The organism is Blastococcus sp. SYSU DS0539 (assembly GCF_054050855.1).
In genome coordinates this window covers 112,164-199,611 of the sequence record NZ_JBJHAF010000009.1, presented here as the reverse complement: position 1 = coordinate 199,611, position 87,448 = coordinate 112,164, and the positions used below count along the sequence as shown (strand labels likewise).

Annotated in this window: 77 protein-coding genes (1 of these 77 running past the window's edge); 25 read left to right on the top strand and 52 right to left on the bottom strand. The window is 73.7% G+C overall.

Annotated elements, in window-relative coordinates; all coding sequences use genetic code 11:
• Positions 1 to 121: 121 nt before the first annotated feature.
• The 3 genes from ACI790_RS13285 to ACI790_RS13275 are packed head-to-tail and all read right to left on the bottom strand — an operon-like array spanning position 122 to position 3,668.
• Entirely contained in the window at positions 122 to 1,351 is a 1,230-nt protein-coding gene (locus ACI790_RS13285; protein WP_456570243.1) for a CPBP family glutamic-type intramembrane protease, read from the bottom strand.
• Positions 1,348 to 2,859 carry a glutamate--tRNA ligase gene (gltX, locus tag ACI790_RS13280; protein ID WP_456570242.1) on the bottom strand — a complete coding sequence of 504 codons (1,512 nt, stop codon included), beginning with the start codon at positions 2,857 to 2,859 and terminating at the stop codon, positions 1,348 to 1,350. The genes ACI790_RS13285 and gltX overlap by 4 nt, the downstream gene beginning before the upstream one ends.
• The gene (locus ACI790_RS13275; protein ID WP_456570241.1) at positions 2,856 to 3,668 is read right to left on the bottom strand and encodes a fumarylacetoacetate hydrolase family protein; all 813 of its coding nucleotides are present in this window, start codon (positions 3,666 to 3,668) and stop codon (positions 2,856 to 2,858) included. Before ACI790_RS13275 ends, gltX begins: the two co-directional genes overlap by 4 nt.
• A gap of 61 nt (positions 3,669 to 3,729) precedes the next feature.
• Here ACI790_RS13275 and ACI790_RS13270 point away from each other — a divergent pair, with 61 nt between their 5' ends.
• From ACI790_RS13270 to ACI790_RS13260, 3 genes are all read left to right on the top strand, one after another.
• Complete coding sequence (locus tag ACI790_RS13270; RefSeq protein ID WP_456570240.1) at positions 3,730 to 4,110, top strand: VOC family protein; 381 nt, start codon at positions 3,730 to 3,732, stop codon at positions 4,108 to 4,110.
• Positions 4,111 to 4,384: 274 nt separating this feature from the next.
• Positions 4,385 to 4,714: a putative quinol monooxygenase gene (locus ACI790_RS13265; protein WP_456570239.1), complete on the top strand. Its 330-nt coding sequence runs from the start codon at positions 4,385 to 4,387 to the stop codon at positions 4,712 to 4,714.
• A 10-nt stretch (positions 4,715 to 4,724) separates the two neighbouring features.
• A complete protein-coding gene (locus tag ACI790_RS13260; RefSeq protein WP_456570238.1) occupies positions 4,725 to 5,453 on the top strand; it encodes a glutamine amidotransferase in 729 nt (242 codons plus the stop codon).
• On the opposite strand, the gene cimA is transcribed toward ACI790_RS13260, so the two are convergent.
• The 3 genes from cimA to serA form a co-directional block, all read right to left on the bottom strand.
• Positions 5,444 to 7,024, bottom strand: a complete 1,581-nt coding sequence (gene cimA, locus ACI790_RS13255; protein ID WP_456570237.1) for a citramalate synthase — start codon at positions 7,022 to 7,024, stop codon at positions 5,444 to 5,446. The genes ACI790_RS13260 and cimA overlap by 10 nt on opposite strands.
• Positions 7,025 to 7,227: 203 nt before the next feature.
• Complete coding sequence (locus ACI790_RS13250) at positions 7,228 to 8,250, bottom strand: 3-isopropylmalate dehydrogenase (protein ID WP_456570236.1); 1,023 nt, start codon at positions 8,248 to 8,250, stop codon at positions 7,228 to 7,230.
• 16 nt (positions 8,251 to 8,266) lie between these two features.
• A complete protein-coding gene (serA, locus tag ACI790_RS13245; protein ID WP_456570235.1) occupies positions 8,267 to 9,868 on the bottom strand; it encodes a phosphoglycerate dehydrogenase in 1,602 nt (533 codons plus the stop codon).
• Between the two features lie 124 nt (positions 9,869 to 9,992).
• Here serA and ACI790_RS13240 point away from each other — a divergent pair, with 124 nt between their 5' ends.
• Both ACI790_RS13240 and ACI790_RS13235 read left to right on the top strand, forming a co-directional pair.
• Positions 9,993 to 10,718 (top strand): hypothetical protein, encoded by a 726-nt coding sequence (locus ACI790_RS13240; RefSeq protein WP_456570234.1) that lies wholly within the window; start codon positions 9,993 to 9,995, stop codon positions 10,716 to 10,718.
• 122 nt (positions 10,719 to 10,840) lie between these two features.
• Positions 10,841 to 11,539, top strand: coding sequence for a hypothetical protein (locus ACI790_RS13235; protein WP_456570233.1), 699 nt, complete (start codon positions 10,841 to 10,843; stop codon positions 11,537 to 11,539).
• Positions 11,540 to 11,603: 64 nt separating this feature from the next.
• On the opposite strand, the gene ilvC is transcribed toward ACI790_RS13235, so the two are convergent.
• From ilvC to ilvD, 4 genes are all read right to left on the bottom strand, one after another.
• Positions 11,604 to 12,632: a ketol-acid reductoisomerase gene (ilvC, locus tag ACI790_RS13230; RefSeq protein ID WP_456570232.1), complete on the bottom strand. Its 1,029-nt coding sequence runs from the start codon at positions 12,630 to 12,632 to the stop codon at positions 11,604 to 11,606.
• A gap of 62 nt (positions 12,633 to 12,694) precedes the next feature.
• Positions 12,695 to 13,222, bottom strand: a complete 528-nt coding sequence (ilvN, locus tag ACI790_RS13225; RefSeq protein WP_456570231.1) for an acetolactate synthase small subunit — start codon at positions 13,220 to 13,222, stop codon at positions 12,695 to 12,697.
• Between the two features lie 11 nt (positions 13,223 to 13,233).
• Positions 13,234 to 15,120: an acetolactate synthase large subunit gene (locus ACI790_RS13220; protein ID WP_456570230.1), complete on the bottom strand. Its 1,887-nt coding sequence runs from the start codon at positions 15,118 to 15,120 to the stop codon at positions 13,234 to 13,236.
• Between the two features lie 336 nt (positions 15,121 to 15,456).
• Positions 15,457 to 17,181, bottom strand: coding sequence for a dihydroxy-acid dehydratase (gene ilvD / locus ACI790_RS13215; RefSeq protein WP_456570229.1), 1,725 nt, complete (start codon positions 17,179 to 17,181; stop codon positions 15,457 to 15,459).
• A 64-nt stretch (positions 17,182 to 17,245) separates the two neighbouring features.
• Between ilvD and ACI790_RS13210 the strand changes: the two genes are divergently transcribed.
• Entirely contained in the window at positions 17,246 to 17,623 is a 378-nt protein-coding gene (locus ACI790_RS13210; protein ID WP_456570228.1) for a PH domain-containing protein, read from the top strand.
• Here ACI790_RS13210 and ACI790_RS13205 read toward each other — a convergent pair.
• A complete protein-coding gene (locus ACI790_RS13205; RefSeq protein WP_456570227.1) occupies positions 17,617 to 18,564 on the bottom strand; it encodes a 2-hydroxyacid dehydrogenase in 948 nt (315 codons plus the stop codon). The two genes, ACI790_RS13210 and ACI790_RS13205, sit on opposite strands and share 7 nt — an antisense overlap.
• Positions 18,565 to 18,640: 76 nt before the next feature.
• Here ACI790_RS13205 and ACI790_RS13200 point away from each other — a divergent pair, with 76 nt between their 5' ends.
• The gene (locus ACI790_RS13200; protein ID WP_456570226.1) at positions 18,641 to 19,771 is read left to right on the top strand and encodes a PQQ-dependent sugar dehydrogenase; all 1,131 of its coding nucleotides are present in this window, start codon (positions 18,641 to 18,643) and stop codon (positions 19,769 to 19,771) included.
• A 135-nt stretch (positions 19,772 to 19,906) separates the two neighbouring features.
• Here ACI790_RS13200 and gatB read toward each other — a convergent pair whose 3' ends face one another.
• Genes gatB through gatC form a run of 4 tightly spaced genes read right to left on the bottom strand, consistent with a single transcriptional unit; the run spans position 19,907 to position 23,425 of the window.
• The gene (gatB, locus tag ACI790_RS13195; protein WP_456570225.1) at positions 19,907 to 21,409 is read right to left on the bottom strand and encodes an Asp-tRNA(Asn)/Glu-tRNA(Gln) amidotransferase subunit GatB; all 1,503 of its coding nucleotides are present in this window, start codon (positions 21,407 to 21,409) and stop codon (positions 19,907 to 19,909) included.
• Entirely contained in the window at positions 21,406 to 21,594 is a 189-nt protein-coding gene (locus ACI790_RS13190) for a hypothetical protein (protein WP_456570224.1), read from the bottom strand. Before ACI790_RS13190 ends, gatB begins: the two co-directional genes overlap by 4 nt.
• Complete coding sequence (gatA, locus tag ACI790_RS13185; protein ID WP_456570223.1) at positions 21,591 to 23,111, bottom strand: Asp-tRNA(Asn)/Glu-tRNA(Gln) amidotransferase subunit GatA; 1,521 nt, start codon at positions 23,109 to 23,111, stop codon at positions 21,591 to 21,593. The genes ACI790_RS13190 and gatA overlap by 4 nt, the downstream gene beginning before the upstream one ends.
• On the bottom strand, positions 23,108 to 23,425 hold the full coding sequence (gene gatC, locus ACI790_RS13180) for an Asp-tRNA(Asn)/Glu-tRNA(Gln) amidotransferase subunit GatC (RefSeq protein WP_456570222.1): 318 nt from the start codon (positions 23,423 to 23,425) through the stop codon (positions 23,108 to 23,110). Before gatC ends, gatA begins: the two co-directional genes overlap by 4 nt.
• Before the next feature lie 169 nt (positions 23,426 to 23,594).
• Here gatC and ACI790_RS13175 point away from each other — a divergent pair, with 169 nt between their 5' ends.
• Positions 23,595 to 24,275: an ACT domain-containing protein gene (locus ACI790_RS13175; protein WP_456570221.1), complete on the top strand. Its 681-nt coding sequence runs from the start codon at positions 23,595 to 23,597 to the stop codon at positions 24,273 to 24,275.
• A gap of 208 nt (positions 24,276 to 24,483) precedes the next feature.
• Here ACI790_RS13175 and ACI790_RS13170 read toward each other — a convergent pair whose 3' ends face one another.
• From ACI790_RS13170 to ACI790_RS13095, 16 genes are all read right to left on the bottom strand, one after another.
• Complete coding sequence (locus ACI790_RS13170; protein WP_456570220.1) at positions 24,484 to 25,047, bottom strand: dihydrofolate reductase family protein; 564 nt, start codon at positions 25,045 to 25,047, stop codon at positions 24,484 to 24,486.
• 95 nt (positions 25,048 to 25,142) lie between these two features.
• Positions 25,143 to 27,299 carry an NAD-dependent DNA ligase LigA gene (gene ligA / locus ACI790_RS13165; protein ID WP_456570219.1) on the bottom strand — a complete coding sequence of 719 codons (2,157 nt, stop codon included), beginning with the start codon at positions 27,297 to 27,299 and terminating at the stop codon, positions 25,143 to 25,145.
• 54 nt (positions 27,300 to 27,353) lie between these two features.
• Complete coding sequence (locus tag ACI790_RS13160; RefSeq protein WP_456570218.1) at positions 27,354 to 28,364, bottom strand: methionine synthase; 1,011 nt, start codon at positions 28,362 to 28,364, stop codon at positions 27,354 to 27,356.
• Positions 28,364 to 29,455, bottom strand: coding sequence for a tRNA 2-thiouridine(34) synthase MnmA (mnmA, locus tag ACI790_RS13155; protein WP_456570217.1), 1,092 nt, complete (start codon positions 29,453 to 29,455; stop codon positions 28,364 to 28,366). Before mnmA ends, ACI790_RS13160 begins: the two co-directional genes overlap by 1 nt.
• Complete coding sequence (locus tag ACI790_RS13150) at positions 29,452 to 30,657, bottom strand: cysteine desulfurase family protein (protein WP_456570216.1); 1,206 nt, start codon at positions 30,655 to 30,657, stop codon at positions 29,452 to 29,454. Before ACI790_RS13150 ends, mnmA begins: the two co-directional genes overlap by 4 nt.
• Positions 30,654 to 32,054 (bottom strand): MFS transporter, encoded by a 1,401-nt coding sequence (locus tag ACI790_RS13145; RefSeq protein WP_456570215.1) that lies wholly within the window; start codon positions 32,052 to 32,054, stop codon positions 30,654 to 30,656. The genes ACI790_RS13150 and ACI790_RS13145 overlap by 4 nt, the downstream gene beginning before the upstream one ends.
• A gap of 117 nt (positions 32,055 to 32,171) precedes the next feature.
• The gene (locus ACI790_RS13140; protein WP_456570214.1) at positions 32,172 to 33,134 is read right to left on the bottom strand and encodes an electron transfer flavoprotein subunit alpha/FixB family protein; all 963 of its coding nucleotides are present in this window, start codon (positions 33,132 to 33,134) and stop codon (positions 32,172 to 32,174) included.
• A gap of 34 nt (positions 33,135 to 33,168) precedes the next feature.
• The gene (locus ACI790_RS13135) at positions 33,169 to 33,948 is read right to left on the bottom strand and encodes an electron transfer flavoprotein subunit beta/FixA family protein (protein WP_456570213.1); all 780 of its coding nucleotides are present in this window, start codon (positions 33,946 to 33,948) and stop codon (positions 33,169 to 33,171) included.
• Between the two features lie 117 nt (positions 33,949 to 34,065).
• On the bottom strand, positions 34,066 to 35,187 hold the full coding sequence (cds1, locus tag ACI790_RS13130) for an L-cysteine desulfhydrase Cds1 (protein ID WP_456570212.1): 1,122 nt from the start codon (positions 35,185 to 35,187) through the stop codon (positions 34,066 to 34,068).
• 28 nt (positions 35,188 to 35,215) lie between these two features.
• Positions 35,216 to 35,380 (bottom strand): RGCVC family protein, encoded by a 165-nt coding sequence (locus tag ACI790_RS13125; RefSeq protein WP_456570211.1) that lies wholly within the window; start codon positions 35,378 to 35,380, stop codon positions 35,216 to 35,218.
• Positions 35,381 to 35,483: 103 nt separating this feature from the next.
• Positions 35,484 to 36,605, bottom strand: a complete 1,122-nt coding sequence (locus ACI790_RS13120; RefSeq protein WP_456570210.1) for an ABC transporter ATP-binding protein — start codon at positions 36,603 to 36,605, stop codon at positions 35,484 to 35,486.
• Entirely contained in the window at positions 36,602 to 37,486 is an 885-nt protein-coding gene (locus tag ACI790_RS13115) for an ABC transporter permease (RefSeq protein ID WP_456570209.1), read from the bottom strand. Before ACI790_RS13115 ends, ACI790_RS13120 begins: the two co-directional genes overlap by 4 nt.
• Entirely contained in the window at positions 37,483 to 38,331 is an 849-nt protein-coding gene (locus tag ACI790_RS13110; RefSeq protein ID WP_456570208.1) for an ABC transporter permease, read from the bottom strand. The genes ACI790_RS13115 and ACI790_RS13110 overlap by 4 nt, the downstream gene beginning before the upstream one ends.
• Before the next feature lie 74 nt (positions 38,332 to 38,405).
• Positions 38,406 to 39,554 (bottom strand): ABC transporter substrate-binding protein, encoded by a 1,149-nt coding sequence (locus tag ACI790_RS13105; protein WP_456570207.1) that lies wholly within the window; start codon positions 39,552 to 39,554, stop codon positions 38,406 to 38,408.
• Between the two features lie 143 nt (positions 39,555 to 39,697).
• Positions 39,698 to 40,477: an enoyl-CoA hydratase/isomerase family protein gene (locus ACI790_RS13100; protein ID WP_456570206.1), complete on the bottom strand. Its 780-nt coding sequence runs from the start codon at positions 40,475 to 40,477 to the stop codon at positions 39,698 to 39,700.
• A 43-nt stretch (positions 40,478 to 40,520) separates the two neighbouring features.
• Positions 40,521 to 41,336 (bottom strand): ABC transporter ATP-binding protein, encoded by an 816-nt coding sequence (locus ACI790_RS13095; protein WP_456570205.1) that lies wholly within the window; start codon positions 41,334 to 41,336, stop codon positions 40,521 to 40,523.
• A 62-nt stretch (positions 41,337 to 41,398) separates the two neighbouring features.
• On the opposite strand from ACI790_RS13095, the gene glgX reads away from it, so the two are divergent.
• On the top strand, positions 41,399 to 43,549 hold the full coding sequence (gene glgX / locus ACI790_RS13090; RefSeq protein ID WP_456570204.1) for a glycogen debranching protein GlgX: 2,151 nt from the start codon (positions 41,399 to 41,401) through the stop codon (positions 43,547 to 43,549).
• A 130-nt stretch (positions 43,550 to 43,679) separates the two neighbouring features.
• Here the strand turns inward: glgX and ACI790_RS13085 are convergent, their stop codons facing one another.
• A complete protein-coding gene (locus ACI790_RS13085) occupies positions 43,680 to 44,645 on the bottom strand; it encodes an FHA domain-containing protein (protein WP_456570203.1) in 966 nt (321 codons plus the stop codon).
• 122 nt (positions 44,646 to 44,767) lie between these two features.
• Positions 44,768 to 47,317: an alpha-glucan family phosphorylase gene (glgP, locus tag ACI790_RS13080; RefSeq protein WP_456570202.1), complete on the bottom strand. Its 2,550-nt coding sequence runs from the start codon at positions 47,315 to 47,317 to the stop codon at positions 44,768 to 44,770.
• Between the two features lie 157 nt (positions 47,318 to 47,474).
• Here glgP and ACI790_RS13075 point away from each other — a divergent pair, with 157 nt between their 5' ends.
• From ACI790_RS13075 to ACI790_RS13050, 6 genes are all read left to right on the top strand, one after another.
• Positions 47,475 to 49,508: an alpha-1,4-glucan--maltose-1-phosphate maltosyltransferase gene (locus ACI790_RS13075; RefSeq protein WP_456570201.1), complete on the top strand. Its 2,034-nt coding sequence runs from the start codon at positions 47,475 to 47,477 to the stop codon at positions 49,506 to 49,508.
• A 52-nt stretch (positions 49,509 to 49,560) separates the two neighbouring features.
• A complete protein-coding gene (gene treS / locus ACI790_RS13070) occupies positions 49,561 to 51,381 on the top strand; it encodes a maltose alpha-D-glucosyltransferase (RefSeq protein ID WP_456570200.1) in 1,821 nt (606 codons plus the stop codon).
• Entirely contained in the window at positions 51,378 to 52,745 is a 1,368-nt protein-coding gene (locus ACI790_RS13065) for a maltokinase N-terminal cap-like domain-containing protein (protein ID WP_456570199.1), read from the top strand. Before treS ends, ACI790_RS13065 begins: the two co-directional genes overlap by 4 nt.
• A gap of 52 nt (positions 52,746 to 52,797) precedes the next feature.
• Positions 52,798 to 55,707 (top strand): 1,4-alpha-glucan branching protein GlgB, encoded by a 2,910-nt coding sequence (glgB, locus tag ACI790_RS13060; RefSeq protein ID WP_456570198.1) that lies wholly within the window; start codon positions 52,798 to 52,800, stop codon positions 55,705 to 55,707.
• A gap of 135 nt (positions 55,708 to 55,842) precedes the next feature.
• Positions 55,843 to 57,234: a neutral zinc metallopeptidase gene (locus tag ACI790_RS13055; protein ID WP_456570197.1), complete on the top strand. Its 1,392-nt coding sequence runs from the start codon at positions 55,843 to 55,845 to the stop codon at positions 57,232 to 57,234.
• Between the two features lie 45 nt (positions 57,235 to 57,279).
• Positions 57,280 to 58,665, top strand: coding sequence for a neutral zinc metallopeptidase (locus ACI790_RS13050; protein ID WP_456570196.1), 1,386 nt, complete (start codon positions 57,280 to 57,282; stop codon positions 58,663 to 58,665).
• 13 nt (positions 58,666 to 58,678) lie between these two features.
• Here ACI790_RS13050 and ACI790_RS13045 read toward each other — a convergent pair whose 3' ends face one another.
• Genes ACI790_RS13045 through ACI790_RS13035 form a run of 3 tightly spaced genes read right to left on the bottom strand, consistent with a single transcriptional unit; the run spans position 58,679 to position 61,925 of the window.
• Complete coding sequence (locus ACI790_RS13045; RefSeq protein WP_456570195.1) at positions 58,679 to 59,641, bottom strand: tetratricopeptide repeat protein; 963 nt, start codon at positions 59,639 to 59,641, stop codon at positions 58,679 to 58,681.
• A gap of 46 nt (positions 59,642 to 59,687) precedes the next feature.
• Positions 59,688 to 61,367 carry an acyl-CoA mutase large subunit family protein gene (locus ACI790_RS13040; protein WP_456570194.1) on the bottom strand — a complete coding sequence of 560 codons (1,680 nt, stop codon included), beginning with the start codon at positions 61,365 to 61,367 and terminating at the stop codon, positions 59,688 to 59,690.
• 39 nt (positions 61,368 to 61,406) lie between these two features.
• Positions 61,407 to 61,925 (bottom strand): MarR family winged helix-turn-helix transcriptional regulator, encoded by a 519-nt coding sequence (locus ACI790_RS13035; RefSeq protein ID WP_456570193.1) that lies wholly within the window; start codon positions 61,923 to 61,925, stop codon positions 61,407 to 61,409.
• A 183-nt stretch (positions 61,926 to 62,108) separates the two neighbouring features.
• On the opposite strand from ACI790_RS13035, the gene ACI790_RS13030 reads away from it, so the two are divergent.
• A complete protein-coding gene (locus tag ACI790_RS13030; protein ID WP_456570192.1) occupies positions 62,109 to 62,669 on the top strand; it encodes a type IV toxin-antitoxin system AbiEi family antitoxin in 561 nt (186 codons plus the stop codon).
• Positions 62,650 to 62,997, top strand: a complete 348-nt coding sequence (locus tag ACI790_RS13025) for an endonuclease domain-containing protein (RefSeq protein WP_456570191.1) — start codon at positions 62,650 to 62,652, stop codon at positions 62,995 to 62,997. Before ACI790_RS13030 ends, ACI790_RS13025 begins: the two co-directional genes overlap by 20 nt.
• 88 nt (positions 62,998 to 63,085) lie before the next feature.
• Here the strand turns inward: ACI790_RS13025 and ACI790_RS13020 are convergent, their stop codons facing one another.
• The 3 genes from ACI790_RS13020 to ACI790_RS13010 form a co-directional block, all read right to left on the bottom strand.
• On the bottom strand, positions 63,086 to 64,555 hold the full coding sequence (locus tag ACI790_RS13020; protein WP_456570190.1) for a phytoene desaturase family protein: 1,470 nt from the start codon (positions 64,553 to 64,555) through the stop codon (positions 63,086 to 63,088).
• A 61-nt stretch (positions 64,556 to 64,616) separates the two neighbouring features.
• Entirely contained in the window at positions 64,617 to 65,642 is a 1,026-nt protein-coding gene (gene meaB, locus ACI790_RS13015; protein ID WP_456570189.1) for a methylmalonyl Co-A mutase-associated GTPase MeaB, read from the bottom strand.
• Entirely contained in the window at positions 65,639 to 66,829 is a 1,191-nt protein-coding gene (locus ACI790_RS13010; protein WP_456570188.1) for an acetyl-CoA C-acetyltransferase, read from the bottom strand. The genes meaB and ACI790_RS13010 overlap by 4 nt, the downstream gene beginning before the upstream one ends.
• Positions 66,830 to 67,077: 248 nt before the next feature.
• Between ACI790_RS13010 and mce the strand changes: the two genes are divergently transcribed.
• The 4 genes from mce (at position 67,078) to ACI790_RS12990 (ending at position 71,725) form a co-directional block, all read left to right on the top strand.
• The gene (gene mce / locus ACI790_RS13005; protein WP_456570187.1) at positions 67,078 to 67,554 is read left to right on the top strand and encodes a methylmalonyl-CoA epimerase; all 477 of its coding nucleotides are present in this window, start codon (positions 67,078 to 67,080) and stop codon (positions 67,552 to 67,554) included.
• Positions 67,555 to 67,652: 98 nt separating this feature from the next.
• Entirely contained in the window at positions 67,653 to 68,984 is a 1,332-nt protein-coding gene (ccrA, locus tag ACI790_RS13000; RefSeq protein ID WP_456570186.1) for a crotonyl-CoA carboxylase/reductase, read from the top strand.
• Between the two features lie 162 nt (positions 68,985 to 69,146).
• Positions 69,147 to 70,424: a hypothetical protein gene (locus ACI790_RS12995; protein ID WP_456570185.1), complete on the top strand. Its 1,278-nt coding sequence runs from the start codon at positions 69,147 to 69,149 to the stop codon at positions 70,422 to 70,424.
• Positions 70,421 to 71,725: a class F sortase gene (locus ACI790_RS12990; RefSeq protein ID WP_456570245.1), complete on the top strand. Its 1,305-nt coding sequence runs from the start codon at positions 70,421 to 70,423 to the stop codon at positions 71,723 to 71,725. Before ACI790_RS12995 ends, ACI790_RS12990 begins: the two co-directional genes overlap by 4 nt.
• Positions 71,726 to 71,731: 6 nt before the next feature.
• Here ACI790_RS12990 and ACI790_RS12985 read toward each other — a convergent pair whose 3' ends face one another.
• The 3 genes from ACI790_RS12985 to nucS all read right to left on the bottom strand — a co-directional run bounded on the left by ACI790_RS12985 (position 71,732) and on the right by nucS (position 74,659).
• On the bottom strand, positions 71,732 to 72,037 hold the full coding sequence (locus tag ACI790_RS12985) for a hypothetical protein (RefSeq protein ID WP_456570184.1): 306 nt from the start codon (positions 72,035 to 72,037) through the stop codon (positions 71,732 to 71,734).
• 3 nt (positions 72,038 to 72,040) lie between these two features.
• Positions 72,041 to 73,822, bottom strand: coding sequence for a 3-hydroxyacyl-CoA dehydrogenase family protein (locus ACI790_RS12980; RefSeq protein WP_456570183.1), 1,782 nt, complete (start codon positions 73,820 to 73,822; stop codon positions 72,041 to 72,043).
• Between the two features lie 165 nt (positions 73,823 to 73,987).
• Entirely contained in the window at positions 73,988 to 74,659 is a 672-nt protein-coding gene (nucS, locus tag ACI790_RS12975) for an endonuclease NucS (protein WP_456570182.1), read from the bottom strand.
• Positions 74,660 to 74,739: 80 nt separating this feature from the next.
• On the opposite strand from nucS, the gene ACI790_RS12970 reads away from it, so the two are divergent.
• Complete coding sequence (locus ACI790_RS12970) at positions 74,740 to 75,624, top strand: hypothetical protein (RefSeq protein ID WP_456570181.1); 885 nt, start codon at positions 74,740 to 74,742, stop codon at positions 75,622 to 75,624.
• Between the two features lie 58 nt (positions 75,625 to 75,682).
• Here ACI790_RS12970 and ACI790_RS12965 read toward each other — a convergent pair whose 3' ends face one another.
• The gene (locus ACI790_RS12965; protein WP_456570180.1) at positions 75,683 to 77,029 is read right to left on the bottom strand and encodes a dicarboxylate/amino acid:cation symporter; all 1,347 of its coding nucleotides are present in this window, start codon (positions 77,027 to 77,029) and stop codon (positions 75,683 to 75,685) included.
• Between the two features lie 192 nt (positions 77,030 to 77,221).
• Positions 77,222 to 77,995 carry an enoyl-CoA hydratase-related protein gene (locus tag ACI790_RS12960; protein ID WP_456570179.1) on the bottom strand — a complete coding sequence of 258 codons (774 nt, stop codon included), beginning with the start codon at positions 77,993 to 77,995 and terminating at the stop codon, positions 77,222 to 77,224.
• Positions 77,996 to 78,064: 69 nt separating this feature from the next.
• On the opposite strand from ACI790_RS12960, the gene ACI790_RS12955 reads away from it, so the two are divergent.
• Positions 78,065 to 78,859, top strand: coding sequence for a YqjF family protein (locus tag ACI790_RS12955; protein WP_456570178.1), 795 nt, complete (start codon positions 78,065 to 78,067; stop codon positions 78,857 to 78,859).
• Here the strand turns inward: ACI790_RS12955 and ACI790_RS12950 are convergent.
• On the bottom strand, positions 78,789 to 80,807 hold the full coding sequence (locus tag ACI790_RS12950) for a protein meaA (protein ID WP_456570177.1): 2,019 nt from the start codon (positions 80,805 to 80,807) through the stop codon (positions 78,789 to 78,791). The two genes, ACI790_RS12955 and ACI790_RS12950, sit on opposite strands and share 71 nt — an antisense overlap.
• Before the next feature lie 94 nt (positions 80,808 to 80,901).
• Between ACI790_RS12950 and ACI790_RS12945 the strand changes: the two genes are divergently transcribed.
• Positions 80,902 to 81,240 carry a hypothetical protein gene (locus ACI790_RS12945; protein ID WP_456570176.1) on the top strand — a complete coding sequence of 113 codons (339 nt, stop codon included), beginning with the start codon at positions 80,902 to 80,904 and terminating at the stop codon, positions 81,238 to 81,240.
• A 15-nt stretch (positions 81,241 to 81,255) separates the two neighbouring features.
• Here ACI790_RS12945 and murA read toward each other — a convergent pair whose 3' ends face one another.
• Positions 81,256 to 82,533, bottom strand: coding sequence for a UDP-N-acetylglucosamine 1-carboxyvinyltransferase (gene murA / locus ACI790_RS12940; protein WP_456570175.1), 1,278 nt, complete (start codon positions 82,531 to 82,533; stop codon positions 81,256 to 81,258).
• 69 nt (positions 82,534 to 82,602) lie between these two features.
• Here murA and ACI790_RS12935 point away from each other — a divergent pair, with 69 nt between their 5' ends.
• Positions 82,603 to 83,220: a cob(I)yrinic acid a,c-diamide adenosyltransferase gene (locus ACI790_RS12935; RefSeq protein ID WP_456570174.1), complete on the top strand. Its 618-nt coding sequence runs from the start codon at positions 82,603 to 82,605 to the stop codon at positions 83,218 to 83,220.
• A gap of 19 nt (positions 83,221 to 83,239) precedes the next feature.
• On the opposite strand, the gene ACI790_RS12930 is transcribed toward ACI790_RS12935, so the two are convergent.
• From ACI790_RS12930 to atpA, 6 genes are all read right to left on the bottom strand, one after another.
• Positions 83,240 to 83,641: a DUF2550 domain-containing protein gene (locus tag ACI790_RS12930; protein WP_456570173.1), complete on the bottom strand. Its 402-nt coding sequence runs from the start codon at positions 83,639 to 83,641 to the stop codon at positions 83,240 to 83,242.
• 21 nt (positions 83,642 to 83,662) lie between these two features.
• Entirely contained in the window at positions 83,663 to 84,052 is a 390-nt protein-coding gene (locus ACI790_RS12925; RefSeq protein ID WP_456570172.1) for a F0F1 ATP synthase subunit epsilon, read from the bottom strand.
• A 132-nt stretch (positions 84,053 to 84,184) separates the two neighbouring features.
• Positions 84,185 to 84,373: a hypothetical protein gene (locus tag ACI790_RS12920; RefSeq protein ID WP_456570171.1), complete on the bottom strand. Its 189-nt coding sequence runs from the start codon at positions 84,371 to 84,373 to the stop codon at positions 84,185 to 84,187.
• Between the two features lie 184 nt (positions 84,374 to 84,557).
• Positions 84,558 to 86,003: a F0F1 ATP synthase subunit beta gene (gene atpD / locus ACI790_RS12915; protein WP_456570170.1), complete on the bottom strand. Its 1,446-nt coding sequence runs from the start codon at positions 86,001 to 86,003 to the stop codon at positions 84,558 to 84,560.
• A gap of 49 nt (positions 86,004 to 86,052) precedes the next feature.
• Positions 86,053 to 87,024 (bottom strand): F0F1 ATP synthase subunit gamma, encoded by a 972-nt coding sequence (locus ACI790_RS12910; protein WP_456570169.1) that lies wholly within the window; start codon positions 87,022 to 87,024, stop codon positions 86,053 to 86,055.
• 3 nt (positions 87,025 to 87,027) lie between these two features.
• Positions 87,028 to 87,448: the end of a F0F1 ATP synthase subunit alpha gene (gene atpA, locus ACI790_RS12905; RefSeq protein ID WP_456570168.1), read on the bottom strand. It continues 1,217 nt past the right edge of the window; only the last 421 of its 1,638 coding nucleotides appear in the window; the start codon falls outside the window, past its right edge; its stop codon occupies positions 87,028 to 87,030.

The following is an 87,448-nucleotide window of genomic DNA, read 5'->3' as shown; positions in this document are numbered from 1 at the left end:
AATAAACGGGGGGGGTGCAATTTACCCCATACCCCATGGTTGGACCATCGGGGGGCGGTTTAATACTTTACGGGACGTCGGGGTGGGGGGGGGCCCCCCCCCCCCCCCCCCGGCAGGCCGGTCAGCGCGCCGGGGCAGGGGCCGTCACCGGCGGGATCCGGAGGTCCAGCGCGGGGGTGCGCGTCGCCGGGCGGACCCGCCGCCGCCACCGGGCGACGAGCAGCACGTAGCCGCCGAAGGCGGCCAGGCCGAGCGCGACCGAGGCGGCCGCGAGCCCGGGAGGCAGGGTCGCGGTGGCCACCCCCTCCCCGAGCAGGGCGGCGAGCACGAACAGCACCACGTTGTTGGCCGCGTGCAGCACCACCGCCGCCTCGAGCCCGCCGGTCAGCCACACCACCGCCGAGGCCGCCAGGGCGAACAGGAAGCGGTCGAGGAAGGTCAGCACGTCCGGCGGCAGGTGGGCGAGCGAGAACAGCGTCGCGGTGACCAGTGCGGCCACCACGGCGCCGGTGTGCGGGCTGCGGATCCAGCCGGCGATCGCCTGGCTGAGGTAACCGCGGAACAGGTACTCCTCGGCCGCGGACTGCAGCGGCGTGGTGAGCAGGACCACGACGAGCAGCCACCCCCACGACGGGACGGGCCCGTCCACCTCGGCGTCGCCCACGGTGAAGGACAGCAGCACCGACAGGCCGATGGCGACCCCGATGGTGGCCAGGGCGATCAGCGTCAGGCGGGGCAGCAACCGCCAGCGGAACCGGGCGAGCACCGACGACGACCACCCCGTGCGCATGCCGTGGGCGACGGCCCACGCCAGCCAGACCACCGGGATCGCCACGATCAGGGTGAGGTTGGTGACCAGCAGCGTGCCCGGGTCGGTGAGCTCCAGCAGGGCCAGGTCGGGGCTGATGCCCGTGACGATGCCGACCACCGCGAGCACGGCGCTGCCGACGACGAAGACGACCCCGAGGAGGAACAGCCCCAGCAGCGGCCGCCACCACGCCCAGTCGCGGGCGCGCATCGCGTGCAGGAAGGGCTGCGGCTCGTCGTGCGGCGGCGCGTCCGGGGGCACCGCCCAGCCCACCGGAGCCGGTGGGTACGGCAGCGGTGGCGGCCCCCAGCCGGGCGGTGGCGGCCCCCAGCCGGGCGGTGGCGGCCCCCAGGCCGGTGCGGGCGGCCCCCAGGCCGGTGCGGGCGGGTAGGCGCCCCAGGCGGGTGGCGGCGCCCCGTAGGGCTGGGGCCAGGGCGCCGCCCAGGGGGCGACGGGGGCCTGACCCGGTCCGGGGCGCAGGGTCGGCGGCGGCCCGGCGTACGGCTCGTCGGCGGGCCCGCCGCCGGCCCCCGGCAGCGTCATCCCGCGGTGGCGAGCGCGCGGGCCGCGGTGAGCCGGTCGAGCGTCCGCTCGCGGCCGAGCAGCTCCATCGACTCGTACAGCGGCGGGGACACGGTGCGGCCGCTGACCGCGACGCGGACCGGGCCGAAGGCATGCCGCGGCTTGCGGCCCAGCCCCTCGACCAGGGCATCCCTGAGCGCCTGCTCGATGGCCGGCGTGGTCCACTCCGGCAGCTCGCGCAGCGCCGTCGTCGCGGCGTCCAGCACCTCGACCGCCGGCTCCCCGGCCAGCTGCTTCTCGGCCGCGGCCGGCTCGATGGCCACCTCGTCGACGAAGAGGAAGCCCAGGAGCCCGACCGCCTCCGACAGCACGACCATGCGCTCCTGCGCCAGGGGCGCGATCGCCCGCAGCACGGCGTCCTGCTCCGCGGTGGGCGGCTCGGCGACCAGACCCGCGGCGGCGAGGTACGGGACCACCCGGGCGGTGAACTCCTCCACCGGCAGCGCACGCAGGTGCGTGGCGTTGATCGCCTCGGCCTTCTTCAGGTCGAAGCGCGCCGGGTTGGCGCTCACCCGGGAGACGTCGAAGGCTTCGACCAGCTCGGCCGTGGAGAAGATGTCGCGGTCCTCGGCGATCGACCAGCCCAGCAGCGCGAGGTAGTTGACCAGACCCTCGGGCAGGAACCCGCGCTCCCGGTAGACGTCGAGGTTCGACGTGGGGTCGCGCTTGGAGAGCTTCTTGGTGCCCTCCCCCGTCACCAGGGGCAGGTGACCGAAGCGGGGCGTGCCCGACGCGACGCCGATGTCGGTGAGCGCGGCGTAGAGGGCCAGCTGGCGCGGCGTCGAGGGCAGCAGGTCCTCGCCGCGGAGGACGTCGGTGATGCCCATGAGGGCGTCGTCGACCGGGTTCACGAACGGGTACAGCGGAACGCCGTTCCCGCGGACGAGCACGAAGTCGGGCACCGCGCCCGCGGCGAAGCGCACCTCGCCCCGCACGAGGTCGGTCCAGGCGAGGTCCTCGTCGGGCATCCGGAGCCGCAGCACCGGGGACCGGCCCTCGTCGCGGAAGGCCTGCTTCTGGGCGTCGGTGAGGAACCGGTCGTGGTTGTCGTAGCCGAGCTTCGGGTCCTCCCCGGCCGCCCGGCGCCGGGCGTCGACCTCCTCGTTCGTGGAGAACGACTCGTACGCGTGCCCGGCCTCGAGCAGCTTGGCCGCCACCTCCCGGTAGACGTCGTGCCGCTCGGACTGCCGGTAGGGCCCGTTCGGGCCGCCCACCTCGGGGCCCTCGTCCCAGTCCAGGCCGAGCCAGCGCAGGCTGTCGAGCAGGTGCCGGTAGGACTCCTCGGAGTCCCGGGCGGCGTCGGTGTCCTCGATGCGGAAGACGAACGTGCCGCCGGAGTGCCGGGCGTGCGCCCAGTTGAACAGCGCGGTGCGGATCAGCCCGACGTGGACGAGCCCGGTCGGCGACGGGCAGAAGCGGGTGCGGACGGATGTGGTCGGGGCGGCGGGTGGGACAGCCGTGGCCGTCATCGCGCGCCACCGGCCGTGGAGACGGCGTCGGCCGCGGAGACCGAGTTCGTCAGCGTGCCGAGCCCCTGGATGGTGCAGGTGACCGTCTGGCCGGGGCGGATGGGGCCCACGCCGGACGGGGTGCCGGTGAGCACGACGTCGCCGGGCAGGAGGGTCATCACCTGCGAGATGTAGGAGATGAGCGTGGGGATGCCGAACAGCAGCTGGCTGGTGCGGCCGGACTGGCGGCGCTCGCCGTCCACGTCGCAGGTGACCTCGAGGTCGCCGGCGTCCAGGCCGATGCCGGCCAGGTCGGTCTCGATCCACGGGCCGAGAGGGCAGAAGGAGTCGAAGCCCTTCGCGCGGGTCCACTGCCCGTCGCCCCGCTGCATGTCCCGCTCGGTCACGTCGTTGCCGATCGTGTAGCCGAAGACGCTGCTCAGCGCCTGCTCGGGCGTCACGTTGCGGGCGCCCCGGGCACCGATGACGACGCCGAGCTCGACCTCGTGGTGCACGTTGGTGCTGCCCGGCGGGATCCGGATGGCGTCGCCGGGGCCGATGACCGACGTGGAGGGCTTGAGGAACAGCAGGGGCTGCTTCGGGGCGTCCCCGGTGTTCATCTCCTTGACGTGCTCGGCGTAGTTCTTGCCGACGCACACCACCTTGCTCGGCAGGATCGGCGAGAGCAGCCGGATGTCGGCCTGCGCGAAGCGCGTACCGGTGAAGGAGATCTGGCCGAAGGGGTGGCCCTCGATCTGGGCGACCTGGCCGTCGCCGTCGAGGACGCCGAAGGACATGCCCTGGGGGGAGGCGAAACGGACGATGCGCACGAGCCGAGGTTAGTCGGCCTCCCGATCGGCGGCCCCGGCGCGCGTCCGGTTCACTGCCGTCATGGCCTGCCGCTTCTCCGAACTCGTCGTCGACAGCCGCGATCCGGAGGCGCTGGCCGCCTTCTGGGCCGCGGTGCTCGACTACCGGGTGCTCGGCCGCGAGGAGGACGGCACCGTCGAGATCGGTCCCGAGGCCGGGTTCGGCGGCCCCGCCCCCACGCTGGTCTTCGCGCCGGTCGCCGAACCCACGCCGGGCAAGGTGCGGCTGCACATCGACCTCAACCCCACCGATCGCGATCAGGACGCCGACCTGCAGCGGCTGCTCGACCTGGGCGCGACGCGGGCCGACGTGGGTCAGTCCGGCGACGAGGGGTGGCACGTCCTGGCCGACCCGGAGGGCAACGAGTTCTGCCTGCTGCGGACGAAGCTCGACCCGTTGTAGAGCCCGGTCGACCCGAATGGGTCCCGGGCAGCCGTGATGAAGCGGCTCCGCGCAGCAGGGGGACGGCGATGGGCCGCGGTGTCGCGGCGAGTGGGGCCCGGAGGGTCCCGGGCAGCCGTGACGAAGCGGCTCCGCGCAGCAGGGGGACGGCGATGGGCCGCGGTGTCGCGGCGAGTGGGGCCCGGAGGGTCCCGGGCAGCCGTGACGAAGCGGCTCCGCGCAGCAGGGGGACGGCAATTGGCCGCGGTGTCGGGCGGAGGCCGACAATGACGCAGTGATTCTCATCGTCGTGAAGTTCCCCGTCCGTCCCGAGCGCGCCGACGAGTGGGCCGGCCTGGCCGCCGACTACGCCCGCGGCGTGAACTCCGAGGAGGGGTCGCTGTTCTTCGAGTGGTCGCGCAGCCTCGAGGAGCCGGACACGTTCGTCTGCATCGAGGGGTTCCGGGACGCCGCGGCCGGCGCCGCCCACGTGGGCACGGACAACTTCAAGCGCTTCGTCGACGTCGCACCGGACCTGGTCTCGGCGCAGCCGCAGATCATCTACGTCGACGCACCGGAGGTCTCCGGCTGGGGGCCCATGGGCGAGATCCAGCCGCGTTCCTGACGTCGCCGCGGTGAGGCCGTTCCTGCTGCTGTCCACCCGGCCGGAGGACGAGGCCGCCGACGAGGAGTACGCCTCGTTCCTGCGGTTCACCGCCCTGCCTCCCGGGCGGCTGCACCGGATCCGGCTGGAGGCGGGCCCGCTGCCGCCGCTGGACCTGGACGCCTACGCCGGGGTGCTCCTGGGCGGCGGGCCGTTCAACTCCAGCGACGCGTCGGCGGAGAAGTCCCCCGTCCAGGTGCGGGTCGAGCGGGAGGTGGGCGCCCTCCTGGACGAGGTCGTGGCGCGCGACCTGCCGTTCTTCGGCGCCTGCTACGGCATCGGCACGCTCGGCTCCCGCCAGGGCGGCGTCGTCGACCGGACGTACGGCGAGCCGGTGTCGGCGGTCGAGGTCACGCTGACGCCCGACGGCCGCGACGATCCCCTGCTGGCCGGGGTGCCGGACCGGTTCTCGGCGTTCGTCGGGCACAAGGAGGCGTGCCGGGTGCTGCCGCCGGGCGCGGTGCTCCTGGCGTCGTCGTCCGGCTGCCCGGTGCAGATGTTCAAGGTGAAGCAGAACGTCTACGCCACCCAGTTCCACCCGGAGCTCGACGTCCCCGGGATCGTGCAGCGGGTGCGCATCTACCAGCACGCCGGGTACTTCCCGCCGTCCGAGATGGAGGCGGTCATCGCGCAGCTGACGCCCGCGGTGGTGACCCACCCCGGGCGCCTGCTGGCGAACTTCGTCGCCCGCTACGGCTGAGGGCGGCGCAGGACGGCGTAGGTGAGCGCGTCGACCAGCGCGTGCCAGGACGCCTCGACGATGTTGGCGTGCACCCCGACGGTGGTCCACTCCCCCGTTCCGTCGGTGGTGTCGATGAGCACCCGGGTCGTGGCGCTGGTGCCGCCCTTCCAGCCCAGGATGCGGACCTTGTAGTCGGCCAGGGCGACGTCGGCGAGCTGCGGGTAGCGGTGCACCAGCGCCTGGCGCAGCGCGTTGTCCAGGGCGTTGACCGGGCCGTTCCCCTCACCGGTGCTGATGATCCGCTGCCCGTCGACGTGCACCTTCACCGTTGCCTCGCTGACCACGACGCCGTTGCCCCAGTGCTCGACCGAGGTCTTGTAGCTCTCCAGCTCGAACAGCGGGGGCGGCGCGTCGGGCAGCTGGGAGCGGAGAAGCAGCTCGAAGGAGGCGTCGGCGGCCTCGAACGACCAGCCGTCCGCCTCGAGCACCTTCACCTGGTCGACCACCCGGCCGATGGCGTCGGGCTGGCCGGTCACGTCGACACCCAGCTCGCGGCCCTTGAGCTCGACCGACGCCCGCCCGGCCATCTCGGTGACCAGGATCCGCATGTCGTTGCCCACGACGGCCGGGTCGAGGTGGTTGTACAGCTCGGGGCTCACCTTGATGGCGCTGGCGTGCAGCCCGGCCTTGTGCGCGAACGCCGAGGCGCCGACGAACGGCTGGTGCTCGTCGGGGGCGATGTTGGCCAGCTCGGCGATCGCGTGGCTGACCCGCTGCAGCTCGGGCAGGCACTCGGCCGGCACGGCGGGGATGCCCATCTTGGTCACCAGGTTGCCGACGAGCGCGAACGTGTCGGCGTTGCCGGCGCGCTCGCCGTAGCCGTTCGCCGTCCCCTGCACGTGGGTGACGCCGGCCTCGACGGCGGCCAGGGTGTTGGCCACCGCGCAGCCGGTGTCGTCCTGGCAGTGGATGCCCAGCCGGCCGCTGACCCGCGCCCGCACGTCGGTCACCACCCGGCCCACGCCCATGGGCAGCATGCCGCCGTTGGTGTCGCACAGGACGCCGACCTCGGCGCCGGCGTCGAACGCCGCCTGCAGCACGCGCACGCCGTAGTCCCGGTCGGCGGCGTAGCCGTCGAAGAAGTGCTCGCAGTCGAGGAACACCCGCCGGCCGGAGGCGACGAAGAAGGCGACGGTGTCGGCCACCATCGCCAGGTTCTCCTCCAGGGTGGTGCGCAGCGCCTCGCGCACGTGCCGGACGTCGGACTTCGCCACCAGGCACACCACCGGCGTCTGGGCGTCGAGCAAGGCGCGCACCTGCGGGTCGTCCTCGACGCGGACGCCGGCCTTGCGGGTGGAGCCGAACGCGACCAGCTGGGCGTGCTTGAGCTGCAGCTCCGTCCGCGCACGGGAGAAGAACTCGGTGTCCTTGGGCAGCGCCCCGGGCCAGCCGCCCTCGATGTACCCGACCCCGATCTCGTCCAGCAGCCGGGCCACCGCAAGCTTGTCGGCGACCGAGTAGCTGACCCCCTCCCGCTGGGCGCCGTCGCGCAGCGTGGTGTCGAAGACGTGGAAGTCGGTGCTGGTCATGGGCTCTCCCGGAGCGGTGGGTGCGGCCCGAACACGAAAAAGACCCCCCGGGTACGGGAGGTCTGCGCGCAGTCGGGAGGTGAGTGCGCGCTAGGCGATGATGATCGTGCCGCTGGTGTGCATCGGCCCTAGTACAGCACGGGCCCGTTCCACCGTGACAGCCACCACGGCGGAACGGGCCCCGCGCTCCCGGTCGGGGCGGCTCAGCCGCCGGCGAGGGCCGCGAGCCGGTCGCCGACGTCGGTGGTGCGGATCGTCGCCCGCGGGTCCCGGGTGGAGAGGTCGAAGGCGACGGCGGCGTCGACCTTCCGGGCCTGCTCGGAGCGGCCGAGGTGGTCCAGGAGCAGCCCGACCGACAGCACCGTGGCGGTGGGGTCGGCGACGCCCTTGCCCGCGATGTCGGGGGCCGACCCGTGCACCGGCTCGAACATGCTCGGGTTGGTGCCGGAGGCGTCCAGGTTGCCGCTGGCCGCGAGGCCGATGCCGCCGGTCACCGCGGCGGCGACGTCGGTGACGATGTCGCCGAACAGGTTGTCGGTGACGATGACGTCGTAGCGGCCCGGGTCGGTGATGAAGAACATCGAGGCGGCGTCGACGTGCTGGTAGGCGACGGTGACCTCCGGGAACTCGACCGACACCTCCTCCACGATCCGCGACCAGAGGCCGCCGGCGTGGGTGAGCACGTTGGTCTTGTGGATCAGCGTCAGGTGCTTGCGCGGGCGGGCCACGGCCCGCTCGAACGCGTAGCGGACGACGCGCTCGACGCCGAAGGCGGTGTTGAGGCTGACCTCGGTGGCGACCTCGTGCGGGGTGTCCTTGCGCAGCACGCCGCCGTTGCCGACGTAGGGGCCCTCGGTGCCCTCTCGGACGCACACCATGTCGATCGGGCCGGGCGCAGCGAGCGGGCTGCGGACGCCGTCGAAGAGCTTCGCCGGGCGCAGGTTGACGTGGTGGTCGAGCTCGAAGCGCAGCCGCAGCAGCAGCCCGCGCTCCAGGATGCCCGGCGGCACGCTCGGGTCGCCGATCGCGCCGAGCAGGATGGCGTCGTGCTGGCGGAGCTCGTCGACCACCGTGTCGGGCAGCAGCTCCCCCGTGCGCTGCCACCGGGCGGCACCGAGGTCGTAGGGGGTCGTCTCCAGGTCGGGCGCGACCGCGCGGAGGACCTTGAGCCCCTCCGCCACGACCTCGGGTCCGATGCCGTCTCCAGGGATCACTGCCAGGCGCATGGGAAGCGACCCTAGGTCAGAGCGTCGTGAGGTCGGCGGCCCGGGCTGCCCGGGCACCGATGCGCCCGGCGATCCCCTCGAGCAGCTCGGGGCCGACCGGGCTGTCGACGGTGACCGCCATGAGCGCCTCGCCGCCCTCGTCGGCCCGGCTCACCTGGGCACCGGCGATGTTGACCCCGGCCTCCCCCAGCGCCGCGCCGACGGCGCCCACGACGCCCGGGCGGTCGGCGTAGACGAAGAAGAGCAGGTAGCCCGAGGCGGCCAGGTCGATCTCGAAGCCGTCCACCTCGGTCAGCCGCGGCACCTGGTTCTTGCCGAACAGCGTGCCGGCGACGGTGACCTGCGTGCCGTCGGCCATCGCACCGCACACCCGGACGTAGTTGCGGTAGGTCGGGCTCTCCGGGTCGCTGGTCAGGGTGATCTCCAGGCCCCGCTGCTCGGCGAACAGCGGCGCGTTGACGTAGGTGACCTGCTCCTCGACGACGTCGGAGAAGACGCCCTTGAGCACCGCCAGGGAGAGCACCGAGACGTCGAACTCGGCGAGCTTGCCCCGCACCTCGACGGTGACCGACTGGGCCAGCCCACCGGCGACGGAGGTGAACACCCGGCCGAGCTTCTCGGCCAGGGGCAGGCCCGGGCGGACGTCCTCGGCGACCACGCCACCGGCCTGGACGTTCACCGCGTCCGGCACGAACTCGCCCTGCAGCGCCAGGCGCACCGACCGGGCGACCGCGGCGCCGGCCTTGTCCTGCGCCTCCGTCGTGGAGGCCCCCAGGTGCGGGGTGACGACGGTGTTCGGCAGACCGAACAGGGGGCTGTCGGTGCACGGCTCCGTGGCGTAGACGTCGATGCCCGCGGCACCCACCTGCCCGGTCTTCAGCGCGTCGGCCAGCGCGGCCTCGTCGACCAGCCCGCCCCGGGCGGCGTTGACGATGATCACGCCCGGTTTGGTGGTGGCCAGCTCGTCGGCGCCGATCAGCCCGAGGGTCTCCGGCGTCTTGGGCAGGTGGATGGTGATGAAGTCCGACTCCTCGAGGAGCTCCTCCAGGGAGACCAACCGGACGCCGAGCTGCGCCGCGCGCCCCGGCTGGATGTAGGGGTCGTAGGCGATCAGCTCGACGCCGAAGGCGGCCAGGCGCTGCGCGACCAGCACGCCGATGCGGCCCAGGCCGATGACGCCGACGGTCTTCTCGGTGACCTCGACGCCGGTGAACGCCGACCGCTTCCAGGTGCCCTCGCGCAGCGACGCGTCGGCGGCCGGGATGTGCCGGGCGGCGGCCAGCAGCAGGGCGACGGCGTGCTCGGCGGCGCTGACGATGTTCGACGTCGGCGCGTTCACCACCATGACGCCCCGCTCCGTGGCGGTGGCGACGTCGACGTTGTCCAGCCCGATGCCCGCGCGGGCGACGACCTTGAGGTTCGGCGCGGCGGCCAGCGCCTCGGCGTCGATCTGCGTGGCGCTGCGGATCATGACCGCGGCGGCCCCGGCGAGGGCGGGCAGCAGCGCGGCCCGGTCGGCGCCGTCCACGTGCCGGATCTCGACGTCGGTCCCGAGTACCTCCAGCACGCTGGGGGCGAGTTCCTCGGCGATCAGGACGACGGGCGCGGTCGGAGTCACGGTGTCACAGCCTAGGGAGGCGGCCGCCGCCCGGACCCACCCCCGGGGTCCTTGCCCCGGTGTGGAGCCACCGACATCCTGGCCGTCGAGAGCCGGGACGTCCCGGTAGCGACGGAGGAGAACAGTGAGCCAGTCCGACGACCAGGGTCGTTCCGAGCCCAGCCCGTACGGTCCCGGGGGCGGCCCGGAGCACGGCCAGCCCCCGTACGGGCAGCAGAACCCGCCGCAGCAGTACGGGCAGCAGCAGTACGGACAGCCCCGGTACGGGCAGGAGCAGTACGGGCAGCCCCAGTACGGGCAACCCGGCTACGGGCAGCAGTACGGGACGCCGGCGCCCTACGGCCAGCAGTACCCCCAGCAGTACGGCCAGTACGGCCCCACGGGTGTCCCGGCCAAGCCGGGCGGGGTGGTCACCGCAGCCGTGCTCGGCTTCGTCTACGGGGCCTTCGGCCTGCTGGTGAGCTTCTTCACCATCGTCGTGGGCGTCGCCGCCAGCGGCGCCGACATGTCGCTGGACGAGGAGATCCCGGGCCTCGGCTCCGTCGCCGGTGCGGTCGGGGGCGTGCTCCTGGTCGTCGGCCTGCTGGCGCTGGTCTGGACGGTGGTCATGATCTGGGGCTCGGTCCGGGCCCTCACCGGCCGCAGCCGGGTCCTGCTGCTGGTCGGTGGCTCCATCGCGCTCGTCTTCACCGCCTTCGGCTTCCTGGGCAGCCTGGTCGACGGCGGCACCGCCGACATCGTCGTCAACCTCCTGTTCTTCCTCGCCGCCCTGGCGATCGTGGTCCTGCTCTCGCTGAAGCCGTCCGCGCAGTTCTTCGCCGCACACCGGTACCGGCGCACGGGTCGCTGAACCCGGTGACGGCTGCGGGGCCCGCCGCCGCCCACGACGGCCGGCCCCCGCGCGGGTGTGACGGTCCCTACGATCGGTCACCAGGGAGCCATGTCGGCTCCCCCGACCAGGAGGACGCTGCGATGTCCGGCCCCACCCCCGGTTCCGACCCCGACCAGCCCCAGGGCGGCGCGCCGCAGGACCAGCCGGGCTGGGGGCCGCCACCCGGCCAGCAGCCCGCGCCGGGCCACGACCAGGGCTACGGCCAGGCCCCCCAGGGCTACGGCCCCGGCGGCTACGGCCAGGCTCCCCAGGGCTACGGCCCCGGCTACGGCCAGGGCGCCTACGGCCAGGCGCCGCAGGGCTACGGCCCCGGCGGCTACGGCCAGGCGCCGCAGGGCTACGGCCCGGGCGGCTACGGCCAGGCCCCGCAGGGCCAGCGTCCGGGGCAGGTGACCGCCGCGGGGATCATCGGCCTCGTGTGGGGCACCCTCGGGGCCCTGCTGGGACTGCTCGGCCTGCTCGGGGCCTCGGTCATCGACGACCTCGGGATCGAGATCTCCTGGATCGACATCCTGCTGGGCATCCTGGGGATCGCCGTGGCCGTCGCGATGGCCGTCGGCGGCGCCCAGGTGCTCCAGGGGAAGGCGCCGACGCTGCTGCTGTACGCCGCCTACGCCCAGGTGGCCCTGTGGGTTCTCGGGATCCTGTCCCTGCTCGCGCAGGGCTACGAGTTCAGCGCCGCCGGCATCCTGAGCCTGGTCGTCGCCGCCCTCATCGTGTTCCTGCTCCGGCAGCCGCCGTCCCGGGCGTACTTCGCCTCGCGCGGCCACTCCGTCTGACCCGCGGCACGACGCACGACGGCCCCCGCTGCCTCGGGCAGCGGGGGCCGTCGTGCGTCCGCGCTCAGTTGCGGGCGGCGGTCCCGGTGTAGTCGTCGGACGCCGAGACCCAGCTCATGAGGCCGCGCAGCTTGCGCCCGGTCTCCTCGATCGGGTGCGCCTCGGCGGCAGCACGCTTGGCCTTGAAGTCCGGGGCGCCGGCGTCCTGGTCGGCGATGAAGGCGGCGGCCCAGGAGCCGTCCTTGATCGCGGCGAGCACCTCGCCCATCGACTCCTTGACGCGGGCGTCGATGACCTTCGGGCCGGAGGTGTAGTCGCCGTACTCGGCGGTGTCGGACACCGACCAGCGCTGCTTGGCGATGCCGCCCTCGTACATGAGGTCGACGATCAGCTTCAGCTCGTGCAGGCACTCGAAGTAGGCGACCTCGGGCTGGTAGCCGGCCTCGGTGAGGGTCTCGAACCCGGCGGTGATCAGCGCGCTCGCGCCACCGCAGAGGACGGCCTGCTCACCGAACAGGTCGGTCTCGGTCTCCTCGGCGAACGTCGTCTTGATGACGCCGGCGCGGGTGCCGCCGATGCCCTTGGCGTAGGACAGCGCGAGCTGCAGCGCGGTGCCGCTCGCGTCCTGCTCCACGGCGACCAGGCAGGGCACGCCCTTGCCGTTCTCGAACTCGCGGCGCACGAGGTGGCCCGGGCCCTTGGGGGCGACCATGGCGACGTCGACGCCGGCCGGGGGCTTGATGTAGCCGAACCGGATGTTGAAGCCGTGGCCGAAGAAGAGCGCGTCGCCGTCCTGCAGGTTCGGCTCGACGGACTCCGCGTACAGCGTCCGCTGCACGTGGTCCGGCGCCAGGATCATGATCAGGTCGGCCTCGGCGGACGCCTCGGCCGGCGTGACGACCCGCAGCCCCTCAGCCTCGGCCTTGGCGCGGCTCTTGGACCCCTCGGGCAGGCCGACGCGCACGTCGACGCCGGAGTCGCGCAGCGACAGCGCGTGGGCGTGCCCCTGGCTGCCGTAGCCCAGGACGGCGACGGTGCGCCCCTGGATGATCGAGAGGTCGGCGTCGTCGTCGTAGAAGATCTCGGCGGCCATGCGGTAGGTGCTCCTTCGGTTGGTGCTTTATCGCGATAAAGCTCGGTGGGGACGGGGAGTTCTCAGGCGCTGCGCTCGACGGGCCGCAAGGTACCGGCGCCCGACATCGCCCGCGGGCCCCGCCCCAGGGCGACGGTGCCCGACTGGGCCATCTCCTTGATGCCCAGCGGCGCGAGCACCGCCAGGAGGGCCTGCAGCTTGTCCGGCGTGCCGGTGGCCTCGAGCGTCACCGTGTCCGGGTTGACGTCGATGACGCGGGCCCGGAACAGCTCGGCGGTCTGCAGCACCTGGGTGCGCTCGGCCATGGCTGCGCGGACCTTCACCAGCAGCAGCTCCCGCTGGACGGCGGCCCCGCCGTCCAGCTCGACGATCTTGATGATCTCGATGAGCTTGTTCAGCTGCTTGGTGATCTGCTCCAGCGGCTGGCTCTCCGCGTCGACGACGATCGTCATGCGGGAGAGGTCGGGGTTCTCGGTGGGCCCGACGGCGAGGGACTCGATGTTGAACCCGCGGCGGCTGAACAGCGCCGACACACGGGCCAGGACACCGGACTTGTTCTCGACGAGGACCGACAGAGTGTGGCGGGTCATGTGCGTGCTCCTCAGACCTGTCCGTCGCCGAAGACCGGGCGCACGTCGCGCGCGGCCAGGATCGCGTCGTTGCTGGCGCCCGCGGCGACCATGGGCCACACCTGGGCGTCGGAGCCGACGACGAAGTCGATGACGACCGGCGCGTCGGTGATCGCCATGGCCTTCTCGATGACGGCGTCGACGTCGTCCTTGCTCTCGCACCGCAGCCCGACGCAGCCCAGCGCCTCTGCCAGGGCGACGAAGTCGGGGATGCGCACCGGCTTGGGCGAGCCGTCGGCGTTGCGCGCGTGCAGCTTGGTGTTGGAGTAGCGGCCCTCGTAGAAGAGGGTCTGCCACTGCCGGACCATCCCCAGGTTGCCGTTGTTGATGACGGCGACCTTCACCGGGATGCCCTCGATGGCGCAGGTGGCCAGCTCCTGGTTGGTCATCTGGAAGCAGCCGTCGCCGTCGATGGCCCAGACGGTGGTGTCGGGGCAGCCGTACTTGGCGCCCATCGCCGCGGGCACGGCGTAGCCCATCGTGCCCAGCCCGCCGCTGTTGAGCCAGGTGCCCGGCTTCTCGTAGGAGATGAACTGCGCGGCCCACATCTGGTGCTGGCCGACGCCGGAGGTGTAGATCGCGTCCGGGCCGGCGATCGCACCCAGCCGCTCGATGACGTACTGGGGCGACAGCGCGCCGTCCTCGGGCCAGTCGTAGCCGAGCGGGTAGCGCTCGCGCCAGTCGTCGCACTGCGCCCACCACGCCGCCAGGTCCGGCGTGCGGCCGGCCGCGTGCTCCGCGCGCAGCGCCTCGACCAGCTGGGCGATGGTCTCCTTGGCGTCGCCCACGATCGGCACGTCGGCCCTGCGGTTCTTCCCGATCTCGGCCGGGTCGATGTCGGCGTGGACCACCAGGGCGTCGGGCGCGAAGCTGGAGAGCTCGCCCGTCACCCGGTCGTCGAACCGAGCGCCGAGGGCCACGATCAGGTCGGACTTCTGCAGCGCGGTCACCGCCGCGACGGTGCCGTGCATCCCGGGCATGCCCAGGTGCTGGCGGCTGCTGTCGGGGAACGCGCCACGGGCCATGAGGGTGGTGACGACGGGCGCGCCGGTCAGCTCGGCCAGCTCGGCCAGCTCCTCGGTGGCCTGCGCCTTGAGCACGCCGCCGCCGACGTAGAGGACCGGGCGGCGGGCGCCGGCGATCAGCGCGGCCGCCTCGCGGACCTGCTTGCCGTGCGGGCGGGTGGTCGGCTTGTACCCGGGCAGGTCGAGCCGGGGCGGCCAGGAGAAGTCGGTCGTGGCCTGCAGGACGTCCTTGGGGATGTCCACCAGGACCGGGCCGGGGCGGCCGGTCGAGGCCAGGTGGAACGCCTCGGCGATCCGCTGCGGGATCTCGGCGGCGTCGGTGACCAGGAAGTTGTGCTTGGTGACCGGCATCGTGATGCCGCGGATGTCCGCCTCCTGGAAGGCGTCGGTCCCGATGGCCGCGCTCGGGACCTGCCCGGTGATCGCCACGATCGGCACCGAGTCCATGTAGGCGTCGGCCAGCGGGGTGACCAGGTTGGTCGCCCCCGGGCCGGAGGTGGCCATGCAGACCCCCACCCGGCCGGTGGCCTGGGCGTACCCGGTGGCCGCGTGCCCGGCGCCCTGCTCGTGCCGGACGAGCACGTGGTGCACCTGGGAGTCGAACAGCGGGTCGTAGGCCGGCAGGATGGCGCCGCCCGGGATGCCGAAGACCACGTCGACGCCGACCGCCTCGAGGGAGCGAACCAGGCTCTGCGCGCCGGTGATGCCGGTGGCCGGCTGGGCGGCGGCCTCGGCGACGGAGCGGGCCGTGGTCTCGACGCCGGTCAGCGACGCGGCGGCCTCGCGGGTGGCGGCCTCGGAACCCGGGGCCTCGTGCGGGGTGGTGGTGGTCATCGCGCGGATCTCCTGTGCCTTGCGGCGGTGGTACGGGCTGGTGCGACGGGCGGCGCGCTCGCTGTGCGGCAGGTCACGGCCAACAAAAAACCCCTCGTGCCGCGGGCACGAAGGGTCAGCGCGTCGGTCGGTGACCGGACGCGCTACGCGATTACGAGGACGCCGCGGGTGCGGGCGTCGGCGAGCATGCTGGTGCGAGGCACGAGCACACTGTGCGCCCCGCCGCGCCCTGCCGTCAACCGTCGCGTCCCACCACGTGGACACCCGCGTCCATTTCTCGCGCATCGCGGACCCGGCGACCCGGCCGGCGGCACCGTCGCCGGCCGGGGTGGCGGGTCACCCGCAGATGGCGCCCTGGGCGGCCGAGCCGACCAGCTTGGCGTACTTGCCGAGCACCCCGGTGGTGTACCGCGGCGGCAGCGGCGCCCAGCCCTCGGCCCGGCGGGCCAGCTCGTCGGCGTCGACCAGCAGGTCCAGCGTGCGGGTGGTGAGGTCCAGGCGGATCCGATCGCCGTCGCGGACGAACGCGATCGGCCCGCCGTCGGTGGCCTCGGGCGCCACGTGGCCGATGCACAGGCCCGTGGTGCCGCCGGAGAACCGGCCGTCGGTGAGCAGCAGGACGTCCTTGCCCAGCCCGGCGCCCTTGATCGCCCCGGTGACGGCGAGCATCTCGCGCATGCCGGGACCGCCCCGGGGGCCCTCGTACCGGATCACCACGACGTCACCGGGGTTCAGCGTGCCCTCGGTGACGGCGTCCATCGCGCCCTGCTCGCCGTCGAAGACCCGAGCGGTGCCCTCGAAGGTCTCCGACTCGAACCCGGCCGACTTCACGACCGCGCCCTCCGGAGCCAGCGAACCACGGAGGACCGAGAGCCCCCCGGTCGTGTGGATCGGGTCGTTCATCGCGTGGATGATCGCGCCGTCGGGGTCCGGCGGGGCGATCTCTGCCAGGTTCTCGGCCATGGTCTTCCCGGTCACGGTGAGCACGTCGCCGTGCAGCAGCCCGGCGTCGAGCAGCGCGCGCAGCACGACGGGGACGCCGCCGATGCGGTCGACGTCGGTCATGACGAAGCGGCCGAACGGCTTGACGTCGGCCAGGAGCGGCGTGCGGTCGCCGATCCGGTTGAAGTCCTCGAGCTCGAGGTCCACCTGCGCCTCGTGCGCGATCGCCATGAGGTGCAGGACGGCGTTGGTCGAGCCGCCCAGCGCCATGACGACGGTGATCGCGTTCTCGAACGCCTTCCTCGTCATGATCTGGCGGGCGGTGATGCCCTGGCGCAGCAGGTTGACCACGGCCTCGCCCGAGGCGACGGCGTAGGCGTCGCGGCGGCTGTCGGGGGCCGGCGGGGCGGCGCTCCCGGGCAGCGCCATGCCGAGGGCCTCGGCGACGCTGGCCATCGTGTTGGCGGTGTACATGCCGCCGCAGGAACCCTGGCCGGGGCAGGCGGCCTTCTCGATCGCGGTCAGCTCGTCGCGGCTGATCAGGCCGCGCGCGCAGGCGCCGACGGCCTCGAAGACGTCGATGATCGTCAGGTCCCGGTCCCCCAGCTTCCCGGGCATCGTCGACCCCGAGTAGAGGAAGACGCTGGCCAGGTCCAGCCGGGCCGCGGCCATGAGCATCCCGGGCAGCGACTTGTCGCAGCCGGCCAGCAGCACGGAGCCGTCGAGCCGCTCGGCGAACATGACCGTCTCCACCGAGTCGGCGATGACCTCGCGGGAGACCAGCGAGGCGCGCATCCCCTCGTGGCCCATGGAGATGCCGTCGGACACCGAGATCGTGCCGAACTCCATCGGGAAACCGCCCGCGGTGCGGACGCCGTCCTTGGCCCGCTGGGCCAGGCGCTGCAGCGAGAGGTTGCAGGGGGTGATCTCGTTCCACGACGAGGCGACGCCGATCTGCGGCTTGGCCATGTCGTCGTCACCCATGCCGACGGCGCGCAGCATGGCCCGCGCGGGCGCCTTGGCGTCGCCGTCGGTCACCTCGAAGCTGCGCGGCTTCACCGGGCTGTGGGTCTGGCTCGCGGGCTCGTTGCCGGGGATGAGGTCCTCGCCGATCGTCACGACCGGGGATGGTAGGCCTGCGCCCGCACCGGCCGACCGGCCCGGGGTGGGATCATCGCCGTCCGTGACCCCTCCCGCCCGGTTCCGGATGAACCGCAGCGCCCTGCTGCCCCTGGTCCTGCTGGCCGTCGGCATCGTGCCGACGGCGGCCGTCGCCTGGTGGACGCCGGTCTTCCTGCTGGTGCCCGTGGCGCTGGCCGCCTGGGTGCTGCGGCGGGGCGTCGACGTCACCGACGACGGCATCACCGCGCGCGCCCTCGTCGGCTCGCGGACGGTGCGCTGGCCGGAACTGGCCGGCATCCGCGTCGGCGAGCGCGGCGACCTCTGGCTGGTCACCACCGCCGCCACGGAGGTGCGGCTGCCGGTGCTGCGGATCGGCGACCTGCCCCGGCTGGCCGCGACCTCGGGCGGCCGGCTGGAGCTGCCCGCCGCGGGTCAGTAGTCGCCGACGACGTTGACCAGCGGCTCCCCCGCGAGGACCCGGCGCAACTGGTCGGTGACGGCCGCGGACGCCCGCGCGTTGGTCTCGGGCACCGCGCCGCCGACGTGCGGGGTGAGCAACAGCCCGGGCGCCGACCAGAGCGGGTGCCCCGCGGGCAGCGGCTCGGGGTCGGTCACGTCCAGCGCCGCGCGCAGCCGGCCGCCGGTCAGCTCGGCGAGGAGGGCGTCGGTGTCGACGACGACGCCGCGGGCAGCGTTGACCAGCAGCGCCCCGTCGGGCATCGCGGCGAGGAACTCCGCGTCGACCATGCCGCGGGTCTCCTCCGTCACCGGGACGATGAGGACGACGACGTCGGCGTGCGGGAGCAGGCCGGGGAGCTCGTCGATGGCGCGGACCCCCTCGCGGGCGGTACGCGCGACGTAGGTCAGCTCGACGTCGAACCCGGCGAGCATCCGACCGATGGCCCGGCCGATGTCGCCGGCGCCGACCACGAGGACGCGGGCCCCGACCAGGGAGCGGTGCGTGCCGAACGACCAGCGGCCGGCGTCCTGCTCGCGCACGAAGAAGGGGATGCCGCGCTGCGCCGCGAGCGTCGCGGCGACCGCCCACTCGGCGGTCGAGGGGGTGTGCGCCCCCCGGGCGTTGCACAGCACCACGCCCTCGGGCAGCCGCCCGATGAACTTCTCCGCCCCCGCGGTGAGCAGCTGCACGAGGCGCAGGTGCGGGAGCGCAGCGAAGAACTCCTCGTCCGGCGCGGTGGCGCCGGCCGAGCGCGGCACCCAGACCTGCGCGCGGGCGGCGTCACCACCGGGCGGGCCGTCGGCAGGATCGAACCGGTGCGCCCGCACGCGGGGCGAGACCGCCTCCACGGCGGCGCCGACGGCGCGGGAGGGCACCAGCACGTGCAGCGGCTCGTCCGCCGCCAGGTCCAGGGTGGTCACGGCCCCCACGCTAGCCAGCCGGCGTGCCGCGGACGACCGGCGTCCCGTACTCGGGGCCGCACGTACTCTGGACCCGGTGAGGCCGACGAGGGCGCTGCGCGCGTCGCGGGTGGTCGCCGTCCTGCTCACCGGGGTGCTGCTGGCCGGCTGCGGCGGAGGCGGCTACGAGCCCGCCGGCCCCTTCCGGCCGCTGCCCGAGGGCCCGCCACCGCAGGTCGGGCCGCCGACGGCGACGCTGCCGCAGCCGGGCGACCCGGCGCAGCCCGGCGGCGAGGAGGAGGCCGGTGACCCGAACGTCGTCGCCTCCGGGCTGAGCGTGCCCACCGGCCTGGTGCTGCTCCCCGACGGCTCGGCCATCGTCGGCGAGCGGGACACCGGGCGGCTGCTCCAGGTCTTCCCCGACCGGTCGCCGGCCAAGGAGCTCATGACCGTGCCGGGGCTGGACACCTCCGGCGACGGCGGGCTGCTGGGGCTCACCCTCTCCCCCACCTTCGCCGAGGACGGGCTGCTGTTCGCCTACGTCTCGACCGCCACCGACAACCGGGTCGTCCGCTTCCCGATCGGCGGCACCCCGAACCCGGTGTTCACCGGCATCCCGCGCGGCACCGTGGGCAACGGCGGTGGGCTGCTCGCCGGCCTCGACGGCCACCTCTACGTCGGCACCGGGGACGCGGGGAACCCGGCGCTCGCCGCCGACCCCGCGTCGCTCGCCGGCAAGGTGCTGCGGATCGACGTCTTCGGCCGGCCCGTCGACGCCGCCGGCCCGGTGTTCAGCCGGGGCCACCGTGACGTGACGGCGCTGTGCCAGGACGCGGAGCGGGTCTACGCCACCGACGAGGCGCGCGAGGGGCCCGACGAGTTCGACGTCGTCCGCGAGGGGGGCGACGGCGCGCCGCTGCTGGAGATCCTGCCCGAGGAGGGCGGGCTCGGGGGCTGCGCCGTCGCCAACGGCACGGTGTTCCTCGGCGCGCTCGACGGCCGGGCGGTGCACGTGATCACCCTCGACGCCGACGGGGCGCCCGTCGACGGCGCCACCGAGGAGGTGCTCGCCGACCGGTACGGGCGGCTGCGCACCGTCGTCCTCGACCCCGCCGGCGCGCTGTGGATCACGACGTCCAACCGCGACGGCCTCGGGACCCCGGCCGAGGACGACGACAAGGTGCTGCGCATCCGCCCGCCCGGCGGCCAGCCCAACTCGCCGCTGTGACACCGCGGTCCGGACCGCACCGCGGTGACACCGCGGTCCTCCGGACCGCACCGCGGCCAGGAACCGTCCCCCTGCTGACCTGAGCCGCTGAGTCGCGCCTGCGCGGAGCCCTCCGGGCCCCACTCGGCGCGATGGTCAGCTGCTGATCAAGCGCTCCTCGAGCATGCGCTTCACCGTGGCGGCGTCGGCCTTGCCGCGGGTGGTCTTCATGACCGCACCGACCAACGCCCCGATCGCCTGCAGCTTGCCGCCGCGCACCTTGTCGGCGACGTCGGGGTTGCTCTCGATCGCGGCGTCGACGGCGGCCACCAGCTCGTCGGACTCCCCCATGACCGCCAGGCCGCGGGCCTCGACGACGGCGGCGGGACCGCCCTCACCGGCGAGGACGCCGTCCAGCGCCTGCCGGGCCAGCTGGTCGTTGATGGTGCCGGCGGTGATGAGGCCGATCAGCTCGGCGACCTGCGCCGGGGTCACGGCGAGCTCGCCCAGGTCGGTCCCGGCGTCGTTGGCCCGGCGGGCCAGTTCGCCGAGCCACCACTTGCGCGCGTCGCTCGGCGAGGCGCCCGCGGCGACCGTGTCGCTGACCAGCTCGACGGCCCCGGCGTTGACCAGCCAGGCCATCTCGGTCGGCGAGATGCCCCACTCGTCGGAGAGGCGTGCCCGGCGGGCGGCGGGCAGCTCGGGCAGGCCGGCCCGCAGCTTCTCCACCCACTCCTCGTCGGGGGCGATGGGCACCAGGTCGGGCTCGGGGAAGTACCGGTAGTCGGTCGCCTCCTCCTTGCTCCGGCCGGACGAGGTGCTGCCGGTGTCCTCGTGGAAGTGGCGGGTCTCCTGCACGATCCGCTCGCCGGCGTCGAGGACGGCGGCCTGGCGGCGCATCTCGAAGCGCACCGACCGCTCCACCGACCGCAGCGAGTTCACGTTCTTCGTCTCGGTGCGGGTGCCCCACTCGAGGCTGCCGATCGGCGCGAGCGAGGTGTTGACGTCGCAGCGCAGGTTGCCCTGCTCCATGCGCACCTCGGAGACGCCGAGCGTGAGCAGGATCTCGCGCAGCTCGGTGACGTACGCCCGGGCCACCTCCGGCGCCTTGGCCCCGGCGCCGGGGATGGGCCGGGTGACGATCTCCACCAGCGGGATGCCGGCGCGGTTGTAGTCGACCAGCGAGTGGTCGGCACCGTGGATGCGCCCGGTGGAGCCACCGACGTGCAGGTTCTTGCCGGTGTCCTCCTCCAGGTGCACCCGCTCGATCTCGACGCGGTAGGTCTCGCCGTCGACCTCGACGTCGAGGTGCCCGGCGGTGCAGAGCGGCTCGTCGTACTGGCTGGTCTGGAAGCCCTTGGGGATGTCCGGGTAGAAGTAGTTCTTCCGCGCGAACCGCGACCAGGTGGCGATCCGGCAGCCCAGCGCCAGCCCGATGCGGATGGTGGCCTCGATGGCGGCGGCGTTCGCGGCGGGCAGCGACCCGGGCAGGCCCAGGCAGACCGGGCAGGTCTGCGTGTTCGGCTCGGCGCCGAAGGTGGTCGAGCAGCCGCAGAACATCTTCGACGCGGTGCCCAGCTCGACGTGGGTCTCCAGCCCGATCACCGGCTCGTAGCGGGTGAGGAGCTCGTCGAACTCGACCAGGGTGTCGGTGCTCATGAGGGGTTGTTCTCCTTCGGGCCGGGGGGCGGCGTGCGCCCGGTGACCCACGCGCCGATCCCGGTCACGATGCCGAGGACGATGAAGACGGCGAAGACGGCCTTGCCGGTGGTCAGCCAGAGCACCAGGCCCGCGATGACGACGAACGCGGTCAGCGCCCACGCCGCCTTGGTCGGGCCGTTCACGCCGCGCCTCCCGTCGTGCGGGCGAGCTCGTCGAGCAGCCGGTGCCCCCGGGCGGCGTCCTGCGCGGCCTCCAGCGCGGCGGCGACCCGGTAGCAGCGGTCGTCGGCCAGCGCCGGGGCCATGACCTGGAAGCCGACCGGCAGGCCCTCGGAGATCCCGCAGGGCACCGAGATCGCGGGCACGCCGGCCAGGCTCGCCGGCAGGGTGCACAGGTCGGCGGCGTACATGGCGATCGGGTCGTCGACGCGGGCGCCGACCGGCCAGGCCACGGTCGGGCTGGTCGGGCTGACGAGCACGTCCACGTCGTCCCAGGCGGTGGTGAAGTCCCGCGTGATGAGCGTGCGGACCTTCTGCGCCTGGCCGTAGTAGGCGTCGTAGTAACCGGCCGACAGCGCGTAGGTGCCGAGGATGATCCGGCGCTTCACCTCGGGCCCGAAGCCCTGCTCGCGGGTGAGGGCCATGACCTCGTCGAGGTCGCGGCTGCCGTCGTCACCCACCCGCAGGCCGTAGCGCACCCCGTCGAACCGGGCGAGGTTGGACGACGCCTCGCTGGGGGCGATCAGGTAGTACGCCGGCAGCGCCAGGTCGAAGGCCGGGCAGGAGACCTCGCGCACCTCGGCGCCCATGCTCTCGAGCAGGGCCACCGCCTCGCGGAAGCGGTCGAGGACGCCGTCGTCGTAGCCGTCGGCGTGCCCCTCCCCGCCCAGCTCGCGGACGACGCCGACCTTCAGGCCGGCCAGCTCGCCCCCGGCGCCGCGGCGGGCGGCCTCGGCCAGCACCGGGACGGGGCAGTCGATGCTGGTCGCGTCGTAGGCGTCGTGGCCGGCGATGGTCTCGTGCAGCAGCGCCGCGTCGAGGACCGTGCGGGTCATCGGGCCGGCCTGGTCGAGGCTGGAGGAGAACGCGACCAGCCCGTAGCGGGAGACCGAGCCGTAGGTGGGCTTGTGCCCCACCAGCCCGGTGAGCGCGGCCGGCTGGCGGATCGAGCCGCCGGTGTCCGTGCCGATCGACCAGGGGGCCAGCCCACCGGCGACGGCGGCCGACGAGCCGCCCGAGGAACCCCCGGGGACGCGGTCGCGGTCCCAGGGGTTGCGGGTGACCTGGTAGGCGGAGTTCTCCGTGGAGGAGCCCATCGCGAACTCGTCCATGTTGGTCTTGCCCAGCAGGACGGTGCCCGCGGCCTTCAGCTTGGCGGCGAGGGTGGCGTCGTAGGGCGGGCGCCAGCCCGCGAGGATCTTCGAGCCGCTCGTGGTGGGGACGCCCTCGGTGACGACGACGTCCTTGAGCGCGAGCGGGACGCCGGCCAGCGGGCCCAGCTCCTCACCGGCGGCGCGGGCGGCGTCGACGGCCTCCGCCGACTTCACCGCGGCCTCGGCGTCGACGTGCAGGTACGCGCCGAGCTCGCCGTCCTCGGCCGCGATGCGGTCGAGGTAGGCGCGGGTGATCTCGGCGGAGCTCAGGTCCCCGGACTGCAGCGCGCTGCTCAGGTCGGCGGCGCTGGTGGTCGTGATCGTCATGCCTCCTCCCCCAGGATGCGCGGCACGCGGAAGCGGTCGTCCTCCGCGGCGGGGGCGCCGGCGAGGACGGCGTCGCGGGGCAGGCTCGGCCGGGCGACGTCGGGCCGCATGACGTTGGTCATCGGCACCGCGTGCGTGGTGGGCGCGACGTCGGCGACGTCGGCCTCGCCCACCTGCGCGACGGCGTCCAGCACGGCGGCGAGCTGACCGGCGAAGAGGTCCAGCTCCTCGTCGCTCACCGCCAGCCGGGACAGGTGCGCCAGGTGCGCCACCTCGTCGCGGGTCAGTTGGCCCTTCGGGGAGGAGGTGCTCATGCTGCGGTGGAACTCCACTTCGGCAGTGCCCGTCGGCCCGCTCTCGGCCCGGGACGTGACCGGGACACTGTACGTGGGGGCGCCCGGGTGCTGGTCAGCGTGAGAGGGTTGTCCCCGATCGCGATCGACGGAGATCGGCCGAACCGGCGAGTACTGCCCCGGAGGAACCGTGTCCTATCTCCTGCGCCTGGTGCTGCCCGACCGCCCCGGCGTCCTCGGCGCGGTGGCCACCGCGTTCGGTGCCGCGGGCATCGACATCGTGTCCCTCGACGTGCTGGAGCGCGGCAACGGCATCGCGGTGGACGACGTCGTGGTCGACCTGCCCGGCGACCGGCTGCCCGACAGCCTGATCACCGTCGCCCAGGCGGTGCCCGACGTGCAGGTGGAGTCGCTGCGGCCGTTCGCGGGGCCGCTGGACACCCACCGCGAGCTGGACCTGCTCGACGCCCTGGCCCGAGGCGGGGACGGCGCCGCCGCGGCGCTGCTGGCCGCAGAGCTGCCCCGGGTCTTCCACAGCGGGTGGGCGGTGATCGTCGACGGCGCCGGTCAGCCCGCTCCCCTGGCGGCGTCCGCGGTGACGGCGGCGTCGGAGGCCGCGCCGTCGTTCACCGGCCTCACGCTGCCGTGGCTGCCGCTGACCGGGCCGGTACTGCTGCCCAGCGACGACTCGTGGCTGCCCGAGCGCTGGCAGGAGATGGCCATCGAGATGATGGCCGCCCCCTACGGCACCGGGACGCAGGCCGTGGTGATCGGCCGCTCAGGTGGTCCCGCGTTCCGCCGCTCCGAGCTGCTCCGGCTGGCGCACCTGACCGGCATCGCCGCGACGGTCACCCACCTGCCGCCCGCCTGAGGAGCGTCCCGCTCACGCCCTATCCCGACGGGCCGACCGCCGCGGAGAACCTGATCGGTTTTCTACACCCGCCTCCACCGCGGCAAGCATCGGGCGCCGGGCTGGGCCTACGTGCTCACCGGTGACGGCACGCTCACCGTCACCACCCCCACCGGCCTGGTGGCCGGTACCGAACCACCGCCGTTCTGATCCGCGCTGCTCGCTCCGGTCAGCGCGGCCGTTCGTGCCGCAGCATGACCACGCCGTTGCCGAACGTCCGCGTCTCGACCAGGCGCAGGTCCGTGGGCGTCTCCCCGGGGCCGAAGAGCAGGCGCCCGCGCCCCAGCAGCACCGGGTTGACGAAGAGCCGGTACTCGTCGATGAGGTCGTGCCGCCGGAACGCCGCGCCCAGCACGGCCCCGCCCAGGACCATGTCACCCCCGGGCAGGGCCTGGAGCGCCCGGACCTCGTCGGGCACGACGTCGCGCACCACGGTGGCGTTGCCACCCGGGGTGGCGAGGGTGCCCGAGTAGACGACCTTGGGCATGGTCCGCCAGATGCCGGCGAACTCTGCCACGGCCGGCGAGGTGTCGGGGAGCTGGTCCGCTGTCGGCCAGAACTCCTCCATCAGCTCGTAGGTCACCCGGCCGAAGAGGAAGGCGCTCATCGTGGCGAGCTGCTGGTTGTGGTAGCTGTGCAGCTCCTCGTCGATCAGGTGCCAGCCGATGTCGCCGTCCGGGCCCTCGAAGTACCCGTCCAGCGACACCCCCATCTGCGCCACGACTCTCCGCATGGTCTTCTCCGTCCCGCTCGCCTGGCGTGCGAAGGACGAGACCGTCGTGCGGTGCCGTACTCATCGGTCCCGGGCGGGACCGCGGTCCTCAGCGCTCAGGCGTCGCTGCCGTCGCCGATGGTCGCCACCTCGCGGGCGGCGTCCGGGCCCTCGTCGAGCAGCACGCGGAAGCCGTCGTCGTCCAGGATCGGTGCCTTCACCTGCACCGCCTTGTCGTACTTGCTGCCGGGGTCGGCGCCGACGACGACGAAACCGGTCTTCTTCGACACCGAGCCGGTGACCTTCCCGCCGCGCTCCTGGATCGCCGCGATCGCCTGGTCGCGGCTGTGGTCGCGCAGCGATCCGGTGACGACGACGGTGACGCCGGTGAGCGGCCCCGGTGGGGCGTCCTCGGCGGCGTCCGCCATGCGCACCCCGGCCTGCCGCCACTTCTCGACGACGTCGCGGTGCCAGTCGACGGCGAACCAGTCGCGGACCGAGCGGGCGATCGTGGGCCCGACGCCGTCCGCGGCGGCCAGCTCCTCCTCGCTCGCGGCGATGATGCGGTCCATCGAGCGGAAGTCGCGGGCCAGCGCCTGGGCGGCGGTCGGCCCGACGTGCCGGATAGAGAGGGCTACGAGCACCCGCCACAGCGGGACGTCCTTGCGCGTCTGCAGGTTGGCGAGCAGCTTCCCGCCGTTCGCCGACAGCGCCCCGTTCTTCTTCGTGAAGAACGGGGAGCGCTGCAGCTGCTCCTCGTCGAGGAAGAAGAGGTCGCCCTCGTCCTGGAGGAGCCGGCTCTGCAGCAGGGCGACCGCCGCCTCGTAGCCCAGGTTCTCGATGTCGAAGGCGCCCCGGCCGGCCACGTGGAAGACCCGCTCCCGCAGCTGCGCCGGGCAGGACCGGGCGTTGGGGCAGCGGATGTCGGCGTCGCCCTCCTTCTCCGGCCGCAGCTCCGTACCGCACTCGGGGCAGTGCGTGGGCATGACGAACGGGCGCTCGTCGCCCGTGCGCGCCGCCACCACCGGGCCCAGCACCTCGGGGATCACGTCGCCGGCCTTGCGGATGACGACCGTGTCCCCGATCAGCACGCCCTTGCGCACGACCTCGCTCGCGTTGTGCAACGTGGCGAGCTGGACGGTCGAACCGGCGACCTTGACCGGCTCCATGAAGGCGAACGGGGTGACCCGGCCGGTGCGGCCGACGTTCACCCGGATGTCGACGAGCTTCGTCGTCGCCTCCTCCGGCGGGTACTTGAAGGCGATCGCCCAGCGCGGCGCCCGCGAGGTCGACCCCAGCCGCCGCTGCAGCGCCACCTGGTCGACCTTCACGACGACGCCGTCGATCTCGTGCGCCACCGAGTGCCGCTGCTCGCGGTAGCGCTCGATGTAGGCCCACACGCCCTCGAGGCCGTCGACCACCTCGAACCGGTCGCTGACCGGGAGGCCGAGGGCGCGCAACCCGTCGTAGGCCGCCGACTGGCGATCGGGGTCGAAGCCGGTCCGGGCACCCAGCCCGTGCACGACCAGGCGCAGCGGCCGGGACGCGGTGATCTTCGGGTCCTTCTGCCGCAGGGAGCCCGCGGCGGCGTTGCGGGGGTTGGCGAACGGCGGCTTGCCCTGCTCCACCATCGCCGCGTTGACCTCGGCGAAAGCGGCCACGGGGAAGTAGATCTCGCCGCGCACCTCGAGCAGCTCGGGGACGTCGCCGCCGGTGAGCTGCTGCGGCACGTCGTCCATCGTGCGGACGTTGGCGGTGACGTCCTCGCCGGTGGTGCCGTCCCCACGGGTGGCCGCGCGCACCAGCCGGCCCTTCTCGTAGACCAGGTCGACGGCGACGCCGTCGACCTTCAGCTCGCACAGGTAGCTCGCCCCCGCGGCGCCCTCCCGCTCGGTGCGCGCGGCCCAGGCCGACAGCTCGTCGCTGCTGAACGCGTTGTCCAGGCTCTGCATCCGCTCCAGGTGCTGCACCGGCGCGAACGTGGCGGTGAACCCGCCGTTGACCTTCTGGCTGGGCGAGTCCGGCGTGACCAGCGCGGGGTGCGCCGCCTCCAGCGCCTTCAGCTCGCCCATCAGCTCGTCGTACTGCCCGTCGCTGATCAGCGGCTCGTCGCGCACGTAGTAGGCGAATGCGTACCGGTCCAGCTCCTCGGACAGGTCCCGGTGGCGGGTGCGCGCCTCGTCGGGGACCTCGGTGAGGTCCGCGCGGTCGGTCGGCGCCCCGACCGGCAGCTGCTCGACGCTGGGTTCCTCGACTCCGGCCTCGCTGGTCACGGCAGAACGGTATCCGGCGGGTACGACGCCCGACCCGGTCGTTCCCCGGACGGGTTACTCCGGGAGCAGGTACCTCGCGGCCTCGCGCACCTGCCGCATCGCCGCGCGGGCGTAGGACGGCGTCGCACCGGCCAGCCCGCACGTCGGCGTCAGCGTCACCGCGGCCGCCAGGTCGTCGGCGGGGAAGCCGAGCTCGCGCCACCAGGCCTGCACCCGGGACGCCGTCGCCTTCGCCGCCGGCAGGGCCGCGTCGGTGCCGGGGACGACGCCGGGCAGCAGGTGCACGCCGGCCTCGACCGCGGTGCCGACCGCGTCGAGGTCCTGGACGAGCCCGAGGTCGAAGGAGAGCCCGGCGGCACCGGCGGCGCGGAACAGGTCCAGGGGCGTCCGCGGCGCGCAGCAGTGCACGACCACCGGGACCGGCAGTGCGCGGACCACTGCGGCGAGCTCGGCCTCCACGACGTCGGCGGGGACCGCGGGCAGCTTGCCGAACCCGCTCACGGTCGGCAGCCCGCCCATCAGGACGGCGGGGACCGAGGGCTCGTCGAGCTGGACCACCACCTGGGCGCCGGGCACGCGGCCCCGCACCTCGGCCACGTGCGCGGCGAGCCCCTCGGCCAGTGACTGCCCCAGGTCGCGGCGGGCGCCGGCGTCGACCACGGCGCGGTCGCCACGGGTGCGCTCCAGCCCGGCCGCGAGGGTCCACGGCCCGGTGGCCTGCACCTTGAACGGCCCGGTCCACGTCCCGGCGACGTCCAGCAGCGCGTCCAGGTCGCGGGCGAGGAACTCCCCGGCCCGGCGCTGGTCCGCGCCCGGCCGCGGCACCAGCCGCCAGCCGGCCGGCGTGAGGTCCACCGCCAGGTCGACCAGCAGCGCGGCCGTCCGGCCGATCATGTCCGCGCCGGCGCCCCGGCCGGGGAGCTCGGGCAGGTGGGCGAACTCCGGCAGCTCCCCGGCCACCAGCCGCACCGCCTCGGCCGGGTCGGTGCCGGGCAGCGAGCCGACGCCGGTGGCCGGCCCCCACGGCACCGCGACCGGTGCCGGGCTCTCGCTGGACGCAGCCATCAGGGCCGTCCGGCCGTGGCCGTCGCGCTCCGGATCACGGCCTGCCCGAGGACCCGGTCGCCGCGCGCGGGGTCGGGCTCGTAGAGCACCGCCGACTGCCCGGCGGCCACGCCGCGCTGCTGCTCCGCGAGCACGATGCGCAGCCCGCCGGCGTCGTCGCTCGTCACCTCGCAGGGCACCGGGGTGCCGTGGGCGCGCAGCTGCACCTCGGCCCGGACGGGCAACTCCGGCGCCGCGCCGGTCCAGGTCGGCGTCGCCGTCCCGACGACGTCGACGCCCGCGAGGTCGGCCGTGCCGATGGTGACCGTCCGGCTGACCGGCTCGATGCCCAGCACGTACCGGGGGCGGGAGTCGCCGGCGCTCACGCCGAGCCCGCGCCGCTGGCCGACCGTGAAGCCGTAGGTGCCGTCGTGCTCGCCGACGGTCGCCCCGGTGGCGGCGTCGACCACCGGGCCGGGGCGGCTGCCCAGCCGGCGGGCCAGGAAGCCGCGGGTGTCGCCGTCGGGGATGAAGCAGATGTCGTGCGAGTCGGCCTTGGTGGCGACGGCGAAGCCGCGCTCGGCCGCGATCTCCCGCACCCGCTCCTTGGTCATGCCGCCGAGCGGGAACATCGCCCCGGCCAGCTGCTCCGGCGTCAGCACGCCCAGCACGTACGACTGGTCCTTCGCCTCGTCCACGGAGCGGCGCAGCTCCCCGTCGGCCAGCCGGGCGTGGTGCCCGGTGACGACGGCGTCGAAGCCGAGCGCCTGCGCCCGGTCCAGGACCGCCGAGAACTTGATCTTCTCGTTGCAGCGCAGGCACGGGTTCGGCGTGCGCCCCGCCGCGTACTCCGCCACGAAGTCGTCCACGACGTCCTCGGTGAACCGCTCGGCGAGGTCCCAGACGTAGAAGGGGATGCCGAGCTCGTCGGCCACCCGCCGGGCGTCGTGCGAGTCCTCGACGCTGCAGCACCCGCGGGAGCCGCTGCGCAGCGCCTGGCGCTCCTGCGACAGCGCCAGGTGCACCCCGGTGACGTCGTGCCCGGCGTCGACGGCCAGCGCCGCGGCGACGGCGGAGTCCACGCCCCCGCTCATGGCGGCGAGCACCCTCATCGCCGGCCCATCCCGGCGCGGCGGGCGCGCTCGACCACGGGGGCGATCACGTCGAGCAGGGCGTCGACGTCGGCGTCGGTGCTGGTGTGGCCGAGGCTGAACCGCAGCGAGCTGCGGGCCCGGTCCGGATCGGCGCCGACCGCCAGCAGCACGTGGCTGGGCCGGGCCACCCCGGCGCTGCAGGCCGAGCCGGTCGAGCACTCGATGCCCCGGGCGTCGAGCAGCATGAGCAGCGCGTCGCCCTCGGCGCCGGGGAAGGACAGGTGCGCGTTGCCGGGCAGCCGGCCCGGGCCGGAGCGCACCACGTCGTCCAGGGGGGCGCCGTTGAGCTGCGCGTCGGGCACCTGCCCGACGACGCCGGCGACCAGCCGGTCGCGCAGCCGGGCCAGCTCGGCGGCCCGCTCTCCCCGGCCGTCGACCGCGGTGGCCGCCGCGACGGCCAGCCCGACGATGGCGGCGACGTCGAGGGTTCCGGACCGGACGTCGCGCTCCTGGCCCCCGCCGTGCAGCAGCGGCGTGCACTCGGCGTCCCGGCGCAGCAGCAGCACGCCGGCCCCCATGGGCCCGCCGAGCTTGTGCCCGGTCATGGTCAGCGCGTCGACGCCGGTGGCGCCGAAGTCCACGAGCACGTGCCCCACCGCCTGCACCGCGTCGGTGTGCAGGGGCACGCCCACGTCGTGGGCGGTGGCGGCGAGCGCGGCGATGTCGCTGACCGTGCCGATCTCGTTGTTGGCCCACATGACGCTCGCCACCGCGACGTCGGTGCCGTCACCGAGCGCCTCGGCCAGCGCCCGGGGCGTCACCCGGCCGGAGGGCTCGACCGGCAGCCAGGTGACCTCGGCGCCCTCGTGCTTGGCCAGCCACTCCACGCTGTCGAGGACGGCGTGGTGCTCGGCCGGGCTCACCACGATCCGGCGACGGCGGGAGTCGGCCTCGCGCCGGGCCCAGAACAACCCCTTGACGGCGAGGTTGTCGCTCTCGGTGCCGCCGCCGGTGAACAGCACCTCCGACGGCCGGCCGCCCAGCGCCTCGGCCAGCCGCTCGCGGGCCTGCTCGGCCGCCCGGCGGGCGGCCCGGCCGCTGGCGTGCAGCGACGAGGCGTTGCCGACCCGGCCGAGCTGCTCGGTCATCGCGGCCAGGACCTCGGGCAGCATCGGCGTGGTCGCCGCGTGGTCGAGGTAGACCGGATCCGAGTAGCTCATGACGCGCTCAGGGTAGTCGCGCGGGCGGCGGGGGCCGCCGTCACCGGGACACCGGCACCCGCACGGGGGGCGACCGCGGCCCCGGCCAGCGCCACGACGGTGAGCACGGCCACCCCGGCGAGCACCGCGCCCGACAGCGGCAGCGCGCCGGTCACCGAGGCCGCCACCAGCACCCCGACGACGCCGACCAGCAGCGCCGACCCGGTCACGTCGGCGATCTGGAAGGCCGCCGAGTCCGCGCCGCGCCGGTGCTCGGGCGACGAGTCGAGCAGCAGCACCCCGAGGCTCGGCATCCCGAGCCCCATGCCGAGCCCGGCAACCCCCCAGGTGAGGTAGGCCGGCCAGCCACCGAGGCCGGGGACCGTGATCAGCGCCGTCCCCGCCAGACCGGCGGCCAGCAGCAGGAAGCCGGCGCGCAGCACCACGACCCGGCTCCAGTCCGGCCGCCGGCCCTGCAGCTGCGAGGCCACCGCCCAGCCCAGCGCCCCGGCGGTCAGCGGCACGCCGGCCGCGGCCGCCGGGTAGCCGTGCAGTTCGGTGAGCGCCAGCGGCAGCAGCGTGTCCATGCCGAAGAAGGCACCGGCCAGCAGGCCGCGGGAGGCGACGACGGCGGGCAGCCCGGCCCGCACGGCCGCCGTGCCCGCGGGCAGCAGCGGGCGCAGGCCGGCGACCAGGGCGGCGAGGCCGGCCACGGCCAGGCCCACCGCGAGCAGGTCCGCCCGCTGGCCCGCGTACTGCAGCAGCGCGATCCCGGCTCCGGCCAGCAACGCCCACCAGCGGCGCGCGGGAGCCGGCGGTTCGCCGTCCTCGGGGACGGCGAGCCCGCGGACGGCGGGCAGCACCAGGCCCAGTCCGAGCAGGATGAGCGGCAGCAGGCCGAGGAAGACCAGCCGCCAGGTCAGGTGCGTGGTCACCAGGCCGGAGACGACCGGGCCGATCAGCGCCGGCAGCACCCAGGCCGCCGAGATGGCGCCGAACAGCCGGGGACGCAGGGCCGGCGCGTAGGCCTGCCCCGCGACGACGTACAGCGAGACCGCGATGACGCCGCCGCCCACGCCCTGCACGGCGCGCGCCGCGACCAGCACGGCCATCGAGCCCGCCAGGCCGGCGGCCAGCAGCCCGGCGGCGAAGACCGCGACCCCGGTGAGCAGCGCGACCCGGGGACCCCGCCGGTCCCCGACGTCGCCGCCGAGCACCATCCCGACGACCGAGGCGACCAGGTAGGCGCTGAACGGCCACGCGTACCAGGCCAGGCCGTCGAGCTCGGCGACGGCGGTGGGCATCGCCGTCGCCACTGCCATCGCCTCGAAGGCGACGAAGGTGACCAGCATGAGCAGCCCCGCGGTGGTCAGCCGGTGCGCCCGGTCGAACACCGACGCCGATCCGCCATCGCTCACGCTGCCGTCCTCACGCCGTGCCCAACTCCGGTCGGCCCGCGGTCCTTCCCGGCCCGGACAGGCGTCGAGCGCCGACCCCCGGAGGGATCGGCGCTCGACGGCTGCGGTGCGGTGGGGCTACTTGCGGGCGTTGATCTGCTCGGTGGCAGCGGGGACGACCGTGTTCAGGTCGCCGACGACGCCGAAGTCGGCCAGCTCGAAGATCGGGGCCTCGGGGTCCTTGTTGATGGCCACGATGGTCTTCGAGGTCTGCATGCCGGCGCGGTGCTGGATGGCACCGGAGATGCCGACGGCGACGTAGAGGTTCGGCGAAACGGTCTTGCCGGTCTGCCCGACCTGGAAGCTGTGCGGGTAGAAGCCGGAGTCGACCGCGGCGCGCGAGGCGCCCACGGCCGCGCCGAGCGAGTCGGCCAGGCCCTCGATGACCGAGAAGTTCTCGGCGCTGGCGACGCCGCGGCCACCGGAGACGACGATCGAGGCCTCGGTGAGCTCGGGGCGGTTGCTCTTCTGCTCCACGACGCGCTCGACGACGCGGACCTGCTTGGCCGCGTCGCTGACCGACACCGCGACGGCCTGCTCGGCGCCCGCGGCCGGAGCCGGCTCCGGGGTGACCGAGTTGCCGCGCAGCGTGTAGATCGGGGTGCCGACCGTCACCTGCGAGTGCACGATCGTCGCGCCGGCGAACGCCGCCTGGGTGGCGGTGCCGTCGGAGGCGATCTCGGTGACGTCGGTGAGGAAGCCGCTGCCGGTCTTGATGGCCAGGCGGGCGGCGATCTCCTTGCCCTCCGGCGAGGAGGGGATGACGACGGCGGCGGGCGACTTCTCGCTCACCAGCTGCGCCAGCACCTCGGCCTTGGGGGCCACCAGGTAGGCGTCGACGTCCTCGGACTCGGCGACGTAGACGGTCGCGGCGCCGTACTCCGCGAGGGCGTCCTTCACGCCGGCGGCCGTGCCCGGCGCGCCGAGGACGACGGCCGACGGCTCACCGAGCGCACGCGCCGCGGTCAGGGCTTCCAGGGTGGTCTTGCGGACTCCGCCGCCGGCCGGGTCGAGCTCGGCCAGGACCAGGACCTCTGCCATGGGGTGTTCTCCTCTTCCTTCGATCCGGGCCGGGTCAGACGATCTTCTGGCTGGCGAGGAAGTCGACGAACTTCTGCGCGCCGTCGCCCTCGTCGGTCACCTTGACGCCCTCGCCCTTCGGCGGGCGGCCGGCGAAGTCGAGCACCTTGCTCGTGGCGCTGGCCAGGCCCACGCTGCCGGCGTCGACGCCGAGGTCGGCCAGCGACTTGGTCTCGACCGGCTTCTTCTTCGCGGCCATGATCCCCTTGAACGAGGGGTAGCGCGGCTCGTTGATGGTGTCCCAGGTCGAGATGATCGCCGGGAGCGGGGCCTCGAGGGCCCAGAAGCCGCCGTCGGTCTGCCGCTCCACCTTCGCGGTGCCGCCCTCGATGGTGACCTTGCGGGCACCGGACAGCTGCGGGAGGCCGAGCCGCTCGGCGAGCAGCGCCGGCATGACCGACAGCTGCGCGTCGGTGGCCTCGGCGCCGCACATGACCAGGTCGTACTCCATCTGGCCCAGCGCCGCGGCGATGACCGCCGAGGTCTGCACCGCGCACGAGCCGTGGATGGCGTCGTCGACGACGTGCACGGCCTTGTCGGCGCCCATGGACAGCGCCTTGCGGATGGCGTCGGTGGCGGAGTCGGGGCCGACGGTCAGCACCGTGACCTCGCCGCCCTGCGCCTCCTTGATGGTGAGCGCCTCCTCGATGGCGTACTCGTCCATCTCGTTGATGACGTTGTCGGCGGACGCACGGGCGACGGTGTTGTCGGCCGGGTCCAGCTTGCGCTCACTTCCCGAGTCCGGGACCTGCTTGACAAGAACGACGATGTTCATCGCGCTGAACCTTCCTCAGGACGCGTTCAGGATGCGGGCACGGGGGCCCGCCTGGCTCCGATCATGGAGGCTACTGCGCGGTAATGCCGAGGCGGGAGGAGGGGCGGGTGAGGCACGTCACGCCGGTCCGCCCGGCCCGGCCGCCCACTCCCCCGTCGCGGCGAAGCGCCGGAGGATCTCGGTGTACGGCGCGAGGTCCAGGCGCTGCGCCGCCACCCAGTCGTCGGAGTAGTAGGTGCGGGCGTACCGCTCCCCGCCGTCGCAGAGCAGCGTGACCACGCTCCCCTGCCGGCCCGCCGCCACCATCTCCGCGACCAGGCCGAACGCCCCCCACAGGTTCGTGCCGGTGGATCCGCCCGCCCGGCGGCCGGTCGCCCGCTCCAGGTGCCGCATCGCGGCCAGCGACGCGGCGTCGGGCACCCCGATCATCCGGTCGACGATCGTCGGCACGAAGGAGGGCTCGACCCGCGGCCGGCCGATGCCCTCGATCCGCGAGGGCGTCCCGGTGGTCCAGCCGGGGTCGCCGGCCGCGTACCCGGGGAGGAACGCCGAGTTCTCCGGATCGACCACGGCCAGCCGCGTGGGGTGCCGCCGGTAGCGCAGGTACCGGCCGATGGTCGCGCTCGTGCCGCCCGTGCCGGCCCCGACGACGACCCAGTCGGGCACCGGGTGCCGCTCGGCGGCGAGCTGGTCGAAGATCGACTCGGCGATGTTGTTGTTGCCGCGCCAGTCGGTCGCCCGCTCGGCGTAGGTGAACTGGTCGAGGTAGTGGCCACCGCACCCGGCGGCCAGCCGGCGCGCCTCCTCGTAGATGTCCGGCGCACGCTCGACGAAGTGGCACACGCCGCCGTGGAACTCGATCAGCGCGATCTTCTCCGGGCTGGTCGACCGCGGCATGACCGCGACGAACGGCAGGCCCAGCATCCGCGCGAAGTACGCCTCGCTCACCGCCGTCGACCCGCTGGAGGCCTCCACGACCGTGCTGCCCTCGGTGATCTGCCCCGAGCACAGCCCGTAGAGGAACAGCGACCGGGCCAGCCGGTGCTTGAGGCTGCCGGTCGGGTGGGTCGACTCGTCCTTGAGGTAGAGGTCGACGCCCCACTCCGGGGGCAGCGGGTAGACCAGCAGGTGGGTGTCGGCGCTGCGCCGCGCGTCGGCCTCCACGGCGGCGACCGCGCGGTCGACCCACGCCCGGCCCCCGGGGTCGGAGTGGTCGACGTCCGTGCGGGGCTCGGTCACCGCAGCATGATCGCGCACCCCTGCGGGGTCACCGCGGGCAGACGCACCCCCGCGCGCTGTCGTGCGTGCGGGTCGCCTCGCAGAAGCGCAGCGAGATCCGGTCGTGGCCGGCGAGCGGGTGCGGGCAGGCGGTGCAGGAGAGGGCTGCGGCGGGCTGCTCGGTGTCGGCCGGGGAGGACAGGGCGGTGGTCATGGCGGAACCTGACTCGGCCGGGGTCACCGGCGCGCAGTGGCGTGCTCCCGCCCCGGCACGGCTCGGACGGCCGGTGCGCGACGTGGACGGGACGCACCCGACGCTACGCCCCGCCGGCCGCGGGCTCGGCCGGCGCGACCAGCACCGCCCGGTCGGCGGGGGTCACCGTGACGGCGGCCCCGGGGGTCAGCAGCTGGCTGTCGGCGCTGGCGACGTCGATCCGCACCTCGACGCCGCCGGGCAGCGCGACGAGCACCCGGGTGGAGGCGCCGGAGAACGTACGGGTCACCACCCGGCCCGTTCCCGCCGGGTCGGCGGAGACCAGCAGCGACTCGGGGCGGACCAGCGCGACCACGGGCCCGCCGGCGGGGGCGGCCCCGGTCACCGGCCGCCGGACGCCGAGCAGGTGCGCCTCCCCGCCGGCGAGCGTCGCGGGCAGCCGGTTCATCGTGCCCACGAACTCGGCGACGAACGCCGTCGCCGGGCGCTCGTAGAGCTCGTCGGGCGAGGCGATCTGCTCCAGCCGCCCGGCGCGCATCACGCCCACCCGGTCGGCGACCGAGAGCGCCTCGGCCTGGTCGTGGGTCACGAACACGGTGGTGATGCCCAGCTCCAGCTGGATGCGGCGGATCTCCTCGCGCAGCTGCACCCGCACCTGCGCGTCCAGCGCGGAGAGCGGCTCGTCGAGCAGCAGGACCTGCGGGGCGACGGCCAGCGCCCGAGCCAGGGCCACCCGCTGCTGCTGGCCCCCGGAGAGCTGGTGCGGGTACCGGTCGCCGCGGTCGGCGAGCCCCACCAGGTCCAGCAGCTCGGTCGCCCGGCCCGCCCGCTCCGACTTCGCCCGGCGGCGCACCCGGAGCCCGAACGCGACGTTTTCGGCCACGGTCAGGTTGGGGAACAGGCTGTACGCCTGGAAGACCATGCCCATGTCGCGCTTGCTGGGCGGGGTGCCGGTGACGTCGCGGTCCCCCACCAGCACCCGGCCGCCGTCGGGGCGGTCGAAGCCGGCGATCGCCCGCAGGGCCGTCGTCTTGCCGCAGCCCGACGGGCCGAGCAGGGCCAGCAGCTCGCCACCGGCGATGTCCAGGTCGAGCCCGTCGAGGGCCACCACCGGGCCGTAGCGGCGGGTCAGCCCCTCCAGGCGCACCGGCGTCCCGGCCCGGCCGCGCAGATCGGCGGAGGCGTCGGCGGACCGGTCCGTGGTGGTCCGTGGCAGGGCGGTCATGCGGACTCCTTCGTGCCGCGCCGACGGTCCAGCGCGGAGATCATCAGCAGCAGCAGCCAGGTGAGGAGGAGCGAGAGCACCGAGACGGCCACGGAGAGCTGCGGCTGGGAACCCGCGATCCGGAGGATCCAGGTCGGGAACGTCTCGAACCCGAGGATGTTGGCGACCGTGAACTCCCCCAGCACGAGGGCGACGGTGATGAACGAGGCGTTCAGCACCGATGTGCGCAGCACCGGCAGCACCACCGAGACCAGGACCCGCGGCCAGGACGCGCCGAGGTTGCGCGCGGCCTCGGTCAGGGTCCGGAGGTCGGCCCCCCGCACACCGGCGTCGAGCGCGCGGTACACGAACGGCAGCGCGAGGACGACGTAGACGAGGACGAGGATCCAGGGCAGCGCCGGCTCCTGGAGGGCGAAGAAGACCTCCGCCAGCCAGGTGTCCAGGAAGTAGTCGGGCGCCCAGGCCAGCACGCTGCGCACCCCGACGACCAGCGCGATCGGGGGCAGCACGAGCGGCATGAGGGTGAGCAGCTCGACCGTCGTCCGCAGGCGGGGCAGCCGCAGGGTGACCAGCACGATCGTCGGCACCATGAGCAGCAGGGCGATGGTGACGGTGAGCCCGGCCAGCGCCAGGGAACGGGTGAACGCCTCGGTGAAGCCCTCGGCGCCGGGCATCTCCACGTAGTGCTCGGCGGTGAAGCCACCCTGGCCGCGGTCGCGCACGGTGAACCAGACCGACGCGGTGACGGGCACGAGGAAGTACAGGCCCAGCACGGCCAGGACGGCGATCCGCCAGGCGCCCGCGCCGCGGCGTCCGGGCCGCCGCCGCTGCGGGGGCTCGACGCCGCCCGCGCCGGCGACGTTCTCCGCGAGCACGGTCATGCCAGCCACCGCTGGGTGCGCCGCTGCACCCAGGCGTAGAAGACCATCACCAGGCCGACGAGCACGACCATGCCGAGCGCCAGCGCCTTGCCCAGGTTCTCCGCCCCGACGACGACGTTGCTCGACAGCGCGTCGGCGATCTGCAGCGTGACCAGCGGGACGCTGCTGCCGACCAGCGCCCGGGCGGTCGCGTAGGCGGCGAAGGCGGAGGCGAACAGCAGCATCGTCGCGCCGATCACCGGCGGGGCGAGGACGGGACCCCCGACGTACCGCCAGTACTGCCAGCCGGTCGCGCCGAGGTTGTCGGCCGCCTCCCGCCACTGCGGCCGCAGCGCCTCGAGCGCCGGGACGATGGTGAGCACCATCAGCGGGATCAGGAAGTAGAGGTAGACCAGCGCCAGCCCGGCCATCGAGTACAGCGAGAAGCCGCCGAGGCCCAGCCCGAGGGTGTCGGTCAGCAGCGCGGTGACGACGCCGCTGGTGCCGATCGTGGCGATGAACGCGAACGCCAGCGGGATCCCGCCGAAGTTGGCCAGGACGCCGGAGGCGGTGAGCACCAGCCGGCGCAGCAGCCGCCCGCGCCGGGCGCGCAGCACCGCGACGGCGAGCGCCAGACCCAGCGCGGCGCTGAGGACGGCGGTGATGGCCGACAGCTGCAGGCTGCCGACGTAGGCCCGCCGGTACGGCCCCTCGGCGACCGCCCGGATCGAGGCGGTCGACCAGGTCTCCTCGAACGTGACCGGGTCGGTGGCGCGGAACGCCTCGACCGCGAGCACCCCGATGGGCAGCAGCAGGAACACCGCGACGTAGAGGAAGAACGGCAGCGTGCCGAGGACGACGAGCACGCGGCCGCGCCGGCCCCTCCTGCGAGGGACCGGCGCGACCGGCGACCCGGTGGTGGCGTGCGGGGCTGCGGTACTCAGCCGGAGATCTCCGCGTTCCAGCGCTCGGCCACGACCGCCTGCGCCGCCGTCTGCTGCTCGTCGGTCGGGAACTCGACGTCACCCTCGACCTCGGGCAGCGCCGCCAGGGCCTCGGCGTCGGCGGTCCCCGCCTCTTCCATGGCCGGCAGCCGGACCGGGCGGGAGCCACCCTCCAGCCAGATGTTCTGGCCCTCGTCGCTGTAGAGGAACTCCTCCCACAGCCGCGCCGCCGCCGGGTGCGGGGCGTACGCGCTGATCGCCTGGCTGTAGTAGCTGCCGAAGACACCGTCGGAGGGGACGGCGACCTGCCACTCGACCCCCTGCTCGGCGAACTCCTCGGTGAACGAGGCGTTGAGGTAGTCCCAGTCGATCGAGATCGGGGTCTCGCCGCTCTGGATGGTCGCGGGGGTGATCTCGACCGGGTTGAAGTTGCCGGCGTCCTTGACCTGCGTGAAGAAGTCGATGCCCGGGCCGATGTCGTCCAGGCTGCCGCCGTTGGCCAGCGCGGCCGCCCACACCCCGCTGAACGCCGCCGCGGCCTGCGTCGGGTTGCCGTTCAGTGCCACCTGGCCGGCGTACATCGGGTCGAGCAGTTCGGCGAAGGTGGTCGGGCACTCGGCGACGACCGAGGCGTTGCACCCGATCGAGATGAAGCCGCCGTAGTCGTTGAACCAGTGGCCCTCGGGATCCTTCTGGTTCGCCGGGATGTCGTCCCAGGTCTGCACCTGGTACGGGGCGAGGAGGTCCTGGGCCTGGGCCTGGCGGGCGAAGGCGGTGCCGAGGTCGAGGACGTCGGGCGCACGGTCCTGGCCGCGCTGGCTGGTCACCGCGTTCAGCTCGTCCTGGCTGGAGCCGTTGGGGCTGGCGCTGTTGATGTCGATGCCGTACTTCTCGCTGAAGGTGTCGAGCATCTCGCCGTAGTTGGCCCAGTCCGGCGGCAGGGCGATGACGTTCAGCTCACCCTCGGCCTGCGCGGCCTCGATGAGCGCGTCCATCCCGCCGCCGTCCTCCACCGAGGTGGCGGTGGCCCAGTCCGAGCCGCTCCCGCCGCTCCCGCCCGGGTCGCCGTCGTCCGAGCCGCAGGCGGTCAGCGTGAGTCCCGCCGTCACGACCGCGACCGCGGTCCGCAGGGTGCTTCGTCGCACATGTCCTCCTGGTGTGGTGCCGCCCGCGCGCGGGCCCCGTTGACCCCGGTCGGACGGCCTCGCGCATTGTGGCCGACGCGACACCCCGGTGCGGGTACCGCCGCATGAAGGTCCCGTGACCTCCCGGCCACGGACCGCCCGGTTCAGCGGCCGGTGAAGGTGGCCTTGCCCGGTCCGTTCTCCAGGAACGACCGCATGCCGGTGTCCTGGTCCTCGGTGTCGAACAGCTCGGCGAACAGCCGGCTCTCCAGGGCCAGGCCCTCGTCGATGGGCAGCTCGAGGCCCTCGTCGATCGCGCGCTTGGCCGCGGCCAGCGCCAGCGGCGGGCCGGCGGCGAGCTTGCGGGCCATCGCCAGCGCCGTCCCGTACACCTCGGCGTCGGGGACGACGGCGTCGGCCAGGCCCATCTCCAGGGCCTCCTCCGCGGCCACGTGCCGGCCGGTGAAGACGAGGTCCTTGGCCTTGGCCGGCCCCACCAGGCGGGCCAGCCGCTGGGTGCCGCCGGCGCCGGGGATCACGCCCAGGAGGATCTCCGGCTGGCCGATCTTCGCGCCGGCGCCCAGCACGCGGAAGTCGGCGCACAGCGCCAGCTCGTAGCCGCCACCCAGGGCGTACCCGGTGACCGCGGCGATGACCGGCCGCGGGATGCGGGCGACGGTGCGGAAGGACTCCTGCAGCTCCTTGCCCCAGGCGGTCATGCCGGCGCCATCGAGCTGCGACATCGCCTTGATGTCGGCTCCGGCGGCGAACACCCGCTCCCCGCCGTAGATGACCACGGCGCGCACGTCGTCGCGGCTGCCGGCCTCCGTGGCCGCGGCGCGCACCTCCATGTGCAGCTGCTCGTCGATCGCGTTCATCTTCGGCCGGTCGAGCCGGATGGTGCCGACGCCGTCCTCGACCTGCAGGCTCACGAACTCAGGCATGGCCGCACCCTAGCCGGTGGACGGCGGTGGACGCGGTCCTCGGTCAGGCGGCCCGGCGGGCGGTGAACCGGCCGTCGGTGCGGCTCAGCGACAGCGCCAGGCCGAAGGTGTCGGACAGGTGCGCCGCGGTCAGCACGTCGTCGGCGGCCCCGGCGGCCACCACGTCCCCGTCGCGCAGCAGCAGCGCGTGGGTGTAGCCGGGCGGGATCTCCTCCACGTGGTGCGTGACCAGCACCTGGGCCGGCGCGTAGTGGTACCTCGCGAGGTCCGACAGCCGGGCGACGAGGTCCTCCCGGCCGCCCAGGTCCAGGCCGGCGCCGGGCTCGTCGAGCAGCAGCAGCTCCGGATCGGGCATGAGGGCGCGCGCGATCTGGGCCCGCTTGCGCTCGCCCTCGCTCAGCGTGCCGAACGGCCGGTGCGCGAACTGGGCGACGCCCCACTGCTCCATGAGCATCCCGGCCCGGGTGAGGTCGTGGACGTCGTAGCGCTCCCGCCAGCGGCCGACGACGGCGTAGCCGGCCGACACCACGATGTCGCCGGTGCGCTCCGACGGTGAGATCCGCTGGGACAGGGACGCGCTGGTCAGGCCGATGCGGGGCCGCAGCTCGAAGACGTCGACCGCGCCGAGGGTCTCCCCCAGCAGCCGCACCTCCCCGCGGGTCGGGTGCATCTGGGCCGCGGCGAGCTGCATCAGCGTCGTCTTCCCCGCCCCGTTCGGGCCGAGCACCACCCACCGGTGGTCGGCCTCGACGGTCCAGTCGACACCGCGGAGCAGGTGGTTCTGCCCCCGGACGACGTCGACGCCGGTCATGCGGACGACCGCCCCCTCGGGGGCGTCAGGGTTCGACACGTCCCCCATCCAACCAACCTTCCCCGCCGCCGGTGCGCCCGCTCCGGCTCCGGAGTTGGCACGATCACCCGGTGACCGTCTCCCCCGCCGCCGGATCCCCGGTCCCGGGCGTGCTCCCCGGGACGCCCGCTCCCCTGGGGGCGGCCTGGGACGGTCGCGGGACGAACTTCGCGCTGTGGTCGGCCGGGGCCGCCGCGGTCGACCTGTGCCTGTTCGACCCCGACGGAGCGGAGCACCGGTACCGGCTCGAGGAGACCACCCACCAGGTCTGGCACGGTCGGCTGCCCGGGATCGGGCCCGGGCAGCGCTACGGCTACCGGGTGCACGGCGGCTACGACCCGTTCTCCGGGCACCGCTACAACCCGGCGAAGCTGCTGCTGGACCCCTACGCGCGGGCCGTCGACGGCGAGCTGCGCCTGGACGGCGCGCTGTTCGGCCACCCGGCCGACGCCCCGGACTCGGCCGTCCCCGACGAGCGGGACTCCGCGCCCTTCGTGCCGCGCGGCGTCGTCGTCCACGACCCGTTCCCCTGGGACGGCGACCGGCCGCTGCGGCGCTCGTGGTCGGACACCGTCGTCTACGAGGTGCACGTCAAGGGCGCCACCGCCCGGCACCCCGGCGTCCCGGCGCACCTGCGCGGCACCTACGCCGGCCTGGCGCACCCGGCCTTCGTCGAGCACCTGCTCGCGCTGGGGGTCACCGCGGTGGAGCTGCTGCCCGTGCACCACTTCGTCAGCGAGCCGCACCTCCTGCGCCGCGGACTGACCAACTACTGGGGCTACAACACCCTCGGCTACTTCGCCCCGCACGCCGCCTACAGCGCCTCCGGCAGCGGCGGTGGCCAGGTCACCGAGTTCAAGACGATGGTCCGGGAGCTGCACGCCGCGGGCATCGAGGTGATCCTCGACGTCGTCTACAACCACACCGCCGAGGGCGACCACACGGGGCCCACGCTCTCCTTCAAGGGCATCGACAACCCCGGCTACTACCGCCTCGACGGGGAGAACCCCGGCCGCTACACCGACTACACCGGCTGCGGGAACACCCTGGACGTGCGCCGGCCGGCGGTCCTCGGACTGCTCATGGACTCGCTGCGCTACTGGGTCACCGAGATGCACGTCGACGGCTTCCGGTTCGACCTCGCCTCGGCGCTGGCCCGTTCGATGCACGACGTCGACCGGCTGTCCGCGTTCTTCGACGTCGTGCACCAGGACCCGGTGGTCAGCCAGGTGAAGCTGATCGCCGAGCCGTGGGACATCGGCCCGGGCGGGTACCAGGTGGGCAACTTCCCGCCGCCGTGGACGGAGTGGAACGGGAAGTACCGCGACACCGTGCGCGACGTCTGGGCCGGGTCGCACGTCGGCGTCCGCGACCTCGCCTACCGGCTGACCGGCTCCTCGGACCTGTACCGCTCCGACGGCCGCCGGCCGTTCGCCAGCATCAACTTCGTCACCGCCCACGACGGCTTCACCCTCCGCGACCTGGTCGGCTACGAGCACAAGCGCAACGAGGCCAACGGCGAGGACAACCGGGACGGCGAGAGCCACAACCGGAACTGGAACTGCGGCGTCGAGGGCCCCACCGACGACGCGGGCGTCCTGGAGCTGCGCGCCCGCCAGGCCCGCAACCTGCTGACGACGCTGCTGCTGTCCACCGGGGTGCCGATGCTCACCGCCGGCGACGAGCTGGGCCGCACCCAGCAGGGCAACAACAACGCCTACTGCCAGGACAACGAGCTCTCCTGGCTGGACTGGGGCTCGGTCGACGAGGACCTGCTCGCCTTCGTCACCCGACTGGTGCGGGTGCGGCGCGGGGCGCCCGTGCTGCGCCAGGAGGCGTTCTTCGAGGGCCACGAGCTGCCGGGCACCGGCGGCACCCGCGACCTCGCCTGGTTCGCCCCGGGCGGTGGCCAGCTCACCACCGCCGACTGGTTCGACACCGGGCTGCAGACGGTCGGCATGTACCTCGACGGGCGGGGCATCCGGCACCGCGACGAGCACGGCCACCCGATGGTCGACGACTCCTACCTGGTGCAGCTGCACGCCGGCCCGGACCCGGTGACGGTCACGCTGCCCGGGCCGCCGTGGGCCGACGGCTACGAGCTGGTGCTCTCCACCGAGTACGCCCGCGGCACCCCGCCCGAACCGACCTTCATGGCACCCGGCCCGCTCGAGGTGCCCGGCCGCTGCGTGTGGCTGCTGCGCGTCGAACGCCGGCCCTGAGACCGCCGAGTGCGCAGTTGCGGTCGGCGACACGCGGCGACACTCCGGCCACAGCGCCACCGACTGCGCACTCGACGCAGAGAGCCCCGGTCCTCGCGGGACCGGGGCTCTCGGGCGTGGCAGGAGGCGCCTACTCCTCGGGCTGCTCGAAGGTGATGACCGTCCAGCCGAGCAGGAGGCGGTCGCCGTCGGAGAGCGGGTGGGCCACACCCGGCTCGAGCTGGGTCCACTCGGTGGCCTCGGGGCCGGCGACGTGGGTGCCGTTGAGCGAGCCGAGGTCGACCAGCGAGACCTCGCGACCGGAACGGGTGAGCGCGGCGTGCGCCGAGGAGAGCACGTTCTGGGTGTCCGCGATCGGCACCGCGCGCGCCGAGCCGCTGGCCACCATCTCGTGGTTGTCGGGGCGCCGGCCGAGCACGAGGTCCTCGTCGATCGTGACGACCATGCCGTCGTCGAACCGCAGGATCGGCGCGGCGTCGGACGGGTCGGGCCGCCAGAACGCCGTCTGCTCGCCGGACTCCGGGCGCGCGGCCTCGGCGGACGAGGACCCGCGGCCGGCGCTGAAGCCGCCCGAGTCGGGCCCCGAGAACGACGACGCGGGGGCTGCCTCGGTCGCCGGGGCGGACGCGGCGGCCGGTGCGGCGCCGGCCAGGTGCAGCGTGGCGCCCCCAGCGGGCACGGTGCCCTCGACCAGGTCGTAGCTCACGCCCGGCGGGGTGCCCGGGGCGGACTGGCCGGGGCCCACGTACAGCGCCTGCCCCAGCGAGAAGCCGGCGGCGAGGTTGCCGCCGTCGACCGACGAGCCGGAGACGGGGACGCCGTCGACGGCCGGCTGGCCCTTGCCCGCCCACAGCGCGACACCGGTGCCGGTGTCGGAGGTGAGGACGAGCGCGAACGAGGCGCTCCCGGAGGCGAGCGAGCTCACCTGACCGGCGACGGCGGCCAGGACTCGGTCGGCGCCGGGACCCGACACGCCCAGGCAGGCGTGGAGGGCCGAGACCAGGGCGGGCGAGCCGGGAGCGTCGACCCACAGCAGGCCGCCGCCGCGGCGGGCGACGACGGCATCTCCGGGGAGGACTTCACAGCGGTCGGGCATGGCGTCCAGCCTAGTGATGCGCAGCCGGTCTGGCTGGGCGCGGGCACCCGCCACGCCGGGACATCGCGGCGTCGCACGGGGTCACTGGTGCCGGCGTGGTCCGAGTGTCCGCTGGGTTCCGGTCAGGCCGTGCTCACCACGCCGAGCTCCGCCGGGTCGGCCAGGTACTCGGAGTGCGGCAGGACGCGCACGGTGTAACCCAAGGCGCCCGTCCGCTCCAGGGGCACGGTGGCGGTGAACCAGTGCCGCGAGCCGTCGGTGTGCTCGTGGCTCATCGGCACCGTCGTCACCTCGTGCAGCCCGTCGGCGTCGTCCACCCGGCCGTAGGCCGCCTGCACCTCGACGTCGGCCGGCGTCAGCCCCGGCAGCTCGACCTCGGCGCGCAGCGCCAGGCTCGACCCGATCTCCGGGGTGTCCCCCGCACCGGTCGCCTCGACGTGGGCCACCCGCACGTCGTGCCAGTGGGACAGCACCTGCGACCGCCACGAGGCCTCGGTGCGCGCCGGGGCGTAGCCGTCCGTGGCCATGCTGCGGGCGGACCCGGCGGCCGGGACGTACAGGGCCCGGACGTAGTCGCGCACCATCCGGGTGGCCAGCACTTTCGGGCCGGTCTCGCGCAGCGTGTGCCGCACCATCTCCACCCACCGCCCGGGGAGCCCGTCACGGTCGGTCTCGTAGAAGCGCGGCAGCACCTGGGTCTCGAGCAGCTCGTAGATCGCCCGGGCCTCGACCTCGTCGCGGCGGTCGGGATCGGCCACGCCGTCGGCCGTGGGGATGGCCCAGCCGTTCTGGCCGTCGAACCACTCGTCCCACCAGCCGTCGCGGATCGACAGGTTCAGCCCGCCGTTCAGCGCCGCCTTCATGCCCGACGTGCCACAGGCCTCCAGCGGGCGCAGCGGGTTGTTCAGCCAGACGTCGCACCCCCAGTACAGGTAGCGCGCCATGCCGATGTCGTAGCCGGGCAGGAAGGCGATCCGGTGCCGGATCTCCGGGTCATCGGCGAACTCCACCATCTGCTGGATCAGCCTCTTGCCGCCGTCGTCGGCCGGGTGGCTCTTGCCTGCGATGACCAGCTGGAGCGGCCGCTCGGGGTCCAGCAGCAGGGCCTTGAGCCGCTCGGGGTCGCGCAGCATGAGGGTGAGCCGCTTGTACGAGGGCACCCGCCGGGCGAAGCCGATGGTCAGCACGTCGGGGTCGAAGACGCTGTCGGTCCAGCCGACCTCGGCCTCGGTGGCCCCGCGGGACAGCGCGGTCTCCCGGACCCGCCGGCGCACCTCGTCGACGAGGCGGGCCCGCAGCGCGCGCCGGGTGCTCCACAGCTCGGCGGCGGGGATGCGGTCGACCCCGTCGAAGTGGACCTCGCCCTCGACGTCGACCGTGTCGCCCTGGCTCGAGGTCTGGGTGCCCATCTCGATCAGCTCGCGGGCGGTCCAGGTGGGGGCGTGCACCCCGTTGGTGATCGAGCCGATCGGCACGTCGCGCTCGTCGAAGCCCGGCCACAGGTCGTTGAACATCCCGCGGCTCACCTGCCCGTGCAACTGGCTGACGCCGTTGGCGCGCTGGCCGAGCCGCAGCCCCATGTGGGCCATGTTGAACTTCGCCTGGTCGTCCTCGGCCCCGAGCGGCAGCAGCTGGTCCAGCGGCACGCCGAAGCCGGCGAAGTAGCGCTCGATGAGGGCCTTCGGGAACCGGTCGATGCCCGCCGGCACGGGGGTGTGCGTGGTGAACACGGTGCCCGCGCGGACGGCCTGCAGTGCCTCGGCGAAGCCCAGGCCGTGCGCCTCGGTCAGCTCGCGGATGCGCTCGACCCCCTGGAAGCCGGCGTGGCCCTCGTTGGCGTGGAACACCTCCGGCTGCGGGGTGCCGGTCAGCGAGCAGTACGCGCGCAGCGCCCGGACCCCGCCGATGCCCAGGAGCATCTCCTGGCGGAGGCGGTGGTCCTCGTCCCCGCCGTAGAGCCGGTCGGTGACCAGGCGCTCGGCGGGTGCGTTCTCCTCGATGTCGCTGTCGAGGAGCAGCAGCGAGACCCGGCCGACCTGGGCGCGCCAGACGTGCGCGTGCAGGGTGCGCCCCTCGGGCAGCGGCACGGTGATGACGACGGCGGAGCCGTCGGCCTGGCGCAGCAGCTTGATCGGCAGGCCGTGCGGGTCCAGCGAGGGGTAGTGCTCCAGCTGCCAGCCGTCGGCCGACAGGCCCTGGCTGAAGTAGCCGGCCCGGTAGAGCAGCCCCACGCCGATCAGCGGGACGCCGAGGTCGGACGCGGCCTTGAGGTGGTCACCGGCCAGGATGCCGAGCCCGCCGGAGTACTGCGGCAGCACCTCGCTGATGCCGAACTCGGCCGAGAAGTAGGCGATCGTCGCGGGCGCCTCGTCCCCGAGCGACTGGTACCAGCGCGGGGTGGAGAGGTACTCCTGCAGGTCGTCGACGGCGTCGGTCAGCCGGCGCACGAACCGGCGGTCCTTCGCCAGTGCGGCCAGCCGCTCCGCGGACACCTCGCCCAGCGCACGCACCGGGTCACCGCCGCAGCGCTGCCACAGCTCGGGGTCGAGGGTCTCGAACAGGTCCCGGGTCTCCGCGTGCCACGACCAGCGGAGGTTCATCACCAGCTGGGACAGGGGCAGGAGCGGCTCGGGCAGAGCCGCACGGACGGTGAACCGACGGAGAGCGCGCACCGGTCGAGACTAACCAGACCCGGCCGCCCCGTCAGGGTCTGCGCGAGCACCTCTGCGCGCCCGGTCCCGCGCCGCCCGACCGCCCGGACGGGTGAGGCGGGAGGGGTGGACGGGCGCCGAGATGCTGGTGGGGCGGCGCCTCGATAGCGTGGACGGGATGAATGGCCGCGCTGACCTCCGCCTCGGCATCACCGATGTCGCCCCTGTCGTGTCCTGCGGGTCCTTCTCGGCCCGCGCCGTCGTCGGCGAGCACCTGCCGATCACCGCCACCGTCTTCCGCGAGGGCCACGACGCCGTCGCTGCGAACGTGGTGTGGACCCCGCCCGAGGGGGACGACGCGACCGCCCCCTTCATCCGCATGGCGAAGCTCCCCCCGGAGCCCGACCGCTGGATCGCCGGGGTCGTGCCCGACCGCGAGGGCCGGTGGACCTTCCGCGTCGAGGCGTGGAGCGACCCGCTGTCCACGTGGAAGCACGCCGTCGAGGTCAAGGTCGAGGCCGGCCAGGGGCCCGACGAGCTCGCCAACGACCTGGAGGAGGGCGCGCGGCTGCTCGACCGCGTCGCCGCCGGGGCCGACGCCGAGTGGCGCGACCGCGTCGCCGCCGCCGCCGCTTCGCTGCGCGACACCTCGCAGGAGCTGACGGTCCGCATCGCCCCCGCGCTCGCGGCGGGGCTGCAGCGGTACCTGCACGAGCACCCGGTGCGCGAGCTGGTCACCCGCTCCCCCGAGTACGAGGTGTGGGTGGACCGCACGGAGGCCCTCTACGGCTCCTGGTACGAGTTCTTCCCCCGGTCGGAGGGGCCGGTGGTGGGCGGCGTACCCACGCACGGCACCTTCACCACCGCCGCCGACCGGCTGCCGGCGATCGCCGACATGGGCTTCGACGTCGTCTACCTGCCGCCGATCCACCCGATCGGCCGGGTCAACCGCAAGGGCCCGAACTCGAGCCAGTTCCCCGGCGGCAACCCGCACGACATCGGCCCGGACGACGTCGGTTCCCCGTGGGCCATCGGCAGTGCCGAGGGCGGGCACGACGCCGTGCACCCGCAGCTGGGCACGATGGAGGACTTCGAGGCCTTCGTGGCCCGCACCCGCGAGCTCGGCATGGAGGTCGCGCTGGACCTCGCGCTGCAGGCCGCGCCCGACCACCCCTGGGTCGCCGAGCACCCGGAGTGGTTCACCACCAAGCCCGACGGCACGATCGCCTACGCCGAGAACCCGCCGAAGAAGTACCAGGACATCTACCCGGTCAACTTCGACAACGACCCCGAGGGCATCTACGCCGAGGTGCTGCGGGTCGTGCGGGTGTGGATGGACGCCGGCGTGCGGATCTTCCGCGTCGACAACCCGCACACCAAGCCGCTGAACTTCTGGCACTGGCTGATCTGGGAGGTCAAGAAGACCGATCCGGACGTGCTGTTCCTCGCCGAGGCCTTCACCCGGCCGGCGATGATGCACCAGCTGGCCCGGATCGGGTTCACCCAGTCCTACACGTACTTCACCTGGCGCACCGAGCGGCAGGAGCTGGAGGAGTACGGCCAGGAGCTGGCCGCCAACAGCCACTACATGCGGCCGAACTTCTTCGTGAACACCCCGGACATCCTGCACGAGTCGCTGCAGTTCGGCGGCCCGCCGATGTTCAAGATCCGTGCCGTGCTCGCCTCGATGATGAGCCCCACCTGGGGCGTGTACTCCGGCTTCGAGCTCTTCGAGCACGTGGCCGTGAAGCCGGGCAGCGAGGAGTACCTCGACAGCGAGAAGTACTCGCTGCGCCCGCGCGACTGGGCCGCGGCCGAGGCCTCGGGCCGGAGCCTGGCGCCCTACCTCCGCCGCCTCAACGAGGTGCGGCGGGCGCACCCCGCCCTGCAGCAGCTGCGCACGCTGCGGTTCCACCAGGTCGACAACCCCAACCTGCTCTGCTTCTCCAAGACCGACCCCGGCTCGGACGACGCCGTCCTCGTGGTCGTCAACCTGTCCAGCCGGGACACCCAGATCGGGACGACGGCGCTGGACCTGCCGGCTCTCGGCCTGGACTGGCACGAGCGCTTCGCGGTCACCGACGAGCTCACCGGCGCCCGGTACGACTGGGGCCAGTTCAACTACGTGGAGCTCGACCCCCACCGGGAGCCGGCGCACGTCTTCGCGGTCACCTTCCCGCGGTCCGTGCAGTTCCCCCCGCCGGTCGCCTGACCGGCCTTCCCCCGACCGCACCCTCCGATCCCCGAACGAGGCATTGGCGTCGATGAGCGTTCCCGTCCCCGAGTCCCGCAGCAGCAACCACTCCCCGCTCCCGCCACCGGGCACCGACCCCGAGTGGTACAAGCGCGCGGTGTTCTACGAGGTCCTGGTCCGGGGCTTCGCCGACAGCAACGCCGACGGCGTGGGCGACCTGCGCGGCATGATCGACAAGCTGGACTACCTCCAGTGGCTCGGCGTCGACTGCCTGTGGCTGCCGCCGTTCTTCGCCTCGCCGCTGCGCGACGGCGGCTACGACGTCAGCGACTACACCGCGGTCCTGCCCGAGTTCGGTGACATCCAGGACTTCCACGAGTTCCTCGACGCCGCCCACGCCCGCGGCATGCGGGTGATCATCGACTTCGTCATGAACCACACCTCGGACCAGCACCCCTGGTTCCAGGCCAGCCGCAGCGACCCCGAGGGCCCGTACGGCGACTTCTACGTGTGGGCCGATGACGACACCGGCTACGCCGACGCGCGGATCATCTTCGTCGACACGGAGAGCTCCAACTGGACGTTCGACCCGGTGCGCAAGCAGTACTTCTGGCACCGGTTCTTCTCCCACCAGCCCGACCTGAACTTCGAGAACCCGAAGGTGCAGGAGGCGATCATCGACGCCCTGCGCTTCTGGCTCGACCTCGGCATCGACGGCTTCCGGCTCGATGCCGTGCCCTACCTCTTCGAGGAGGAGGGCACCAACTGCGAGAACCTGCCGCGCACCCACGAGTTCCTCAAGCACGTGCGCAAGGTGGTCGACGCCGACTACCCCGACACCGTGCTGCTGTGCGAGGCCAACCAGTGGCCGGCCGACGTCGTCGAGTACTTCGGCGAGAACGGCGACGAGTGCCAGATGGCGTTCCACTTCCCGGTCATGCCGCGCCTTTTCATGGCGGTGCGCCGGGAGCAGCGCTTCCCGATCTCGGAGATCATGGCGCAGACGCCGGACATCCCCGACAACTGCCAGTGGGGCGTCTTCCTCCGCAACCACGACGAGCTGACGCTCGAGATGGTCACCGACGAGGAGCGCGACTACATGTGGGGCGAGTACGCCAAGGACCCCCGCATGAAGGCCAACATCGGCATCCGCCGCCGGCTGGCCCCGCTGCTGGACAACGACGTCAACACCCTCGAGCTGTTCAACGCCCTGCTGCTGTCGCTGCCCGGATCGCCCGTCCTCTACTACGGCGACGAGATCGGCATGGGCGACAACATCTGGCTCGGTGACCGCGACGGCGTCCGCACGCCGATGCAGTGGACGCCGGACCGCAACGGCGGCTTCTCCACCGCCGACCCCCAGCGGATGTACCTGCCGCTGAACGCCGACCCCGTCTACGGCTACCAGGTCACCAACGTGGAGTCGCAGCTGCGCAACACCAACTCGCTGCTGCAGTGGGTCCGCCGGATGATCCAGGTCCGCGGCCAGCACCCCACGTTCGGGCTGGGCAGCTACGCCGAGATCGGGTCGCGCAACCCCACGGTGCTGTCGTTCGTCCGCGAGTTCGGCGACGACGTCGTGCTGTGCGTGAACAACCTGTCCCGGTTCCCGCAGCCGGTGGAGCTGGACCTGCGCCGGTTCGAGGGCTACACGCCGGTCGAGCTCACCGGCCGGGTGGAGTTCCCGCAGATCGGCGTCCTGCCGTACATGCTGACCCTGGCCGGGCACGGCTTCTACTGGTTCGAGCTGTCCAAGCCCACCGAGCCGGCCCCCGACGAGCACGAGGACTGGGCCAGCGCCACGTCCAGCTCGGTCGCCGACTCCCTGCTGGCCGCGGGCGTGGTCAGCGCCACCGACGAGCCGTCCGACGACTCCGGAGATTCCCGATGAACGCACTGACCGACCTGTTCCGCGAGTGGATCCCGCAGCAGCGGTGGTTCGGCGGCAAGGGCCGCGAGTGGGCCGACGTCACCGAGGACGGGTTCTTCCTCGACCGCGGCAACCCGGTGCTCTCCGTGCACCGGGTGCGCATCGAGTACGCCGACGGCGGGCGCGACACCTACCTGGTGCCGCTCTCCTGGCGCGACCAGCAGTCCGAGGGGCTCGAGTCGGCCTACATCGGCGCGGTCGCCAACGAGGGGCAGGAGACCTATGCCTACGACGCGATGCGCGACCGCGAGTCCACCGCGCCGTGGCTGATCCACCTGGCCAACGGCTCGTCGGTCGGCCCGATGCACTTCTTCCCCGCCGGCGAAGGTGACATCCCCGAGGGGCTGCCCGGCGACATCGTCTCCACCGAGCAGAGCAACACCTCGCTCGTCTACGGCCAGGAGGCGATCTTCAAGCTGTTCCGGCGGCTGGAGCCGGGCCTCAACCCCGACGTCGAGATCCACGGCGCCCTGCGCCGGACGGACAACGAGCACATCGCCCCGCTGCTGGGGCACGTCGAGATCGACGACCCGGCGGGCGGCGAGCCGGCCACGGTCGCGATGCTGCAGACGTTCGTGCCGAACGCCAGCGACGGCTGGCGGCTGGCCACGGCCAGCGTCCGGGACCTCTACGCCGAGGGCGACCTGCACGCCGACGAGGTCGGTGGCGACTTCGCCGCCGACAGCGAGCGGCTGGGCGCCGCCACGGCGTCCGTGCACGCCGACATGGCGAAGGTGCTGCCCACCGAGGACGCGGCGGCCGAGTGGTTCACCACCGTCGCCCGGCAGATGTCCGAGCGGCTGGATGCGGCGATCGAGGTCGTGCCGCAGCTGGCGGAGCACGCCGACGCCCTCCGCGAGGTGTACGCCGCCGTCGCCCGCAGCGACGAGCCGGTCGTCCGCCAGCGGGTGCACGGCGACCTCCACCTCGGCCAGGTCCTGCGCACCGCGACCGGCTGGATCATCCTCGACTTCGAGGGCGAGCCCGCCCGCCCGCTGGCCTCCCGTCGGGAGCTGGACAGCCCGCTGCGCGACGTGGCCGGGATGCTGCGCAGCTTCGACTACGCCGCCCGGCACCTGCTCGTGGAGCAGCCGGAGGACACCCAGCGCGAGTACCGCGCCCAGGAGTGGGCGGCACGCAACCGGGACGCCTTCTGCGCCGGGTACTCCTCGGCCAGCGGGCTCGACCCGTGCGGCGAGTCACCACTCCTTCGGGCGTTCGAGGCGGACAAGGCCGTTTACGAATGCGTCTACGAGGCGAGGAACCGTCCGCACTGGCTGATGATCCCGCTCCAGTCGATCGCCCGGCTCGCCGGTCGCGACTGAGCTATCGAACCGACGGACCAGAGCACCGAGAACGGACGAGGACGGCGAGACGATGACGACCGACGACCGAGGCGAGAGCCCCGTGGCCGACAAGGACGATCTGCAGCGCGCCGTGGAGGAGAAGGTGGCCGAGGCCGAGGCCAACGGCGCCGGCCCGGTGGTCAACGCCGAGCCGCCGAAGAAGGCGCCCCGGCGCACCGCCGCCAAGAAGGCGCCCGCGGACGCGGGCACCACCGCGGCGGAGACGCCCCCCGCGAAGAAGGCGGCGGCCAAGAAGGCGGCCCCGGCGAAGAAGGCCCCGGCGAAGAAGGCGGCGGCCGCGGACACCAAGGCGACCGCGGCGAAGCGGTCGGCGGCGAAGAAGGTCGCGGCCGCACCCACCGCCACCGAGGCCACCCCGGAGCCCGGCGGCGACGACACCGAGACCACCGCCAACCCGGTGGTGGCGCCGGCGCCGATCGCCGAGCCCGGCTCCCCGTCCGGCGCGCCCGCCGGGCAGCCGGAAGCCCCTGACCCCGATCCGGCGACGCCGCCCACGCCGCAGGCGCCCGAGAACGCGACCGCCTCAGACGGGTCGGCCTCTACCGGGTCCACCTCCGACGGGTCGGCCGAGCCGGCGGCCCCGCAGCCCCCGGCCGGCGACGTCCCCGCACCGGTTCCTGCGTCCGGCGCGGCCACCGGCCTCTCCGGCGGCACCACCGCCGGGGCGGCCGAGGACGCGAAGATCCAGACGTTCACCGAGGAGGACCTGCGGGCGATCGTCGAGGGCTGGTCCCGCGATCCGCACCGCGTCCTCGGCGCACACCGCACCGCCGACGGCTGGGCGGTGCGCACGCTGCGCCCGGACGCCGTCGCGGTCGCCGTCCTGGACGAGGACGGCAGCCGGTACGACGCCACCCAGCTGCACGGCGGGGGGATCTACGAGGCGATCCTCCCCCGGCAGCCGGGCGACTACCGCATCGAGGTCGTCTTCGACGACGGCCAGGGCGGCACCACCACGCACACCGTCGACGACCCCTTCCGCTGGCTGCCCACGCTGGGCCCGCTCGACGAGCACCTCATCCGCGAGGGCCGCCACGAGCGCCTCTGGGAGGTGCTCGGCGCGCACGTCCGCCGCTACGAGACGGTGCGCGGCACCGTGGAGGGCGTCTCCTTCGCCGTGTGGGCCCCGAGCGCCCGCGGCGTCAAGGTGACCGGCGACTTCGACTACTGGGAGGCGCGCGCCTACCCGATGCGGCTGCTCGGCTCCTCCGGCGTCTGGGAGATCTTCATCCCCGGCGCCCAAGTCGGCACCCGCTACCGGTTCCACGTCCTCGGCGCAGACGGCACGTGGCGCGAGAAGTCCGACCCGCTGGCGTTCGCCACCGAGGTGCCGCCGCTGAACGCCTCCGTGGTCACCGAGTCCACCTACGAGTGGCAGGACGACGCCTGGCTGGCCAGCCGCGCCGAGGCCGGCTGGCACCAGCGGCCGATGAGCGTCTACGAGGTGCACGCCGGTTCCTGGCGCGAGGGGCTGTCCTACCGCCAGCTCGCCGACGAGCTGGTCGACTACGTCGTCTCCGCCGGCTTCACCCACATCGAGTTCATGCCGCTGGCCGAGCACCCCTTCGGCGGCTCCTGGGGCTACCAGGTCACCTCCTACTACGCGCCGACGTCCCGCTTCGGCAGCCCCGACGACCTGCGCTACCTGATCGACCGTGCCCACCAGGCCGGCATCGGCGTCATCGTCGACTGGGTGCCCGCGCACTTCCCCAAGGACGAGTGGGCGCTTGCCCGCTTCGACGGCACGCCGCTCTACGAGCACGGCGACCCGCGGCGCGGCGAGCAGCTGGACTGGGGCACCCTGGTCTTCGACTTCGGCCGGTCCGAGGTCCGCAACTTCCTGGTCGCCAACGCGCTGTTCTGGGCCAAGGAGTTCCACGTCGACGGCATCCGCGTCGACGCCGTGGCCTCGATGCTCTACCTGGACTACTCCCGCACCGAGTGGCTGCCGAACAAGTACGGCGGCCGGGAGAACCTGGAGGCGGTGGCCTTCCTGCAGGAGTTCAACGCCACCATCTACCGCGAGGTCCCCGGCGTCGTCACGATCGCCGAGGAGTCCACCGCCTGGCCGGGGGTCACCCGGCCGACGCACCTGGGCGGCCTGGGCTTCGGCTTCAAGTGGAACATGGGCTGGATGCACGACTCGCTGGCCTACGTCGAGCGGGAGCCGGTCTACCGCAGCTACCACCACGGTCAGCTCACGTTCTCGATGCACTACGCCTACAGCGAGAACTACGTCCTCCCCATCAGCCACGACGAGGTCGTGTACGGCAAGGGCTCGATGCTGCGGAAGATGCCGGGAGACCGGTGGCAGCAGCTGGCCAACCTGCGCGCCTACCTGGCCTACATGTGGGCCCACCCCGGCAAGCAGCTGCTGTTCATGGGCTCGGAGTTCGCCCAGGACGCCGAGTGGGCCGAGAGCCGCTCGCTGGACTGGTGGCACCTCGACGACCCGGCGCACCGCGGCGTGCTCCAGCTGGTGAGCGACCTCAACGGCCGCTACAAGGAGCTCGACGCCCTCTGGTCCCTCGACGTGGACCCCGCGGGCTTCCAGTGGATCGACGCCAACGACGCGTCGGGGAACGTGCTGTCGTTCCTGCGCTACGGGGCGGCGCCGCAGGCAGCGCTCGCCGACGACACCGGCGCGGACGACGTCCTCGAGCCGGCGCCGGCCCAGGGGTCCGCGCTGGCCTGCGTGGTGAACTTCGCCGGCTCCCCGCACCACGAGTACCGGATCGGCCTGCCCCGGCCCGGGCAGTGGCGGGAGGTGCTCAACTCCGACGCCGAGGGCTACGGCGGGTCGGGGGTCGGCAACTACGGCGGCGTGGAGGCCGTGGCCCAGCCGTGGCACGGCCAGCCCTACTCGGCCACCATCGCCGCCCCGCCGCTGGGCACCGTCTGGTTCCTGCACGAGGGCTGATCGTCGGTCTGCCCCACCCGGTCGCGCCGCTCCGGCGCGGCCGGGTGGCGGCCTGCCTCCCGGCGCACCAGGCATGCTGTGCGCCGCACGTCCCCCCGGGCGGGCGCCCGCCGGGCACGTGGAGGGGACCGCCGGATGAGACAGCTGCTGCACCGGCTGGCCCCCGTGGTCGTCGCCGGGCTGGTGCTCACCGGTTGCGCTCCCGACACCGTCCGCGGCCAGGCCGCCCCCGGGGCGGGCGCGCCGGTCGACGTCCCCGCCGGCGACTTCCCCATCACCGGCGTCAGCGAGGAGCCCATCGACCAGCTCGCCCGCAACGCGCTGGCCGACCTGGAGTCGTTCTGGACGCAGGCCTACCCCGAGCACTTCGGCGAGCAGTACACCCCGCTCGCCGGCGGCTACTTCGCGGTCGACTCCCGCGACCTCGACGAGAGCGCCTACCCGGAGACCGGCATCGGCTGCGCCGGGTCGTACACCGCGCCCGAGGACGTTGCCGGCAACGCGTTCTACGACCCGGCCTGCGACGTCATCGCCTACGACCGCTCGCTGCTGCAGGAGCTCGCCGACGACTACGGCCGCTTCCTCGTGCCCGTGGTGCTGGCGCACGAGTTCGGGCACGCCCTGCAGGGCCGCTTCGGGTTCGCCGAGTCCGGCCGCAGCATCCAGGACGAGACCCAGGCCGACTGCCTCGCCGGGGCGTGGACGCGCTGGGTCGCCGACGGCGGGTCCCGCCACGTCTCCCTGCGCCGGCCCGAGCTCGACGACGTCATCCGCGGGTTCCTGCTCCTGCGTGACGACGTCGGCAGCGACCCTGACGACGTCGAGGCGCACGGTTCGTTCTTCGACCGGGTCTCGGCCTTCTACGACGGCTTCGGCTCCGGCCCGGGCACCTGCCGCGACGCCTTCGGCGCGGACCGGTTGTTCACCGCCGCGGAGTTCCTGCCCACCGACCTCGACCAGGGCAACGCGGAGTTCGACGACATCGTCGGCTGGGTAGGGACGACGCTGCCCGCCTTCTACGGGGACGTGTTCCCCACCGCGTTCGGCGGCGGGTTCCAGCCACCGGAGGTCGACGGGTTCCAGGGGGACGCCCCGGACTGCCCGGGCCTCGCGGGCCGGGACCTCGGCTACTGCCGGGACGACCGCACCGTCTACATCGACGAGGGCGACCTCGCCGTGCCGGCCTACGACGAGATTGGTGACTTCGCCCTGGCCACCGCCATGGCGCTGCCCTACGCCCTGGCGGTGCGCGACCAGGCCGGGCTGTCGGTCGACGACGGTGCCGCGACGCGGTCGGCGGTCTGCCTCACCGGCTGGTACGAGGCCCAGTGGTACGACGACGCCTTCGGCGAGCTGCTCGAGGCCGAGATCAGCCCCGGCGACCTCGACGAGGCCGTGCAGTTCCTGCTCCAGTACGGCGTCGACGACCGGGTCTTCCCCGACGTCGACACGTCCGGCTTCGAGCTGGTGGGCGCCTTCCGGAGCGGGTTCCTGCACGGCGGCGAGGCCTGCGAGCTCCTCGGCTGATCCGCCCGGCGTTTGCGCCGGGGCCCCGGAGCCGATGCAGGAGGCATGGAACTCCGGCGCCGGACGCGCGCGCTCGCCGTCTGCGTGGCCCTGCTGCTCACCGGCGTCCTGTCCGGCTGCGCCGTCGTGGTGCTGGACCCGCCGCGCTCGTCACGGCCGGCCCCCGGGGCGACCCCGGGCGGCGACTCCCCCGTCGTCGGCGCCACCGCGGAGGAGGTCGACGTGCTCGCCGCCGATGCGCTCGGCGACCTCGAGGTCTTCTGGGCCGGCGAGTTCCCGGCGGTGTTCGGCACCGGCTTCCAGCCGCTGCAGGGCGGCTACTTCAGCGTCGACCCCGGCAACCTCGACCCGCGGCAGTACCCGGACGGGGTCGGCTGCGGCGCCGATCCGCGGGAGGTGGAGAACAACGCCTTCTACTGCCAGGCCGCGCAGGGGCCGAACTCCGACTCGATCACCTACGACCGCGCCTTCCTCGCCGAGCTCGCGTCCGGGTACGGCCGCTTCCTGCCCGCGCTGGTGATGGCGCACGAGTTCGGGCACGCGGTCCAGGGCCGGGTCGGCGCCCCCTCCGCATCGATCGCGATCGAGACGCAGGCCGACTGCCTCGCCGGGGCGTGGACCGCCTGGGTCGCCGCCGGGAACGCCGAGCGCTCGGAGCTGGAGGAGGCCGACCTCGACGACCTGCTGCGCGGCTACTTCCTGCTCCGGGACCCGGTGGGCACGAGCACCGCCGAGCAATCCGCGCACGGCTCCTACTTCGACCGCGTCTCGGCCTTCCAGGAGGGCTTCGACGACGGGCCGACGGCGTGCCGCGACCGGTTCGGGCCGCAGCGGGTGTTCACCCAGGGCCCGTTCACGTCCGACGACGACTTCCGGCGGCAGGGCAACCTGCCGTACGAGGCGCTGGTCTCCGTCGTCGACGGGGCGCTGCCCGCGTTCTGGGACCGGGCCTTCGCCGACGTCTTCGGCGCGCAGTTCGACCCGCCGCCGATCGAGCCCTTCTCCGGCCGGGCCCCCGGCTGCGCCCCCGCCGACCGCGACCTCGTGTACTGCGCGGAGGGCAACGTCGTCGGCTACGACGAGGGACTCACCACCGAGGCGTACGCCCTGGGCGACTTCGCGGTGGCGACGGCGATCGCCGTCCCCTACGCCCTGGGCGCGCGGGACCAGCTCGGGCTGGACCCGGCCGACCCGGGTGCCATCCGCTCGGCGATCTGCCTGGCCGGCTGGTTCAGCGCGGCGGTGTACGCCGGGCAGGTGCCCGACGTCGACGTCTCACCCGGCGACCTGGACGAGAGCGTGCTGTTCCTGCTCGAGTACGGCGTCCAGGAGGAGGTCCTGGGCGCCGCCGGGCTGTCCGGCTTCCAGCTGGTCGACGTCTTCCGCGGCGGCTTCGTGGAGGGGGCGACCGCCTGCGACGTCGGGGTCTAGGCCGGCCCGCGGCTCAGAAGAGCGCGGCGGTGAGCTGGCGGCGCGCCTGGTTCACCCGCGGGTCCTGGTCGCCGACCACGGCGAACAGCTCCACCAGGTGCTTGCGGGCCGCGTCCCGGTCCTCGCCCGCGGTACGCCGGACCACGTCGAGCAGCCGGTCGAAGGCCGCCTCGATGTTGCCGGTGCCGAGCAGGAAGTCCGCGGCGCGGGTCTGCGCGGCGACGTCGTCGGGTGCGGCGTCGGCGGCGGCCAGCGCGTCGGGCCCGGCCTCCTCGGCCCGCCGGAAGAGCTGCACCTGGCGCAGCGCCAGCGACGCGTCCGGGTGCTCGGGCTCCTCGGCGAGGATCGCCTGGTAGGCAGCCTCGGCGGCGGCCAGGTCACCGCGCTCCAGCGCCGCCTCGGCGGCGTCCAGGCGCGGGTCCTCCACCTCCGCCGGCGCCTCCGCACCCGGCACCGCCCCGCCGGTGGTGGCCTGCACCAGCTCGGTGACGAACTGGCGCGCCTGCTCCTCGGGGATCGCACCGGTGAACTCGGCCACCAGCTGCCCCTGCCAGACCGCCTTGACGGCCGGGATGCCCTGCACCCGCAGCCCCTGGGCCAGCGCCGGGTTGGCCTCCACGTCGACCTTGGCCAGCACCCAGGAGCCGCCGCCCTCGACGGCGAGCGCCTCGAGCACCGGGGAGAGCTGCTTGCACGGCCCGCACCACTCGGCCCACAGGTCGAGCACCACGGGCACCTGGAACGACCGGTCGAGAACCTCGGCCTGGAAGGTCGCCTCGGTGACGTCGACGACGGCGCCCCCCGGAGCACCGGCCGGTGCGGCGGCGTTCGGCGGCGGGGCCGCCTGCGCCCGCGCGGCCGCCTCGGACCGGGCCTTCACGGCGGCGAGGTCGACCGCACCGGCCATCGTGGCCGCCATCTGGGCCTGCTGGGCCTGGGTGCGCGGGTCGGGGCGTCCGGGACGGGTCGGCTGCATGGGGTCCATGATCCCACCGCCCGCCGAGGACGTGCGCCGGGCCCGCTCAGAACCGGGCCGGCTCGGTGTAGCCCCCCCACTCGGTGCGCAGCGCGTCGCAGATCTCGCCCAGGGTCGCCTCGGCCCGGACCGCGTCGAGCATGGCGGGCACCATGTTCTGCTCCGTCCGGCTCACCTCGACCATCCGCGCGACGGCGGCACGGGCGGCGGCGTCGTCCCGTGCCGCCCGTCGAGCGCTGAGCTCGGCCTTCTGGTCGATCTCCACCTGGTGGCTGACCCGGAGGATGTCCAGCTTGTCGTGGGCGTCCACCGACCCGGTCAGCGTGTTCACCCCGACGACCTTCTTGTCGCCCTTCTCCAGCGCCCGCTGGTAGACGAACGCCGCCTCGGCGATCTCGCCGGTGAACCAGCCGTCCTCGATGCCGCGCAGGATGCCCGCCGTCATGGTGCCGTCGGAGCTCATGTCCTTGATGCGGGCGAAGATCTCCTCCGCCTGCCGCTCCATCTCGTCGGTGAGCGCCTCGACGTACCAGGAGCCGCCCAGCGGGTCGGCCACGTTCAGGACGCCGGTCTCCTCGGCGATGACCTGCTGGGTGCGCAGCGCGATCTGGGCCGCCTTGGCGCTGGGCAGGGCCAGCACCTCGTCCAGGGCGTTGGTGTGCAGCGACTGGGTGCCGCCGAGGATCGCGGCGAGCGCCTCGATCGCCGTCCGGGTGATGTTGTTGTCCGGCTGCTGCGCGGTGAGGCTGACCCCGGCGGTCTGGGTGTGGAACCGCAGCTGCTGGGCCTTCTCCGTCTGCGCACCGTAGACGTCCCGCAGCCACCGGGCCCAGATCCGGCGGGCCGCGCGGAATTTGGCGATCTCCTCGAAGAAGTCCAGGTGGGAGTCGAAGAAGAAGGACAGCCCCGGGGCGAACTGCTCGATGTCGAGCCCGCGGGAGAGCCCCAGCTCCACGTAGGCGAAGCCGTCGGCCAGCGTGTAGGCCAGCTCCTGCGCGGCGGTCGAGCCGGCCTCCCGGATGTGGTAGCCCGAGACGCTGATCGGCTTGTAGGCCGGGATGTTCTCGGCGCAGTACTCCATCAGGTCGCCGATCAGGCGCAGGTGCGGCTCGGGCGGGAAGAGCCACTCCTTCTGCGCGATGTACTCCTTGAAGATGTCGGTCTGCAGCGTGCCGTTGAGCGCCCCCAGGTCGGCGCCCTGGCGCTCGGCCGCGACCAGGTACATGCAGAACACCGGGACGGCGGGGCCGCTGATCGTCATCGACGTCGTGGTGGCCTCGAGGTCGATCTCGTCGAAGAGCACGTCCATGTCCGCGGCGGTGTCGATCGCGACCCCGCAGTGCCCGACCTCGCCGAGGGCGCGGGGGTCGTCGGAGTCACGCCCCATGAGGGTGGGCATGTCGAACGCGACGCTCAGCCCGCCGCCGCCCTCGGCCAGGATCATCTTGTAGCGCTCGTTGGTCTGCTTCGCGTTGCCGAAGCCGGCGAACTGGCGGATCGTCCACGCCCGGCCGCGGTAGCCGGTGGCGTGCAGGCCGCGGGTGAACGGGAACTCGCCGGGATAGCCGATCCGCTCGAAGTTCTCGACGGCGCTCTCGTCGGCCGGGCCGTAGACCGGGTCGACCTCCACGCCGGAGAGGGTGGTGAAGTCGGCGTCCCGCACCCGCCCCGCCGCGAGCGCCTTGTCGTACCGCTGCTGCCAGCGCTGCCGCGCGTCCTGGGTCATGACCAGATGTTAGGACGTCCAACTATCCTGTGTCGACCGTCACCCGGCATCTGTCCCGGCGACGTCACCGGCGCCCAGCCGGACCTTCCGCAGCGTCCCGAACAGCTCCTCACGCTCGGGCTCCGAGAGCTCGGCCAGCCCGAAGTCCAGCGCCGTGAGCGCCGTCGTCGCCTCCTCCACCACCGCGCGCCCGCGGTCGGTGATCGCCGCCAGCACCCCGCGGCCGTCGGCCGGGTTCGGCCGCCGCGTCACGCACTCCGCGGCCACCAGCCGGTCGATGGCGTTGGTGACGCTGGTCGGGTGCACCATGAGCCGGCTGCCGATGACCTTCAGCGGCAGCTCGCCGCTGCGGCTGAAGGTGAGCAGCACGAGAACCTCGTAGCGGGCGAAGGTCAGGCCGTGTGGCTTGAGCACCTCGTCGAAGCGGGCGAGCAGGATCTGCTGCACCCGGAAGACCGACGTCGCCGCGCGCATGGCCGACGCCGGGCCGAAGCGCTGCTCCCACGTCTCCCCCGCCCGCTCGATCGGGTCGAAGGGCAGCCCCAGCGGTCGGACCATGCGCCGAACGCTACCGGGACGCCACCGCCAGCCCGCCTCGTCGCCGATATGCGTACGGACGCCGTTATCGGATGGCCATACCCGCGTCGATGCGCATATCGGCGCAGGAGGGCCGCCCGGGGCGGGGGCTCGGGCCTGTGGACGACTGCCCGTCGCCCCCGCCGGACGCGACAGAGTTCCCGGGTGACCAGAACGCCCGACCGGCCGGTGCAGCTGCGCGGCCGGATATTCCGCGGCTCGCACCAGGTGGCACGGGGTCGACTGACCCGGGCGCAGCTGCGGAGCGCGGCGTGGCGGCGACTCTTCCCCGACGTGTACGCCTGCGCCTCGCTACCGGTGACCCATCGCCGCCGGGCTCTCGCCGTCGCGGGGCTGCTGCTCCCGGGCGCCGTGCTGAGCGGCCGCAGCGCGGCGGTGCTGTGGGGAGTCGATCTCGCCGAACCCGACCAACCGGTCGAATGCACGCTGGCCGCCGACCGGCGGGCGGGCGCGGTGCGCGGGGTGCAGGTCACCCGACGACGCCTGCCGCCCGAGGACGTCGTCCGGCGAGGTGGCGTCCTCGTCACGACCCCGCTGCGGACGGCGCTGGACCTGGCCCGCATCGAGCCACCGGACGAGGCCGTGGTCTGCCTTGACCAGTTCCTGCGCTCGGGCCTGGTCACGCTCCCCGGAAGTGCGCAGGGCGGCGGCTGCGACCACCGGCCCGGGATGCCGTGGGATCCGCTTGGCGGCCTCCCGGGCTGACGGGCTCGCCCAGTCGCCCCAGGAGACCCGCCTGCGACTCCTGCTGGACCGGTCGAAGCTGCCGCGGCCCGTCGCCCAGTACGAGGTGCGCGACGCCGGTGGCTTCGTCGCCTTCGTCGATTTCGGCTGGCCGGAGCACAGGGTCGCCCTCGAGTACGACGGCGTCTGGCACGGCGCACCTCAGCAGGTGGGCAAGGACCGGCGCCGGTTGAACCGGCTGACCGCGGCCGGGTGGACGGTCGTCTTCGTGACCGCCGCGGACCTCCGTGACCCCGTCGCACTGGTCGCCCGCATCGCGGCGGCGCTGCGCGCGCCGCGATACGCATGACTGCGGTTCTCCGTGCTCGACAACCGCATCGGTGCGCATATCGGCGGCATGGCGAGTTGCCGGAACGTCGAACCCTCCTGACGGCGGCTCAGCGGAGGGCGGGGCGCAGGGGTGGCAGGTGCCGGACGCCGAACACCTCGCGCAGCGCCACCTGCGCGGCGTTGTCACCGCAGGCCCCGTGCACGGCGGGCCCGGGCGGGGTCGCCGCCGACGCCAGGTAGACGCCCTTCACCGGGGTCTTGTAGGTGTTCCACCGCGGCACCGGGCGGGCCAGCATCTGCCGCAGCGTCGCCTGGCCGTTGGAGATGTCCCCGCCCAGGTAGCTGGGGTTCCACTCCTCCATCGCCACCGCGTTCTTCGTGTGGCGCTCGAGCACCGTGTCGCGGAACCCGGGCGCGAACCGCTCGATCTGCCGCTCGATCGCGTCGGTCATGTCGACCTGCGAGCCGTGCGGCACGTGCACGTACGCCCAGAAGATGTGCCCGCCCTCCGGTGCGCGGGTGGGGTCGGGCACCGTGGGCTGCACCGCGAGCACGTACGGGCGGTCGGTGATCTGCCCGCGGTTGGGCGCGCGCTCCCCCGCGATGGTCTCCTCCAGGTTCCCGGCGACGTGGATGGTGCCGGCCCGCCGCACGTCGGGGTTCGTCCACGGCACGGGCTCGGACAGGATCCAGTCGATCTTGAACACCCCCGCGCCGTGGCGGTACCGGGAGACCCAGCGGCGGTAGCCCTCGTGCACCCGGTCGCCGGCCATCCCGACGAAGGCCTCGGGCGTGGTGTCCAGCAGCACGGCCGGGACCCCGTCGAACTCGCGCAGGTCGGTGACGTGGTGACCGGTGACCACCTCGCCGCCCTGCTCCTCGAGCGCGGTGACCATCGCGTCGGCCAGCTTCTGCGACCCGCCCTCGATCAGCGGCCACCCGGCGTGGTGGGACAGCATCGTGAGCAGCATGCCGAGCGCCGAGGTCAGCGGCTGGCTGAGGTCGAGCATGCCGTGGGCGGCGGCGCCCCCGATCAGCGCCTGGCCCTCCTCGGTGTCGAAGTGCCGGCGCGCCAGCCAGCGCACGTTGGGCAGACCGGCCAGCCCGAACTGGGCGATCTGCGGCACGCTGCGCGTGGGCAGGCGGCGCAGCCGGCTGGTCAGGAAGAAGTCGACGACGTCTGTGCCGGACTCGACCAGCGGCCCGAACAGCCGGCGGTAGGCGTCGCCGTCCCTCCCCAGCCCCGCCGCCGTCTCCTCCAGCGAGCGGACCGAGACCGCCGCGCGCCCGCCGTCGAGCGGGTGGGCGAAGTTGACCTCCGGCTGGGCGAAGCGCACGCCGCGGCTCTCCGGGTCGAACTCCCGGAAGAACGGCGCCGCGGCCGCCATCGGCTGCACGATCGAGCAGACGTCGTGGTGGTAGCCGGGGCGCATGAGCTCCTCGGTGCGCATCCCGCCCCCGGGGCGCTCGGCCGCCTCCACCACCTGCACCCGCAGGCCGGCGGCCGACAGGCGCAGCGCCGCCGCCAGCCCGTTGGGTCCCGCTCCGACGACGACGGCGTCCGGCTTGCCGTTCACTGCCGTGGTCCGTTCACCCGTCCATCCTGGCCGCACCGCGCGCGACCTGCCCGGTCAGCGCCTACAGCTGACCGAGCAGCTCGTCGGCGGCGAGGTACGGATCGGTCCCGCCGGCGACCACCGCGTCGGCGAGCGCGCCCAGCGCGGCCGACCCCCGCACGTCGCCCATCCGCTCGCGCAGGGTGGCCAGCGCGATGGCCTCGATCTCGCGGGCGGCCCGCTCGCTGCGCCGGCGGTGGCCCTCACCGGAGGACTCCAGCCACTGCCGGTGCTCCTCGATCTTCGCCAGCACGTCGTCGACCCCGTTGTCGGTGTCCCGGGCGGCGACCGTGCGGCAGATGGGCGGGCGCCAGTGGCCGGCCTCGGAGTGCCGCCCACCGAGGGAGAGCATGTAGCGCAGGTCGCGCACGGTCTGGTCCGCGCCGTCCCGGTCGGCCTTGTTGACGACGAAGACGTCGGCGACCTCCAGGATCCCGGCCTTCGCCGCCTGGATGCCGTCGCCCATCCCGGGGGCGACCAGGACCAGCGTGGTGTCGGCCAGCGAGGCGATCTCCAGCTCCGACTGCCCGACGCCGACGGTCTCGATCAGCACCACGTCGCAGCCCGCCGCGTCGAGCACCCGCAGCGCCTGGGGGGTCGCCCAGGAGAGCCCGCCCAGGTGGCCGCGGGAGGCCATCGAGCGGATGAAGACGCCGCTGTCGCCGGCGTGGTCCTGCATGCGCACGCGGTCACCGAGCAGGGCGCCCCCGGAGAAGGGGGACGACGGGTCGACCGCGAGGACGCCGACCCGCTTGCCGGTCCGCCGCAGTGCCCGGACCAGCGCCGTCGTCGAGGTCGACTTGCCCACGCCCGGGGAGCCGGTCAGCCCGATCACCTGGGCACGGCCGGTGTGCGGCGCCAGCGCGGCGGCCACCTCGCGCAACGCGGGGCTGGCGTCCTCCACCAGGGAGATCAGCCGGGCCACCGAGCGCGCGTCGCCCTCGCGGGCGCGCGCGACGAGGGTCGGGACGTCGACCGAACGCCGCCCCCGCCGCCCCGTGGGGGCGGCGGAGGCGTCCGGCTGTACCGCGGTGCCGTCCGAGCTCACGCCTTGGCGGGGACGTGCAGGATCAGTGCGTCGCCCTGGCCACCGCCACCGCACAGCGCGGCGGCACCGACGCCGCCACCCCGGCGGCGCAGCTCCAGCGCGACGTCCAGCACGACGCGGGCACCGCTCATGCCGACCGGGTGGCCCAGCGCGATGGCGCCGCCGTTGGGGTTGACCTTCTCGGGGTCGATGCCCAGCTCGCGGGTGGAGACGATGCCGACGGCGGCGAACGCCTCGTTGAGCTCGACGACGTCCAGGTCCTTGGGGTCGATACCCTCCCGCTGGCAGGCCTTCTGGATCGCCCGCGACGGCTGGCTCTGCAGGGTGGCGTCCGGGCCGGCGACGACGCCGTGCGCGCCGATCTCGGCGATCGGCGTGATGCCCAGCTCGGCGGCCTTCTCGGCGCTCATGACCACCACGGCGCAGGCCCCGTCGGAGATCTGCGACGCGGTGCCCGCGGTGATCGTCCCGTCCTTGGCGAAGGCCGGCTTCAGCTTGGCCAGGCTCGCCGCGGTGGTGTCGGGGCGGATCCCCTCGTCCTCGGTGAACTCGATCGGGTCGCCCTTGCGCTGCGGGATGAGGACCGGGGTGACCGCCTCGGCGAAGATGCCGTCCTTGGCCGCGCGGGCGGCCTTCTGGTGGCTGGCGGCGGCGAACTCGTCCTGCTCCTCGCGGGTCAGGTCGTAGCGGGAGTTGGCCTTCTCGGTCAGCTCGCCCATCGCGACCTGGTCGAAGGTGTCGGAGAGGCCGTCGTGGGCCATGGAGTCGACGAGCTTGGTGTCGCCGTACTTCGTGCCGGTGCGCGAGTTGGCGAGCAGGTGCGGGGCCTGGGTCATCGACTCCATGCCGCCGGCGACGACGACGTCGTACTCCCCGGCGCGGATCAGCTGGTCGGCCATCGCGATCGCGGACAGGCCGGAGAGGCAGACCTTGTTGATCGTCAGCGAGGGCACCGACATCGGGATGCCACCGGCGACCGCGGCCGGGCGGGCCGGGTTCTGACCGGCGCCGGCCTGGATGACCTGACCCATGATCACGTAGTCGACCTGGTCGCCGGAGATGCCGGCGCGCTCGAGGGCGGCCTTGATGGCGACGCCGCCGAGGTCGGCCGCGGAGAAGTCCTTGAGCGAGCCGAGGAGCCGCCCCATCGGGGTACGGGCGCCGCTGACGATGACCGAGCGGGACATGCTGCCTCCAGTGCCGGGCCGCCGCCGGTGGCGACCACGTTGTCGGGACGCGCCGCGCCGGGCCGCGACCGGCAGGTCGCGGGCAGGCGCGGCGTCGGGCCTTCCCGGAAGGATAGGACGGCGTTCCGACCCGCGGCAGGCCCAGTTCTGTGGCCGCGGTCACGCCCGGGGGTCGGCCACTCCGCCCGAGAGGTGAGCCGCACCACTCCGAGCTGACGTCTCAGACGACTGGGCGGCATCATGCCCGCGTGACCACCAACGACGCCGAGCGCTCCAGCGCCCCCGCCGGACTGCCCGCGGGCCTGTTCACGACCATCGACCACGTGGGCATCGCCGTCCCCGACCTGGACGAGGCGATCGCCTTCTACGCCCAGGCCTTCGGGGTGCAGTCGGTGCACGAGGAGACCAACGAGGAGCAGGGCGTCCGCGAGGCCATGCTCGCCGTGGGTGACGGGGACACCCGCATCCAGCTGCTCGCGCCGCTCACGCCCGAGTCGACGATCGCCAAGTTCATCGGCCGCTCCGGCCCGGGTCTGCAGCAGCTGGCCTTCCGGGTCGACGACGTGGAGGCGGTCAGCGCCACGCTGCGCGAGCGCGGCCTGCGACTGCTCTACGACGTCCCCAAGCGCGGGACGTCGGACAGCCGGGTGAACTTCATCCACCCGAAGGACGCCGGCGGCGTCCTGGTGGAGCTCGTCGAGCCCGCCGCGAACCCCGCCCACTGACCCGCTGAACCCGCTCGGTTACCAGCGGGTAACATCCATCCACCCGCACCGCCCTCCGAGCCGGCCGAACGACGGCCACCGATGACCCGGGAGTACGCGTGAACGAGATCAGGGACGCCATCCTCGCCGACCAGCTGGATGCGCTGGGGGGCCTGGCAGTGCCGGAGTCCTACCGCGCCGTGCTGGTCCGCAAGGACGAGCAGGACATGTTCGAGGGCCTGGCCACCAGGGACAAGGACCCGCGCAAGTCGCTGCACGTCGAGGAGGTCCCGACGCCGGAGCTGGGGCCGGGCGAGGCGATCGTCGCCGTCATGGCGTCGTCGGTGAACTACAACACCGTCTGGACGTCGATCTTCGAGCCGGTCTCGACGTTCGGGTTCCTGGAGCGCTACGGGCGCCAGAACGCGCTGACCAAGCGGCACGACCTGCCCTACCACGTGGTCGGCTCCGACCTGGCCGGCGTCGTGCTGCGGGTGGGCCCCGGCGTCAACAAGTGGAAGCCGGGTGACGAGGTCGTCGCGCACTGCCTGTCGGTCGAGCTCGAGGACCCGGCCGGCCACGACGACACGATGATGGACCCGCAGCAGCGCATCTGGGGCTTCGAGACCAACTTCGGTGGCCTGGCCGAGCTCGCGCTGGTCAAGAGCAACCAGCTCATGCCCAAGCCGGCCCACCTGTCCTGGGAGGAGGCGGCCAGCCCCGGGCTGGTCAACTCCACCGCCTACCGCCAGCTGGTCAGCAAGAACGGTGCGGCCATGAAGCAGGGCGACACCGTGCTGATCTGGGGCGCCTCCGGTGGCCTGGGGTCCTACGCCACCCAGATGGCGCTCAACGGCGGCGCCATCCCGGTCTGCGTGGTGAGCAGCCCGGAGAAGGCCGAGATCGTGCGCAAGATGGGCGCCGAGCTGGTCATCGACCGCTCCGCCGAGGGCTACAAGTTCTGGAAGGACGAGCGCACCCAGGACCCCAAGGAGTGGCAGCGCTTCGGGAAGAAGATCCGCGAGCTCACCGGCGGTGAGGACGTCGACATCGTCTTCGAGCACCCGGGCCGGGAGACCTTCGGCGCCAGCGTCTACGTGGCCAAGAAGGGCGGGACGATCATCACCTGCGCCTCGACCACCGGCTACCTGCACGAGTACGACAACCGCTACCTGTGGATGAACCTGAAGAAGATCCTGAGCTCGCACTTCGCCAACTACAAGGAGGCGTGGGAGGCCAACCGGCTCATCGACAAGGGCCTCATCCACCCGACCCTGTCCAAGGTCTACCCGATGACCGAGGTCGGCCAGGCCGCCCTCGACGTCCACCGCAACGCCCACCAGGGCAAGGTCGGCGTCCTGACCCTCTCCCCCGAGGAGGGCCTCGGCGTCAAGGACGCCGAGAAGCGCGCGAAGCACCTCGACGCGATCAACCGCTTCCGCGGCATCTAATCGAGGAAGCTGCCTGCAGCACGTACGGCGAGGGCCGGGCCGCACCGCGGCCCGGCCCTCGTCGCACGCTCCCCGGCGTGGCACCAGGGACGGCCGGGACACCTGGGATCCGGTCCCCGTCCGACCGGTGACGAGCCCTTCCCCTTCTGCGAGGATGGACGTATGAGCGACCACCGCCGCGATCTGCCGATGCACCCGACGTCGCACTCGTTCGACGTGGTCCTGCGGGGGTACGACAAGGGGCAGGTCGCCGAGACGATCGAGCGGCTCGAGGAAGACTTCCGCATCGCCCTGGCCGACCGGGACGCCGCCGCCGCCCGGACGGCCGACCTGGCCGGCCAGCTGTCGGCCCTGCACGGCGAGGTCGAGTCGCTGCGCCGCAAGGCCGCGACCGCCTCGGCCCCCACGTTCGAGAACATCAGCGAGCGCATCCAGCACATGCTGCAGCTGGCCGAGGAGGAGGCGGCGGACATCCGCCGCGCCGCCGAGGCCGACGCCATGGCCGTCCGCGAGCAGACCGCCGCCGAGGAGCGGGCGCTGCTCGAGCGCCACGCCGCGGGGCAGGCCGAGGTCGAGCGGATGATCGGCGAGGCGCGGCAGAGCGCCGAGCAGATCGCGCAGAAGGCCCAGATCCGGGCCGACGAGCTGGTCGCCAAGGCCCAGGAGCGGGTGGCCCGGCTCGACGCCGAGTCCCAGGCCCGCCGCGCCAAGGTCGAGGAGGACTTCGAGATCGCGCAGCGTGCCCGCCGGGCCGAGGCCGCCCGGGCCGAGGAGGACCGCGAGCGCGTCTCCGTCCAGGCCGCCCGCCAGCGGATCGCCGCCGCCGAGCAGCACGCGGCCCAGCTGGTCGCCGAGGCCGAGGCCCGTGCCGAGGCGATCCGCGAGGTCCGCGACGAGCTGACCAGCCGGCTGGTCGAGGCCCGCCGGCTGCTGGACACCCTGCCCGACCTCGGCGACCGCGCCCCGCAGTCCCGCGACGACGCCGGCGCCGAGCGGCGCCGCCCGCAGCCGGCGGCGCACGCCGCTCCGGACACCTCGCCCGAGCAGCCGGCGGTTCCGGCCCGGCAGCCGGCCGCCGCGGCGCAGCCGTCACCGGGTGCCCAGCCGGCACCGGCCGCGCACTCGGCTTCCGAGGCCCAGCCGTCTCCCGAGGCCCAGCCGGCGCCCGCCGCCCAGTCCCCGGCGCAGGTCGCCGGGCCGCAGACCGGGCAGCAGCCGGCCGTCCGGGTCACCCGGGGCGAGAGCGAGGCCGCCGCAGCCCGGCAGCCCACCCGTCCCGAGCCGGTGACCGCCACCCTCCCGGCCGCCCAGCGCTCCGGTGAGCCGACGACCCGGCAGCTGCCCATGCCACCGCGGCCGACGCCCACCGGCCCGGGCACGGCCCCCCAGCCGGCCGCCACCCAGTCGATCGACCAGCCGGTGGGCCAGGGGCGCTCCTGACGCCCCTGCCCCGCCCCGGGACAGCCCGCGTCCGGCCCGGACGCGGGCTGTCGGCCGTCCTGGCCCTGCTGCTCGTCGCGCTCGGCGGCGTCCTGGCCGCGCCCGGCCGGGCACTGGCGGACGAGGCCGGGGCGGGACTGCTGCGCGTCGCGCACCTCTCCCCCGACACCCCGGCGGTCGACGTCTCCCTGACCCCGGCCGCACCGCCCGGCCAGGTGCTGACCGATCCCGGGCCCGTGGTGGCCGGTGGGCTCGGCTACGGGGAGGTCGGCGGCTACGCGGAGCTGCCGGCCGGCGCGTACGCGGTCAGCGTCCGTGCCGCCGGCGCTCCGGTCACCACGCCCCCGGTACTCGCCACCCGCCTGGAGGTGTCCGCCGGCCAGGCGTGGACCGTGGCGCTCACCGGCTCGTTCGCCCGGCTGTCCCTGTCGCCGCTCCCCGACGACCTGAGCGCGCCTCCCCCGGGGGCGGCACGGCTCCGGGTGCTCGCGGCGGCGGCCACGCTGCCGTCGGTCGACGTGGTGCTCGACGACGGCCCGCCGCTCGCGACCGACCTGCGCTTCCCCGGGGCAGGCGCCCCGGTCGCGGTGCCCGGCGGCCGGCACGTCGTGCGGGTGCCCGGCACGGACGTGGCCGTCGCCCTGGACCTGCCGGCCGGCACGGTCGGCACGGTGCTGGTCCTCGACCGGCCGGGCGGCGGCGTCGAACTGCGCCCGGTCGTGGACGCCACCGGACCGGCGGTGTCGCCCGAGGGCGGGGTCGAGGCCGGCGGTGGACCGGGCGCTCCCGAGGGCTGGCTGTCGCAGGTCCTCGCCGTCCTCACCGCCGCGGCACGTTTTCCGCCGCCGTCCGCCGGAGCCGCGGCCCCCGTCCGGCTGCAGGTTCCGGCCGCGGGCATCGACACCGCCGTCGTCGGTGCCGGCCTGGACCGCGACGGCGCGCTCGTCCCCCCGGCGGACCCGGAGCTGACCGGCTGGTTCACCGGCGGCCCGCTCCCCGGTGCGCCCGGTCCGGCCGTCCTCACCGGCCACGTGGACTGGGCCGGCCGCCCGGGCGCCTTCAGCGGGCTGGCGGAGGTCACCCCCGGGGACGAGGTGCGGGTGGCACGGGCCGACGGCACGACCGCCCGCTTCCGGGTCACCGCCGTCGACCGCTACGCGAAGACGGCGTTCCCCGGACCGGTGGTCTACGCCCCCACGCCGGCGGCCGAGCTCCGGCTGATCACCTGCGGTGGGCCGTTCGACGAAGGCCTGGGCAGCTACCGCGACAACGTGGTGGTGTCGGCCGAGCTGATCGGCTGAGCCCGCTCAGCGCCGCCGGTCGCGCGCCCGCCAGCAGGCGGTGTGCCAGTGCCGCCGCCGGTCGGCCGCCGAGTCGACGTCCCAGGGGTCGAGGTCGGAGTTCCGGGCGTAGGCCGGCCAGGCGACCACGTGCGGCGTCCCGGGGCGGATCTCCTGGTCGCAGCCCGGGCAGCGGTAGGTCTTGCCCGTGGCCGCCCCGGTGATCGCCCGGACGACCCAGTCACCGTCCGACGCCTCCTCGACCGGGTCCGCGCGACGGGCCGGCTCCCGACCTGCTGGTCGGGAGCCGGCCCGTGGACGGCGACGGGGCACCCGTCAGCGGCCGGCGTAGTCCCGGAAGCCGCGGCCGGACTTCCGGCCGAGGTAGCCGGCGGTGACCAGGTGCTCGAGCAGCGGCGCCGGCGCGAAGCCCGGCTCGCGGAACTCGGTGTACAGCTCCTTCTCGATCGCCAGCGAGACGTCGAGGCCGACGACGTCGAGCAGCTCGAACGGCCCCATCGGGTAGCCACAGCCGACCTTCATGGCGGCGTCGATGTCGTCGGCGGTGGCGTAGTGCGCCTCCAGCATCCTCACCGCGTCGTTCAGGTACGGGAAGAGCAGTGCGTTGACGATGAAGCCGGCGCGGTCGGTGCAGGAGACCGCGTGCTTCCCGAGCTTCGCCGAGACCGCGTGGATGGTCGCCGCGACGTCCGGGGCGGTGGAGATCGTCGACACGACCTCGACCAGCTTCATGACCTGCGCGGGGTTGAAGAAGTGCATCCCCACGACGTCGGCCGGGCGGCCGCTGGCCTTGGCGCACTCGATGACCGGCAGGCTCGAGGTGGTCGTGGCCAGCACGGCGCCGGGCTTGGCGATCTCGCCCAGGTTGGCGAACAGCGCCTCCTTCACCGGCAGGGACTCGACGACGGCCTCGATGACCAGGTCGCGGTCGGCGAGGTCGTCCAGCGACGTCGTGCCGGTGACCCGGCCGAGGATCTCGTCCTTGGCCGCCTCGTCGAGCCGGCCGCGGACGACCTGCTTGTCGAGGGACTTGGCCAGCGCCTTGGTGACGACCTCGACCTTCTCCGGGGACCGGGCCACGAAGACGACGTCGTACCCGCCCTTGGCGACGACCTCGATGATCCCGGTGGCCATGGTGCCGGAGCCCACGACGCCGACGGTCTGCACCGGGCGGGCGCCCTCGGCGGCGCCGCCGGGGGTCGGGGTGGCGTCGTCGGCGACGACTTCGGCGGAGCCGGCCTCGGCGTAGGAGTAGAAGCCGCGGCCGACCTTCCGGCCGAGCAGGCCCGCGGTCATCATCTGCTTGATGACCGGGCTCGGCGCGTGCAGCCGGTTGCGCGACTGCTTGTACATCGTGTCGAGGATCTCGTAGGCGGTGTCGATGCCGATGAGGTCCATGAGCGCCAGCGGCCCCATGGGCAGGCCGCAGCCCAGCCGCATGGCCGCGTCGATGTCCTCACGGCTGGCGTACCGGTTCTCGTACATGGAGACCGCGTGGTTGAGGTAGCCGAACAGCAGCGCGTTGGCGATGAAGCCCGCCTTGTCGCCGATCGTCACGTCGACCTTGCCGAGCCGCTCGGCCAGCGCCTCGACGTCCTCGACCACCGCGGGCTCGGTGACGACCGTGCGCACCACCTCGACGAGCTTCATGACCGGCGCCGGGTTGAAGAAGTGCATCCCGATGACCTTGCTGGGCCGGCCGGTGACGACCGACAGCTCGGTGACCGACAGGCTCGAGGTGTTCGTCGCCAGGATGGTGTCCGGCGGGCAGATCTTGTCGAGCTTGGCGAACAGCTCGGCCTTGAGCTCCATCCGCTCGGGCACGGCCTCGATGACCAGCTCGACGTTGCTCAGGTCCTCCAGCGAGGTGGAGAACCTGATTCGCTCGAACATCGCGTCACGGTCGGCGGCGTCGAGCTTGCCCCGGGCCACCGCCCGGTCGGTGGACTGCTCGAGGTGGCCCCGGCCGCGCGCCAGCGCCTCGTCGTTCACCTCCACGGCGGTGACCGACAGGCCCGCCCGTGCGAGCACCTCCGTGATGCCGGCACCCATGGTGCCCAGCCCCACGACGCCGACCTCGTTCAGTTCCCTGGCCACGTTGCCATCTCCTCCCACCACCGGTGATCGCGGGCAGTCTCTCACCCGCCGTTCCCGGCCGTGCGGGGACTACCGGGCGGTAACCGGACGCCGCAGCGATGTGCGCCGATGGCACCCCTGGGACCGGGCAGGGCGCCATCGGCGCACATCGCTGCCGGGCGGTGGCTAGAAGAGCCGCTGGGACGGGTCGTCGGTGCCCTTGAGGACGGCGTAGTCGACGGTCACGCAGTCGATCCCGCGGTCCTGCGCGAGCACCCGTGCCTGGGGCTTGATCTCCTGGGCAGCGAAGACGCCCTTCACCGGCGCGAGCAGCGGGTCGCGGTTGAGCAGCTCGAGATACCTGGTCAGCTGCTCCACCCCGTCGATCTCGCCGCGGCGCTTGATCTCCACCGCGACGACCCGGCCCTCGGCGTCGCGGCAGAGCAGGTCGACCGGCCCGATCGCCGTCGGGTACTCCCGGCGCACCAGCGACCAGCCCGGCCCGAAGGTCTCCACGTGCAGGGCGAGCAGGCGCTGCAGCTCCGCCTCGACGCCGTCCTTCTGCAGGCCGGGGTCCGCGCCGAGCTCCTGCGCGTGGTCGTGCAGGACCTCCTCGATGCTGATGATCAGCTGCTCGCCGGCCTTGTTGGTCACCGTCCACGTGCCCGAGCCGTCGGCGAGGTCCTCCTCGAGCCGGCAGGGCGGGCTCATCCAGTTCAGCGGCTTGTAGGCGCGGTCGTCGGCGTGCACCGACACCGACCCGTCCGCCTTCACCAGCAGCAGGCGGGTCGCCGGAGGCAGGTGAGCGGTGAGCCGACCGATGTAGTCGACGGAGCAGCGGGCGATGACCAGACGCACGGGCGCCGACGGTACCGGCCGGACGCCGGAGGGCTCCCGCGGGGACGGAACCATCCGGGCGGGCCCGCCGTCGTACCCGTATGCCGACTCGTCCCGTGCGCACCGTCGCCGCGGTGGTGCTGGTCCTCCTGCTGGCCGCCTGCGCGCAGCGGACCGGCGGGCAGGGCGCCGGCGGGGCGGGGTCCCCGGCCGCGCCGGGGACCGAGGACGCGACGGTCGTGCTCCAGGTCCTGGAGACCGGCGGCTACACGACGCCCGCGATGCTGACCGGCCGGGTCCCGACCGTCACCGTGTACTCCGACGGCCGGGTGATCACCGACGGCCCGGTGCCGGCGATCTGGCCGGCGCCCGCGCTGCCCGACCTGCAGCAGTACCTGCTCGACGACGGCGGAACGCGGGAGCTGGTCGACCGGGCGCTCGCCGCGGGCGTCGCGGAGACCGGCGACCTCGGCGCGCCGCCGGTGGCCGACGTGACCAGCACCCGGTTCGTCCTCCGCACGGACGGGGAGACGGTGACCCGGGACGCCTACGCCCTCGGGATCGGTTCGCCCCCCGGCGCGGACGGGCGCTACGGGCTCACCGAGGAGCAGATCGCCGCCCGCCAGCGGCTGCTCGCGCTCGTGGACGAGCTGCGCGACCCGGCGACGGTCCTGGGCGCCGACCGGGTGACCGGGCCGGAGCCGTACCGACCCGAGGCGGTGGCGGCGCTGGTGACCCCGTACGTGGAGGTCGAGCCGGTCCAGCCGGAGCACCCGTGGCCAGGCCCGGAGCTCCCCGGCGAGCCGGTCGCCCCCGGGGTCGCCTGCGTCACGGCCGAGGGCGCAGCTGCGCAGGCGGTCCTGGACGCCGCGGCGTCGGCCGGCTCGGCGACCCCGTGGACCTCCCGCGACGGATCACGGTGGTCGGTGCAGCTCCGCCCGCTGCTGCCGCACGAGTCCGGCTGCGCCGACCTGCCCGCGGAGTGACCACGGGCCCGGACCTCGCGAGGAGGTCCGGGCCCGTCGGTGCCCGGGGGGTGCGGCGTTACGCGGTCGCGGGTTCCCGCAGGTCGGCGTCGACGCCGCCGCGCTCCTCCACCGGGGCGAGCGGGTCGATCGTCTTCGTCGAGCGGTAGCGCTCCAGGTCGAGGATGCCCTCCCGCTTGGCCACGATCGTGGGCACCAGCGCCTGCCCGGCGACGTTCACCGCGGTGCGCCCCATGTCCAGGATCGGGTCGACGGCCAGCAGCAGACCCACGCCGGCCAGCGGCAGGCCGAGGGTGGACAGCGTGAGGGTCAGCATGACCACCGCGCCGGTGACGCCGGCGGTGGCCGCCGAGCCGATGACCGACACCAGGACGATGAGCAGGTAGTCGGTGAGGCCCAGGTCCACCCCGAAGAACTGGGCGACGAAGATGGCCGCCAGGGCGGGGTAGATCGCCGCGCAGCCGTCCATCTTCGTCGTCGCGCCCAGCGGGACGGCGAACGAGGCGTAGGACCGCGGGACGCCCAGGTTCTGCTCCGTCACCCGCTCGGTCACCGGCAGCGTGCCGATGGACGAGCGCGAGACGAAGGCCAGCTGGATCGCCGGCCAGGCCCCGGCGAACCACCGCAGCGGCGAGAGGCCGTGCAGCCGCAGGAGCACCGGGTAGACGACGAACAGCACCAGAGCGAGACCGGCGTAGACCGCGCCGGCGAAGACGCCGAGCGAGCCGAGGGACTCCCAGCCGTAGCTGGCGACCGCGTTGCCGATCAGGCCGACGGTGCCCAGGGGTGCCAGCAGGATGACCCACCACAGCACCTTCTGGACGACGGCGAGCGCGGAGCGGACGAAGCCGAGGAACGGCTCGGCCGCGTCGCCGACCTTGAGCACCGCGACGCCGATCGCCGCGGCGATGACGATCAGCTGGAGGACGTTGAACGACAGGTCGCCCTCGGCCGACGACTGCAGGCCGAGGACGTTGCCGGGCACGATGCCGTTCAGGAAGTCGAACCAGGAGCCGGTCCGGGTGGGGTCCTCCTGCGCCGCGGCGTCGACCGAGCTGTTGCGGCCCGGCTGGGTGAGCAGGCCGAGACCGATGCCGATGCCGACGGCGATCAGCGCGGTGATGGCGAACCACAGCAGCGTCTGGGCGGCCAGGCGGGCCGCGTTGGAGACCTGCTTGAGGTTGGCGATGCTGACGATCACCGCGGTGACGATCAGCGGCGGGACGAGGGTCTTCAGCAGCGTGACGAAGGTGCTGCCGATGGTCTGGAGGGTGCTGGTGAGCCAGTTGGGCGAGCCGTCGGCGACGGTGCCCAACTCCCGGGCGACGAAGCCGAGGGCCACGCCCACGACCAGGGCGAGGAGGACCTGCGCCGCGAAGGGCACGCGGCGGAGACGAGCGAGCACGGGGGTGGTTCCGTTCTGGGTGAGGGTCGACCGGGCGGGGAGGCGTCAGCCCCGACAGCGGTCCACGGTCACGCGGCCGAAGTCGACGGTCCGCCGCCGCGTCAGCCCCCAGATGTTGCGCACGGGTAGGTCAGTCCTCCGGCGCGCCCGGGCATTCCGGCTGTGGCCGGGTTCACCGGCCGGGTGCGCCGCTCAGTCCGGCCAGACGGGACGCCGCTTCTCCAGGAACGAGGCCATGCCCTCGCGCGCACCGGGCAGCTGGCTGGCCGCGGCCATGACCTCGATCGCGGTCGCGTACGCGTCCCGTTCGGGCCGGTCGAGCTGGGCGTACATCGTCTGCTTGCCCCACCCCTTGCTGGCCCGCGAGCCACGGGTGGCCCGGTCCATCAGGTCGTCGACGGCGGTGTCCAGGTCGGCGTCGGGCACGACCCGGTTCACCAGCCCCCAGTCCAGCGCCGTCGCCGCGTCGATGACGTCACCGGTCAGCGCCAGCTCCATCGCCCGCTTGCGGCCCACGTTCCGGGCGATGGCGACCATCGGCGTGTGGCAGAACCAGCCGCCCTTGCCGCCCGGGGCGGCGAAGCCGGCGGACTCCGCCGCGACGGCGAGGTCGCACGAGGCGACCAGCTGGCAGCCGGCGGCGGTGGCCAGGGCGTGCACGCGCGCCAGCACGACCTGCGGCACGTCCTGGACGGTCTGCATCAGCTGGGTGCACAGCCGCAGCAGGCTGCGCACCTCGGGCAGCGCGGCGCCCGCGACGTCGGCGAAGTCGTGACCGGCGCTGAACACCGGCCCTTCCGCGGCGAGCACGATGCCCGCGGCGTCGCTCTCCCCCGCCGCGGTGACGGCGGTGAGCAACTGGGTGAGGTGCTCGCGGGAGAGCGCGTTGCGCTTCGCCGCGCGCGTCATCGTGATGCGGACGACGTCGCCGTCGCGTTCGACCCGTGGCGCACCCTGCTCGGTCATGCCCCGACCCCACCACGCCCGGCCGCGGTCGGCAATGACGATCGGTGCCGGAGGGGGGACGCTGGGCCGGTGCCCGATCCCGAACCGCTCAGCCGGACCGCCCCCCGCCCGGCGGGGCGCACGGTGTTCACCCAGGGCTGGCGCGACGTCGCGTTCCTCCACTGGGCGGTGGACCCGGCGCGCGTCGCCCCCCTGCTGCCGGCCGGCACCCGCCCCGACGTGCTCGACGGCGCCACCTACGTCGGGCTCATCCCGTTCCGCATGCAGCGGATCGGGCTGTTCGGGGCGCCGGGCATCCCCTACCTCGGCTCGTTCCCCGAGACCAACGTCCGGCTCTACTCGGTCGACGCCCGGGGACGCCGAGGCGTCGTCTTCCGGTCGCTGGACGCCGGACGGCTGGTGCCCGTGCTCACCGCACGCTGGGCCGCCCGCCTGCCGTACGCCTGGTCGCGGATGCGGATCGAGCGCGCCGGCGACCGCTGGACCTACAGCTGCCGCCGGCGCTGGCCCGGCCCCGCCGGCGCGCACAGCAGGATCGCGCTCCGGGTGGGCGACCGGCTGCCGCAGCCGGGCCCGCTGGAGCACTTCCTGACCGCCCGGTGGGGGCTGCACCGGCCCGGACGGCGGGGTCCGGCCTACTGGCCGAACGAGCACCCGCCGTGGCCGCTGCACCGGGCAGAGCTCGTCGACCTCGACGACGCGCTGCTGTCCGCGGCCGGCCTGGGCGAGCTCGCGGGCCCGCCCGACAGCGTCCTGTTCTCCCCGGGCGTCGACGTCCGCTTCGGCCCGGTGGTCAGACCGCCGCGGGCACCTGCGCCCCGAGACCGTTCGCCTCGCGGACCACGTCGACGACCTGGCCCATGATGTCGTTGAGGCCGAAGTCCTTGGGCGTGAAGACGCGGGCGACGCCCTGCTCGCGCAGCCGCCGCGCGTCGCTGTCGGGGATGATCCCGCCGACGACGACCGGGACGTCGTCCATCCCGGCCGCCCTCAGCCCCTGCAGCACCGCCGGCACGACCTGGAGGTGCGAGCCGGAGAGCACGGACAGCCCGACGACGTGCACGTCCTCCTCGACCGCCGCCGAGACGATCTGCTCGGGGGTGAGCCGGATCCCCTGGTAGATGACCTCGAAGCCGGCGTCCCGGGCCCGCACGGCGATCTGCTCGGCGCCGTTGGAGTGCCCGTCCAGCCCCGGCTTGCCGACCAGGAAGCGCAGCCGACCGCCGAGCTCCTCGCCGGTGGCCCGCACCCGCTCGCGCACGCCGGTCAGGTTCTCGTCGGCCTCCCCGCCACCGGCGGCCGCCGCCACGCCCGTGGGCGCCCGGTACTCGCCGAACACCTCGCGCAGCACCCCGGACCACTCCCCCGTCGTCACGCCGGCGCGGGCGCAGTCGAGGGTGGCGGGCATGAGGTTGACGTCGGAGGACGCCGCCTCGCGGAGCGCGTCGAGGGCCTTGCGCACCGGCTCCGGGTCCCTCTCGGCCCGCCACTTCTGCACCGCCTCCTGGGCGGCGGCCTCGACGGCCGGGTCCACGACCATGATCGCGGTGTCCAGGTCGGCGGTGAGCGGGTTCGGCTCGGTGGTGTCGAACTTGTTGACCCCGACGACGACGTCCTCGCCGCTCTCCATCCGGCGCCGGCGCTCGGCCAGCGAGGCGACCAGCTCGCCCTTCATGTAGCCGGACTCGACGGCGACCACGGCCCCGCCCATCTCCTGCACGCGGGCGATCTCGGCCCGGGCGCCTTCGACGAGCTCGGCGACCTTCTTCTCCACCACGACCGAGCCGGTGAACAGGTCCTCGTACTCGAGCAGGTCGGTCTCGTAGGCGAGCACCTGCTGCAGCCGCAGCGACCACTGCTGGTCCCAGGGCCGGGGCAGCCCGAGGGCCTCGTTCCACGCCGGCAGCTGCACGGCCCGGGCGCGGGCGTCCCTGGACAGGGTCACCGCGAGCATCTCGAGCACGATGCGCTGGACGTTGTTCTCCGGCTGCGCCTCGGTGAGCCCCAGGGAGTTGACCTGCACGCCGTAGCGGAAGCGGCGGTGCTTGGGGTCCTCGACGCCGTAGCGCTCCTTCGTCAGCTCGTCCCACAGCTGGGTGAAGGCCCGCATCTTGCACATCTCCTCGACGAAGCGGACCCCCGCGTTGACGAAGAAGGAGATGCGCGCGACGACCTCGCCGAAGCGCTCCTGCGGCACCTGGCCCGAGTCGCGCACCGAGTCCAGGACGGCGATCGCGGTGCTCATCGCGTAGGCGATCTCCTGCACCGGCGTCGCCCCGGCCTCCTGCAGGTGGTAGCTGCAGATGTTGATCGGGTTCCACTTCGGCATCGTCGTCACCGTGTAGGCGACCATGTCGGTGATCAGCCGCATCGACGGCGCCGGCGGAAAGACGTAGGTCCCCCGCGACAGGTACTCCTTGATGATGTCGTTCTGCGTCGTCCCGGCGAGCTTCGCGACGTCGTGCCCGTGCTCCTCGGCGACCGCCTGGTAGAGCGCGAGCAGCCACATGGCCGTGGCGTTGATCGTCATCGACGTGTTCATCTCGTCGAGCGGGATGCCGTCGAAGAGCGCACGCATGTCGCCGATGTGCGTGACCGGGACCCCGACCTTGCCGACCTCGCCGACGGCGAGCTCGTCGTCGGGGTCGTAGCCGGTCTGCGTGGGCAGGTCGAAGGCCACCGAGAGACCGGTCTGCCCCTTCGCCAGGTTGCGGCGGTACAGGGCGTTGGACTCGGCCGGCGAGGAGTGGCCGGCGTAGGTGCGCATGACCCAGGGACGGTCACGCTCCTCCGGCGTGTGCGGGAACGGCATACCGGCGGAGTGTAGGGCGGTTACCGATCGGTAGCAGCCCCGCCCACCCAGGGTGTGCGGTGGCACACTCGATCGGGTCGGACGGGAGGGCGCCATGCCGGAGGACGCGGGCAACCTGTACTACCTGGTGGGGCCGGCCGTCACGGTCGGCGTCCTCGTGCTCCTGGTGCTGTTCGCCCGCTGGGCGTTCGGCGGCGGCGACCACGGCGGGCTCGGCCGCGGGGCCGGCGCGACCACGGCCGGGGACGACGGGCTACTGACCCGGGTCGCCACGCTCAGCCGCCGCGAGTCGGCCCTGGCACTGCGGGCGGTGCTCTCCGACGCCGGCATCCGCTCCACCGTCCGCTTCCCCGGGGCGCACCGCGCCGAGGTGCTGGTCTTCCCGGAGGACGCCGATCGGGCCCGCGCGCTGGCCGCCTCGTTCGGCAGCTGACCCGGGCCGGGGGGGTCAGTCCGGCCGCTGCGTGCGCCGCACGTCGGCGCCCAGGCCGCGCAGCTGGTCGACGAAGTCGGGGTAGCCGCGGTCGACGTGGTGCACGTCCTGCACCTCGGTGATCCCGTCGGAGCACAGCCCCGCCAGCACCAGCCCGGCGCCGGCCCGGATGTCGGTGGCCAGCACCGGCGCGCTGGAGAACCGCTCCCGGCCGCGGACGACGGCGTGGTGCCCGTCGATCCGGACGTCGGCGCCGAGGCGCACCAGCTCGTTGACGAACATGAACCGGCCCTCGAACACGTTCTCGGTGATCAGCGCCGTCCCGGTGGACACCGCGGCGAGGGCCACGGCCATCGGCTGCAGGTCGGTCGGGAAGCCGGGGAACGGCAGCGTGACGACGTCGACGCAGCGCGGCCGGCCGTCCATCGCCACCCGGATCCCGTCGGGCAGCGCCTCCACCGTGGCCCCGGCGTCGACGAGCTTGTCCAGCGCCACGGTGAGGTGCTCGGCGACGGCGCGCTCGACCACGACGTCGCCCCGGGTCATGACCGCGCCGATGGCCCAGGTGCCGGCGACGATCCGGTCGGGCACCGTCGAGTACTCCACCGGCTGGAGGGTGTCGACGCCCTCCACGGTGATCGTGGAGGTGCCGGCGCCGTCGATCCGCGCGCCCATCTCGCCGAGCATCCGGCACAGATCGACGATCTCGGGCTCCCGGGCGGCGTTGTCCACCACCGTGGTGCCCTGCGCCAGCACCGCGGCCATGACCAGGTTCTCGGTCGCCCCGACGGACGGGAAGTCCAGCCAGATCGAGGTGCCGGTGAGCCGGGGCGCCGTGGCCACCAGGAACCCGTGCTCGCTGACGATGGTCGCGCCGAGCCGCTCCAGGCCCGAGATGTGCATGTCCAGCCCGCGGGAGCCGATGGCGTCACCGCCGGGGAGGGCCACCCGCGCGCTGCCGCAGCGGGCGACGAGCGGGCCCAGCACGCTGATGGACGCGCGCATCCGCCGGACGAGGTCGTAGTCGGTCTCGGTCGACGGCTGCTCGGGGACGTCGATGGTCAGCCGGCCGCCACCCGTCCCGGGCGAACGCTCGTAGGAGACGCCGCAGCCGAGCCGGCGCAGCACCTCGCTCATGATCGTCACGTCGAGGATGTCGGGCACCTCGTCGATCGTCGAGCGCCCCGTGGCGAGCAGCGCCGCCGCCATGAGCTTCAGGGCACTGTTCTTGGCACCGGTGACCCGCACCCGGCCGGCGAGCCTGGCTCCCCCGGTCACCTCGAAGCACTCCACCGGAACACCCTACGGCGCCGGGTCCGCGCACCGTCGCCGCCGCGGTCGGGCGACGCCTAGGCTGCGGGCATGACCGTCCGGCTCACCCGCATCTACACGAAGACCGGCGATGCCGGCCAGACCCACCTGGGCGACATGAGCCGGGTCTCGAAGACCGACCCGCGGCTGGTGGCCTACGCCGACGTCGACGAGGCCAACAGCGCGATCGGCGTGGCGCTCGCGCTCGGCTCGGCCGGGCCCGAGCTCACCGAGCTGCTGCGCAGCATCCAGAACGACCTCTTCGACGTCGGCGCCGACCTGTGCACGCCGATCGTGGCGTCCCCGCAGTACCCGCCGCTGCGGGTGACCGCCGCCTACACCGAGCGGCTCGAGGCGGCCTGCGACACCCACAACGAGACGCTGCCCAAGCTGAACAGCTTCATCCTGCCCGGCGGGACGCCGCTGGCCGCGCTGCTGCACCAGGTGCGGGTGGTCGTGCGGCGCGCGGAGCGCAGCGTGTGGGCGCTGCTGGAGGCCGAGCCGGAGCGCACCAACCCGGAGACCGCGCGCTACCTGAACCGGCTGTCGGACCTGGTGTTCATCCTGGGCCGGGTGGCCAACCCCGACGGCGACATCCTCTGGGAGCCCGGCGCGCACAGCGGCGCCCACGCCCAGCGCGAGGCGGCGGCCGGGCAGCGCTCGGACTGAACCGGCCCGCGGCCGGCGCTCAGCTCCCCGGCGGGGCCGACTCGATCCAGGACAGGAAGCCGGTCAGGGTCGAGGGCTCCATGGCGAGCTCCCGCCGGCCGGCCGCCGTGCTGCAGGTGAGCACGACGACGTCGCCGGGCAGGGCGAGGTCGTCGCGGCCGGCCGGCCGCTGGGCCAGGACGCGGAAGCCGGCGCGGCTCAGCCGGTGCTGAGGGCGCACCGACAGCGACAGCGCGCGGTACCAGAGCAGCGCGTCACCGCCGTACCAGGCGACGCCCACCGACCAGCGACCCGAGCCGCCGGCCCGGGTCCACATGGTGACCGCGCCGAGGCCGGAGAGCAGGAACCGGCGGCGCAGCACGAACACCACGACGACGAGCAGCAGCAGGACGCCGAGCAGGACGAGCAGGGCCGTGGTCATCCCGCGCGCTCGCCGGGTGGATCAGGCGCTCTCGCCGGCCGCCCTCAGCCGCGACTGGGCGCGGCGGGCCGCGGCCAGGGCCTCGGGGCTGTCGCCCTCGCTCTCCGCCCGGCGCAGCGCCTCGCGGGCGCGCTCGACATCGATCTCGGAGGAGATCTCGGCCGTCTCGGCGAGGATCGAGACCCCGCGCTCGGTGACGGACAGGAAGCCACCGTGGGCGGCGACGACCATGTCGTCACCCGACTCGGTGCGGATGGTCACGACGCCGCCGTCGGCCAGCTGGCCCAGCAGCGGGGCGTGGCCGGGGAGCACACCGAGCTCGCCCTCGGTGGTGCGGGCGATGACGCGGGTCGCCTCGCCGGACCAGATCTTGCGCTCGACGGCCACCAACTCGACCTGCAGGGTCGCCACGACACTCCTCGGGGTCCACCCCTCCGCCGGAGAGGTGCGGTGCGTACGGTCCGCCGGCCCGGGAGGACCGGCGACGGATGGGCCCACTCTAGCGGCGGGTCGCCCGGCGTCCCGCCGTGGGCGGTCCGGCGGTCAGGCCGCCCGGCGGTAGAGCAGGGTCCACCGGCCCACGCGCACCCAGGGGTGGCGGACGCAGGTGGCCGGGGCCCACCCGTCGGTGTCGACGGCCGCGATCGGGGCGTCGACCGGCGCGTACGGCGGCCACGTCCAGTCACCGGACGGCCGGTCGCCGGCCGTCAGCACCGCGCTGTCCCGCTCCACGTCGACCCTTCCGCCGGCACCCACCTCCCGGGCGCGCCTGCGACAGATGCTCGGCAGGTCGGCGCGCGCCGCGGAGAGCCCCCGCCGGGAATCACTCCATCGGGCGATGGCCGCCACGGGAACGGCGACGGCCGGGCCTCCCCGAAGGGAGACCCGGCCGTCGCGCTGACCCGCGGAGGGGTGCTTACGCCTTCTTCAGCTTGTTCGCGTTCTTCTCGAGGTCCTCGAGACCACCGCACATGAAGAACGCCTGCTCCGGCACGTTGTCGTAGGTGCCCTCGGTGAGCGCCTTGAACGCCTCGAGGGTCTCCGACAGCGGCACGTAGGACCCGGGCTGACCGGTGAAGGCCTCGGCCACGAACATGTTCTGCGAGAGGAAGCGCTCGATGCGCCGGGCCCGGTTGACCGTGACCTTGTCCTCCTCGGAGAGCTCGTCGATGCCGAGGATCGCGATGATGTCCTGCAGCTCCTGGTAGCGCTGGAGGATCTGCTTCACGGTCTGCGCGATCTGGTAGTGCTCCTGGCCCACGTACTGCGGGTCGAGGATCCGGCTGGTGGAGTCCAGCGGGTCCACGGCCGGGTAGATGCCCTTCTCCGAGATCGGCCGCGAGAGCACGGTCGTCGCGTCGAGGTGGGCGAACGTGGTGTGCGGCGCCGGGTCGGTGATGTCGTCGGCGGGCACGTAGATCGCCTGCAGCGAGGTGATCGACCGACCCCGCGTCGAGGTGATCCGCTCCTGGAGCTCCCCCATCTCGTCGGCCAGCGTCGGCTGGTAGCCCACGGCGGACGGCATGCGGCCCAGCAGGGTCGACACCTCCGAGCCGGCCTGGGTGAACCGGAAGATGTTGTCGATGAAGAGGAGCACGTCCTGGTTCATCTCGTCGCGGAAGTACTCCGCCATGGTGAGCGCCGACAGCGCCACCCGCAGACGCGTGCCCGGCGGCTCGTCCATCTGGCCGAAGACCAGCGCGGTCGAGTTGATGACGCCGGACTCCGTCATCTCCGTGATGAGGTCGTTGCCCTCACGGGTGCGCTCGCCGACGCCGGCGAACACCGACACGCCACCGAACTCCTGGGCGACGCGGCGGATCATCTCCTGGATCAGCACGGTCTTGCCGACGCCGGCACCACCGAACAGACCGATCTTCCCGCCGGCCACGTAGGGGGTCAGCAGGTCGATGACCTTGATGCCGGTCTCGAGCAGCTCGGTGCGGCCCTCGAGCTGGTCGAACTTCGGCGCGTGCCGGTGGATCGACCAGTGCAGGGCGTCCGCGGCGTAGCCGGGCTGGTCCAGGCACTCGCCCAGGGCGTTGAAGACGTGCCCGGTCACCACCTCGCCGACCGGCACCATGATCGGGTTCCCGGTGTCGGTGACCTCGGCGCCCCGGACGAGGCCGTCGGTCGGCGCCATCGAGATGGTGCGCACGACGTTCTCGCCGAGGTGCTGGGCGACCTCGAGGGTCAGCGTCTTGCTGAGGTCGGCCAGCGTGACATCGACCTTCAGGGCGTTGAACAGGTCGGGCATCGCGTCGCGCGGGAACTCGACGTCGACGACCGGCCCGGTGACCCGCACGACGCGGCCGGCGGCCGTGGTCTGCGAGCTGGTCGGACGGTCCTCGGTGACGGTCATCTGTACTGCTCTCCTGCCCTGGGGCTCGGTGTTCTGCTGTTCGTGGGGGTCAGTCGTTCGAGCCGGACGAGACCAGCGCGTCGGCACCGCCGACGATCTCGCTGATCTCCTGCGTGATCTCCGCCTGGCGGGCCTGGTTGGCCTGCCGGGACAGGTTCTTCGCCAGCTCCTCGGCGTTGTCGGACGCCGACTTCATCGCGCGACGGCGCGACGCCGACTCCGAGGCGGCCGCCTCGAGCATCGCCGCGTAGATCCGCGTGGTGATGTACTTCGGCAGCAGCGCGTCGAGCAGGCCCTCGGCCGACGGCTCGAACTCGTAGGAGGTGGGGACGCCGCTGTCGCCGGCCGTCCCCCGCTCCCGCTCCTCCCGCTCGTAGTCGAACTCGTCGACCTCCTCGACCTCCAGCGGAGCCATCCGCTTGGCGACCGGGACCTGCGCGAGCAGGGAGCGGAACTCGGTGAAGACGATGTGCAGCTCGTCCACGCCGAGGACGCCGTCGGCACCGGCGCCGCCCTCCTCGTCGTCCTCACCGGCGGTGAAGGCGTCGATGAGCTCGCGACCGACTTCCTGCGCGTCGGTGTAGTTCGGCTGCTCGGAGAAGCCGGTGAACGTCGCCGCCGTGTCGCGGTTGCGGAAGGAGTAGTAGGTCTCCCCCTTCCGGCCGACGACGTAGAGCACCGGCTCCTTGCCCTCCTGCTTCAGCAGGGAGAGCAGCTCCTCGGTGCGCCGGAGCACGTTCACGTTGTACGAGCCGGCGAAGCCACGGTCGGAGGTGATGACCAGGACCGCCGCCCGTCGCGGGTTCTCCCGCTCGGTCAGCAGCGGGTGGTCCAGCGACGCCGACGAGGCCAGCGCCGACAGCACCCGCGTGATCTCCCGGGCGTAGGGCTTGGAGGCCTCCACCCGGGCCTGGGCGCGGACGATGCGGGCACCGGCGATCAGCTCCTGGGCCGAGAAGATCTTCTTCGTCGACTGCGTGGAGCGGATGCGGCGCCGCAGCGCGCGGAGGGAACCGGCCATGGGTCAGCTGCCCCGCTTGACCTGGACGCGCTCCTGACCCCGCTCCGAGGCGTCCATGGCCTCGGCCTCGGGCTCGTTGACCGTGAGCGACTCGCCGTCGGTGGTGGTGAACTGGCCGTAGAAGGCCTCCACCGCCCGCTCGAGGCTGGCCACGGCATCGTCCTCGAGCTTCTTGGTCTGCTGGATCGACTCGTAGACGGCGTTGTCACCGCGCCCGATGTAGTCGAGGAACTCCGACTCGAAGCGGCGCACGTCCTGGACGGGGACGCGGTCGAGCTTGCCGGTCGTGCCCAGCCACAGGGAGACGACCTCGCGCTCGACCGGGTACGGCGAGTACTGCCCCTGCTTGAGCAGCTCGACCAGGCGCTGGCCGCGCTCCAGGGTCGCGCGGCTGGAGGCGTCCAGGTCCGAGGAGAAGGAGGCG

Excerpts from the sequence above, each read along its gene's own strand:
- glgB (WP_456570198.1), top strand. The coding sequence starts at position 52,798 with ATGACGACCGACGACCGAGGCGAGAGCCCCGTGGCCGACAAGGACGAT.
- ilvC (WP_456570232.1), bottom strand. The coding sequence starts at position 12,632 with ATGGCCGCCGAGATCTTCTACGACGACGACGCCGACCTCTCGATCATC.
- ACI790_RS13250 (WP_456570236.1), bottom strand. The coding sequence starts at position 8,250 with ATGCGCCTGGCAGTGATCCCTGGAGACGGCATCGGACCCGAGGTCGTG.
- ACI790_RS13150 (WP_456570216.1), bottom strand. The coding sequence starts at position 30,657 with ATGAGCTACTCGGATCCGGTCTACCTCGACCACGCGGCGACCACGCCG.
- ACI790_RS13045 (WP_456570195.1), bottom strand. The coding sequence starts at position 59,641 with ATGCAGCCGACCCGTCCCGGACGCCCCGACCCGCGCACCCAGGCCCAG.
- gatB (WP_456570225.1), bottom strand. The coding sequence starts at position 21,409 with ATGAGCACCGACACCCTGGTCGAGTTCGACGAGCTCCTCACCCGCTAC.
- ACI790_RS13095 (WP_456570205.1), bottom strand. The coding sequence starts at position 41,336 with ATGGGGGACGTGTCGAACCCTGACGCCCCCGAGGGGGCGGTCGTCCGC.
- ACI790_RS13170 (WP_456570220.1), bottom strand. The coding sequence starts at position 25,047 with ATGCGGAGAGTCGTGGCGCAGATGGGGGTGTCGCTGGACGGGTACTTC.
- ACI790_RS13160 (WP_456570218.1), bottom strand. The coding sequence starts at position 28,364 with ATGGCTGCGTCCAGCGAGAGCCCGGCACCGGTCGCGGTGCCGTGGGGG.
- ACI790_RS13135 (WP_456570213.1), bottom strand. The coding sequence starts at position 33,948 with ATGAACATCGTCGTTCTTGTCAAGCAGGTCCCGGACTCGGGAAGTGAG.
- ilvN (WP_456570231.1), bottom strand. The coding sequence starts at position 13,222 with ATGACCCGCCACACTCTGTCGGTCCTCGTCGAGAACAAGTCCGGTGTC.
- atpD (WP_456570170.1), bottom strand. The coding sequence starts at position 86,003 with ATGACCGTCACCGAGGACCGTCCGACCAGCTCGCAGACCACGGCCGCC.
- ACI790_RS12970 (WP_456570181.1), top strand. The coding sequence starts at position 74,740 with ATGCCGACTCGTCCCGTGCGCACCGTCGCCGCGGTGGTGCTGGTCCTC.
- gltX (WP_456570242.1), bottom strand. The coding sequence starts at position 2,859 with ATGACGGCCACGGCTGTCCCACCCGCCGCCCCGACCACATCCGTCCGC.
- treS (WP_456570200.1), top strand. The coding sequence starts at position 49,561 with ATGAGCGTTCCCGTCCCCGAGTCCCGCAGCAGCAACCACTCCCCGCTC.
- ACI790_RS13085 (WP_456570203.1), bottom strand. The coding sequence starts at position 44,645 with ATGCCCGACCGCTGTGAAGTCCTCCCCGGAGATGCCGTCGTCGCCCGC.
- ACI790_RS12945 (WP_456570176.1), top strand. The coding sequence starts at position 80,902 with ATGCCGGAGGACGCGGGCAACCTGTACTACCTGGTGGGGCCGGCCGTC.
- ACI790_RS13055 (WP_456570197.1), top strand. The coding sequence starts at position 55,843 with ATGAGACAGCTGCTGCACCGGCTGGCCCCCGTGGTCGTCGCCGGGCTG.
- ACI790_RS13010 (WP_456570188.1), bottom strand. The coding sequence starts at position 66,829 with ATGTCCCGCTCGGTCATCGTCAGCGGCGCCCGTACCCCGATGGGGCGG.
- ACI790_RS12960 (WP_456570179.1), bottom strand. The coding sequence starts at position 77,995 with ATGACCGAGCAGGGTGCGCCACGGGTCGAACGCGACGGCGACGTCGTC.
- ACI790_RS12950 (WP_456570177.1), bottom strand. The coding sequence starts at position 80,807 with ATGCCGTTCCCGCACACGCCGGAGGAGCGTGACCGTCCCTGGGTCATG.
- cimA (WP_456570237.1), bottom strand. The coding sequence starts at position 7,024 with ATGACCAGCACCGACTTCCACGTCTTCGACACCACGCTGCGCGACGGC.
- ACI790_RS13100 (WP_456570206.1), bottom strand. The coding sequence starts at position 40,477 with ATGCCTGAGTTCGTGAGCCTGCAGGTCGAGGACGGCGTCGGCACCATC.
- ACI790_RS13065 (WP_456570199.1), top strand. The coding sequence starts at position 51,378 with ATGAACGCACTGACCGACCTGTTCCGCGAGTGGATCCCGCAGCAGCGG.
- ACI790_RS13235 (WP_456570233.1), top strand. The coding sequence starts at position 10,841 with ATGTCCGGCCCCACCCCCGGTTCCGACCCCGACCAGCCCCAGGGCGGC.
- ACI790_RS13285 (WP_456570243.1), bottom strand. The coding sequence starts at position 1,351 with ATGACGCTGCCGGGGGCCGGCGGCGGGCCCGCCGACGAGCCGTACGCC.
- ACI790_RS13050 (WP_456570196.1), top strand. The coding sequence starts at position 57,280 with ATGGAACTCCGGCGCCGGACGCGCGCGCTCGCCGTCTGCGTGGCCCTG.
- ACI790_RS13125 (WP_456570211.1), bottom strand. The coding sequence starts at position 35,380 with ATGACCACCGCCCTGTCCTCCCCGGCCGACACCGAGCAGCCCGCCGCA.
- ACI790_RS13115 (WP_456570209.1), bottom strand. The coding sequence starts at position 37,486 with ATGACCGTGCTCGCGGAGAACGTCGCCGGCGCGGGCGGCGTCGAGCCC.
- mnmA (WP_456570217.1), bottom strand. The coding sequence starts at position 29,455 with ATGAGGGTGCTCGCCGCCATGAGCGGGGGCGTGGACTCCGCCGTCGCC.
- ACI790_RS13040 (WP_456570194.1), bottom strand. The coding sequence starts at position 61,367 with ATGACCCAGGACGCGCGGCAGCGCTGGCAGCAGCGGTACGACAAGGCG.
- ACI790_RS13035 (WP_456570193.1), bottom strand. The coding sequence starts at position 61,925 with ATGGTCCGACCGCTGGGGCTGCCCTTCGACCCGATCGAGCGGGCGGGG.
- gatA (WP_456570223.1), bottom strand. The coding sequence starts at position 23,111 with ATGACGATCACGACCACCAGCGCCGCCGACCTGAGCAGCGCGCTGCAG.
- ACI790_RS13120 (WP_456570210.1), bottom strand. The coding sequence starts at position 36,605 with ATGACCGCCCTGCCACGGACCACCACGGACCGGTCCGCCGACGCCTCC.
- ACI790_RS12935 (WP_456570174.1), top strand. The coding sequence starts at position 82,603 with ATGACCGTCCGGCTCACCCGCATCTACACGAAGACCGGCGATGCCGGC.
- ACI790_RS12995 (WP_456570185.1), top strand. The coding sequence starts at position 69,147 with ATGAGCGACCACCGCCGCGATCTGCCGATGCACCCGACGTCGCACTCG.
- ACI790_RS12910 (WP_456570169.1), bottom strand. The coding sequence starts at position 87,024 with ATGGCCGGTTCCCTCCGCGCGCTGCGGCGCCGCATCCGCTCCACGCAG.
- gatC (WP_456570222.1), bottom strand. The coding sequence starts at position 23,425 with ATGAGCACCTCCTCCCCGAAGGGCCAACTGACCCGCGACGAGGTGGCG.
- ACI790_RS12930 (WP_456570173.1), bottom strand. The coding sequence starts at position 83,641 with ATGACCACGGCCCTGCTCGTCCTGCTCGGCGTCCTGCTGCTGCTCGTC.
- ACI790_RS13075 (WP_456570201.1), top strand. The coding sequence starts at position 47,475 with ATGAATGGCCGCGCTGACCTCCGCCTCGGCATCACCGATGTCGCCCCT.
- ACI790_RS13220 (WP_456570230.1), bottom strand. The coding sequence starts at position 15,120 with ATGACCACCACCACCCCGCACGAGGCCCCGGGTTCCGAGGCCGCCACC.
- ACI790_RS13140 (WP_456570214.1), bottom strand. The coding sequence starts at position 33,134 with ATGGCAGAGGTCCTGGTCCTGGCCGAGCTCGACCCGGCCGGCGGCGGA.
- ACI790_RS13270 (WP_456570240.1), top strand. The coding sequence starts at position 3,730 with ATGGCCTGCCGCTTCTCCGAACTCGTCGTCGACAGCCGCGATCCGGAG.